This window comes from Streptomyces sp. NPDC002896 (genome assembly GCF_040295225.1).
In the GTDB taxonomy this organism is placed as follows: Bacteria; Actinomycetota; Actinomycetes; order Streptomycetales; family Streptomycetaceae; genus Streptomyces.
The window spans coordinates 339,658-452,584 of the sequence record NZ_JBEOVA010000004.1; the positions used below are offsets into that span (position 1 = coordinate 339,658).

The 112,927-nt window shown below is 70.8% G+C and carries 108 protein-coding genes and 1 pseudogene (1 of these 109 cut by a window edge); 49 read left to right on the forward strand and 60 right to left on the reverse strand.

The window, feature by feature from the left end; all coding sequences use genetic code 11:
* The 5 genes from ABT009_RS08640 to ABT009_RS08660 form a co-directional block, all read left to right on the forward strand.
* On the forward strand, positions 1–943 hold the 3' portion of the coding sequence (locus tag ABT009_RS08640) for a MurT ligase domain-containing protein (protein WP_351291008.1). 296 nt of this gene lie to the left of the window's left edge; the window shows 943 of its 1,239 coding nt (coding positions 297–1,239); the start codon falls outside the window, past its left edge; it ends in the stop codon at positions 941–943.
* 23 nt (positions 944–966) lie between these two features.
* Positions 967–1,695 carry a type 1 glutamine amidotransferase gene (locus tag ABT009_RS08645; RefSeq protein ID WP_351291010.1) on the forward strand — a complete coding sequence of 243 codons (729 nt, stop codon included), beginning with the start codon at positions 967–969 and terminating at the stop codon, positions 1,693–1,695.
* Positions 1,696–1,899: 204 nt separating this feature from the next.
* Positions 1,900–2,925, forward strand: a complete 1,026-nt coding sequence (locus ABT009_RS08650; RefSeq protein ID WP_351291012.1) for a 6-phosphofructokinase — start codon at positions 1,900–1,902, stop codon at positions 2,923–2,925.
* Between the two features lie 167 nt (positions 2,926–3,092).
* Positions 3,093–4,043, forward strand: a complete 951-nt coding sequence (locus ABT009_RS08655; protein ID WP_351291014.1) for a cytochrome c oxidase assembly protein — start codon at positions 3,093–3,095, stop codon at positions 4,041–4,043.
* Between the two features lie 209 nt (positions 4,044–4,252).
* Entirely contained in the window at positions 4,253–4,411 is a 159-nt protein-coding gene (locus ABT009_RS08660; RefSeq protein ID WP_107441415.1) for a hypothetical protein, read from the forward strand.
* Positions 4,412–4,530: 119 nt separating this feature from the next.
* Here the strand turns inward: ABT009_RS08660 and ABT009_RS08665 are convergent, their stop codons facing one another.
* Positions 4,531–4,938, reverse strand: coding sequence for an SSI family serine proteinase inhibitor (locus ABT009_RS08665; protein WP_351291016.1), 408 nt, complete (start codon positions 4,936–4,938; stop codon positions 4,531–4,533).
* 399 nt (positions 4,939–5,337) lie between these two features.
* Here ABT009_RS08665 and ABT009_RS08670 point away from each other — a divergent pair, with 399 nt between their 5' ends.
* Entirely contained in the window at positions 5,338–6,801 is a 1,464-nt protein-coding gene (locus tag ABT009_RS08670; protein ID WP_351291018.1) for an MFS transporter, read from the forward strand.
* On the opposite strand, the gene ABT009_RS08675 is transcribed toward ABT009_RS08670, so the two are convergent.
* Complete coding sequence (locus ABT009_RS08675; RefSeq protein ID WP_351291020.1) at positions 6,798–7,745, reverse strand: LysR family transcriptional regulator; 948 nt, start codon at positions 7,743–7,745, stop codon at positions 6,798–6,800. The two genes, ABT009_RS08670 and ABT009_RS08675, sit on opposite strands and share 4 nt — an antisense overlap.
* Positions 7,746–7,826: 81 nt before the next feature.
* On the opposite strand from ABT009_RS08675, the gene ABT009_RS08680 reads away from it, so the two are divergent.
* A complete protein-coding gene (locus ABT009_RS08680; RefSeq protein WP_351291022.1) occupies positions 7,827–8,762 on the forward strand; it encodes a DMT family transporter in 936 nt (311 codons plus the stop codon).
* Between the two features lie 15 nt (positions 8,763–8,777).
* On the opposite strand, the gene ABT009_RS08685 is transcribed toward ABT009_RS08680, so the two are convergent.
* Together ABT009_RS08685 and ABT009_RS08690 are read right to left on the reverse strand one after the other, a co-directional pair.
* Positions 8,778–9,773: a phosphotransferase family protein gene (locus tag ABT009_RS08685; protein WP_351291024.1), complete on the reverse strand. Its 996-nt coding sequence runs from the start codon at positions 9,771–9,773 to the stop codon at positions 8,778–8,780.
* 202 nt (positions 9,774–9,975) lie between these two features.
* The gene (locus ABT009_RS08690) at positions 9,976–10,731 is read right to left on the reverse strand and encodes an alpha/beta fold hydrolase (protein ID WP_351291026.1); all 756 of its coding nucleotides are present in this window, start codon (positions 10,729–10,731) and stop codon (positions 9,976–9,978) included.
* Positions 10,732–10,853: 122 nt separating this feature from the next.
* On the opposite strand from ABT009_RS08690, the gene ABT009_RS08695 reads away from it, so the two are divergent.
* A complete protein-coding gene (locus ABT009_RS08695; RefSeq protein WP_351291028.1) occupies positions 10,854–11,378 on the forward strand; it encodes a PadR family transcriptional regulator in 525 nt (174 codons plus the stop codon).
* Positions 11,379–11,506: 128 nt separating this feature from the next.
* Complete coding sequence (locus ABT009_RS08700; protein ID WP_351291030.1) at positions 11,507–12,274, forward strand: nucleoside phosphorylase; 768 nt, start codon at positions 11,507–11,509, stop codon at positions 12,272–12,274.
* 93 nt (positions 12,275–12,367) lie between these two features.
* Here the strand turns inward: ABT009_RS08700 and ABT009_RS08705 are convergent, their stop codons facing one another.
* Positions 12,368–14,263 carry a CocE/NonD family hydrolase gene (locus tag ABT009_RS08705; RefSeq protein WP_351291032.1) on the reverse strand — a complete coding sequence of 632 codons (1,896 nt, stop codon included), beginning with the start codon at positions 14,261–14,263 and terminating at the stop codon, positions 12,368–12,370.
* A 524-nt stretch (positions 14,264–14,787) separates the two neighbouring features.
* On the opposite strand from ABT009_RS08705, the gene ABT009_RS08710 reads away from it, so the two are divergent.
* Positions 14,788–15,555, forward strand: coding sequence for a lysophospholipid acyltransferase family protein (locus tag ABT009_RS08710; RefSeq protein ID WP_351291034.1), 768 nt, complete (start codon positions 14,788–14,790; stop codon positions 15,553–15,555).
* 103 nt (positions 15,556–15,658) lie between these two features.
* Here ABT009_RS08710 and ABT009_RS08715 read toward each other — a convergent pair whose 3' ends face one another.
* The 8 genes from ABT009_RS08715 to ABT009_RS08750 form a co-directional block, all read right to left on the reverse strand.
* Positions 15,659–17,182, reverse strand: a complete 1,524-nt coding sequence (locus tag ABT009_RS08715; RefSeq protein ID WP_351291331.1) for an alpha/beta hydrolase — start codon at positions 17,180–17,182, stop codon at positions 15,659–15,661.
* A gap of 209 nt (positions 17,183–17,391) precedes the next feature.
* Positions 17,392–18,150, reverse strand: coding sequence for an urease accessory protein UreD (locus ABT009_RS08720; protein WP_351291036.1), 759 nt, complete (start codon positions 18,148–18,150; stop codon positions 17,392–17,394).
* Complete coding sequence (gene ureG, locus ABT009_RS08725) at positions 18,150–18,830, reverse strand: urease accessory protein UreG (RefSeq protein WP_351291038.1); 681 nt, start codon at positions 18,828–18,830, stop codon at positions 18,150–18,152. The genes ABT009_RS08720 and ureG overlap by 1 nt, the downstream gene beginning before the upstream one ends.
* 153 nt (positions 18,831–18,983) lie before the next feature.
* On the reverse strand, positions 18,984–19,658 hold the full coding sequence (locus ABT009_RS08730) for an urease accessory protein UreF (RefSeq protein WP_351291040.1): 675 nt from the start codon (positions 19,656–19,658) through the stop codon (positions 18,984–18,986).
* A gap of 7 nt (positions 19,659–19,665) precedes the next feature.
* Positions 19,666–21,387 (reverse strand): urease subunit alpha, encoded by a 1,722-nt coding sequence (locus ABT009_RS08735; RefSeq protein WP_351291042.1) that lies wholly within the window; start codon positions 21,385–21,387, stop codon positions 19,666–19,668.
* A complete protein-coding gene (locus ABT009_RS08740; RefSeq protein WP_181657901.1) occupies positions 21,380–21,691 on the reverse strand; it encodes an urease subunit beta in 312 nt (103 codons plus the stop codon). Before ABT009_RS08740 ends, ABT009_RS08735 begins: the two co-directional genes overlap by 8 nt.
* A gap of 10 nt (positions 21,692–21,701) precedes the next feature.
* On the reverse strand, positions 21,702–22,004 hold the full coding sequence (locus ABT009_RS08745) for an urease subunit gamma (protein ID WP_010355509.1): 303 nt from the start codon (positions 22,002–22,004) through the stop codon (positions 21,702–21,704).
* A 390-nt stretch (positions 22,005–22,394) separates the two neighbouring features.
* Entirely contained in the window at positions 22,395–22,673 is a 279-nt protein-coding gene (locus tag ABT009_RS08750) for a type II toxin-antitoxin system Phd/YefM family antitoxin (RefSeq protein WP_351291045.1), read from the reverse strand.
* A 172-nt stretch (positions 22,674–22,845) separates the two neighbouring features.
* On the opposite strand from ABT009_RS08750, the gene ABT009_RS08755 reads away from it, so the two are divergent.
* The 4 genes from ABT009_RS08755 (at position 22,846) to ABT009_RS08770 (ending at position 25,756) form a co-directional block, all read left to right on the forward strand.
* Entirely contained in the window at positions 22,846–23,511 is a 666-nt protein-coding gene (locus ABT009_RS08755; protein WP_351291047.1) for an ATP-dependent Clp protease proteolytic subunit, read from the forward strand.
* Positions 23,512–23,518: 7 nt separating this feature from the next.
* Complete coding sequence (locus tag ABT009_RS08760; RefSeq protein WP_181657897.1) at positions 23,519–23,827, forward strand: hypothetical protein; 309 nt, start codon at positions 23,519–23,521, stop codon at positions 23,825–23,827.
* Between the two features lie 723 nt (positions 23,828–24,550).
* A complete protein-coding gene (locus ABT009_RS08765; protein ID WP_351291049.1) occupies positions 24,551–25,024 on the forward strand; it encodes a C40 family peptidase in 474 nt (157 codons plus the stop codon).
* Between the two features lie 135 nt (positions 25,025–25,159).
* Positions 25,160–25,756, forward strand: a complete 597-nt coding sequence (locus tag ABT009_RS08770) for a DUF6328 family protein (protein WP_351291051.1) — start codon at positions 25,160–25,162, stop codon at positions 25,754–25,756.
* Here the strand turns inward: ABT009_RS08770 and ABT009_RS08775 are convergent.
* On the reverse strand, positions 25,725–26,378 hold the full coding sequence (locus tag ABT009_RS08775) for a LysE family translocator (protein WP_351291054.1): 654 nt from the start codon (positions 26,376–26,378) through the stop codon (positions 25,725–25,727). The two genes, ABT009_RS08770 and ABT009_RS08775, sit on opposite strands and share 32 nt — an antisense overlap.
* A gap of 152 nt (positions 26,379–26,530) precedes the next feature.
* Here ABT009_RS08775 and ABT009_RS08780 point away from each other — a divergent pair, with 152 nt between their 5' ends.
* Entirely contained in the window at positions 26,531–27,442 is a 912-nt protein-coding gene (locus tag ABT009_RS08780; protein ID WP_351291056.1) for a LysR family transcriptional regulator, read from the forward strand.
* Between the two features lie 125 nt (positions 27,443–27,567).
* Here the strand turns inward: ABT009_RS08780 and ABT009_RS08785 are convergent, their stop codons facing one another.
* A complete protein-coding gene (locus ABT009_RS08785; RefSeq protein WP_351291058.1) occupies positions 27,568–27,999 on the reverse strand; it encodes an ATP-binding protein in 432 nt (143 codons plus the stop codon).
* 252 nt (positions 28,000–28,251) lie between these two features.
* Here ABT009_RS08785 and ABT009_RS08790 point away from each other — a divergent pair, with 252 nt between their 5' ends.
* Together ABT009_RS08790 and ABT009_RS08795 are read left to right on the forward strand one after the other, a co-directional pair.
* Positions 28,252–29,112, forward strand: coding sequence for a helix-turn-helix domain-containing protein (locus ABT009_RS08790; RefSeq protein ID WP_351291060.1), 861 nt, complete (start codon positions 28,252–28,254; stop codon positions 29,110–29,112).
* Positions 29,113–29,120: 8 nt separating this feature from the next.
* On the forward strand, positions 29,121–29,357 hold the full coding sequence (locus ABT009_RS08795) for a DUF397 domain-containing protein (RefSeq protein ID WP_351291062.1): 237 nt from the start codon (positions 29,121–29,123) through the stop codon (positions 29,355–29,357).
* Here ABT009_RS08795 and ABT009_RS08800 read toward each other — a convergent pair.
* A complete protein-coding gene (locus ABT009_RS08800; protein WP_351291064.1) occupies positions 29,339–30,493 on the reverse strand; it encodes an 8-amino-7-oxononanoate synthase in 1,155 nt (384 codons plus the stop codon). The genes ABT009_RS08795 and ABT009_RS08800 overlap by 19 nt on opposite strands.
* A gap of 154 nt (positions 30,494–30,647) precedes the next feature.
* On the opposite strand from ABT009_RS08800, the gene bioB reads away from it, so the two are divergent.
* From bioB to ABT009_RS08835, 7 genes and pseudogenes are all read left to right on the forward strand, one after another.
* Positions 30,648–31,814: a biotin synthase BioB gene (bioB, locus tag ABT009_RS08805; RefSeq protein ID WP_351291333.1), complete on the forward strand. Its 1,167-nt coding sequence runs from the start codon at positions 30,648–30,650 to the stop codon at positions 31,812–31,814.
* Positions 31,807–33,087, forward strand: a complete 1,281-nt coding sequence (locus ABT009_RS08810) for an adenosylmethionine--8-amino-7-oxononanoate transaminase (protein WP_351291066.1) — start codon at positions 31,807–31,809, stop codon at positions 33,085–33,087. Before bioB ends, ABT009_RS08810 begins: the two co-directional genes overlap by 8 nt.
* A 289-nt stretch (positions 33,088–33,376) precedes the next feature.
* Complete coding sequence (bioD, locus tag ABT009_RS08815; RefSeq protein WP_351291068.1) at positions 33,377–34,147, forward strand: dethiobiotin synthase; 771 nt, start codon at positions 33,377–33,379, stop codon at positions 34,145–34,147.
* 757 nt (positions 34,148–34,904) lie between these two features.
* Positions 34,905–35,090, forward strand: a pseudogene (locus tag ABT009_RS08820) (chaplin); the annotation flags it as partial.
* A 262-nt stretch (positions 35,091–35,352) separates the two neighbouring features.
* Positions 35,353–35,880 (forward strand): chaplin family protein, encoded by a 528-nt coding sequence (locus ABT009_RS08825; protein WP_351291335.1) that lies wholly within the window; start codon positions 35,353–35,355, stop codon positions 35,878–35,880.
* 415 nt (positions 35,881–36,295) lie between these two features.
* Positions 36,296–36,967: a class I SAM-dependent methyltransferase gene (locus tag ABT009_RS08830; RefSeq protein WP_351291070.1), complete on the forward strand. Its 672-nt coding sequence runs from the start codon at positions 36,296–36,298 to the stop codon at positions 36,965–36,967.
* A 218-nt stretch (positions 36,968–37,185) separates the two neighbouring features.
* Positions 37,186–38,475, forward strand: a complete 1,290-nt coding sequence (locus ABT009_RS08835; RefSeq protein ID WP_351291072.1) for a cytochrome P450 — start codon at positions 37,186–37,188, stop codon at positions 38,473–38,475.
* A 48-nt stretch (positions 38,476–38,523) separates the two neighbouring features.
* Here the strand turns inward: ABT009_RS08835 and ABT009_RS08840 are convergent, their stop codons facing one another.
* The 3 genes from ABT009_RS08840 to ABT009_RS08850 form a co-directional block, all read right to left on the reverse strand.
* Positions 38,524–39,525: an LCP family protein gene (locus tag ABT009_RS08840; RefSeq protein WP_351291074.1), complete on the reverse strand. Its 1,002-nt coding sequence runs from the start codon at positions 39,523–39,525 to the stop codon at positions 38,524–38,526.
* A 218-nt stretch (positions 39,526–39,743) separates the two neighbouring features.
* Positions 39,744–41,000, reverse strand: a complete 1,257-nt coding sequence (locus ABT009_RS08845) for an NAD(P)-binding domain-containing protein (RefSeq protein WP_351291075.1) — start codon at positions 40,998–41,000, stop codon at positions 39,744–39,746.
* A gap of 20 nt (positions 41,001–41,020) precedes the next feature.
* Positions 41,021–42,388, reverse strand: a complete 1,368-nt coding sequence (locus ABT009_RS08850; protein WP_351291076.1) for a carboxylate--amine ligase — start codon at positions 42,386–42,388, stop codon at positions 41,021–41,023.
* A gap of 149 nt (positions 42,389–42,537) precedes the next feature.
* On the opposite strand from ABT009_RS08850, the gene ABT009_RS08855 reads away from it, so the two are divergent.
* Positions 42,538–43,704 (forward strand): glycoside hydrolase family 26 protein, encoded by a 1,167-nt coding sequence (locus tag ABT009_RS08855; RefSeq protein WP_502989836.1) that lies wholly within the window; start codon positions 42,538–42,540, stop codon positions 43,702–43,704.
* A gap of 29 nt (positions 43,705–43,733) precedes the next feature.
* Here the strand turns inward: ABT009_RS08855 and ABT009_RS08860 are convergent, their stop codons facing one another.
* The 11 genes from ABT009_RS08860 to ABT009_RS08910 all read right to left on the reverse strand — a co-directional run bounded on the left by ABT009_RS08860 (position 43,734) and on the right by ABT009_RS08910 (position 55,238).
* Positions 43,734–44,891, reverse strand: a complete 1,158-nt coding sequence (locus ABT009_RS08860) for a GNAT family N-acetyltransferase (RefSeq protein ID WP_351291077.1) — start codon at positions 44,889–44,891, stop codon at positions 43,734–43,736.
* A complete protein-coding gene (locus ABT009_RS08865; RefSeq protein ID WP_351291079.1) occupies positions 44,891–45,565 on the reverse strand; it encodes a YveK family protein in 675 nt (224 codons plus the stop codon). Before ABT009_RS08865 ends, ABT009_RS08860 begins: the two co-directional genes overlap by 1 nt.
* Positions 45,566–45,573: 8 nt before the next feature.
* Positions 45,574–46,719 (reverse strand): glycosyltransferase, encoded by a 1,146-nt coding sequence (locus tag ABT009_RS08870; RefSeq protein ID WP_351291081.1) that lies wholly within the window; start codon positions 46,717–46,719, stop codon positions 45,574–45,576.
* Complete coding sequence (locus tag ABT009_RS08875; RefSeq protein ID WP_351291083.1) at positions 46,716–47,489, reverse strand: polysaccharide deacetylase family protein; 774 nt, start codon at positions 47,487–47,489, stop codon at positions 46,716–46,718. The genes ABT009_RS08870 and ABT009_RS08875 overlap by 4 nt, the downstream gene beginning before the upstream one ends.
* Positions 47,479–49,152 (reverse strand): murein biosynthesis integral membrane protein MurJ, encoded by a 1,674-nt coding sequence (gene murJ / locus ABT009_RS08880; protein WP_351291085.1) that lies wholly within the window; start codon positions 49,150–49,152, stop codon positions 47,479–47,481. The genes ABT009_RS08875 and murJ overlap by 11 nt, the downstream gene beginning before the upstream one ends.
* On the reverse strand, positions 49,149–50,465 hold the full coding sequence (locus ABT009_RS08885) for an O-antigen ligase family protein (RefSeq protein ID WP_351291337.1): 1,317 nt from the start codon (positions 50,463–50,465) through the stop codon (positions 49,149–49,151). Before ABT009_RS08885 ends, murJ begins: the two co-directional genes overlap by 4 nt.
* A 47-nt stretch (positions 50,466–50,512) precedes the next feature.
* A complete protein-coding gene (locus ABT009_RS08890; protein WP_351291087.1) occupies positions 50,513–52,006 on the reverse strand; it encodes an exopolysaccharide biosynthesis polyprenyl glycosylphosphotransferase in 1,494 nt (497 codons plus the stop codon).
* Positions 52,003–53,121, reverse strand: coding sequence for a glycosyltransferase (locus ABT009_RS08895; protein ID WP_502989837.1), 1,119 nt, complete (start codon positions 53,119–53,121; stop codon positions 52,003–52,005). The genes ABT009_RS08890 and ABT009_RS08895 overlap by 4 nt, the downstream gene beginning before the upstream one ends.
* Before the next feature lie 121 nt (positions 53,122–53,242).
* Positions 53,243–54,364 carry a DUF3344 domain-containing protein gene (locus ABT009_RS08900; RefSeq protein ID WP_351291090.1) on the reverse strand — a complete coding sequence of 374 codons (1,122 nt, stop codon included), beginning with the start codon at positions 54,362–54,364 and terminating at the stop codon, positions 53,243–53,245.
* 270 nt (positions 54,365–54,634) lie between these two features.
* Positions 54,635–54,973, reverse strand: coding sequence for a fic family toxin-antitoxin system, toxin component (locus ABT009_RS08905; RefSeq protein WP_351291339.1), 339 nt, complete (start codon positions 54,971–54,973; stop codon positions 54,635–54,637).
* A 37-nt stretch (positions 54,974–55,010) separates the two neighbouring features.
* Positions 55,011–55,238: an antitoxin gene (locus ABT009_RS08910; protein ID WP_351291092.1), complete on the reverse strand. Its 228-nt coding sequence runs from the start codon at positions 55,236–55,238 to the stop codon at positions 55,011–55,013.
* Positions 55,239–55,412: 174 nt separating this feature from the next.
* Here ABT009_RS08910 and ABT009_RS08915 point away from each other — a divergent pair, with 174 nt between their 5' ends.
* The 3 genes from ABT009_RS08915 to ABT009_RS08925 all read left to right on the forward strand — a co-directional run bounded on the left by ABT009_RS08915 (position 55,413) and on the right by ABT009_RS08925 (position 59,810).
* A complete protein-coding gene (locus tag ABT009_RS08915; protein ID WP_351291094.1) occupies positions 55,413–56,264 on the forward strand; it encodes an ABC transporter ATP-binding protein in 852 nt (283 codons plus the stop codon).
* Positions 56,265–56,275: 11 nt separating this feature from the next.
* Positions 56,276–58,840, forward strand: a complete 2,565-nt coding sequence (locus ABT009_RS08920) for an ABC transporter permease (RefSeq protein ID WP_351291096.1) — start codon at positions 56,276–56,278, stop codon at positions 58,838–58,840.
* A 79-nt stretch (positions 58,841–58,919) separates the two neighbouring features.
* Positions 58,920–59,810 carry an LLM class F420-dependent oxidoreductase gene (locus ABT009_RS08925; protein WP_351291098.1) on the forward strand — a complete coding sequence of 297 codons (891 nt, stop codon included), beginning with the start codon at positions 58,920–58,922 and terminating at the stop codon, positions 59,808–59,810.
* A gap of 614 nt (positions 59,811–60,424) precedes the next feature.
* Here the strand turns inward: ABT009_RS08925 and cynS are convergent.
* Together cynS and ABT009_RS08935 are read right to left on the reverse strand one after the other, a co-directional pair.
* Positions 60,425–60,871, reverse strand: coding sequence for a cyanase (gene cynS / locus ABT009_RS08930; RefSeq protein ID WP_351291100.1), 447 nt, complete (start codon positions 60,869–60,871; stop codon positions 60,425–60,427).
* Between the two features lie 33 nt (positions 60,872–60,904).
* Positions 60,905–61,066, reverse strand: coding sequence for a nuclear transport factor 2 family protein (locus ABT009_RS08935; protein ID WP_351291102.1), 162 nt, complete (start codon positions 61,064–61,066; stop codon positions 60,905–60,907).
* A gap of 155 nt (positions 61,067–61,221) precedes the next feature.
* On the opposite strand from ABT009_RS08935, the gene ABT009_RS08940 reads away from it, so the two are divergent.
* The 7 genes from ABT009_RS08940 (at position 61,222) to mug (ending at position 67,516) form a co-directional block, all read left to right on the forward strand.
* On the forward strand, positions 61,222–61,641 hold the full coding sequence (locus ABT009_RS08940) for a GNAT family N-acetyltransferase (protein ID WP_351291104.1): 420 nt from the start codon (positions 61,222–61,224) through the stop codon (positions 61,639–61,641).
* Between the two features lie 75 nt (positions 61,642–61,716).
* Positions 61,717–61,845: a hypothetical protein gene (locus tag ABT009_RS08945; protein WP_502989838.1), complete on the forward strand. Its 129-nt coding sequence runs from the start codon at positions 61,717–61,719 to the stop codon at positions 61,843–61,845.
* Between the two features lie 177 nt (positions 61,846–62,022).
* Positions 62,023–63,354, forward strand: coding sequence for a hemolysin family protein (locus ABT009_RS08950; RefSeq protein ID WP_351291106.1), 1,332 nt, complete (start codon positions 62,023–62,025; stop codon positions 63,352–63,354).
* Positions 63,351–64,382 carry a hemolysin family protein gene (locus tag ABT009_RS08955; protein ID WP_351291108.1) on the forward strand — a complete coding sequence of 344 codons (1,032 nt, stop codon included), beginning with the start codon at positions 63,351–63,353 and terminating at the stop codon, positions 64,380–64,382. Before ABT009_RS08950 ends, ABT009_RS08955 begins: the two co-directional genes overlap by 4 nt.
* 199 nt (positions 64,383–64,581) lie before the next feature.
* Positions 64,582–65,361, forward strand: coding sequence for an SGNH/GDSL hydrolase family protein (locus ABT009_RS08960; protein ID WP_351291110.1), 780 nt, complete (start codon positions 64,582–64,584; stop codon positions 65,359–65,361).
* A gap of 122 nt (positions 65,362–65,483) precedes the next feature.
* Complete coding sequence (gene purB, locus ABT009_RS08965; RefSeq protein WP_351291112.1) at positions 65,484–66,923, forward strand: adenylosuccinate lyase; 1,440 nt, start codon at positions 65,484–65,486, stop codon at positions 66,921–66,923.
* 62 nt (positions 66,924–66,985) lie between these two features.
* Positions 66,986–67,516 (forward strand): G/U mismatch-specific DNA glycosylase, encoded by a 531-nt coding sequence (gene mug, locus ABT009_RS08970; RefSeq protein WP_502989842.1) that lies wholly within the window; start codon positions 66,986–66,988, stop codon positions 67,514–67,516.
* Positions 67,517–67,736: 220 nt separating this feature from the next.
* Here the strand turns inward: mug and ABT009_RS08975 are convergent, their stop codons facing one another.
* The 4 genes from ABT009_RS08975 to ABT009_RS08990 all read right to left on the reverse strand — a co-directional run bounded on the left by ABT009_RS08975 (position 67,737) and on the right by ABT009_RS08990 (position 70,860).
* Entirely contained in the window at positions 67,737–68,576 is an 840-nt protein-coding gene (locus ABT009_RS08975) for an SAM-dependent methyltransferase (protein ID WP_351291114.1), read from the reverse strand.
* 60 nt (positions 68,577–68,636) lie between these two features.
* On the reverse strand, positions 68,637–69,077 hold the full coding sequence (locus ABT009_RS08980; RefSeq protein ID WP_351291116.1) for a hypothetical protein: 441 nt from the start codon (positions 69,075–69,077) through the stop codon (positions 68,637–68,639).
* A 108-nt stretch (positions 69,078–69,185) separates the two neighbouring features.
* A complete protein-coding gene (locus ABT009_RS08985; protein ID WP_351291118.1) occupies positions 69,186–69,923 on the reverse strand; it encodes an ABC transporter permease in 738 nt (245 codons plus the stop codon).
* A 4-nt stretch (positions 69,924–69,927) separates the two neighbouring features.
* Positions 69,928–70,860: an ABC transporter ATP-binding protein gene (locus ABT009_RS08990; protein ID WP_351291120.1), complete on the reverse strand. Its 933-nt coding sequence runs from the start codon at positions 70,858–70,860 to the stop codon at positions 69,928–69,930.
* Between the two features lie 116 nt (positions 70,861–70,976).
* Here ABT009_RS08990 and ABT009_RS08995 point away from each other — a divergent pair, with 116 nt between their 5' ends.
* The 3 genes from ABT009_RS08995 (at position 70,977) to ABT009_RS09005 (ending at position 74,157) form a co-directional block, all read left to right on the forward strand.
* Complete coding sequence (locus ABT009_RS08995) at positions 70,977–72,197, forward strand: sensor histidine kinase (RefSeq protein ID WP_351291343.1); 1,221 nt, start codon at positions 70,977–70,979, stop codon at positions 72,195–72,197.
* Between the two features lie 14 nt (positions 72,198–72,211).
* Complete coding sequence (locus ABT009_RS09000; protein ID WP_351291122.1) at positions 72,212–72,874, forward strand: response regulator transcription factor; 663 nt, start codon at positions 72,212–72,214, stop codon at positions 72,872–72,874.
* A gap of 125 nt (positions 72,875–72,999) precedes the next feature.
* Positions 73,000–74,157, forward strand: coding sequence for an ROK family transcriptional regulator (locus ABT009_RS09005; protein ID WP_351291124.1), 1,158 nt, complete (start codon positions 73,000–73,002; stop codon positions 74,155–74,157).
* Between the two features lie 121 nt (positions 74,158–74,278).
* Here ABT009_RS09005 and ABT009_RS09010 read toward each other — a convergent pair whose 3' ends face one another.
* Both ABT009_RS09010 and sigJ read right to left on the reverse strand, forming a co-directional pair.
* Positions 74,279–75,040: a GntR family transcriptional regulator gene (locus ABT009_RS09010; RefSeq protein WP_351291126.1), complete on the reverse strand. Its 762-nt coding sequence runs from the start codon at positions 75,038–75,040 to the stop codon at positions 74,279–74,281.
* Between the two features lie 197 nt (positions 75,041–75,237).
* Positions 75,238–76,122 carry an RNA polymerase sigma factor SigJ gene (gene sigJ, locus ABT009_RS09015; RefSeq protein ID WP_351291128.1) on the reverse strand — a complete coding sequence of 295 codons (885 nt, stop codon included), beginning with the start codon at positions 76,120–76,122 and terminating at the stop codon, positions 75,238–75,240.
* A 263-nt stretch (positions 76,123–76,385) separates the two neighbouring features.
* Here sigJ and ABT009_RS09020 point away from each other — a divergent pair, with 263 nt between their 5' ends.
* The 3 genes from ABT009_RS09020 to ABT009_RS09030 all read left to right on the forward strand — a co-directional run bounded on the left by ABT009_RS09020 (position 76,386) and on the right by ABT009_RS09030 (position 80,813).
* Positions 76,386–77,216, forward strand: coding sequence for an alpha/beta fold hydrolase (locus ABT009_RS09020; RefSeq protein WP_351291130.1), 831 nt, complete (start codon positions 76,386–76,388; stop codon positions 77,214–77,216).
* 261 nt (positions 77,217–77,477) lie between these two features.
* On the forward strand, positions 77,478–79,058 hold the full coding sequence (locus ABT009_RS09025) for an alkaline phosphatase D family protein (protein WP_351291132.1): 1,581 nt from the start codon (positions 77,478–77,480) through the stop codon (positions 79,056–79,058).
* Between the two features lie 288 nt (positions 79,059–79,346).
* Complete coding sequence (locus ABT009_RS09030) at positions 79,347–80,813, forward strand: GNAT family N-acetyltransferase (protein WP_351291134.1); 1,467 nt, start codon at positions 79,347–79,349, stop codon at positions 80,811–80,813.
* Between the two features lie 91 nt (positions 80,814–80,904).
* Here ABT009_RS09030 and ABT009_RS09035 read toward each other — a convergent pair whose 3' ends face one another.
* Entirely contained in the window at positions 80,905–82,092 is a 1,188-nt protein-coding gene (locus ABT009_RS09035; RefSeq protein WP_351291136.1) for a trans-sulfuration enzyme family protein, read from the reverse strand.
* A gap of 60 nt (positions 82,093–82,152) precedes the next feature.
* Here ABT009_RS09035 and ABT009_RS09040 point away from each other — a divergent pair, with 60 nt between their 5' ends.
* Positions 82,153–82,632 carry an Lrp/AsnC family transcriptional regulator gene (locus ABT009_RS09040; RefSeq protein WP_351291138.1) on the forward strand — a complete coding sequence of 160 codons (480 nt, stop codon included), beginning with the start codon at positions 82,153–82,155 and terminating at the stop codon, positions 82,630–82,632.
* A gap of 81 nt (positions 82,633–82,713) precedes the next feature.
* The gene (locus tag ABT009_RS09045) at positions 82,714–84,414 is read left to right on the forward strand and encodes a DUF885 domain-containing protein (protein ID WP_351291140.1); all 1,701 of its coding nucleotides are present in this window, start codon (positions 82,714–82,716) and stop codon (positions 84,412–84,414) included.
* An 80-nt stretch (positions 84,415–84,494) separates the two neighbouring features.
* On the opposite strand, the gene ABT009_RS09050 is transcribed toward ABT009_RS09045, so the two are convergent.
* On the reverse strand, positions 84,495–85,340 hold the full coding sequence (locus tag ABT009_RS09050) for an SDR family oxidoreductase (RefSeq protein WP_351291142.1): 846 nt from the start codon (positions 85,338–85,340) through the stop codon (positions 84,495–84,497).
* 106 nt (positions 85,341–85,446) lie between these two features.
* Positions 85,447–85,944 carry a rhodanese-like domain-containing protein gene (locus tag ABT009_RS09055; protein WP_351291144.1) on the reverse strand — a complete coding sequence of 166 codons (498 nt, stop codon included), beginning with the start codon at positions 85,942–85,944 and terminating at the stop codon, positions 85,447–85,449.
* 136 nt (positions 85,945–86,080) lie between these two features.
* Between ABT009_RS09055 and ABT009_RS09060 the strand changes: the two genes are divergently transcribed.
* Positions 86,081–86,527 (forward strand): Lrp/AsnC family transcriptional regulator, encoded by a 447-nt coding sequence (locus ABT009_RS09060; protein ID WP_351291146.1) that lies wholly within the window; start codon positions 86,081–86,083, stop codon positions 86,525–86,527.
* A 42-nt stretch (positions 86,528–86,569) separates the two neighbouring features.
* Here ABT009_RS09060 and ABT009_RS09065 read toward each other — a convergent pair whose 3' ends face one another.
* The gene (locus ABT009_RS09065) at positions 86,570–89,578 is read right to left on the reverse strand and encodes an AAA family ATPase (RefSeq protein WP_351291148.1); all 3,009 of its coding nucleotides are present in this window, start codon (positions 89,576–89,578) and stop codon (positions 86,570–86,572) included.
* On the reverse strand, positions 89,575–90,807 hold the full coding sequence (locus tag ABT009_RS09070) for an exonuclease SbcCD subunit D (protein WP_351291150.1): 1,233 nt from the start codon (positions 90,805–90,807) through the stop codon (positions 89,575–89,577). The genes ABT009_RS09065 and ABT009_RS09070 overlap by 4 nt, the downstream gene beginning before the upstream one ends.
* Positions 90,808–91,178: 371 nt before the next feature.
* Between ABT009_RS09070 and ABT009_RS09075 the strand changes: the two genes are divergently transcribed.
* Positions 91,179–93,884 (forward strand): family 78 glycoside hydrolase catalytic domain, encoded by a 2,706-nt coding sequence (locus tag ABT009_RS09075; RefSeq protein ID WP_351291152.1) that lies wholly within the window; start codon positions 91,179–91,181, stop codon positions 93,882–93,884.
* Positions 93,885–93,918: 34 nt separating this feature from the next.
* Here ABT009_RS09075 and ABT009_RS09080 read toward each other — a convergent pair whose 3' ends face one another.
* From ABT009_RS09080 to ABT009_RS09115, 8 genes are all read right to left on the reverse strand, one after another.
* Positions 93,919–94,836: an AraC family transcriptional regulator gene (locus ABT009_RS09080; RefSeq protein WP_351291154.1), complete on the reverse strand. Its 918-nt coding sequence runs from the start codon at positions 94,834–94,836 to the stop codon at positions 93,919–93,921.
* 109 nt (positions 94,837–94,945) lie between these two features.
* A complete protein-coding gene (locus tag ABT009_RS09085) occupies positions 94,946–95,452 on the reverse strand; it encodes a MarR family winged helix-turn-helix transcriptional regulator (protein ID WP_351291156.1) in 507 nt (168 codons plus the stop codon).
* Between the two features lie 93 nt (positions 95,453–95,545).
* Positions 95,546–96,172, reverse strand: a complete 627-nt coding sequence (locus ABT009_RS09090; protein WP_351291158.1) for a YigZ family protein — start codon at positions 96,170–96,172, stop codon at positions 95,546–95,548.
* A gap of 155 nt (positions 96,173–96,327) precedes the next feature.
* Positions 96,328–97,575 (reverse strand): alginate lyase family protein, encoded by a 1,248-nt coding sequence (locus ABT009_RS09095; RefSeq protein WP_351291160.1) that lies wholly within the window; start codon positions 97,573–97,575, stop codon positions 96,328–96,330.
* Positions 97,576–97,701: 126 nt separating this feature from the next.
* On the reverse strand, positions 97,702–98,367 hold the full coding sequence (locus ABT009_RS09100; protein WP_351291162.1) for a ThuA domain-containing protein: 666 nt from the start codon (positions 98,365–98,367) through the stop codon (positions 97,702–97,704).
* Between the two features lie 170 nt (positions 98,368–98,537).
* Complete coding sequence (locus ABT009_RS09105) at positions 98,538–99,581, reverse strand: LacI family DNA-binding transcriptional regulator (protein ID WP_351291164.1); 1,044 nt, start codon at positions 99,579–99,581, stop codon at positions 98,538–98,540.
* Between the two features lie 198 nt (positions 99,582–99,779).
* A complete protein-coding gene (locus ABT009_RS09110; protein WP_351291166.1) occupies positions 99,780–100,049 on the reverse strand; it encodes a hypothetical protein in 270 nt (89 codons plus the stop codon).
* 237 nt (positions 100,050–100,286) lie between these two features.
* Complete coding sequence (locus ABT009_RS09115; RefSeq protein WP_351291345.1) at positions 100,287–101,240, reverse strand: aldo/keto reductase; 954 nt, start codon at positions 101,238–101,240, stop codon at positions 100,287–100,289.
* Positions 101,241–101,503: 263 nt separating this feature from the next.
* Between ABT009_RS09115 and ABT009_RS09120 the strand changes: the two genes are divergently transcribed.
* Positions 101,504–101,911, forward strand: coding sequence for a CoA-binding protein (locus ABT009_RS09120; RefSeq protein WP_351291347.1), 408 nt, complete (start codon positions 101,504–101,506; stop codon positions 101,909–101,911).
* Positions 101,912–101,996: 85 nt separating this feature from the next.
* Here the strand turns inward: ABT009_RS09120 and ABT009_RS09125 are convergent, their stop codons facing one another.
* Both ABT009_RS09125 and ABT009_RS09130 read right to left on the reverse strand, forming a co-directional pair.
* Positions 101,997–102,557, reverse strand: coding sequence for a YbaK/EbsC family protein (locus ABT009_RS09125; protein WP_351291168.1), 561 nt, complete (start codon positions 102,555–102,557; stop codon positions 101,997–101,999).
* Positions 102,558–102,658: 101 nt separating this feature from the next.
* Positions 102,659–103,231, reverse strand: coding sequence for a helix-turn-helix domain-containing protein (locus ABT009_RS09130; RefSeq protein WP_351291170.1), 573 nt, complete (start codon positions 103,229–103,231; stop codon positions 102,659–102,661).
* Between the two features lie 92 nt (positions 103,232–103,323).
* Between ABT009_RS09130 and ABT009_RS09135 the strand changes: the two genes are divergently transcribed.
* Positions 103,324–104,190, forward strand: a complete 867-nt coding sequence (locus ABT009_RS09135; RefSeq protein WP_351291172.1) for an EamA family transporter — start codon at positions 103,324–103,326, stop codon at positions 104,188–104,190.
* A gap of 21 nt (positions 104,191–104,211) precedes the next feature.
* Here ABT009_RS09135 and ABT009_RS09140 read toward each other — a convergent pair whose 3' ends face one another.
* The 4 genes from ABT009_RS09140 to ABT009_RS09155 all read right to left on the reverse strand — a co-directional run bounded on the left by ABT009_RS09140 (position 104,212) and on the right by ABT009_RS09155 (position 107,161).
* Positions 104,212–105,063, reverse strand: a complete 852-nt coding sequence (locus ABT009_RS09140) for an acyltransferase (RefSeq protein ID WP_351291174.1) — start codon at positions 105,061–105,063, stop codon at positions 104,212–104,214.
* 139 nt (positions 105,064–105,202) lie between these two features.
* Entirely contained in the window at positions 105,203–105,778 is a 576-nt protein-coding gene (locus ABT009_RS09145; protein ID WP_351291176.1) for a gamma carbonic anhydrase family protein, read from the reverse strand.
* 111 nt (positions 105,779–105,889) lie between these two features.
* Positions 105,890–106,552 carry a DedA family protein gene (locus ABT009_RS09150; protein WP_351291178.1) on the reverse strand — a complete coding sequence of 221 codons (663 nt, stop codon included), beginning with the start codon at positions 106,550–106,552 and terminating at the stop codon, positions 105,890–105,892.
* 156 nt (positions 106,553–106,708) lie between these two features.
* The gene (locus ABT009_RS09155; RefSeq protein WP_351291180.1) at positions 106,709–107,161 is read right to left on the reverse strand and encodes a DUF4442 domain-containing protein; all 453 of its coding nucleotides are present in this window, start codon (positions 107,159–107,161) and stop codon (positions 106,709–106,711) included.
* A gap of 228 nt (positions 107,162–107,389) precedes the next feature.
* Between ABT009_RS09155 and ABT009_RS09160 the strand changes: the two genes are divergently transcribed.
* Positions 107,390–108,517: a DUF8017 domain-containing protein gene (locus ABT009_RS09160; RefSeq protein WP_351291182.1), complete on the forward strand. Its 1,128-nt coding sequence runs from the start codon at positions 107,390–107,392 to the stop codon at positions 108,515–108,517.
* A gap of 95 nt (positions 108,518–108,612) precedes the next feature.
* Positions 108,613–109,980 carry an MFS transporter gene (locus tag ABT009_RS09165; protein ID WP_351291184.1) on the forward strand — a complete coding sequence of 456 codons (1,368 nt, stop codon included), beginning with the start codon at positions 108,613–108,615 and terminating at the stop codon, positions 109,978–109,980.
* Here the strand turns inward: ABT009_RS09165 and ABT009_RS09170 are convergent.
* From ABT009_RS09170 to ABT009_RS09180, 3 genes are all read right to left on the reverse strand, one after another.
* Positions 109,967–110,812 (reverse strand): spermidine synthase, encoded by an 846-nt coding sequence (locus tag ABT009_RS09170; protein WP_351291186.1) that lies wholly within the window; start codon positions 110,810–110,812, stop codon positions 109,967–109,969. The two genes, ABT009_RS09165 and ABT009_RS09170, sit on opposite strands and share 14 nt — an antisense overlap.
* Before the next feature lie 520 nt (positions 110,813–111,332).
* On the reverse strand, positions 111,333–112,547 hold the full coding sequence (gene tuf, locus ABT009_RS09175) for an elongation factor Tu (protein ID WP_351291188.1): 1,215 nt from the start codon (positions 112,545–112,547) through the stop codon (positions 111,333–111,335).
* Between the two features lie 133 nt (positions 112,548–112,680).
* A complete protein-coding gene (locus ABT009_RS09180) occupies positions 112,681–112,881 on the reverse strand; it encodes a hypothetical protein (protein ID WP_351291190.1) in 201 nt (66 codons plus the stop codon).
* Positions 112,882–112,927 lie beyond the last annotated feature (46 nt).

The following is a 112,927-nucleotide window of genomic DNA, read 5'->3' on the forward strand; positions in this document are numbered from 1 at the left end:
CTCGGCCCTCGCAGAGGGCTCGGAGTCCCGCTTCGGCGTGATCGAGGTCGACGAGAAGTACCTCGCCGGGGTCGCCCGCGACGTGGAGCCCAAGGCCATCGCGCTGCTCAACCTCTCGCGCGACCAGCTCGACCGCGCCGCCGAGACCCGTATGCTCGCCGAGCACTGGCGCGAAAGCCTGGCCGGTACGAAGGCCGTGGTCATCGCCAACGCCGACGACCCGCTGGTCGTGTGGGCCGCGTCCTCGTCGCCCAACGTGGTATGGGTGGCCGCGGGGCAGATGTGGAAGGACGACGCCTGGTCCTGCCCGGCCTGCGGCGGCGTGATGCAGCGCCCCGGCGACGACTGGTTCTGCGGCCAGTGCGGTTTCCGCCGCCCCACGCCGAGCTGGGCCCTGTCGGGCGACCACGTCCTGGACCCGCACGGTTCCGCGTGGCCCATCCACCTCCAGCTGCCGGGCCGCGCCAACAAGGCGAACGCCACCACGTCGGCCGCGGTCGCCGCGGTCTTCGGTGTGCCGCCGCAGGTCGCCCTCGAACGTATGTACCAGGTGCAGGCGGTGGCCGGCCGGTACGACGTCGTGCAGTTCATGGGCCGCGAGCTCAGGCTGCTGCTCGCGAAGAACCCGGCGGGCTGGCTCGAGACGTTCTCGCTGATCGAGCAGCCCCCGACCCCGGTGATCCTGGCCGTCAACGCCCGCGCCGCCGACGGCACCGACACGTCCTGGCTCTGGGACGTCGACTACACCCGTCTCACCGGGCATCCGCTCTTCGTCATCGGCGACCGCAGGCTCGACCTCGCCGTACGCCTCGAGGTCGCGGGCCAGACGTTCCAGGTGTGCCAGTCCGTCGACGAGGCCGTGCAGTTGGCACCGGCCGGCCGCATCGAGACCATCGCGAACTACACCGCGTTCCAGGACCTGCGCCGCCGCGTCGGCAACTGACCCCGGGTAAGGACGAATTGAGCATGAGCGACAACAGCCTGCGTCTGGTGTGGGTCTACCCGGACCTGCTCAGCACCTACGGCGACCAGGGCAACGCACTCGTCGTGGAGCGCCGGGCCCGGCAGCGCGGCCTGGACGTGGCCCGCATCGACGTACGCAGCGACCAGCCGATCCCCACCTCCGGCGACATCTACCTCATCGGCGGCGGCGAGGACCGGCCGCAGCGGCTCGCGGCCGAGCGGCTGCGCCGCGACGGCGGTCTGCACCGCGCGGTCGGCAACGGCGCGATCGTCTTCTCGGTGTGCGCCGGGTACCAGATCCTCGGCCACGAGTTCATCAACGACCTCGGGGAGCGCGAGCCCGGTCTCGGCTTGCTGGACGTGGTGTCGACCCGCGGCGAGGGGGCGCGGTGCGTCGGTGACGTACTGGCGGACATCGACCCGCGGCTCGGCCTGCCGCAGCTGACCGGGTTCGAGAACCACCAGGGCATCACCCATCTCGGCCCGACCGCACGGCCGTTGGCGCAGGTCAGGCTCGGCAACGGCAACGGCACGGGTGACGGCAGCGAGGGCGCGTACAACGACACCGTGTTCGGCACGTACATGCACGGCCCGGTGCTCGCCCGCAACCCGCAGATCGCGGACCTGCTGCTGAAGCTCGCGCTGGACGTGAACGCGCTGCCGCCGACCGACGACCGGTGGTACGAGGCGCTGCGCGCCGAGCGCATCGCGGCCGCGCAGCAGCCCGCCTGACGGGGGCCTTCGATGCGGCGGCACGATCCGCTGGGGACATGGAGCGGACAGCCCGCTTGTCGGGCTGTCCGCTCAACTGTGCAGGGGCGTCCAGCAGTCGGACGCCCGGTTCGGCCGCACCCCCTTCCGCCGGTAGGGTGGCGGGGACACAGCCGGACAACGTGGTCCGGTCCTCGGCCCACGTAGTAAAGGTATTTCGGGCAAATGCGAATTGGTGTCCTCACCTCCGGCGGCGACTGCCCCGGTCTGAACGCCGTCATCAGGTCCGTCGTGCACCGTGCCGTCGTCGACCACGGCGACGAGGTCATCGGATTCCGCGACGGCTGGAAGGGCCTGCTCGAGTGCGACTACCGCAAGCTGGACCTGGACGCGGTCAGCGGCATCCTCGCCCGCGGCGGTACGATCCTCGGCTCGTCCCGCGTGCGCCCCGAGCATCTGCGCGACGGCGTGGAGCGGGCGAAGGGCCATGTCGCGGAGCTGGGTCTTGACGCGATCATCCCGATCGGCGGCGAGGGCACGCTGAAGGCGGCCCGGCTCCTGTCGGACAACGGCCTGCCCATCGTCGGCGTGCCGAAGACCATCGACAACGACATCGCCGTCACGGACGTCACCTTCGGCTTCGACACCGCCGTGGGCGTCGCCACCGAGGCGCTGGACCGGCTCAAGACCACCGCCGAGTCCCACCAGCGGGTCCTGATCGTCGAGGTCATGGGCCGGCACACCGGCTGGATCGCCCTGAACTCGGGCATGGCGGCGGGTGCGCACGCCATCGTCGTGCCGGAGCGGCCCTTCGACATCGAGGAGCTGGCGAAGAAGGTCGGCGAGCGGTTCTCCGCGGGCAAGCGGTTCGCGATCGTCGTCGCCGCCGAGGGTGCCAAGCCGCGCCCGGGCAGCATGGAGTTCGACGAGGGCGGCAAGGACGTCTACGGCCACGAGCGGTTCGCGGGCATCGCCCGGCAGCTCTCCATCGAGCTGGAGGAGCGCCTGGGCAAGGAGGCCCGCCCGGTGATCCTGGGCCACGTCCAGCGCGGCGGCACCCCCACGGCCTACGACCGCGTCCTGGCCACCCGCTTCGGCTGGCACGCGGTGGAGGCGGTGCACCGTGGCGAGTTCGGCATGATGACGGCGCTGCGCGGGACCGAGATCACGATGGTGTCCCTCGCCGAGGCGGTCGAGACGCTCAAGACCGTCCCGCCGCACCGTTACGACGAGGCGGAGTGCGTCCTGTAGCACACCAGGATCGCGTCCCGTACGGCACCCCCGTACATCTTTGAGAGCTGCCCCCGGCCGTGGAGACGGCCGGGGGCAGTTCTACTCTGGTGCGGACAGACAGCGCAAAACCCTCCCCCGGTGCCCGACGGCCAAGGGGAGGCCCCGCACGAATCAGGAGCCGGTGGATGGATCACAGCGGGCACGGCATGACGATGGATCTGCCGCCGTTCACGCTGGCGCGAGCCCTCGAGTGGTCCGCGGACCCCTTCTTCCTTATCGCCTGCCTCGTGGCGCTGGCCCTGTACGGCTGGGGTGTGGCGCGGCTGGTGCGGCGCGGCGACGGCTGGCCGGTGGGCCGGACCGTGGCGTTCACCGTCGGTGTGCTGAGCGTGATGCTCATGATGTGCACCAAGCTCAATGACTACGGCATGGTCATGTTCAGCACCCACATGGTGCAGCACATGGTGCTCAGCATGCTGTCGCCGATCGTGCTGCTGCTCGGTGCGCCGATCACGCTGGCGCTGCGGGCGCTGCCGGTCGCGGGACGCGACCGCAAGGGTCCCCGCGAGCTGCTGCTGGCCCTGCTGCACAGCCGGTACATGCGGATCATCACGCACCCGGCGTTCACGATCCCGTTGTTCATCGCGAGCCTGTACGGGCTGTACTTCACGCCCATCTTCGACTTCCTCATGGGCTCCAAGCCGGGGCACATCCTGATGATGGTCCACTTCCTCATGGTCGGCCTGGTGTTCTTCTGGCCGATCATGGGCGTCGATCCGGGGCCGCACCGTCCGGGCTACGTGATGCGCATGCTGGAGCTGTTCGCGGGCATGCCGTTCCACGCGTTCTTCGGTATCGCACTGATGATGGCGTCCGCGCCGATGATCGGCACGTACGAGAACCCGCCCGCCTCGCTGGGGATCGACGCGCTCGGCGACCAGACCGCGGCGGGCGGCATCGCCTGGGCGTTCAGTGAGATCCCGTCCGTGCTTGTGCTGATCGCGCTGCTGTTCCAGTGGCAGCGCTCCGAGGCACGGCAGGCGCGCCGCAAGGACCGGGCCGCGGACCGGGACGGCGACAAAGAGCTCGAGGAGTACAACGCCTATCTGGCGTCCCTCAACGCGCGCGGCCGCTGACGCGCCCCCGGACTCTTCTCCTCGCGGCACCTTCTCCTTGCGGCACGTTTGGCGTGGTGGGCCCGCCTGCGGCGGAACACCGGCACTATGGAGAAGGAAGAACCGTTGAACCGTTGAACCGGCCGATCCTGGCGGACAGCCCCCGGCCGGGCGAGGATGGCCCAAGGCCACGGCCCGCGCCGCGGGCCCGCCACGAGGAGGGTGTTGCGATGCCCGGTTCCACGAAGGTCATGGGGGTGCTCACCGTAGGAGGTCTGGTCGTCGTGACGGCCTACACGGTGGCGTTGGGAAGCAGCGGCTGGCTGTGGTTCGGCTGGGTCGTGATCGGGCTGATCACCTTGGCGATGGCGGTGTCGCGCAGCACCTGAGGTCGCCCAGCAATGATGTCGCGCAGCACCTGACGGACGCCGGGTGCTGCGCGACGGTGCGGGAGGCGGGCCCCAGGAGCGGGAGCTGGGGCCTGGAGCCGGAACCGGGGGCCGAGGCCTTAGAAGCGGAACACGTACCCGGTGGCGGCCTCCATCGCGCACGCGTTGGGGAAGGTCTTCCTCCAGGCCAAGACGCGGCCCTGGTAGACGCCGGTGGCCGACACGGTGACCGGCGAGTACCGGTGCATGCACATGCGCCTCTCGACGGGCAGCGCACCGAGGTCCCCGTGCGCGGCGTCGAGCGCGGCACAGGCCTGGGTCGCGTACGGGTGATGACCGGCCACCACTCTGGGCGCGCAGCGCAGCAGCAGCCCGCGGATCCAGGTGTCCTGGTCCCCGGAGACGCTCAGGAACAGGCGGCTCTGCGCATTGTGGGGTGTACCGGGGCCGGGCACGGGGGCTGCCGTGGCAGGAGCGGCCGATGCGAGCGCGATCAGGGCCGTGGCGGCGATGGCGAGGGGGCGCATGAGGACCTCCTGGGGTTGCGAGGGCACGGGGCCGTCACAGGTTTTGGCGTTCTGAGGAGGCCAAGAGCACCGCCCGCCACCACCCGTGCCAAGGGAACACGCCGGGCGTGTCGCCCTGGCGAGCGCCTCGGCTACGCCGAATGGCTGTTTATTTGGCGGGTGTCTGCGGCAGCCTTGCGCGAGCCGCCGCGAGTGGTACCAGCTCGGAGTTCCCTACGGATCCGCGTGGCCAATTCGGTCCCACTGGGGTGTCGCTGACTCAACTGCTACCCACGGTCCTTATGGTCTTGATGCTCCGCGCTCGTTGGGCATCTCCCCAGAAATGGCAGGTGTCCCGCTCGGCCGAACATCCGAAGCCGGGGTGGGAACGGACTTGCTCGGTCAACCGGGAGTGCTGCCTTGCGATCTACCGAAGCCTCATCAGCGCCCGGCAGTCTTGGCTGGAACCGTGAGACCGCGACACTGGCGCTGCTGTCGTTCGCGATGCTGATCGTCTCCCTGGACCAGTACATCGTGGTGGTGGCACTGCCCGACATCGCACGCGATTTGGGCTACTCGGCGCAAACGCTCCAGTCGGTGATCAGCGCTTACGCGGTGGCCTCGGCCGGCTTCCTGCTGTTCGGCGGTCGCGCAGCGGACCTGCTCGGGCGGCGCAGGATCCTGGCGACCGGACTTGTTCTCTATGCCGGAGCGTCACTTGCGGGTGGACTCGCCACCGGGCCGGGCGTGTTGCTCGCCGCACGCGCGATTCAAGGACTTGGTGGAGCCTTGGTCTTCCCCACCACGCTGGCGCTCATCAACACCACGTTCTCGGAAGGCCGGGTGCGTAACCGTGCGTTGGGCATCTGGGGCGGTGCGGGCGCGGCCGGCCTCGTGATCGGCGTGTTGCTCGGCGGACTACTGACTCAGGCTTTCGGCTGGGAAGCGGTCTTCTTGGTCAACGTTGCCTTGGCGGGCCCGGCACTGCTGCTTGCGTTCGTACTGATCCCGCCCGACGGTGAACGCGAGAAGGGCCGCAAGTTCGATCTGCCTGGCGCGCTGAGTGTCACTCTGGGCGTCACCTTGATCGTATTCGCTTTGGTTCAAGGACCCGGGCTGGGCTGGCTTTCGCCAGGCATTCTGATCAGCGTGGTGGCCGGTCTGCTGCTGATCGGAGCCTTCGCGGTAATCGAGCGGCGCAGCGTCGACCCGCTCATGCCCCCTGGGCTGCTCTCGAACCGAAATCTCATTACCGGCGTCGTCATCGCATTCATGTTCATGGCGACCTTCGGCTCTGTTCTCTATTTCCTGTCGATCTACTTTCAAGAGATCCTCGGATACGACCCCCTGCAAACCGGCGCCGGGTTCTTGATCCCCACAGCGGTGGTGGTCGCAGGCTCAACGTTGGCCGGCCAGATGGTGACCCGATTCGGACTCAGAAGCACGCTGGTGGCGGCTCTTGGCATTGGGGCGGTCGGCGCCGTAGCACTCGGCCTGGCGATCTCGCCGGACGGCTCGTACGTCGAGCTGATCCCAGGGCTCGTGGCGCTCAGCATCGGTGACGGCGTGGTGTTCACCACCATGTTCATCACTGCCGCGACTGGAGTGTCGGACCGAGAACAGGGCATCGCCTCAGGGGTTGCCTCCACGGGCTCCGGGGTGGGTGCCGCGGTCGGCCTCGCCATCCTTGTCCTGGTAGCCACCGCGGGTCTCGATGACCTCACCGGCGAGCGCCTGCGGATCGCGACCGCGGACGGGATCAGCACCACGCTGTTCGTTGTGGCCGGCGGGATCGTCATCACGCTTCTCGTCGCTGCGACGCGGTGCCCGACGCCGACAGTGCCAGAACCTGCTCCCGTACCCGCCCGGGGGCGTCGCTGTTAACGCAGCCCGTCTGCCTCCTGATCACCGGCACCACCGGCATCCCCGCCCCGGCTGCGAATGGCTTCCGCGGCGCGCAACAGTTCGGTGAGCACAGTCTGTACGGCCCTGCGCGCCACGCGCTCGGGGCGATGGAGCACGTCGACGTGGCGGCGGGCATGAACGTCGCGGAGAGGTCTGAGGACGACAGCCGGGTGCGGGCGGGCCGTCCAGCGCGGCATCAGGGCGACTCCGCCGCCGGCGGCGACCACCTCGGCGACCACCGAGATCTCGTTGATGCGATGGGCGATGTCGAGTCGCCGGCCGGCGGCGGCGGAGATGGCCTCGATGGTGGCCATGAGTGGAAAGCCGTCGTGAACGGTGATCCAGGGCTGGTCGGCGACATCACGAGGTGTCAGGCAGGGCTTCGCAGCCAGAGGGTGATCGGCAGGCAGGGCGACGTCGAGCGGTTCACGCAGCAGGGGCGTGGCCGTCGCGGTCCGTGGCCACGCCGGTGCGTGGTCGAGCCGGTGGGCGATGACGAGGTCGTAGTGGCGGGTCAGGGGTGGAAAGTCGTCCTGCGCGACGTCCTCGTCGTGGAGGGCGAGTCGGGGAGATCCCGGCGCACGGAGGCGCTGCAGCAACAGGGGGTAGAACGCCGCGGCTCCGCTGTGGAAGGCCGCCACCGACACCGCACCGTCGGGCTTTTCGACGAACTCGTCGATGGTGTGGCGCGCTCGGGCCAGAGCCGTCTCCACCCCGATCGCCGCATCGGCCAGGGCCTGCCCGGCGGCAGTGAGGACAAGCCTCCGCCCGTCGCGCTCGGTGAGCGGGACGGGGATCGAACGCTGCAGCAGCCGGAGTTGCTGCGAGATCGCCGAGGGCGTCACCCGCATCGCCTCCGCGACCGCGGTGACGCTTCCCAGCTCGCCCAGTTCTCGCAGGACACGCAGCTGTCTCTCGTCCACCGAGTCAGTGTAGCTTCGCTAAAGGATTACTTGAGCAACTCGTCGTTTACTTCAAAATGCTGGTCGTGAATCGTAGGCGCCATGCCAGCCACCCGTCGTACGGATGTGGTGCTCCTGGCCGTCGCCGTCGTCTGGGGCTCCAGTTATCTGACGGCGAAGACGGCCACGGACGCCACTCCGGTGTTGATCGTCCTTTTCCTGCGCTATCTCATTTCCGCTCTCGCCTGCGTCGCCGTCGTAGCGGCTCTGCGGAAACCCCGTCTCTTCACCCGAGACGAGATCAGCTACGGTTCCCTGCTCGGTCTCACCCAGGCCGCCGTCCTCGCGCTGGAGACGTACGGCGTCGCGCACACCAGCGCCGCGAACGCGGGCCTGATCATCAGCCTCACGCTTGTGCTCACACCGCTCCTGGACCGCGCGGGACGACAGAGCGGATTGTCGACGAGGTTCTTCCTCGCTGCCGGTCTGTGCGTCGGGGGCGTCGGCCTGCTCGTGTCCGGCAATGGTCTGCGTGCTCCTGGAACCGGTGATCTGTTGATGCTCGCGGCAGCGGTGGTCCGGGCGGCCCACGTGGTGCTCGTCGGCCGGGTCACCGCGGGCCGGACGCTGCGCCCACTGCACCTGACAACCGTTCAGGGCGTCGTCGGTGCAGCGCTGTTCTTCCTGCCCGCAGCGGGCAGTCTGCCGGTTCTCGCCCAGGCCGACGCAGCGACCTGGGCCCAGCTCGTCTACCTGGCCCTGTTCTGCAGCGTGTTCGCCTTCCTGGCCCAGACGTGGGCGGTGCAGCGCACCTCCGCGACTCGGGCCAGCCTCCTCCTGGGCACCGAACCGGTCTGGGCCCTCCTGGTCGGCATCGGCTTCGGCGACGAGCATCTCACCGTGCTCTCCATCCTCGGAGCTACGCTGATCGTCGCCGGAACGTACTGGGGACAGGCCGTCGAACGCGCCCACCGCGCCTCTCATCCGGAGGCAGCCGAAGGCCGGCTGCTGCAGGACCTTCCCGCGGCTCCAGGCTGACGCTCGAACGTTCGCCTATCCCAGTGCGCGCAGTGCGGCGACGCGGTCGTCCAGGGCGCTGCGACAGAAGGCGAGGTGATCCGCGCCGTATCCGCGGGGGCCGCACTCCACGACGAGCAACAGGCCCAGGTAGAGGTTGTAGAGGGCCAGGCGGTGGTGGAAGGCGGGAGTGAAGTCGAGGCGGCCGCCCGCCTGGACGTAGCCGGCAACGAGGTCGCTGTCCGGACCGGTGTCCCCGCCGAACGCCAGGGAGACCAGTTCGGCAGCCGGGTCGCCCCAGAACGCCCGCTCGTGGTCGATGATGCCGGTGATGTGGGCGTCGGAGCCGTCCCCGGTAGGGACGCGGACGAAGATGTTGCCCGGCCACAGGTCGAAGTGGATCAGACGCGGCTGGGTGACCTCGTCGAGGGCGTATCCGCCCTCGGCCACCATGGCCCGTATGTCGGCGGGCGGCACGCCGAGCTCGGACTGCCAGCGCTCGGCGTCGTCCAGGAGGGCATCCACCATGGCGGTGAACGCGGTCCGCCAGTCGGGGGCGGACAGCGCGGACTCGGCGGCCGGATAGCCGAACCGGCCGTCTTCGGGGGCCAGAGTGTGCAGCCGCGCGGTGAGCGCGCCCAGCTCGCGGCGCAGAACCGTCCGGGCGGTGGGGGGAAGGTGGTCGGCCACCTTGTCCCACGGGGTGCCCTCCAGCACGGAGACGGCGAGGAATCCGTCTCCAGCGTGCAGCAATGTGGGGCTCGGCACCCCGCCGCCGGCCAGGGACGCGACGCGCCGGTAGACCATGGCCTCGGTCGCCATGATGCCGCGCTCGTATCTCAGCACCGGAGCCCCGGCGGGCGGCGCGAGCTTCACCACAGCCGCGCGGCCGTCCTCGAGCCGGACCCTGTACGCGGTGTTGAACCAGCCGTCGGTCAGTTCCGTCTCCACGTCGCACCCGATGCCCGTCGTCCGGCGCATCAGGGCGTCCAACTCGGCGGCGGACAGGCGGCGCTTGGTCAGGCTCTGCATGGGCAGCACACTTTCAAATGAAGACACAGGGCGTGAAGACACATGGCGTGATGGCACAGGGCGTATGACAAGGGAGCACGGGAGCGCTCCCATTATGTTGGTGGTGTAGATCTCCGTACAGGGCCCGTCGACTCCAAGACACGACGCCCGCACCTCTGGCCGGATCCCCGGCCGGCGCAAGGCGCCGGAATCGGGGCGCGAGTCACAGTCGTCCGGCGACCGCCGCCACGAAGGCGTCGGGGTTGTCGAACATGACGTTGTGCCCGGAGCCCGGCACAATCACCACGCGCACACCCGAAGCCTCCAGGGCGTCACTTCCCGCGAGTTCACCGCTGAGCTCGCCCTGCAGGTAGACGCGCTCGAGCGTCAGCCCTGCGAGGAGAGTGCGCGCGACCGGCTCCGATCCCCGCCGCAGCCCGACGGCGCTGCGATGCAGGCCACGCCGGTCGGCCAGCCTCATGGTCGCCGCCCACAGCGGTCCCACATGCTCCAGCACGCGCGCGTACCCGCCCCCGACGAACTCGTCCTCCTCGTAGGAGGCGATTTCACTGCTCCCCTCGGCGGGCCCGGGAAAGGCGTCGAGAGTCGCTTCGGTGAGGACCAGACGGGACACGAGGTCGGGCCTGCGGTGGGCGAGGAGGATGGCGACCGAACCGCCCATGCTGTGCGCTATCAGCTCGGCGCCCGTCAGGCCCGCCGCGTCCAGCGCCGCCGCCAGCGCGTCGGTGTGGTCCTCGAGCGTGTAGCCGAAATGCTCCGGCCGGTCGCTGATGCCGTGTCCGGGCAGATCCACGAACAAGCTTCTGCGGCCCGCGAGTTCGGGACGGGCGGCGATGTGCGCGTGGTACACGGTCGACGCCGCTCCCAGCCCGTGCACGTACACGCGCGCGGGTTCCGCACCCGGCACCTCGGTCCAGCGGACGACGCTCCCCATGTCGTCGAACTCGGCCTGCTTCATCGCACCCTCCTGATGACGTCGCCGTCGTTTCCGGTACGCCAGAAGATACATCGTTCGCGAGGTATATAGAAGTCGATGTATTAAGCGTGTGATGTACAGCGTGAGTGCGAGAGAATGCGGGCATGCTGGAGCTCGCCATCCTCGGATTCCTGTACGACGCCCCACTGCACGGCTATGAGCTGCGCAAACGCATCACGGCGCTGACGGGACATGTTCGGCCTGTCGCGGAGAGCACGCTGTATCCCGCGATCAAGCGCTTGGAGAAGGCGGGTCTCCTGGCACGCACCACGGAGCCCGGCTCCGTGGCCGCCCCACGGCACGTCCTGACGCTCACCGACGAGGGCAGACGGGAACTGCGCGCACGGCTAGCCGAGCCCTCACAGCGCGACATCAGCGACGAGAACCGCTGGTTCACGGTCCTCGCCTTCCTCCGCCACCTGGACGACACCGCCGCCCAGTCGGCCGTACTACGGCGCAGGCTGGCCTTCCTGGAGGAACCGGCGAGCTTCTTCTACGACGGGGACCGGCCGCTGCGTGCCGAGGAGCTGGACGATCCCTTCCGGCGCGGCATCCTCACCATCGCGCGCGCCACGTCCCAGACCGAACTCACCTGGCTGCGCGACACCCTCGACTCACTGGGCAGTTGACTCGTCGACCGGGGCGGAACGCAGGCCAGGGTCGTACGAGCAGCGGTCGAACTCCTGAAGCGGGTGTCGATGGCCGGCTCGTCGCTAATCCGCTTGACCCCTCTGCCGGCTGACGTCAACCTCAGCCAATGGCCTTCCCCAACCTCCCCGGCAAACATGCCCTCCCAGCGCTCTTCCAGCCGCACGAAGCCCCGCACCACGCCCTCCGGAAGCAAGCCGGATTGCCGGCCGGCGTGGTGATCATGTACAGCGCACGGTTGAAGCGTGAGGTGCTGGAGCGTCATGAATCGCGCCGCATTGAGGGCTTCTTCGGCGAGTGCCACCTTGTGAAAGTGGAGGGCGGGCAGGTCGGTCTTCTCAGTGGATTCGGCATAGGTGGCCCGGCTGCTGCTTCCGTGCTGGAAGAGGCAATCGCCGCGGGCGCGCGGCGGGTGATCAGCATCGGGGGCGCCGGCGGACTTCGTGCGAGCCAAGTTCCTGGTGACTTGGTGGTCTGCGACCGGGCGGTCCGGGATGAAGGCGTCTCGCACCACTACCTGGCCCCCGCACGCTACGTACGACCGGACGAGGAGCTGACAGCTCGACTGATCGAGGCGCTCAAGGAACGCGGACGGCAAGTACAGGTTGGCGGCAGCTGGACGACTGACGCGATCTACCGGGAGACTCGCCAGGAGATGCTCACATACCGGGACGAAGGCGTGCTCACCGTCGAAATGGAGGCTGCGTCCTTGGCGGCAGTGGCTCAGTACCGAGGTGTGGCCTTCGCGACCGGCCTCGTCGTGATGGACTCACTGGCTGAAGAATCGTGGGAACCGAAAGGGCTCGCGGACGCGGCCGCGTTCGGGGCGCTGAACGATCTGTTCGACGCTGCAGCCGCCGTACTTGCCGGTGGCTGAATCCTGGGCCGAAGCGGGTAGGTGGTGGGCCGGCGTCGGCCGGCGTTCCGGGCCATGCCCGGAAGCCTTGGCGGCCGACGCCGGCCCGGGGGATCAGAGGTGGCCGCCGGGGGTCACCGTGAACGTCGCGGGACCGGCCGGCAGATCCACCGTGTACTGGCGCAGGTAGGTGTCCAGGTACGGTGAGCGCTCGCCGGCGGTGGCGGCGTCGTCGGCCGGGTCGTCCAGGGCCAGCTTGATCTGCGCGCCCTTGACCGCGATCGTCTCGCCGGAGGGCGTGTCGCGCCACGAGCCGGTCTGGATGGAGCCTATCTCCACGGCCAGGACGTGCCCGGCTGCCAGGGTCCAGTCGGTCGCCTTGAGGTCGACGGTCAGCCGGCCCGAGTCCAGCAGGGAGACCTGCTCGTCGAACATGGCGGCGGTGCCGTCCGGGGCGACGTCGTACAGCTTGAGCATGACGTTGCCCTCTCCCTTGGCGGTCAGGGAGACCTGCGGGGTGCCGGTGACGCGCACGGCCTGCTCGACCGGCTTGGACCACACGAAGAAGCTCGACGTGACCTCACCGGCTTCCTGTTGCTTCGCCAGCCCCTTGGCCAGGCCCTTCGGGGCGGCATGCTCGGTCGCGGGCGCGTTCTCCATGTCCCACTCGCCGGACGACTGTGCGGGCGCCTGCGGCGTCGGCTCGCCGGACGCGGCCAGGGCCGCGCGGCCGGAGGCACCGCCGTCGTCCACGTAACTGCCGCCGCCGAGCGGGAGGGTGACGGACCGCTCCACGACCGGCCACGTGTCCTGGGCGCGCCAGGCGCCGGTGGAGTCCTCGACGGCGTAGGCCGGGTAATCGACCGTCGGCTCGATGCCCTTGAGGTACTCGTCGTAGAAGGAGAGGGTCTCGTCGTACCAGCCCTCGCGACCCATGGACAACCGCCCGTCGCTGGTGCGGTCGCCGCCGCGCACGTGCTCCCACTGGCCGAGCCACCCGCGCTCCGGGCCCGCGTGGTTGTCGAGGTACTCCTGCATCTCCTCGGGCTTGGTGTTGTTCTCGATGAAGCCCTGGGTGACGAACAGCGGGGTGTCGGTGCCCTCGGCCATCTTCGCCAGGTCGCGGGAGGTCCAGTGCTCGTCCCACTGGTCGGCTATCCGGTACCCGGCCGAATTCTCCGTGAGGCACTCAGGGTGGGTCTGCTCCCACCGGGCGTTGGCCTGGTACTGCGCGTCGTCGTCCGCCAACGGGGCCATCGTGGCGATGGAGTTGTAGGCGTTGGCGGTGCCGGTGACGTTCGGGCGGGGCACGCCGTTGGAGTAGATGTACTGGTACATGTCCCACACGGGCTCCTGGGCGACGACGGCCTTGAGCGCGTCCTGGTCCAGGTCGTTGCCGACGAGGCCCGTGACGGCGTCGTACGACTTGCCGTACATGCCGACCGCACCGGTGGACCACGGCTGGCCCGCGGCCCAGTCGATCGCGGCCTTGACGTCGGCCTGCTCGCCGGGGCCGGCCCAGTCGAGGCAGCCGGTGGAGCCGCCGAAGCCGCGCAGGTCCACCATGACGAAGGCGTAGCCGTGGGCGAACAGGTCGGTGCCCTCGATGAAGTCCTGGAAGCGGGACGAGGGGCCGGTGTGCGTCCAGCCCTCGGGACCGGTCTGCCCGGAGTGCCCGAAGTACGGGCCGATCGACAGGATGACGGGTACCTGCTCGCCCTCGGCCAGGCCCTCGGGCAGCAGGACGTCGGCGTGGAGCTCGGTGCCGGAGTCGTCCGAGGACGGGAAGTAGCGCTGCGTCCAGACCGAGCCCTCCGGGACACGGTCGTTCTCCTCGTGCGTGACGGGGTCGGTAGCGGCGGCGACCGCGCCTGTCCGGGCCTGCGCTGTGGCGGCGGGCTCGGACGCCGCGCCGGGCGCTGCGGCGGCGGGGCCGGCGAGCGCGCCGGTCAACGCGAGGGTGGTGACGAGTACTGAGGCGGCCCAGGCAGCCGCGCGACGTCTTTTCACATGCGCCTCCCAGAGTGATGGGTACGGGGTGGTGCAGGTGGTGCCGGTCGAGCAGCGGCCCTGGCCCGCCGTCGAGGCGCGACGATGGGCGGCCGCACGCACGCGGGGAACTGGATCGCGGGCGTGGGTCGGAGCCGACGGCGAGCGAGCTTATGATCATCGTTGAAACGCGTCAACGCGGCGGTGTGTCAGGCGTGTTACTGGTGTTGTCGGCCCGACCGATGTCCGGGGAAGGCGCGCGCTCGCCGTGCACGGCGAGCGCGCAGAAGCGCCTCACCGTCCCCGGCACCTTTCCCACCTCCGGGTTGGAAACCCCTCTGCCGAGGGAGCCGGAGAGGCTCACCTACCGACATCCACCCATCCCCCTGACGCACCATCACGAAAGTCAGCAAAGAGCGCATCAGTCCGATCAGAGATGGTCACACCGGACTACACTTGCACCCGCACCGACCACCCCTCGGGATGCCGGTCGACCTGGCACAACGCGGCCTTGGAGCCGATCCCGCCGAACGAGGAGCCGCGCCGTGTTCTACTACGTCCTCAAGTACGTCCTCCTGGGGCCCCTGCTGCGGCTGTTGTTCCGGCCCCGGATCGAGGGTCTCGAGCATGTGCCGGCGTCGGGCGCGGCGATCATCGCGGGGAACCATCTGTCGTTCTCGGACCACTTTCTGATGCCCGCGATCCTCAAACGGCGCATCACCTTTCTCGCGAAGGCCGAGTACTTCACGGGCCCTGGCATCAAGGGGCGGCTGACCGCGGCGTTCTTCCGCAGCGCCGGGCAGATCCCGGTCGACCGCTCCGGCAAGGAGGCCGGACAGGCCGCGATCCGCGAGGGGCTCGGAGTGCTCGGCAAGGGCGAGCTGCTCGGCATCTACCCGGAGGGCACCCGCTCGCACGACGGACGGCTCTACAAGGGCAAGGTCGGGGTCGCCGCGATGGCGCTGAAGGCGCGGGTGCCGGTGATTCCGTGCGCGATGATCGGCACGTTCGAGGCCCAGCCGCCCGGCCAGGTGGTGCCGAACCTCCGGCGCGTGACGATCCGCTTCGGCGAGCCGCTGGACTTCTCCCGCTACATCGGCATGGAGGACGAGAAAGCGATCCTTCGTGCCGTGACGGACGAGATCATGTACGCGATCCTCGGCCTGTCGGGTCAGGAGTACGTCGACAAGTACGCCGCCGTGGTCAAGGCCGAAGAGGCCCAGGAGGCCGAGAAGGCGAAGCAGGACGCGAAGGGTCCGGAAGGCCGGAAGGGCCCGGAGGGCAGGAAGTTCCCGCGCATGCCGCTCAGTTGACGGAGCCGACGCGAGGGGTTGATGGAGCCGACGAGCGAGTGCGGGGGACGAGCGGCGACCCGCCCCTCCCCCGCACTTGCCGTTTCTCTCCGGAATTCTCCGGTTACGGCTTGGGCGTGGCGTGCGGAGCGCACGTCACGTCGCTGGTGTCCGTCCCGCCGGTGAGCAGATAGGTGTCGACCCGCTCGTTGATGCACGGGTTGACCAGGTTGGTGACACCATGCGAGCCCGCGTCCTTCTCGGTGATCAGACGCGAGCCCGTGAAGCGCTTGTGCAGCTCGACTGCGCCCTCGTACGGGGTGGCCGCGTCACGCGTGGACTGCACGATCAGGACGGCCGGAAGCCCCTTGCCCGCCTTGACGTTCAGCGGTGTCTGCTGCTTCGCGGGCCAGGTGGCGCACGGCAGGTTCATCCAGGCGTTGGCCCACGTCATGAACGGATAGTCCTTGTGGAGCCGGGTGTTGTCGCGGTCCCAGGTCTTCCAGTTGGTGGGCCACTTGGCGTCGGCGCACTCGACAGCGGTGTAGACGGCGTTGCCGTTCTCCGACGCGGCGTTGCCCGCGGTGTCGGAGAGGTCGGGTGCCGCGGCGTCGACGAGTGCCTGCGTGTCACCGGCGACGTACTCGCTCCACACCTGGGCGGTCGGCACCCATGCGGAGTCGTAGTACGGCGCGCTCTGGAAGAAGGAGATCAGCTCGGCGGGGCCGACGACGCCGCCGATCGGGCTCTTCTTCGCCGTGGCGCGCAGCTCCAGCCACTTCGCCTGGACCTCGTCGCGGGTGGAGCCGAGGTGGAAGGTCGCGTCGTTCTTGGCGACCCAGTCCTCCCAGTCCTTCCAGCGGCCCTCGAAGGCGACGTCCTGGTCGAGGTTGGCCTGGTACCAGATCTTCTCGCGCGACGGGTTGACGACGCTGTCGAGGACCATGCGGCGGACGTGGCCCGGGAAGAGCGTGCCGTAGACGGCGCCCAGGTAGGTGCCGTAGGAGACGCCCAGGTAGTTGAGCTTCTTCTCGCCGAGCGCGGCCCGGATGACGTCCAGGTCGCGGGCGGTGTTCGGCGTCGTCATGTGCGGCAGCATCTCGCCGCTGCGTTCGGCGCAGCCGTCCGCGTACTCGGCGGCGAGCTTGCGTTGGGCGAGCTTGTCGGCCTCGCTGTCCGGCACGGGGTCGAGCTTGGGGGCCTTCACGAACTCCTGCGGGTCGATGCAGGAGATCGGCGCCGAGTGGCCGACACCGCGCGGGTCGAAGCCCACGAAGTCGTATGCCTTCGCGGTCTTCTCCCACAGCGCGCTCTTGGTGACGACGCGGCGCGGGAAGCGCAGGCCGGAGCCGCCGGGGCCGCCCGGGTTGTAGATGAGCGCGCCCTGACGCTCCTCCTTGGTGCCGGTGTTCCCGATGCGGTCGACGGCGAGCTTGATCTGCTTTCCGTACGGCTTCGCGTAGTCGAGGGGGACGCTGACCCAGCCGCACTGGATGGGCTTCTCGAGGCCCCAGTCGGCCGGGCAGTCCACCCAATCGATGCCCGCCTCGGCCGCGCGGGCGGCGGCGATGGCCGCGCCGCGCGCCTCGCGGTCCTGGCCGGTGCGGGTGTTCGCGCTGGCCGAGGGGGCCGCGATGGCTCCGGCCATCAGCGTCGCCGCTATCAGAGTGCCGGCGGAGCCGAGCACAGCGGTTCGCTTCGGACGTGGCGTCCGTCTCAAGTGGGGCCTCCCGTTTACCGATTGGATCAGTCCGGGCGATCCTTTCGGCTGTGAGGTCCCTGAGAACAGATGGAAGCAGCCTTCTTTGCCAATCCGATAAGCGGATAGGGATGCCCCGTTGAGCGGAGAGTGTCCGGTCAGCCGAGGGTGCGGGCCGCTTCGTCGAGTACGCGGCGCAGGTGGCGGGCGTCGGGCGCGACGGCCGTGACGAGGACACCGGGCCCGGCCAGCGGGGCGAGGGCGGCGAACTCGCCGAGCAGCGCCGCCTGAGGCATCTCCCGCTCGAACTCCGGTCGTACGACGACGAGTTGCCCGACCGCGCGATGCCCCGCCAGCACGGCCGGACCGTCCCAGCCGCCGGGCGCTCCGGGCCCGCAAGCCAGCTCCTGGTCGAGCAGCAACCGCCCGGCTCGGCGCACCGTGAGGCGGCTGTTGAGCCGGCCGGGTGCCTCTCCCGCACGGCCGAGCACCTGCTCCTCGCGCAGCACGAGGCGCGCGCCCGCGGCAAGCTCGGCACGCGTGGTGACCTGCAGTTCGCTGTCGCTCGCGGAGATCAACTGCTCGGGCAGCCAGTGCAGTTCGGCGTGATCGGCGACGGTGAGCCGGACGTCGTAACGCGCCGGGCCCTTGGCCTGCCCCGGCAGGGCGATGGTGGCGGCGGCCGAACCGACGTGCAGCCGCGCGCCCTCGTGGGCGGTCGCCTCGACGGTGAAGTGGTCGCCGCCGAGGGGACCACTCATCGCACCGACGAGCATGACGCGCGCCTCGGACCCGACCGCACGGGTCCGGCGCAGCGCGAGCGGGCCCTCTCCTTCGAGCACGGGCAGGGCGGTTCCGCCCCGGCCGTCCACGGTGGCGGCGATCCTGGCGGTGGCCCGGACGCCGGCGGAGGTCATCACGCCGTCGTCCAGGCGGCGAGCTGTGCCCGAACCCAGTCGGCGACGGCGGCGACACCGTCGTCCGACCTCAGGGACTGGAAGACGACGGGCAGTTCGGCCCGCTGCGCCTTGGCGTCCGCCGCCATCCGGCCCAGGTCGGAGCCGACGTACGGCGCGAGGTCCGTCTTGTTGACGACGAGCAGGTCGGCCGTGGTGACCCCCGGCCCGCCCTTGCGCGGGATGTCGTCTCCGCCCGCCACGTCGATGACGAAGATCTGCGCGTCGACGAGCCCCTTGGAGAACGTGGCGGTGAGGTTGTCCCCGCCCGACTCGACGAGGATGAGGTCCAGCGGGCCGACCTCGTCCTCGAGATCCTCGACGGCCTCGAGGTTGGCGGAGATGTCGTCGCGGATCGCGGTGTGCGGACAGGCCCCGGTCTCCACGGCGGTGATCCGCTCGGGCGGCAGCACGGCCTCCCGAAGCAGGAATTCGGCGTCCTCACGTGTGTAGATGTCGTTGGTGACGACGGCGAGCGACAGTTCTTCGCGCAGGGCGTGGCACAGCGCGGCGACGGTCGCGGTCTTCCCGGACCCGACGGGCCCGCCGAGCCCGATACGCAGGGCGCGCCGAGAGCCGTCGGGCCGGTGTGCGTCGGCACTGAGGGCGGAGGGTCCGTCGTGGGAGTGGTCGAGATGCATGGAGCGGCTCCAGAAAGTCAGCCCGTCCGGCGTTTGAGGACGAGCCCGCTAGGGCGATAGGGGGTCTGGGGGCAGAGCCCCCAGCAGGGGTCCAGGGGCTGGACCCCTGGTTACGGGAAGGGGCGGGGTGGGGGAAGAAAAACCAGCAACCCCCTAAGAAGCAAAGAGCCGCACAGCCCAAGCAGCATGCGCCTCCGCACTGATCTCCAACAACGGCGCAGACCCCGCAGGCAACGCATCTACCCCCTCATCGACAGCAACCCGCGCCGCATCAGCCGCCGCGTGAGCGACCCGATCAAGCTCGGGCGCAAGCCGCGCCAACACCCCGGTCGCATCGAACGGATCAAGACTCAGCAACCGCACCGTCGCGCTAGCCGCCCCACTGACGCTCTCGTACGCCGCGCAATACGCGGCATCAACAGGCCCCAGCCCGGCAGCACGAGCAGCCACCCCCAGCACAACAGGCTGATGGGCACCCTTGGGAAACAACCGTGCCACCGCGTCGAGTTCGGGATGCGGCCAGGTGGCCCGCGCGGCCCGCATCATCTGGCGCCCCAGCCGCCGCGCAACGTTACGCAGCGCAGGCGACGGCGTCCGGGCGTCCGCGGCCTCGTCCAGCTCCGCCGGATCGAGACCGAGCGCGGCGGCCGCGGCCAGTGCGGCCGACACGAGCCCGGCGGTGTGCAGCCGCCCGCGGCAGAACTCCTCCAGGCGCGCGGCGTCGGTGATGCGCCCGGCCTTGACGGCCGCCTCGGCCCCGCCGGAGTGGGCGTGCCCACCGGCGGGGAAGCGGCCGTCGGCCAGGACGAGAAGTGCAGCTTGAGACATGGCCGGCTCAGAAGAGGAAGTAGCGCTGGGTCATGGGCAGTTCGGCGGCCGGAGTCGCCTCGACCAGCTCTCCGTCGATATGGACGGCGAAGCTGTCGGGGTCGACCTGGACGCGCGGCATGGCGTCGTTCTCCCGCATGTCCGCCTTGGTCACACCCCGGGTGCTCTCGATGGCCACGAACTTCTTGCCGAGACCGAGCCGCTCGGGCAGCCCGTCCTCGATGGCGCAGGGCGCCACGAAGTTCAGCGAGTTGGAGGCGGGAGCCCGCCCGATCGCGCCGTACATCGGACGGGGCAGAATCGGCTGCGGAGTCGGGATGGACGCGTTCGCGTCGCCCATCTGCGCGTACGCGATCTGGCCGCCCTTGACGACGAGATGCGGCTTGACGCCGAAGAACGCCGGCTCCCACAGCACCAGGTCGGCGAGCTTGCCGGTCTCGACGGAGCCCACCTCGTGGGCGAGCCCCTGCGCGACGGCCGGGTTGATCGTGTATTTGGCGACATAGCGACGAACCCGGCGGTTGTCCGCGCGCCCGTCCCCCGGCAGCGCACCGCGCCGCCGCTTCATCACATGCGCGGTCTGCCAGGTACGCATGATGACCTCGCCCACCCGCCCCATGGCCTGCGCATCCGAGGAGATGATCGAGATCGCGCCCAGGTCGTGCAGTATGTCCTCGGCCCCGATGGTGGAGGGCCGGATCCGGGACTCGGCGAACGCCAGGTCCTCCGGCACGGCCGCGTTGAGGTGGTGGCAGACCATCAGCATGTCGAGGTGTTCCTCGGCGGTGTTGACGGTGTAGGGCCGGGTCGGGTTGGTGGAGCTGGGCAGCACGTACGGCTCGGAGACCACCGTCATGATGTCGGGTGCGTGCCCGCCGCCGGCACCCTCGGTGTGGTACGCGTGGATCGTGCGCCCCGCGATCGCGGCAAGCGTGTCGCCCACGAACCCGGCCTCGTTGAGGGTGTCCGTGTGGATGGCGATCTGCGCACCGGTCTGGTCCGCGACGGTCAGCGCGGCATCGATGACGGCGGGCGTCGACCCCCAGTCCTCGTGGAGCTTCAGCCCCAGCGCACCGCCGCGCAGCTGCGACAGCATCGCCTCGTGCGAGACGGTGTTGCCCTTGCCGAGCAGACCGAAGTTGAGCGGGTACGCCTCCATCGCCTCCAGCATCCGGGCCAGGTGCCAGGGGCCGGGCGTGACGGTGGTCGCCTTGGAGCCCTCGGCGGGGCCGGTGCCGCCGCCGACCAGGGTGGTGATGCCGGAGGCGAGGGCCTCGTCGGCGATCTGCGGGCAGATCAGATGGACGTGCGCGTCGATGGCACCCGCGGTCACGATGCGGCCGTTGCCCGCGATGATCTCGGTCTCCGGGCCGATGACGAGATCGGGGTGCACCCCGTCCATGGTGTCCGGGTTGCCCGCCTTGCCGATGCCGGTGATACGGCCGTCGCGGATGCCGATGTCCGCCTTGACGATGCCCCAGTGGTCGACGATCACGGCGCCGGTGATCACGGTGTCGGGCGTGCCCTCTGCGCGCGTAGCACGGGACTGGCCCATCGACTCGCGGATGACCTTGCCGCCACCGAACACCGCCTCGTCACCGGCGAGCCCGGGACCGCCGGAACGGTCCTCCTCGATCTCGATCAGCAGATCGGTGTCGGCGAGCCGGATGCGGTCGCCGGTGGTGGGGCCGAACAGGTCGGCGTACGCGGCACGGGAGATCTCAGGCATCGAGGGCACCTCCGGTCTCGCCGCGCAGCCCGGGCACCACGCGGGCGCCGGTGAGCGGGACGAGTTCGACGTCGACGGGGATTCCGGGCTCGAAGCGCACGGCGGTGCCGGCGGCGATGTTGAGCCGCTTGCCGCGCGCGGCCGCGCGGTCGAACTCCAGACCGGGGTTGGCCTCGGCGAAGTGGTAGTGGGAGCCGACCTGGACGGGCCGGTCGGCTGCGTTGAGGACGGTGAGCTGCGTGACCTCGCGGCCCTCGTTGACGACGACGGGCTCGTCCGCGAAGAGGATCTCTCCAGGAATCAACACGGCCCCCTCAGACGATCGGGTCGTGGACGGTGACGAGCTTGGTGCCGTCCGGGAAGGTGGCCTCGACCTGGACGTCGTGGATCATCTCGGGGATGCCCTCCATGACGTCGTCGCGGGTGAGCAGCTTCCGTCCGGAGGCCATCAGTTCCGCGACGGTGCGGCCGTCGCGGGCTCCTTCGAGGATGTGCGAGGTGATGAGGGCGACCGCCTCGGGATGGTTCAGCTTGAGCCCGCGGGCCCGGCGCTTCTCGGCCACGTCGGCGGCCACATGGATGAGCAGTCGCTCCTGCTCGTGCGGCGTCAGTTGCACGCGTCCCACCTCACAGTCTCGCGCCGGACCGTGCGGGGTCCGGCTGCCGCAGCCACCACGGCGGGGCTGGATGTCGTACCGCCACCACGGCGAGGCCGTATGCCGTACACGGGCGCGGCGCACGAACCCGCGCACCTCCGACCGCCAAAACCCCTGGTGACATGGTGGTGCAGGCTAGTTCGACGGAGTTTCAGGGACGTTAACCGGCTTCCGGCGCGCGATGGGACCGGCCCGCCGGTTCGCTGCCGTCCGCCTTCTGATCCTCGTCGCGCCGACGAGATGCGGACCGTATACCTCTCCCAGGTCTCGCCCACCCGCCCGCCCGTACCAGCGCCGCATTCCTGTTTCAGGACTCCCGCGCCTCGGCCACCCACCCGTACCAGCGGCGCATCACCGCGGGCCGGACCCCCGGTGCTCCGCGGCGATACCGAAGCGCTGGCGTTCGCCGGGAGCGGACGGCATGGAGCCGATGGCGGAGACGGAGCTGATCACCTGCTCATCCGCTGCCCCCTCGATCTCCTCGAGACGCTGCAGGTCAGCGGCCGAGACCAGGGCGACGAGGGGCTTTCCGTGGCGGGTGACAACCACGCGCTCGCCGCCGTACACGACACGGTTGATCAGGTCGGCAAGCTCAGACCGGGCTTGCGTCACCGGAATCTCATAGGCCATGGTTCCATCATAACGTCATGTACGTCCTGTACATTTTTTACAGAGCTGCACGGGCCGTAGGGGCTGCAGCTGCACAAGCCCGCACACGACTGCGTACGGGACGGCCGACGGAACACCGCATGAACGTCGCGGCGAGGCCTCAGCCGAGGCCTCGCATGAGGAGGCGCCTGCCATGAACCGACCGACCGGGACCGGGCCGACCGGTACGAGCCCGACTGCCCGCCATGTCCTGCCCGAGTTCACCGAGCGCACGACGTCGGGCCACCGGACCCTCGATCCCTACTCGAAGCTGCTGGAGGAGCGGATCGTCTTCCTCGGGACGCCGATCGACGACACGTCGGCGAACGACGTGATGGCGCAGTTCATGCACCTCGAGTACACGGCGCCGGACCGGGACATCTCGCTGTACATCAACTCGCCCGGCGGCTCGTTCAGCGCGATGACGGCGATCTACGACACGATGCAGTTCGTCAGCTGCGACGTGGAGACGATCTGCCTGGGCCAGGCGGCGTCTGCCGCCGCGGTGCTGCTGGCCTGCGGCACACCGGGCAAGCGGTTCGCGCTGCCCGGCGCGCGCGTGCTTATCCACCAGCCGTCGCTCGCCGAGCCGGTACAGGGTCAGGCGGACGATCTGGCGATCCAGGCTCGCGAGATGATGCGCACGCGTGAGCTGCTGGAGGAACTGCTGCAGCGCCACACCGGGCAGAGCCTGGAGCGCATCCGCTCGGACATCGAGCGGGACAAGATCCTCGACGCGCAGGGGGCCTTGGAGTACGGGCTCGTGGACCGGATCATCCCCAGCCGCAAGGCGTCGGGCACCGCGTACGGCGCGAGGTGAGCCGCCGATGCTGCCACCCGAACTGCCGCCGCTGCCCGCACTCACCCGCGCCGAGGGCGAACTGATCGACCGTTACCTGGAAGTGGTCGACCTGCTGGGCCGGATCAACCCGGCGCGCGCCCACGACACCTACGGCGGGCTGCGTGCGGCCCAGGCGCTGGTGGGCGCTGCGGCGGCGCTCCGGGACGCGTTGGCGCTGATGCATCAGCGGGGAGAGACCGAGGTCCACACGCCCACGCTTGCGCGTGCTCTGCGGGTCCTGGACGGGGAGCGTCGCGCGGCACGGGTCACCGTGCCGCCGCCCAGGAGCGATTGATGCCGCCCCAGAAGCGATCAACGTCGCGTCGGGATCGTTTGACGACCGGTCAGGGCTTGTGCGGCACCACACGAGGACCGAACTCACCCCGGCCATGGCCGAACAAGGTCCGGCCGTGACCGAACAAGCCCTCAGTCGATGACAGAAGGATGCCCGCCAGGGAGCACCGGCGGCGGACCCGACGAGCCCTCACCGCCCCATCACCCGCGCCGCGACGCCTCCCCGACCGTCCGGACCGGATTTGAAACGGCCCAGTCGGGCTACCCCCGTTCGGCGTAGAAAGCGATAGACATTTTCGGTCGCCAAACTTGCGCAACATGCGTACACAACGGTCGAAATATTGCCTTTCGGTGCTGGTCCGGCCATCATCGGGCCCTTCGCCGCCCATTCGAAAACTTGCCTGTCCACCCAATCGGATGAGTGGTGAGGAGCTTCACAAATCGCCGGTTCGCCTCGGATTTCGGGCCCTGTGTGCGTGAAGATCCCTTCCGACGACAAGCCCCCGCCACCGCGGCGGGGCGGTCCGGGCGGACGCCGAGTCCTGCCGCCGCCCGGATGTCAGGTCGACATCTGTGGATCGGCAGGAGTGGAGGCCCCAGCACGGCGGGCAGCCCGGAGCACTCCGGGAGGCCCTTGGGGTGAAGCCGCACTCCGCGGCCGGGCATCTTCGCCTGCCCGAACCCGACAGGTCATCCTTCACAGGCGGCTGACGAAGGGCTGCGCATGACTGCGCTCAACCGATTTCCGTCGCTGATGGCCCGGGCCGGCACCGCATCGGCGCTCACACTCGCCGCAGTGGGCGGAACCATCGTGGTTCCGGGCATCGCATCCGAAGCCGAGGCCGCAACGGTCGCAGGCAAGGTGCTCAAGATCGCGGCTTCCAAGAAGGGCTCCCCGTACCGCTGGGGAGCCACCGGGCCGCGCAGGTTCGACTGCTCCGGGCTCACGCTCTACTCGTTCAAGCACGCGGGCAAGAAGCTGCCGCGTACCGCCGCCCAGCAGTACAACAAGACCCGCCATGTGTCCGCGAAGCAGCGGAAGCCCGGAGACCTGGTGTTCTTCCACTCCGGCCGGTACGTGTACCACGTCGGCATCTACGCCGGGCAGGGCAAAATCTGGCACGCGCCCAAGACCGGGGACGTGGTGCGCCTGCAGAAGATCTGGACGAAGAGCGTCTGGTACGGCAGGGTGCGCTGATCGCGCGGCCGGGCGGCGATCGTGCCGGCGGTCGCCGCCCGCCCGGCGGCCGGTCGGCGCTCACCCAGCGGCCGGATGGCTTCGGCCGCCGCCCGCCGGTGCGTGAGAGGCACGAAGGAGGTCACTCGTCACGGTATGGGTGAGGACCGTTCCGGACGGCCGGTGCGCCACGAGACCAGCTTCGAGCGCGCCGACCGCAACTTCAGCGAGCTGCTGCAGGAGCTGAGGGTCACGCAGACGGGCGTGCAGATCCTCTTCGCCTTCCTGCTGACGCTCGCGTTCACACCGCGCTTCCCATCGCTCGACACGCTGCAACGCGTCACCTACGTGACCACACTCTTGCTGGCCGTACTGGCTGCCGCCCTGTTCACGGCTCCGGCCGCGCTGCACCGGTCGCTGTTCCAGCAGCACGCAAAACCGCAGATCGTGCGGTGGTCCTCGGACCTGGCACGGGCCGGCATGGCGGTGCTGGCTCTCGCGCTGACCGGGTCGGTCCTGCTCGTCGTGGACGTGACGCTCGGCCGTGTCGGCGGCTTCCTGGCGGGCGCGGGCACGCTGCTGGTGTGCGTGGGGCTGTGGGGCGTACTGCCGCGGGTGGTCCGCCGCGAGGTGGTCCCCGCGCGCGCGGCGGCGACGGCAGACATGCCGGAAGACGACGAGGACGTCAGGCCGTCCGAGGACGTCAGGCAGGCAGCGGAGGTCAGCTCACCAGCGGAGCGACGAGGAGAGTGAGCCCCAGCGCGGTCAGTACGGTGCCGGTGACCGCCCCGACGGCGCGCGCGGCACGCGGCCGGCGCAGCCACCTCCCGAGCCGGTCCACCAGAAGCGCGACCGTCGGGAACCAGAGCAGTCCCAGGACGACGACGATCAGCGCGAGCAGCAGCGTCCGGGGCATTGCGGGGCTGCCCGCGGGCACGAACTGGGGCAGCAGGCTGAAGAAGGTGATCGGCGCCTTCGGGTTGAGCGCGTTGGTGAGGAATCCCTGGCGCAGACCGCCGCCCGCGGTGGACTTCTCACCGCCACCGTCGTCGGCGGGGCGCGGCTTGTCGCCGCCATCCTCGGCGGGACGCGGCCGCGCAATGGACTGCAGGGTACGGACGCCGAGGTACAGCACATACGCACCGCCCACGAGTTGGATCGCGCGGAAGAGCGCGGGCACGGCCGCCAGCACCGCGGCGACCCCGGCGACTGCGAGTGCGGTGTGGAACAGCAGTCCGCCCGCGATGCCCAGCGCACACGCGACTCCCGCCCGGCGTGACACCAGGGCGTTGCGCACCACGACCGTGAAGTCGGCCCCCGGCATGGCGACCATGCCCGCGGCGACGCCGGTGAAGGCGACCAGTTGTCCGTCCATGACGACCAGCCTGCCGCCTTCGAGCCTTCAGCAGGTATGTGGAATATCCTGAGCAAGCCTTAAGGAGCGCTTTAGCCTCGCAGGCCGTCGCCTCCCAGGGCCCGCTCACTCGGCCGCGTGCTCGCGCGGCCCACCGCCTCGGGAGGTGCAGCGTGTACGACCCCACACGGCTCGCGGCACTTGTGGCCGTCTCGGAGGCCGGTTCCATCACCCGGGCCGCCGAGCGGCTGGGATATACGGTTCCCGCACTGTCCCAGCAGCTCGCCAAGCTGGAGCGGGAGGCGGGGACGGCGCTGCTGGTGCGCCACCACCGCGGCGCGCGGCTCACCGGTGCGGGCGAGATGCTGGTGGCGCGTGCACGGCGGGTACTGGACGAGATGGACCGGGCTCGCCACGAACTGGCACAGCTGGTGGGCCTGTCCGGCGGCCGGCTGAGCCTCGGCACCTTCACCACGGCGGGCATCCATCTGCTGCCGCCGGTCCTCAGCGCGTTCCGCCGGGCCCATCCGGATGTCGAGCTGGCCGTCTCGCAGTACGAGCCGCCGGAGGGCGTCACGGCGGTCGCGGACGGGCGGGCCGACCTGGCGCTGACGCACAGCTACGAGCCGGCCGATCCGGTGCCGCTGCCCTCCACCGTGGCGGCGGAACCGGTGCTCGTCGAGGAGCTGGTGCTGGTGACCGCGCCCGGGCACGCGCTGGCCGGCGGTTCGGGGCGCCTGCCGCTGGCCGAGCTGGCCGGGCAGCCGCTGATCAGCATGGCGCCGGAGCATCCGCCGCGACGCGGTGTCGAGGCCGCGCTGGCGCAGGCGGGCGCCACACCCGCGGTGCGGGTGGAGAATCCGGGCTACGCCCTGGTGTGCGCGCTGGTCAGCGCGGGGCTCGGGGTCGCCGTGGTGCCCGAGATGGTGGCCCGTACGGCGGCGACGCCGGTGGGGATGCGGCTGCTGGAGCCGGGGAGTCTGCGCCGTACGATCTCGGTCGTGTACCGGACGGGAGAGTCGGCGCCCGCTGTGGACACGTTCCGGGCGTTGCTGCGTGGCGCGTTCGGCCGCTCGGCGGCCTAAGGCGGGTCGGCGGTCCGAGGCCGGTCGGCGGTCCGAGGCCCGTCAGCGGCCTGAGGTCCGTCAAAAGCCCGAGGCCCGTCAGCGGCCTGTACGTGCGCTTCGGCCCGCCCCTCATCCCCCGGGCTTCACTGCTGGACGGGAGCCGCCCACGGCAGTTCGATCGACACGGTCTTGCCGCCCTCCGCGGTGCGGCGGACCGAGAGCCGGCCGCCGCATTCGGCCGTGAGCCAGCGGATGATGACCAGCCCCCGGCCGTTGTCCTGCTGGACGGCGGCGGGCAGCCGCCTCGGGAGCCGCGGGTGGCTGTCGGTGACTCCGATGCGCAGCTGCTCGTCGCGCTCCAGCGCTACGTCGACAGTGAAGGTGGGTGACTGTCCGAAGGTGTGCTGCACGGCGTTGGTGGCGAGCTCGGACACGATGAGCCGGACCGACTCGACGACCTCCGCATCACCCGGCAGCCCCCATCCCGCCAGGACTTCGATGACGTACTTGCGCGCCGCGGGGACCGAGGCCGGATCGCTCGGCAGAGTGACGGATGCTTCCTGATGGTCTGCCATGGCGGCGTCGTCCCTTTCCCACCGGGACCGGACTCCGACGCGTCGCGGATGGTTCGGGCGGCCCCGGTCCGGTGCTGCGCGACAGACTGCCACTCCCGGCGGGTCACAGGTGACGATCCACCGGGATATGCATATATCTGTCGCCCGAAGCGGTGAACTCTGCTAGAGGCGACCGTATTTGGGCGCCGCATCCGCACTCCTCTACCGTCGGCGATGCACCGGCTGATACCGCCGGTAAGGGAGGAGACAGGTATGCAGTACGGTACCGCGGTCCGCCGCCGCAAACTGGGCGCCGAACTGCGCGCACTGCGTGCCCGTGCGGGGCTCACGAGCGGCGAGGCGGCCCGGCTCATCGGGTGGCACCAGTCGAAGGTGAGCCGAATAGAGACGGGCCGGAGCAGTGTGAAGGCCTCGGATATGCCGCTGCTGCTCGACGCATACGGGGTCCGGGATCCCGCGCTGCGGGACCTGCTCGTCGCACTGGCGGGCTCCGACGGCGAGGGTGGGCGCACGCACTGGTGGCAGGCCTACCGGGAGCTGCTGCCGCCCGAGTACCGGGACTTCATCCGGCTCGAGTCGCAGGCGGTCCGTATGCGCACCCTGGAGACCACCGTCGTTCCGGGTCTGCTGCAGACACCCGACTACGCACGGGCCGTGACGCGGGCGGCGCTGGATGGGCTGCCGGACGCGCAGATCGACGCGCTCGTGGAGGTGCGGCTGGCCCGGCAGGAGGTGCTGCGCAGGGATCCGCCGCTGCAGGTGAGCGCTGTCCTGGACGAGGCGGTGCTGCGGCGGGCCGTGGGCGGGCCCGGGGTGATGCAGCGGCAGCTGGACCGGTTAGTGGAGGCCTGGCAGCTGCCCCATGTACGGCTTCAGGTGCTGCCGTTCAGCGCGGGTGAGCACATAGGGGTCACTGGCCCGTTCGTTGTCTTCTCTTTTTCGAACATTTCCGATCTGGATGTTGTCGTTCTCGACCACTTGACGAGTAGCCTCTACCTCGAGGCAAAAGAAGACCTGAAGGCGTACACCGACGCCTTCAACTCGCTGCAGAGACTGGCACTTTCGCCCGAGGACTCACTGGAATTCATCGCTGGGACATGTGACGGCGCCTAGGAGGCACCATGTCTGCTCTGCCTCGGTACGTACCTTCCAGCACCTCCCTGCACGGCGGCCCATGGCTGCGCAGCAGCTTCAGCACAGGAATGAACAACTGCGTGGAGACCGCCGAGATCGGCACCGGTCCGCTGGCCGGGCTGCTCGCCGTGCGCGACTCCAAGCGCCAGGCCGGACCCGCCCTGCTCTTCTCGGCAACGGCCTGGAAGAGCTTCCTGGACACCTTTCAGCCCACGGACGTCTGACCTGGCGCGGTGCGGCTGATCACCCGTACCGCTTCGGCGATCTGCTCGTCGGTCAGGTCCGCACGGGCGGTCAGCCTCAGGCGCGAGATGCCGTCGGGCACGGACGGGGGCCGGAAGCAGCCCACGGCGAGACCGGCGGCGCGGCAGTCCGCGGCCCACTGCACGGCCAGTTCGGGTGACGGGGCGCGCACGGAGACGACGGCCGCGTCCGGGCGTACCGCCTGCAGGCCCTCGGCCGTGAGCCGGTCGTGCAGGGTGGTCGCGACCGCGTGGGCGCGCGCGCCGCGCTCCGGTTCGCGGCGCAGCAGACGCAGCGAGGCGAGCGCGGCTCCGGCGGCCGCGGGGGCCAGGCCGGTGTCGAAGATGAAGGTACGGGCGGCGTTGACGAGGTGGTCGATGACCTTGGCGGGGCCGAGGACGGCGCCGCCCTGGCTGCCGAGCGACTTGGAGAGGGTGGCGGTCACGACGACGTCGGCTGCGCCCGCGAGCCCGGCCGCATAAGGCGCGCCCCGGCCGCCGTCGCCCAGCACGCCCAGTCCGTGCGCGTCGTCGACGATCAGACCGGAACCGAACTCCCGGCAGACGTCGGTCAGTTGGGCGAGTGGCGCCGCGTCGCCGTCCACTGAGAACACCGAGTCGGACACGGCGACCGCGGGACCCTGGTGCGCGTCGAGCGCCTTGCGCACGGCCTCGGTGTCGCGGTGCGGCACGACCTGTGTCGTCCCGCGGGCGAGCCGGCAGCCGTCGATCAGTGAGGCGTGGTTTCCCGCGTCCGACACGATCAGCGAGCCGTGGGGGGCGAGCACGGTGACCGCGGCGAGGTTGGCGGCGTACCCGGACGACAGCACCAGAGCCGACTCGAATCCGCAGAAGTCGGCGAGTTCCCGCTCGAGTTCGGCATGGAGCTCGGTGGAGCCGGTGACCAGCCGGGAGCCGGTGGCGCCGCCGCCCCAGCGGCGGGCCGCGGCGGCGGCGGCCTCGGTGATCTCCGGGTGGCGGGCGAGGCCAAGGTAGTCGTTGCTCGCCAGGTCGAGGAGCGACGAGTCGGCCGGCCGCGGCCGCAGGGTGCGTACGAGCCCGGCCCGGCGGCGGACGTCCGCCTGCTCGTCCAGCCAGTCGAACGGCGTTCTCGCCATGGAGGTCCTCCGGCGCCATGTCGTTTTGTAGGCAGTGCACAGACCCTAGCGGTGCGGCCACGAGGTCAGGATGTGGCAATACCCACACCTCGAACGGTCTCTGTTGTACGAAACCTCCTTGGCCCAAGCGACGGCGTACGTCAGGATCAGCGCCATGGACCTGCTGAACACGCTGGTGGACAAGGGGCTTCGGCGCGAGCTGCCGACCCGCGACGAGGCGCTGGCCGTGCTGGCCACCTCCGACGACGAACTCCTCGACGTAGTGGCCGCGGCCGGCAGGGTGCGCCGGCACTGGTTCGGGCGGCGGGTGAAACTCAACTATCTGGTGAACCTCAAGTCGGGCCTGTGCCCGGAGGACTGCTCGTACTGCTCACAGCGGCTCGGCTCCAAGGCGGACATCCTCAAGTACACCTGGCTGAAGCCCGACGAGGCGTCGCAGGCGGCGGCCGCTGGTGTCGCGGGTGGCGCGAAGCGGGTCTGCCTGGTGGCGAGCGGCCGGGGGCCGACGGACCGGGACGTCGACCGCGTGTCGAAGACCATCGAGACGATCAAGGAGCAGAACGAGGGCGTCGAGGTGTGCGCCTGCCTCGGGCTGCTCTCCGAAGGTCAGGCGGAGCGGCTGCGCGTGGCGGGCGCCGACGCCTACAACCACAACCTGAACACGTCCGAGGGGACGTACGGCGAGATCACCACGACGCACACGTACGCCGACCGGGTGGACACCGTGCAGCAGGCGCAGGCCGCCGGGCTGTCGGCCTGTTCCGGGCTGATCGCGGGCATGGGCGAGTCGGACGAGGACCTGGTGGACGTGGTCTTCTCGCTGCGCGAACTCGACGCCGACTCGGTGCCGGTCAACTTCCTGATCCCCTTCGAGGGCACGCCGCTCGCGAAGGAGTGGAACCTCACGCCGCAGCGCTGCCTGCGCATCCTCGCCATGGTGCGGTTCGTCTGCCCCGACGTGGAGGTGCGCATCGCGGGCGGCCGCGAGGTCCATCTGCGCACGATGCAGCCGCTCGCACTGCACCTGGCCAACTCGATCTTCCTAGGGGACTACCTGACCAGCGAGGGCCAGGCGGGCAAGGCGGACCTGGACATGATCGCGGACGCCGGATTCGAGGTGGAGGGCACGGACACGGTGACGCTGCCGGAGCACCGGGCCGCCGCGGGCTGCGGATCCCACGAGGGCGGCGGGTGCGCGCCGTGCGGCGGGCAGGCTCCCGCGGAGGAGTCCGTTCCCGAGGCGTCGGTCCCCGAGGCGCGTACGGATCTGGTGGCGGTACGCCGCCGGGGCGCCGGAACGGATCTCGCACCCAATGCCTGAGCTGCCCGTACGCGACCTGCTGGAACTCGACCGGCAGCACGTCTGGCACCCGTACGGGCCTATGCCGGGCCGCACGGAACCGCTCGTCGTCGAGTCGGCGAGCGGGGTGCGGCTGACGATGGCGGACGGTTCGGGCGAGCTGGTCGACGGCATGTCGTCCTGGTGGTCCGCGATCCACGGCTACAACCACCCCGTGCTGAACGAGGCCGTACGCGATCAGCTCGGCCGGATGAGCCATGTGATGTTCGGCGGGCTGGCCCATGAGCCCGCCGTACGGCTGGCCAAGCGACTTGTCGACATGTCTCCGGACGGCCTGGAGCATGTCTTCCTCGCCGACTCCGGCTCCGTCTCGGTCGAGGTCGCCGTCAAGATGTGCCTGCAGTACTGGCGTTCGCTGGGCCGGCCCGCCAAGCAGCGGCTGCTGACGTGGCGCGGCGGCTACCACGGCGACACCTGGCAGCCGATGTCGGTGTGCGACCCCGAGGGCGGCATGCACGAGCTGTGGTCGGGCGTGCTGCCGCGCCAGGTCTTCGCGGACGCGCCTCCGGTCGCGTACGAGGAGGCGTACGCCGATCACCTCGGGGAGCTGATCGAGCGGCACGCCGACGAGCTCGCCGCGGTGATCGTGGAGCCGGTGGTGCAGGGCGCGGGCGGGATGCGGTTCCACTCCCCCGCGTATCTGCGCGTGCTGCGCGAGGCGTGCGACGCGCACGGTGTGCTGCTGGTGTTCGACGAGATCGCGACCGGCTTCGGGCGCACGGGCACGCTGTTCGCGGCGGACCAGGCCGGGGTCACCCCGGACGTGATGTGCGTGGGCAAGGCGCTGACCGGCGGATACATGACGATGGCGGCGACGCTGTGCACCTCCCGCGTGGCGGACGGGATCTCACGCGGTGAGGTGCCGGTGCTCGCCCATGGGCCGACGTTCATGGGCAACCCGCTCGCGGCCGCGGTGGCCTGCGCCTCGATCGACCTGCTGCTCGGGCAGGACTGGGCGACCGAGGTCAAGCGCATCGAGGCGGGCCTGCGCGAGGGCCTGTCGGCGGCCGCGGGACTGCCGGGCGTACGGGACGTACGCGTCCTCGGAGCGATCGGCGTCGTGCAGCTGGACCACGAGGTGGACATGGCGGCGGCAACCCGTGCCGCGGTGGCGGAGGGCGTGTGGCTGCGGCCGTTCCGGGACCTCGTCTACACGATGCCGCCGTACATCACGGGCGACGAGGACCTCGCACGGATCGGCCGGGCGGTGTCCGCGGCCGCTGCGGCGGGGTGAGCGGGGCGGTGGGAGCCGTGCGGCTGCGGAGGTTGAGCAGTCGGCACGAGCCGGCGGCCGCGGTGGTTGAGCGGCGGGCACGAATGGCTTGGCGGTGGAAGTCCGAGCAGCCGGCACCAGCGGGAGGCAGCTGCGGGCAGCCCGGCAGCGCAGTCCTGCCCCGCCTGCCGCAGCACACACGTTGGGGCGGGGCTGCTGCGGCAGGTTGAGCGGACGGCAGAGCGAGCCGCACGACCGGAGGGCTGTGACGGGCTGAGCGGGCGGCAAGGCACATCCGAGCGGGAGAAAGGTGCGTAGGAGCGACATGGCGGTTCTGGTGGTGACGGGGACGGGCACCGAGGTCGGCAAGACGGTGACCACGGCTGCGGTGGCGGCCGCCGCGAGGGCGGCCGGACGATCCGTCGCGGTGCTCAAGCCCGCGCAGACCGGGGTGGCGCCCGGTGAGCCGGGCGACGTGGACGAGGTGGTACGCCTGGCGGGCGACGTCACCCGGGTCGAACTTGCCCGCTTTCCCGAGCCGTTGGCGCCGGACACCGCGGCCAGGCGGTCGGGTCTGCCGTCGGTGCCGGCTCCCGAGATCGCGGAGGCGGCCGGGAAGCTGGCCGCCGACCACGACCTGGTGCTGGTCGAAGGGGCGGGCGGACTGCTCGTACGTCTCGACGACGCGGGCTCGACACTGGCAGATGTGGCGCGGTTGTTGGGCGCGCCGGTGCTGCTGGTCGCGTCCGCGGGGCTCGGCACGCTCAACACCACGACGCTGACGGCTGAGGCCCTGCGGGCGCGCGAACTGGTACTGGCCGGCGTGGTCGTCGGCTCCTGGCCGCACGAACCGGACCTGGCGGCGCGCTGCAATCTCGCCGATCTTCCCTCCGTGGCCGAAGCGCCGCTGCTGGGCGCGGTACCCGCCGGCGCCGCGGCCCGTCCGCCCGCCGACTTCCGCACGCAGGCCTCGACATGGCTGGCGCCACGCCTGGGCGGCACCTGGGACGCGACCGCCTTCGCGGCACGCGAAGCGGCGGTCACGGTGCGCCCCACAGGGCCGGCCACACCGCTGCGGTAACGGACCGGGGACGACCCGCTGGCCCCCTGGGCGGCCAACTCCCCGGAGCAGGCCGGGATCCGGGCCCGGATCGAGTGCGACCCGGTTGCTGTCGGGGAGCATTCAGCACGCCCAGGCGTCCGTGCCCGGGCAAGCGCGATCGAAGGGCTACGGAACGACCCCGCGCAGGCCCAGGAGTTGGTCGCGACAAGGACGCTGAGCCGCATGGCGAGCCCTACTGGGCGGCCGTGCCGGTCGCCCCTGCCGGGCCTGCCCCGGCGCACCCATCAAACTGCCGGGCAGCGCGTTCGCCGGGTAACGGAGGCCATGGTTCGGTGCGCCCCCACCGCAGGCAGCAAGCCACCTTGGGGCGCTGAACTGCCTTGCTGCGCCATGGATTCCGGATTCCCGAGCCGAGGGGAAGCCGAGAGGACAGGGCCGGAATTTCTCTTTTGCGTAAACCCGGAGCGGGCGCCCGCGCGTCGCGTCAACACCGCGCGACGACGACGTGCCAGTCTGGCGTACGCAATTTCCGTTCGCGGAAATTGCACGGAATCGACCGTTCGTGCCTAGACGGCATACGGGTGAATCCGGCTTCGAATCGACTAGGCGAAACGTTTCCTCACCCGCACTTCCTCGTTTGGCAGGTTGCAGGTCATGGTGCGAATCACTCGAGTCGTTCAAGGTCCGGCTCGCCCTATTGTCATATTGGCATGACCGCAGAAAGGGAATATCCGTGCAGTTCAAGAAGACCGGGACACTGGTCGCCGGAGCGCTCATGGCCGTGGGCGTCGCGTCTCCGGCACTCGCCGACGCCAATGCGAACGGCTCCGCATCCCAGTCCCCGGGCATCCTCTCCGGAAACGTCGTCCAGGTACCCATCAATGTGCCGATCAACGTGTGCGGCAACACCATCAACGTCATTGGTCTGCTGAACCCGGCGGCCGGCAACACGTGTGTGAACGGGTCAGGGTCGTACGGCGACGACGGGCCGCCCCCCTTCAACGACGACGAGCCGCCCTACTGGGACGGGGGCAAGGACCACGACGGCCCCCAGGGCCACGACGGCCACGACGGCCCTGACGGCCCCCCGTGCGACGAGGAGGACAACAGCTGAGTTGCGTCAGGGTGACCGGCGAAGGAACGCTCGCGGCTGCGGCCGCACCGGGCTTCCTCTCACTGCCTGACGCGCGCGTCCCTGCGGACGCGGATGCGTCCGGATCGGCATCGGGTTCGCCTGGCGTTCTGTCGGCAACGACACCCGGGTTCCGGTGAACCTGCCGGTCGACGTCTGCGGCAACACCATGGACGTGGTGGCCGCCGCCAACCCCGCTGTGAGCAGCAAGTGCGGAAGTGATGACGCTGACGCGACCAACTGCTGCAGTAACGATCCTGCAGAGGCGGGCCACTGCCGCAACAGCGAAGACGCTGATGGGGCAGAGCCACTGCGGCCGATCGGTTCGGGGCCCGGCAACGGGTCACCGGCGGCGCTGTCCACCGAAGCGGATTCCGGCGCGGGACAAGGATCCCGCACCAGTCCGGCTGGCCCCCTCAAGGGGCGGGGACAAGGACGGGAGCTCGGCGTATCCCCGCGGAGCGGCTCTTCGATCCCGGCCCCGCGGGTGCACAGCTTGGGCGCGCCGGCCGCGACCGGCGCGGCGGGCGATTCGATAGGCCTCGCCGCTGCCGGAGGCGGGCTGCCGGCCGACGGCGCGATGCTGGATCGGCGCGGCGGAGCCATGGCTCGCTACTGAAACGGTCGCTGCAGGCGGTGCACTGGCGTTCCGCCGCCGGCAGCACCGGGAGGACGTTCCCGTTCCGGAGCCCAGATCCGGAACGGGAACGGGTCCTTCACGGGCGCATGATTCGCCCGGGGCACCATGCCAACTGAACGTCCAATAGCGAGTTGGTGAAACAAAGGCCAGGCACCCATAGCGGACCGGGGTGCTCTTTCCCATTCGGGGCTCAAGTCCCCGGATGGCAAAAGGCGTTCACCGGACTGCTGTCCGTCGGCGCCCGCCTCTGAGTACTCCAGCACCTCGGTCCTCCTGGATCCCGAAGGTGCCAGGCGCCTTCGACACACTCACGACTCAGCGCAGCCCGGCACAGCGCTCTGTACGCCGTCGCGGGGCACAATCGGTAGTGAACCGTCCGCGCCGGGAGGTCCCCATGCCGCTGAGCTCCGCCAAGGCGTCGAAGGACGTCGTACACCATCCCCTCTTCGCCCGCTTCTACGCGAAGCTCAGCGTGGCGGCCGAGGCGTCGGTCGGGCCACGCCGCGATGAGCTGCTCGCCGGTCTGAGCGGGCGGGTCATCGAGATCGGCGCAGGCAACGGCCTCAACTTCGCGCGCTATCCGCGCACGGTGTCCGAGGTCGTGGCCATCGAACCGGAGCGTGTGCTGCGGCAGTTGGCGATGACCGCGGCCCGGCGCGCCGAGCTACCGGTCGACGTGGTGCCGGGCGCGGCGGAGGCGCTGCCTGTCAAGAGCGAGGCGTACGACGCGGCCGTCGTCTCACTGGTGCTGTGCAGCGTACGGGACGTGCCGCGGGCGCTGGCCGAGATCCGCAGAGTGCTGCGCCCCGGCGGCGAGCTGCGGTTCTTCGAGCACGGGCGGGGTGGCGGCCGGGCGATGGCGGTAACGCAGCGCGCGCTCGACCGCACTGTGTGGCCGATGCTGTTCGGCGGCTGCCACGTCGGGCGCGACACGATCGGGGCGCTGCGGGACGCGGGGTTCGAACTCGGGCCGTACCGGCGCGTGCTGGTGCCTGACAAGGGCCCGCGGCTGCCCAGTTCGTACTGTGTGCTGGGCACCGCCATCCGCCCGGCCTCGACGGGATAGGCGACGGCGCTCCACGAGAAGGGCGCGCTCCCAGACGGCGCGTCACTCGGACAAGGTTCGCCTGGCCGCAGCGACACCACCCGTTCGACCGACCGGGCGAATGTCCTCCCGCCATCTGCGGGAACTTCACCTCCAGATGGAGTACGAACTGTGAGCGGTCGCACACCATGCGTCACCATGGCCGCCTGAACACCGGAAGTACGGGGAGGTAGCTGATCATGAGGGTCCCGGCGCAGACGGCCGTGCGACGCACGCCAGAGCCGCATGATGTGAATCTCGCCCACCCGTCTTTCTGGCAACTACCGCAGGCCGCACGCCTGGACGCCTTCGCGTCGCTCAGGCGCCTCGAGCGGCCGGCGTACTTCGTGGAGCGTCCCGCCTCGTGGCGCCGACCGGAGCAGGGCTTCTACGCGCTGGTGAAACACGCCGACGTGGTGCAGGCCAGCCGACTGCCCCAGGTGTTCGCCAGTGCTCCGGGCGTCACCACCCCGGAGCCGGCCAGGTGGGTCAGATCCCTGTTCGGCGAATCCATGGTCAACCTGGACGGCCCGCACCACGCGCAGCTGCGGCGCGTGGTCTCCCGCGCCTTCACCCCGCGGCTGCTCGCTGCCGCGGAGGAGGACATCTGCCGGGTCGCGGGCCGCATCGTGGACGACATGATCGCGCAGCGGCCCGGCGAGTTCGTGGCGTCGGTGGCTTCGCGTATGCCGTTCGAGGTCATCTGCAATCTCATGGGCATCCCGGAGCACTACCGGCCCGAGATCGCAGGGCGGATCAATCACGCGTCCGAGAACGTGGGCGTCAAGCGCGCCCTCGGCGACAGGCTGCGGATGCCGGGACGGGGCCTGCGGGCGCTGGCCCGGATGCACGTGATGATGGCGACGCTGGGCCGCGAACGCCGCCGTCAGCCCACGGGGGACCTCATCTCCGCCCTGGTGTGCGCAGACGTCGACGGCCAGAAGTTGAATGCACGTCAGCTCGGCTCGTTCTTCTCGCTGTTGATGGTGGCCGGAGTGGAGACCACACGTAACGCCATCGCCCATGCGCTGACGCTGCTGACCTCGAACCCTGAACAACGAGCCCTGCTGACGTCAGACTTCGACCGGTACGCGGATGGGGCGGTCGACGAGGTCGTACGCCACTCGACGCCGATCATTCAGTTCCGCAGGACGGTGAAGGCCGAGTGCTCGCTGGGCGGGCGCACCTTCCGCCCCGGGGACAGAGTGGTCCTCTACTACGCATCCGCCAACCGCGACGAGGCGGTCTTCACCGACCCTGACGCCTTCGACATCACCCGCACCCCCAACCCGCATCTGGGATACGGCGGCGGTGGCCCGCACTTCTGCCTGGGCGCACATCTGGCGCGCCTGGAGATCAAGGGCCTGTACCGCGAGCTGCTGAGCCGACCGCGGGCGCTGCGCGCCGTGGGCATCCCCGATCTGGTCGGCTCGAACTTCGACAACCGGGTGCGCGCCCTGCCCTTCACCTTCGACCCGCCGGTCTCCTGACAGCGCGAAGGGCCCGGAGCGAAAGCTCCGGGCCCCAGGCGAGCAGCGTCATCTGCAGGCGAGTCGGGTGCCCTTGACGGGGACGAACTCGCCCATGCTCGGGGTGGTGTGAATTCCGGCGGGCAGCGCAGCCTTGGCCGTGGCCAGTGACTTGTTCGCACGTACGGCCTTGAACACGATCCTGGACTTCGCCTCGTCCCAGGTGATGGTGGAGCCGACGCCCTTGATATCGGCGTATCCCTTGATGGGCACGATGGCGAATTCCAGCGAGCCGAGGTCGATGTTCCGCAGGTCCCTGGCCAGCGACAGCATGTCCTTCGCTGTGAAGGCCCTCTCCGTACGGGCTGAGGGCAGCAGCACCGAGCCCAGCTTCGCCAGGCGGACCGGATTCTGCAACGTTCCATCGCTCGAGATCTCCTTGATGAAGGAGACGAGGAACTTCTGCTGCCGCTGAATACGGCCGAAGTCGGCAAGATTGTCGACCTTGCGGGAGCGTGCGTATTGCAGCGCCTCGCCGCCGTTGAGGTGGTGCGTGCCCACAGGGAGGTTGAGAGCGGTCGCCGGGTCCTTGAGCCTGCGGTCGGTGCAGATATCGAGTCCACCCAGTTCATCGACGGTCTTCATGAAGCGGGAGAAGTCGACGGCCAGGAACCGGTCGACCTTTACGCCCGTCATGTTCTCGACCGTACGCATGGAAAGGCCCGCGCCGCCCTCCGCGTATGCCGAGTTGAGTTTCGCAAGGTGGCTCTTGTGCTTCTTCCCCGTGCGGTCGGTGTGGGCAGGAATCCGCGCGAGGGAGTCGCGGGGGAGGCTGATGACACTGACCCTCTTCCGGTCTTGCGCGATATGGACCAGCATCATCGTGTCCGTACACCCGCAGCCGATATTGCCGAGGTGGTACCGCTTCTTCTCCGCCTGCGTGACGGTGTCCCGGTTGTCCGTGCCCACAAGCAGCACATTCATCGCGCGGGCCTTGGGGGCAGGCTGCTTTGGCGACGACATCACGTCGTCTGTCTGGAATGCGCCCAGCGCGAGCACCGAAGTGAGCACGGTGACGGCAACGGTCCAGCCTGGGATTCCCCACCTCCGCCTGACAGGCAGGCTCGATTGCGGGGTGCTGGAGAATTCATTCATAAGACCTGAACCTCACAGAGACTGCTTGCGACGGGAGAAACGTTATTTCATGCCGTCTGTTGGAACCGGCACCGACTCGGCAATCTTTTCTTTGCAGTTCGGGGCCCCTCTGGGCATCAGATCCGTCAAGTCGCCTATAGCCGACTGGAATTACTGTTGAGAGTGCAGTGCCGGCTCCAGCGGAGTGCCTGGGACGACGTCAGGCGGCGCTGGACTCCGCGTACCAGCCGTCCAGCCGTGAAGGTGGCCCCGTACACGAAACGCATGGAAGGGCCGAACGACGGCGCGGCGAGAAGTCCCGCGAAGAACAGGCCGGGATACGAGGACTCGAATCCCGCATTCAGCTCCGGGGATTTGGTGCGGCCGACGGTGCCGAGCGAGCGCCGCAGGCGGTCGTCGAGCATCTCCAGCCTGCCGAGGTCGGGGGTGAAGCCGGTGGCCGCGATGACATGGTCCGTCTCGACGGTGCGGACGCCCGCACGACCGGGAGCAGTGAGCGTCAGCCGGATACGATCCCCCGCCTCGGTGGCCCCGAGCAGTTCCTGCCCCAGCTCTACGGGCACTTGCTGCTCGAATCGGTCGCGCAGCCACCAGGCGCCCGCGGGCCCGAGCGCCGTGGCGGCGATATGGGCACGGGCGGCACCCGGAAGATGCCGTACGAATCCGGGGATCTCGGACCAGACCCAGCTGGTCCAGCCCGTCCCCAGCCCGCTGTGCGGCTCGCGGAGCGAGCGCAGCAGCCCCCGGCGAAGCGGCTGCGGCGGCGTGTTCCAGTTGAGCCGGCCCGCACGGGCGACGAGCCGCGCCTGGGCGCCGTGCTCGGCGAGCAGGGCCGCGGTCTCCAGCGCCGCCTGGCCGGCTCCGACGACGGTGACCTCCTTGTTGCTGAAGCGGCTCAGGTCCCGGTGGCTGCTGCTGTGGGAGTAGCGGTCGGCGGGAAGGCCCTTCAGCTGCGCGGGGATGTTGAGGAACGGCATGACCCCCACCGCCAGGGCCACGGTACGCGCAGAGAACGGCTCGCCCTCAGCCGTCTCGATACGGAATCCGGAGCGGGTGGGGCGCACCCGCGTGACGGTGTGCTCCTCGACCGGTGGCGCCGCCCGCTCGGCGAACCACATGCCGTACTCGGTGAAGGTGCTGATGGCCAGCGGCTTGCCATGGCTGGGCCGCAACTCGCGGGAGGCGCAGTAGGCATCGAGGGTGTGGCTGCCCGAGGGGTCGGACAGATTGGACGACCAGGGTTCCGACTTGAGGAACATGCCCCGCGGCATGTGATCGCGCCACGACGCCATCGGCCTGCCGAGCACCCGGGTCCTCAGTCCGGCCGCGGCCGCGTGCGAAGCGATGGACAGCCCGTAAGGGCCGGCCCCAATGACTGCCAGGTCGTACATGATTCGTTCCTCGTGCTTTCTCATCGTGGCATGGACGCGCTGTCGGGGTGAGAGGCGGAGCCGTCGTCGCCCGTGGCGCGCGGGACGGGCACGGCCCTGCCGCGCCGGGGCGGAGTCCGTACGCCCGGTCCTCGCAGACGGTTCCTGCCTTTGCGCAGTCCCCTGCCGAACCACACCGCCGCCATGGACAGGAAGGGGGCGATGTCATCGGCCGCGAACCAGGCGCTCTCGGTGCCGCCGCGCCTGTTCACGGGGCCGGCGCCACCAGGCCGGCATCCGGCGGACCGGCTGCTGTCCGACCCTGCCGTCCTGAACGGCCAAGCGCGGCCTGCGGAGGCCACCAGCGAGAGCAGGGTGTAGTTCTCGGCGGCGAAGACCCGTCCCGGCCTGCTGCGGGGCCTGGGCACGGGACGACCCGTCAGGTCCAGGTACTGCGCCCGTACGACATCGAGGCCGTCTTGGTCGGTGAAGAGACGGAACTGGGCGCCGAGACGCGGATTGAAGTCCAGCAGGTGGAAGGTGCCGGTGGATTCGTCCCAACGGAAGTCGAGATCGAGGATTCCGCGGTACCCGACATGGGCGGCGAGCCGCAGGGCGGCCTGCTCCACCTCCGGGTTGGGCTGCCATCTGCCCAGCGCCGTCAGTCCGGTACGGAGCGGCCAGGAGAGCACCTTCTGGCCCGTTCCGCCCATCAGACAGCGGTGCTGGTCTGCGAAGTAGCCATGGAAGAACCAGTCGCTGTCCGGCCTGTACGGCAGATAGCGCTGGAGCAGCAGGCGGCTGCCCGCCGCATCACCCTGTTCGTGCAGCCGCACCGCGTCGGCCGCCGTGTGCACGAGGGTCGTGCTGCGCAGTCCTGAACCGGCGGTGAGCAGCCAGGGGCGGCTCCACTTCGCCACCATGGGCAGCCCCAGCTCGCAGGGCGCCGCTGCGGCCTCGGCAGCGCTGGCGGGGATGACCATGGCCGGATGCGGGATCCCCAGGCGCTCGCACAGCCCGGCGAGTTCCTCCTTGTCGGCAAGGCGCGCCGGCAGGTCCGGCGGCTGCTCCGGCAGGAGATAGCGCCCGGTGAGACGAGGAGCGAGTGCCGCGATATGGATGGCGGTGATGTCGTCCATCGCGATCAGCACTGCTGGTTTCCCGATCTCGTCGGAGATCCGAAGCAGCGTCCGGTGAAAGAGGTCCGGCGTGATGGCGCCTTCCGGCCTGGGGTGCGACCGGTGCAGATATCGGGACCTGGTGACCGGGCTGTCGGCCGATTCGACAACGGCATGGACTTCCACTCCTGCGCGGCCCAGTGACCTGACCGCTCCGAGGGTGCCGTGGTGCAGGGGATTCGGGTCGAGTCGAACGAGCAGGGCGGGTACCCCGGCGCCGAACGGTGGCATTCAAGTCACGTCTTTCACCTGGATGGAATGGGACGGGGTATAAAAGTCACGAATGGGCTCCGCAGAGCGCCCAAGCCGCCTATTAATAGGATTGTTTGGGAAAAGGCCTATGAATCCGCTGATTCGCTTGCCATCAGGAGGAGGGGCCGATGTTTCACCAACGCCGTCGGCTGATGGTCACCTGCATCGGGACCGTAGCCGCCGGTCTTCTCATCATCAGATTGGGATTCGGAGATCCGGCGCCCCACAGCCCGCCGCCCGCAAAATCCGCACCCGTTCAGAAGCCGGCCCCGCCCCGGGCTTCGGAGCCTGCCGTGGGCGCGTACCTGGACTACGGCCCGGCCGGCGTGGAGCGCATGGGCGAGCTGTCCCGCTGGCTGGGGGGAGCGAATCTGCGGGTCGGCCATACCTACCTGCCGGGTGACGTCTGGTCCAACATCGAGGGTCGGCCGGGCTATCTGCGGGCCTGGGCGAGCTGGCGGCGGGCCGAGGCCGACCGGATGTTCGTGCTCAATGTGCCCATGCTCGAGCGCAATGAGGACAACCTCTCCGACGACGAGGTCCGTTCGCTCCTCAGGCAGGGCGCGCGGGGAGACTTCGACGACCACTACCGCAAGCTCGCCGTGCGGCTGGTGCGTCTTGGAGTTCCCGACACGATCGTCGTCCTGGGCTGGGAGATGAACGGGACCACCTATACGCATCGCTGCGGCCCGGACCCGGAGTCCTGGAAGGCGTACTGGAATCGCATCGTCAACGCCATGCGCTCCGTCCCGGGGCAGAAATTCAGATTCGACTTCGCACCCAGCCGCGGAACGGACGCGGTTCCCTGGACCCGGTGTTATCCGGGTGACGACACGGTCGACATCATCGGGATGGACTCGTACGACCAGCCCCCGGCCAGAACCTTCGACGAGCAGGTGAACGGACCCTACGGGCTGCAGGCGCAAGTCGACTTCGCGGCAGCGCACAAGAAGCCGATCTCCTATCCCGAATGGGGTCTTTTCCGCAACGGCGACAATGCCGTGTACATGCGCCGGATGCTCGAATGGTTCGACGCGCACAAGCCGCTCTACCAGTCGATCACGGACTACTGCCCGCACGGTGTGTGGCAGTGTGACGAGAACCCCGACGCCTCGAGGGTCTACCGCGCCAAGATGTCGGAGCCGGCCAAGCCCAAGCGGGTGCCGGCCAAGGAGCTCACAGCGTCGGGCGTCAATACGACCGGGGGGTGCATCCCGATCGGTCCGGATGACTGGGCCGCGTTGGCGGCGAAGCCCCGCAAAATGTGTGGGCGCGTCGGTCGGCGGGATGACTGAGGAGGCGGCGCCCGGCGCTTGGTTGCGGGTCACCGCCCGCCACCTGCCCGCCAGTTGTTGAGCTTGACGCGCCACTCCCGCACCGCAGGGACGAGCGAGCGCAGTACCTCGGTCGCCCGGTCGCGGCCGGCCAGCTGCGCCGCGTACAGGCTCAGCATCGGCGCCAGCGCGGACGGGGCCAGAAGCAGCCGCTGGTTGGTGACGGTGGCCGGACGCCAGTGGCTCTTGTACGGTTCCGTGCCGCGGAGCAGGCTGATGACCGTCCGGCCCGTCTCCACTGCGTGCTGTGCGTCGCGTCGCAGCAGCATGGTCGCGACGTCGACCTTCCTGGTACGGAGTTCCGGGTCGGCGCCGTACAGATAGCCGCCGGTGAGCTGCGCGGACTGGAGCGTCACATTGGCCGCCACCACCGCGCCGTCCAGCCGGTACTCCGTCAGCGCCGCGTCCCCGTCCCTGACCATGCGCCGGGTGGCCCGCGTCAGATGCTCGGCGAAGCGGGGCTTGAGGTGCTCGGGGGTGATACCCCGCCCGCGCCACTGCAGCTCGTGAAGGCGCAGCAATTCGCGGATGGTGCGGGGGACTTCGTGCTCGGCAACGGCGTGTTCCTCGATGCGCAACGCATCGACCTTGCGCAACTTGGCCCGTACGCGCTGGGCCCGCGAGGATGCGAGCCGCTTCATCAGCTCGTCGATGGGCTCGGCGGGCAGCTCCAGACAGACCGAGTCGCTGAGCCTGCGCCGCGCCCCCGGCCAGACGTCGAACAACCGCTCCGCCGCAGCTCCGGGACGTACCTCACGCAGATCGATCACCGCATGGCGCCCGGCGCGGCGCAGTCCGGCGGCCAGCGCGTCCAGGGCGCCGGGCGCGTGTGAGTCGTCGACGAGGATGTCGGAGAAATCGGAGATACCGCCGCCCAGCGTCACCAGCAGGGGCAGCGGACGGTGTACGAGCATGAGGGGAGCGGCCCCGACCAGTGTCCCGCCGCGCCGTACGAGGACGACGCGCAGCCGGCCCGGTGTGCCGTACGAGAGCCACCAGGAGTGCAACCAGGAGTGGCTCTGGAACGGGGTGGCTGCTGCGCCGCGGCGGTGCAGCCTGCCCCACTCCTCCTCCAGCTCGGCGAACTCCCGGTCGTCGCGGCACAGCGTCACGGCATAGCCCGGTCCTGCTCCGGTCGCCGTGGCCATCAGATGTGTTCCTTCGCCTTGGCGGCGGGCTCGCCCGACCGGGCAGGAGCGGGGACCGGGGTGCTCGCGGTCCACTGCTCGCGCCGGGGCCGCACGAGAAGTACGAGAGCGCCGATGACGCCGCCCGCACAGCCGCCGACGGCGATGTCGACCGGTAGCGACGGGGAGACGGGCTTGGCGGGCGCGATAGCCGGCGAGAAGTCCACCAGCCGGACGCCAGTGTCCTTCGCTGCCCCGTTGCCGCTGCGCATGAGGGCATCGGCGACCGCGTTGGCGATGTTGGCGGACTCGTCCGGATCGGTGGAGGTCCCGGTGATTTCGATCACCGGTGAATCCGGCGAGGTCTCGGCCTGGACCTGGCTGGCCGGCAACTTGTCCGGTACGCCGTCCGCGGTCTGGGCATAGGCGAGGGTCGACGTGCTGGTGGAGATACGGCCATAGGCCTGGGCGAAGCCGAGGGCGGTGGCGGGGTCGGCACCCTTGGCGGGCACCACGACGAGATAGGTGGTGGCGGCGTACTCCGGCGCTACTCGCGCGCTGTAGGAGGCCCCTCCCACCACACCGATGAGGATGAGCAGGGCCAGCGGCCACCAGGCGGGCAGGAGGGTGAACTTCCTCCGGCGTGGGCTGGTCCGCCGGGGAAGGGTGGTCTTTTCCTGGGACAACTCGGCCATGGGGGCGCTCACTTCTTCGTTGCGTCAGTGGACGGGGCGGAGGCGACGGCGCGCGTGTACACGTCCAGGAGGCTTCTGGCGCTGCGCACGATGTCGTAGTGGCGAACGACGGGGGGCGGCTGAAGGCGGCGCGCTTCCACGGACATCTGGAGCCGCAGCGCCGCCTCCAGCGCGTCGGCACGCCCGGCGACCCGGATGGCCCCGGGCGCCAGGGCCCCGGGCAGATCTTCGATGGCAGGGCAGGCGACGTGCAGGGCCGGCAGCCCGGCCGCGAGCGCCTCGACGACGGCGAGCCCGAACGACTCCTCCTCAGAGGCGGAGACGAAGACGTCAAGGGCGCTGAGCACGGCGGGGATTCCGGGGACGCCCCGATCGGGGCCGTCCCCGAGCGCATCGCATTCGCCGAGGAACCGGATACGGTCGGCAGCGCCGAGCCGCCGGGCGAGGGTACTCAGCGCGGTCCGCTCCGGTCCGTCCCCCGCCAGCACCAGACGGGAATCGGGGATGGCGGCGACGGCCCGTACCAGCAGCTCGAAGCGCTTGCCGGGCACGAGCCTGCCGACGCCTCCCACGACGAAGGCGCCCGCCGGGATGGAGAGCTGTGCGCGGGTGGTGATCCTGGTTCCCTGGTCGAAGCGGAGGCTCTCCGCGTCGATTCCGTTCGGCACGAGGTGGATGCGCTGGGCGGGCACCCCCCAATTGCGCAGCCGGTGAGCGACGGTCGCCGAGACGGCCACCGTCGCCGAGCCGAGCTTCTCCGTCCTCAGATACAGGGCGCGGTTCCCCCGGGTGAGGGGCCGCCCTTCGATCTGCCGCTCGCCCAGGGAGTGTTCGGTGGCGATCGTGGCGCGGACGCCGGCCATACGGGCTGCGATCCGCCCGTACACACAGGCGCGGTAGAGGTGGGTGTGGACCAGGTCGTACTTTCCCCGTCTGATGAGCCGGGCCAGCCTGGGCAGCGCGGCGAGGTCGCGGTTGCCGTTCATCGCCAGGTGCGTGACGGACACACCGTCGGCACGCAGCCCTTCGGCGACGGGTCCCGGGTTGGTGAGGGTGACCACGTCGCAGTGGATGGGCAGATGGCGCAGCAGCAGGCGCAGTTGCTGTTCGGCGCCGCCGACGCCGAGACCGGTGATGATGTGCAGGGCCTTCATCGGAGGTCACCACGCGTCAGCTGCCGGAAGCGGTGCTGCAGCCGCTTGGTGTGCAGCCGCAGGCCGCGGTCCGCGTGGCTGATGTGGGTGCGCGGCAGGGCGTGGTCGCTGCCGAGCGGGCCCGGGGTGATGGCGCAGCCATAGGCGTAACCGGCGTTGCGTACGGCCTCCACGGCCCGCTGGTCGATGGTGCCGTACGGGTAGCAGAAGCCCTGCGGGGCGACGCCGGTGATCTGGCGGAGCCGTTCGCGGCTCCCGCGCGTCTCCTTGCGCAGTTCGTCCGTGGTGGCCGCGGTGAGGTCCTTGTGGTACCGGCCGTGCGAGCCGATCTCCATGCCCGCGGCGGCCACGGCCCGGATTCCCGCCTCGGTCAGCAGCGGCCTGCGCGGGCCCAGCGGGTCCCAGGCGTTGTCGCCGCCGAGCCTGCCGGGCAGGACGAACACGGTCGCGGTGCAGCCATGTCGTTGCAGCAGCGGCAGCGCATGGTCGATGAAGTCGGTGTAGCCGTCGTCGAAGGTCAGCCCCACCAGACCCCGGGCACGGCCGGCCGCGTGGGCGCGCATCAGGGTGCCGACGCCGACGCCGGTCAGTCCTCTGCGCCGCAGCCAGCGCAGTTGATACTCGAGGCGCTCGGGGGCGACGGTGATGCCGTACGGGTCGTCGGTCGGGTCGGCCACCGAGTGGTACAGCAGGATCCAGGGCTGTGTGCGCGGGGCGCGGGGGCCCGGCGCGAGCGGGGCGGCGTCGCACGACGCCGTGTCAACGGGCATGGCGGAACCTTTGTTTGGTGAGGTCGAGCAGTTCGGCGACGTTCGGGCCGCGCAGGACGAGCACACTGACGGCGAAGACGCCGGGCACCAGCAGGCACCCGAGGCCCAGGCTCAGCAGCGGGCCCGGCACGAGCGGCGCGAGCAGCCAGCCCGCGGCGGCGGCCGCGACGGCCGCGACGGTCAGCCGGCCGAGGGCCGCGGTGACGCCGCGTACATGGATGGGGACCACGCGCGAGCCGAGACCGCTCAGGAGGAGCAGCGCCGTCACGGTGATGCCGAGGGCGTTGGCTGCGGCGATGCCGTACACACCCCACGGGTGGACCGCGAAGGCGCCGGCGACGGTGGTGATCAGCAGTCCGGCGGCCATCGCGGCGGCCGGGTACCAGATGGGACGCGACGCCGAGAAGAAGGGCCTGACCAGCGCGCCGACGAGGCAGTGGCCCAGCAGTCCGAGTGCGTAGACACGCATGACGGAGGCGGTGGCGGCGGTGTCCTGGGCACTGAACGCACCACGCTGGAAGAGGACTTCGATCACCTGGGGGGCATAGCCGACCACGAGGGCGGTGCCCAGGAGCACCACGACGGCGGCCAGTACCAGATCGCGCTCGACCCGGTGGCGGGCACCGGCCTCGTCCCCGTCGGCCACCGCCCGGGCGACCACGGGGAAGGTCACCGTACAGATCATCAAGGACAGCACCATGGGCATCTGCGCGACCTTCTGCGCGTAGTTCAGATGCGAGATGGCTCCGGCCGGGAGCGAGGACGCGAGGAAGCGTTCGATCAGGACCTGGGACTGGCGGCAGACGGCGAAGAGGATGACGGGCGCGAGGACGCCGGAGCCGAGGAGCGCGGGACGTGCGGTACGGACCGGGGCACGGCCGCCATGGCGGCGGGACCTTCTCCGACGCCGCTTCACGGCCACATGCCGTACGAAGGCGGGCAGTTGAACCAGTACCATCAGCGCGCTGCCTGCGGCGACTCCGGCCGCCGCGGCCCGTACACCCCACAGGGAGTGCAGCAGCACCATGGTCACGATGATGCCGACGTTGTACGCGACGTAGATCGCGGCCGGCGGCAGAAAACTTCGGTGGGCCCGCAGCGCCGCACTGATGTAGCCGCTGATTCCGAAGGTGAGCACGGTGATGGCCGTCAACCGGGTGCAATTCACGGCGAGTTGGGGACGGGTGAGCCCAGGCGCCAGGATCTCCACGACCACCTGCGCACCCAGGATCAGCGCCCCGGCGGCACACGACAGCAGCATGAACAGCCGTGGCAGCGTGGCGGACACCAGGCTGCGTACGGGGTCCGGGGAGTCCCCCGCCGCACGCCTGGCGAGCGCGTGGCTGAAGGCCGGGACCAGCACCAGCGCCATCGCGTCCTCGATGAGCAGCGTCGACGCCATCTCCGGCACGGTCCAGGCGATCAGGAACGCGTCGCTGTCGGTGCCCGCGCCGAAGAGGCGCGCAATGGTCTGGTCGCGGACCAGACCCAGCAGCGATCCCGCCACCGTCAGAGCGGCGGTGACCGCCGCGGCCCTGGCCAGCGCCCGTCCCAGTCGTGGCGGCCCCGGCGGGCGCTTCGACGGGTAGAGCACGACGGCCGGCGGCGGCACAGTCAGACGGATGTCGGCGCCCGGGCCCATGCCCGTTGTCGCTTCGTTCATACGCTGCTCGACGTGCTCGACGTCTCGGGCTCAACCAGCGCCCACCACGCAATGAGGCCGAGCACGATGCCGGTGAGGGCGGTCGAAGGACCGCCGATGTCCGCGTACAGGAAGTCGACGGTCTGCCAGATCATCAGCCCCATGGCCATCAGTCCGCAGTCCACGGCGGCCTTACGGGATCTACGCGCTCCGGCCAGCCGGCGCACCCCTCCCACCAGCAGTGCGGCCCAGCTGCCGATCAGCGCGGTGGCGCCGACGAGGCCCTGCTCGCTGAGGACCAGCAGATACATGTTGTGCGGCGAGAGCAGGGGCTGGCGCTGGAAGGCCCGGCCCGCTCCCGCGGTGTCGCTGGCCGCGGAGAGCCCGAGCGAGGAGTGGCCGTCGCGGTGGGCGGGAAACCCTTTGAGGCCCACTCCGGTCGCGGGCTCCTCGCGCCACATGCTCACTGCGGCGGCCCACATGGCGTACCGGTCGGTGACCGACTGGTCGGGAGCGTCGGTGACCTGCGTGATGCTGCTGAGCCGCGTCGAGATGGCCTGGGAGCCGACACCGAAGCCGCCGACGAGTACGACCGTGACGGCGACCACCGCCGCCAGCGCGCGCGCCGCCTGCCGCAGGCCGGCGAGCAGCATGACCGCGACGCCCCCGAGCAGTGTCGCGATCCACGCTCCCCGGCTGAAGGAGAGCGCGAGAGGGACGGTGAGGGCCACGGCGGTGGCCACCGCTGCGGGGCGCAGCCAGCGCGGCGCGTCATGCGCGGGGCGGAGCGCGAGACCGGTGGCGATCACCAGTCCATAGGCGACCACCGTCGCCATACCCATGACGTCGGTGGGCCCGAAGGTGCCCACCGCCCGGATGTCCGAGCCCATGTAGGAGGCGCCGGTGCCGGTCACGTACTGGTGGACGCCCAAGACCCCCTGGATCAGGGCGAGTACGACGAAGGATCCGGCCACCACCCGGAAGTCCCTGGCGTCCCTGAGCAGAAGTGCGACGGCGGTCGGTACCAACACGAAGACCTGGAGGTAGCGGACGAAGCCGGGGAGGGCGGCGACCGGATCGGCGGCGGTGATGGTGGCGACGGCGAAGCCGGCCGCCGGGATGCCCAGGACGAAGGCGGCGGCGGGCGTCAGCGGGCGGGCCCGGTGACGCAGGAGACGTAACGCGCAGAACAGCACCAGGAACGCCGACGCCACATCGGCGACGGAGACATGGGTGGAGGTGCTCGATCCGTCCCCGTACTCGACGGGTACGGCCAACAGGAGCACGGGGGCGATCGCAGGTGCGAGCGGCCACCAGCGGGAGAGGGAGGACATCCGCTGCGCGGGCAGCGGCGTTGCGGTCGGCAGGGTGGTGGTCAAGGTCAGCTTCCCCCCGGCCGGAAGAGCGAGCCTGCGGTGCGGAGCAGGATGCAGACGTCCTGCCAGAGCGACCACGTGTCGATGTAGTGGTTGTCGAAGCGCGCACGGTCCTCGATGGAGGTGTCGCCGCGCAATCCGTTGACCTGGGCGAGACCGGTGATGCCGACGGGCATACGGTGTCTGGCCCGGTAGCCCGGATAGGTGTGGGAGAACTTCGAGACGAAGTACGGGCGTTCAGGCCGGGGCCCGACCAGGCTCATGTCCCCGCGCAGTACGTTCCACAACTGCGGCAGTTCATCGAGGGAGTTCCGCCGCAGCAGACTGCCGACGTGGCTCATCCGGTGGTCCATGGCGACACTCCACCGGGTGGCGGACTCGTACTCGTCCGCAGGGCGCAGGGTCCGGAACTTCAGCAGCGTGAAGGTACGACCGCCCTGCCCGGTCCGCTCCTGCCGGAAGATGACGCCTGGCCCGTCGGAGATGCGGACGGCCAGGGCGCAGAGCGCCATCACGGGCGCGGCCGCGAGCAGGGCGAGGACGGCCAGACAGATGTCGAGGCCGCGCTTGCTCCAGCGGGCTACGGGGTGGTGGAGGCGGGGATGCAGGGGCCGTACGGCGAAACCCCACAGATGGTCCGGCAGCGCGGCCGACGGTGCGGCCGGCTGTGCGGGGACTGCCGCGTCGACAACCCACATCTGTACGCCGTGCTCGGTGAAGAGCTGGACGAGCGCGGGGTCTTCGGGTTCTGCGTGGGCAGACCGCACGAAGAGGGCGTGGCGCACCGTGGTCTGGACGACGGCCCTGCCGATGTCCTCATAGGCGGCCAGGAGAGGCAGCACCGAGGCCTCGCTGTCGGCGGTGGCGGCCGGGCCGGATCTCACCAGGCCCACCGGGCGCATCCCGTATCCGGTGAGTGCGCGCAGCACAGAGCTGATCTGTTGGGCGGAGGCTCCATCGTCGACGATCAGCGTGGATCGGGTGTGCCGGGCGTCCGACCAGCGCTGGAACTGGTGGACGACGCTCCGGCCCGCGCAGCCGATGAGCGTCTGCGCGGTCACCGCGGCGGCCAGCGCCTCCCAGCCCAGCACGTGCTGAGGTCCGACAGCCGCAAGGCCCGCTGCCGCCATGCACCACAGGATCAGCGCATGGCCGAGCAGTGCGGGCAGTTCGAGAAGTGCCGACGTCGACAGCCGCCGCCGGTAAAGACCTCGGCGGGTGTGCAGCGCCACATGCAGCATCAGCAGCGGTACGAGCACGGCCGCCGGCCGCTGCGGCCCTGGCACCACAGCGGCGGTGAGGACCAGGGCGAGGACGTCGACGGCGAAGAGGGGGACGGCGGTACGGCGATGCCGCAACCGTCTGGGTCTCAGCGGCTCGGGCAGCAGGTTGTCAAAGGAGCTGCGCGGCGGGTGGACCGAGGGGGCCAGGCGCCGTACCGGAGTTGCCTGACCACCGACCTGGCCCACATGGGGAGCACGTGTGCTGTCCATCGTCATCTGCTGATGCGCTCCGTCGTCGTGAGTTGGGGCAGGCCGAGGAGCTGCCGGTACAGCTCCGAGACCGCGGTGACCGTGTACTGCACATCGAAGTTCGCCCGTGCATGGGAGCGGGCCTGGCGGCCCAGGGAGTCCCGCAGCCGATGGTTCTTCAGCAGCCGGCCGACGGCGTCCGCCAGCGCCCGCGGATCGTCCGGCGGTACGAGGCAGTGGCGGTCATGGCCCGGTGGCAGGCTCTCCCTGGCCCCGCTGACATCGGTGAGGACGACAGGGCGGCCACAGGCCATGGCTTCGAGCGGGGCCAGGGCCATGCCTTCCCAGCGGGAGGGCAGGACGACGACGTCGGCGGCCCGCATCCAGTCACGAGCGCCGTCGACCGCTCCGGCGAAGAGGACTCCGGATGAGGCGAGTGTCCGCAATCGCTCGCGGTCCGGGCCGTCACCGACCAGCACCAGCCGGGCGTCGGGAACCGCGCGGGCGATCTCGGGCCACGCCCGCAGGAGTACGTCCTGGCCCTTCTGCCGGCACAGGCGGCCGACGCAGACGACCACGGGGCCCTGCGCGGGGGTGCGAGACAGCTGAAGAATCGTTTCTTCTAAGGAGGGCGCCGTGGTGTCGTCGGCACCGAACCAACGAAGGTCGACACCGTTGCGGATCACCGTCCAGCGGGCGGCGATTCCGGCTGCTTCGCCGGCCCTGCGTTCGGCCTCGCTGACGCACAGGATGCACTCCGCCCACCGGGCGGCGTACCGCTCCCAGGCCAGCGCGACGCGCGCTGTCGCGCCGCCCACCGCCTCGAAGGACCAGGCGTGGGGCTGGAACACCGTCGGGATGCACCCACGCACAGCGAGCCGCGCGGCGAGACCGGCCTTGGAGCTGTGCGCATGGACCACATCGGGCCTTCTCACGCGGATCAGACGGGATACGGACGCCGTCTCCCCGGGCAGTCCGGGGCCCGGGGCGCGGCCGGCCTGCCATGCGTGGACCTCAGCGCCCGCGTCGGCGAGCGCCGATGAAAAACCGGTGCCCGGCGGACAGGCCACAACGACCCTGATTCCTTCCAGGACTTGGGCCCCTACGAGGTCGGTGACCACGCGAGCGACTCCCCCTTCCACCGGCTGAACCAGGTGAAAAACCGTCAGCCGGTGGTTCGCGGTTCTACTTTTTGGCAACAAGTGCGGCTCTCTTTGTACCTGGCCCGGCGATCGGGCACCGAGGAGCGCGGGAAGAAACGTTTCAGCGTCGCGAATCCGCTTGTACGAAGAGTGCGCCGAGGAAATACTCGCCACTTTCGGCGGAGAAGCGGAAGTTCAAGCTGTCCCCGCCATGGGAGAGAGCAGGCTTCAGGTCGAATACGTCGGAGTCATATCCCAGAGTATTCACATAATCGGGCTGCCGTTTGATCACAGGGCGACCGAAATCCGTGATGGTCGAATTCATCACATTGTTCGCCGGATTAGCGGAATTGCTGAGGCTGACCGGCCGGAATCGACCTGTGGTGACGCTCAGCGCGTCGCCCTTCACGGAGCGGTCCCCGTCGTACGAGACGACGCCGGCCCGACCGGTTGCCCCGGCGGGGATGTCGAGACCGGCCAGCTTCACGGACTGAGTCCTACCGGCCGCGCCGAGCGTTTCGAATCCGTCCCAGACGGCGAGGTTCCGCAGCGGTTGCTGCTCGTTCTCATAGGCGACCACGAGTGTCCAGCCGCCCCAGGCGCCGACCGCCGAGTGTCCCTTGGCGACATTGATCTGGGCCACGGTGTACCGGCCTGCCTCGCTCTGGCGTACCAGCGGAGTGACATCGGCCGAGGCCTGGAACGCATCGCTGCCACCGGCTGTGCGGTGGGCGACAGGGGTGTCCGCCAGCACCTCCTTGTACTCCCCACCCGGCTCGGCGAAGAGCACCCGCCCGTTGTCCTTGGGCGGCTTCTGCTCACCGACCCGCAGATTGCCTCCCCAGTACAGCCGGGCGTAGCTGACCCGGGAGTGGGCCGGCAGGGCCAGCTCGGCGCGGCTCGAGTTGTAGGTGTTGGGGTCGTCGTCGACGTCGGTGTAGAGCATGTCGAAGTCGCCGTTGACGCCCTCCTGTGCGCCTCGCTGAACCTCCGCGCACGAGGCGGCCGCAGGATCATGCGCGACCTGACAGGTGATGGCGGAGTTGGCGGCCCGGACAATCCCGCCGCGCTGTACCGAGTGATAGCGCTGCGTGAAGGGGATCCTGGCTGATGTCTGCTCTGATTCCCTCCCCGATTCCCGCGGAACAGAGAAGGCAGGCGCCGAGAGAAGCGTGGGCGAAAGCGTCACGTATGACAATACAACCAGGGCATACCGCACAGCGAGACCCGTCGACTTTCCCATGACCGCTTCCCTTTTCGCTCAAAATGACCAAGCAGTAGTGCACTTTGTCAGAGAGCAAGTTGGAAAGCACGCAAATCTCACTCGTGCCGCCATTTGGAGGGCGCCCGGAAGCGCCGAAGGCCTAGGCGTTACTGGGCACGACGCACCGCTCCGGGCCCGGAGACATCCCCCGGATGATCGTGTCCTTGATTCGGCCGGCGATCTGTACGCAGCCGTCCTCGCGCATCACCGTGGCCCCCACTGCAGGGCGGCACCGATGCCCGAGTGTGCCTACAGGCTCCACTGGCGCAGTTCGGCCGCGATGTCGTGCAGGGTGGCGTCGCCGTTCTTCACCAGCTGGGCCAGGTCGCGGACCTGCTCCGGCGGCGTGACGACCTTGAGGCCGCTGGCGACGAGATAGGCGTACGCGACGGCCGACGCGAACAACGCGTTGGAGCGTTCGAGCGCCGGGATGTGCAGCAGGAGCTGGAGGAGCGCTGCGGCCCGGGCGTGCGGGTTGTCGTAGACGGGGATGCCGAAGATCTCCGCCTCGTGCCGGCTGACGGCGGCGACGAGGGCGCCCCAGTCGGTGACCTGGGGGTCTCCGGGAGTCTTCTGTTCGGCGATCATGAGGAGCCAGGCAAGATCGATCTTCACGTTCAACGGCTCAGCGACGACCTTCACGCTCCGAGCCGAACTCCTCCGCGAAGACGGATTCGTACTGCTTCATGAAGTCGGACGCCGCCTCCACGAACGTGTGCCCGACCTCGCCGGTGTCCTGTTTGACCAGTTCTTCGATGTAGCGGTTGACGCTCATCCCGCGCGCGAGTGCGCGTTCGCGCGCGGCCCGTGCGGTGTCCTCGTCCACGCGTACGTTCAACTGGGTCTTGGCCATACTCCGAAGCTAGCGCGCACCTGCTAGCACCGGCAAGAGCACACAGGGCCATCGTGAAGGTGCCCCTTACATACACCTCGGGGTCACCGACTTCGGACGGATACCAAGTGTGCGGCGCCTCACACTACGCTCTGTCGGCGTAGGGGAAACGGACGGCCACGACAGGAGGCGGCCTTGTCCACACCGGCTGCAGACACGGCTCCAGACCGCGCGGACGCCGACGGGGTCGCCGCCCGTGCCCGCGCCCTGACCAAGGCGTACGGATCCGGCGAGACGACGGTGCGCGCACTCGACTCGGTCGACGTCGACATCGCGCGCGGACGCTTCACGGCGGTCATGGGCCCGTCCGGCTCCGGAAAGTCGACGCTGATGCACTGCCTGGCGGGGCTCGACACGGTCTCCGCGGGCCAGGTGTGGCTCGGCGACACCGAGATCACCGGCCTCAAGGACCGCGAGCTGACGCGGCTGCGCAGGGACCGGATCGGCTTCATCTTCCAGTCGTTCAACCTCATCCCGACCCTCGACGCCGCCGAGAACATCACGCTGCCGATGGACATCGCGGGCCGCACCCCCGACCCCGCCTGGCTCGACCAGGTCATCGACACGCTGGGGCTGCGCGACCGACTGGGGCACCGGCCCGCGCAGCTGTCCGGCGGACAGCAGCAGCGCGTGGCCTGCGCGCGGGCGCTCGCCTCCCGTCCCGAGCTGATCTTCGCGGACGAACCCACGGGCAACCTCGACTCACGGGCGGGCCTGGAGGTGCTGGGTTTTCTGCGCGAGGCGGTCGACCAGCTCGGTCAGACGGTGGTGATGGTGACCCACGATCCCGGCGCGGCCGCCCACTCCGATCTGGTGCTGTTCCTCGCGGACGGCCGGATCGTCGACGAGATGCCGGAGCCCACGGCGGAGGCCGTACTGGAACGCATGCGCCTCTTCTCCGGGGGAGGCGCGCAGCCGCCCGGCTTCGACACCACCCGGACGGCGGGCGGCTCCAGCGATGTACTCGATCCCCTGCGCAAGGACTGAGGCGGGCATCCGTGCTGAAGGCGACGCTCAGGAGTTTCCTCGCGCACAAGGGGCGGCTGCTGCTCTCCGCGCTGGCCATCGTGCTGTCGGTGGCTTTCGTCTCGGGCAGCCTGATCTTCTCGGACACGGTGAGCCGGACGTTCGACCGGCTCTTCGCCTCCACCGCCGCGGATGTGAAGGTCGGTCCGAAGGAGGACCTCAACGAGGCCGTGCCTTCGGGGAACATCCCGACCGTCCCGGCGGATCTCGTGGACAAGGTGGCGAAGATCGACGGAGTCGCCGCCGCCCATGTCGACGCCGAGGTCGAGAACATCACGGTCGTCGACGACAGGAACGAACCCGTGGGCCCGACCACGGGCGCCCCCACCATAGCCACCAACTGGTACGTGACCGAGCGCAGCCCGGTCGAACTGACCTCGGGTCATGCACCGCGAGGCCCGGGCGAGGCGCTGCTCGACGCGGACACCGCCGAGAAGAAGCATGTGCAGATCGGCGACACCCTCACCGTGCTGGCCGCGCCGGGCTCGTTCAAGGTCGAGGTCGTCGGCATCGCCACGTTCACCACCACCAATCCGGGCGCCGCGCTGGTCTTCCTCGACACGCCGACCGCGCAGAGCAAGCTGCTGGGCAGCGAGGACGTGGCCACGGGCATCTCCGTGGACGCGGCCCCCGGCGTGAGCGACAAGGAGCTCAAGGCGCGCATCGCCGGTGTGCTGGGCTCGACGTACGAGCTGAAGACCGCGGGCGAGGAGGCCGAGTCCTCCGCGGCCCAGCTGGGCGGCTTCCTCGACGTCATCAAGTACGTGATGCTCGGCTTCGCGGGCATCGCCGTGCTCGTGGGCGTCTTCCTGATCGTCAACACCTTCTCGATGCTGATCGCCCAGCGCACCCGTGAACTGGGGCTGCTGCGTGCGCTGGGCGCCGACCGGCGGCAGGTGCGCCGGTCCGTGCTCACCGAGGCGCTGCTGCTGGGGCTGGTCAGTTCGACGGTCGGCCTGGGCGTCGGCATCGGGCTGGCCTTCGGGCTGATCGCGCTGATGGGCCAGATCGGCATGAACCTGAAGTCCACCGAGATGGTGATCGGCTGGGCCACACCCGTCGCCGCATACGTCGTCGGGGTCGGCGTCACGTTCGTCGCGGCGTACCTTCCGGCCCGCAGGGCCGCGCGGGTCTCGCCGATGGCGGCCCTAGCCGACGCCGAGATCGCCGATGCGGGGCGGCCGCTCAGGCTGCGTGCGGTGCTGGGTTCGGTGTTCGCCGTGGCCGGCGGCGCCGCCCTCGTAGGCTGCGCGTCGGCCGACAAGACGGGGCAGGCCGCACCGCTGCTCGGGCTCGGCGTCGTGCTCACGCTCATCGCCACCGTGATCGCCGGTCCGCTGCTCGTGCGTCCGCTGATCCGCGTGCTCGGCGGCGCGTTTCCCGCGCTCTTCGGGCCGGTGGGCCGGATGAGCCAGCGCAACGCGCTGCGCAACCCGCGTCGCACCGGCGCGACGGCGGCGGCACTGATGGTGGGGCTCGCCCTGGTGGGCGGCATGTCCGTGGCGAGCGCGTCGATGACCAAGTCCTTCGACCAGCAGATCGACAAGACGCTGGGCGCCGATTTCATCGTGCAGAACAGCAACTTCACGCCGTTCCCGAGGGAGATCACCGACAAGGTGCGCGCCACCGACGGGGCGGGTCTGGTCGTGCGCCAGCGCTTCGCACCCCTCGCGGTGCGGCTCCCGGACGGCAAGCGGGTCGAGTCCACAGCCTCGGGCTACGACGCGCAGCTCGACGACGTCGCCCACATCACGTACGCCGAAGGGGACACGGCCACCGCCCTCGCGTCCGGCAGCATCGCCATGGACGGGGACTTCGCCAAGGAGCACGGCGTGCGGGTCGGCGCCACGCTGCCGGTGGAGTTCCCGGCCGGACGCACAGCCGACCTGAAGGTAGGGGCGCTCACCGACCAGGGCGGCTCGGACAGCTTCGGCATGCAGGGCGGGATCTTCATGGGCCTCGGCACGCTCGAGAAGTACGTCCCCGGCGGCCAGGATTCCGCGCTCTACGTGAACGCCGCTCCGGGCACGGAACCCGACACCCTGCGCGCGCGGCTCGACAAGGCCCTCGACCCGTATCCGCAGGTCCAGGTCCGTGACCAGGCCGACTACAAGGACCTGGTCCACGACCAGATCGCGGTGATGCTCTACCTCGTGTACGCGCTGCTCGGGCTGGCGATCATCATCGCGGTGCTCGGGGTCGTCAACACCCTGGCGCTGTCGGTCGTCGAGCGCACCCGCGAGATCGGACTGCTGCGCGCCATCGGGCTCGGCCGCCGCCAGCTGCGCCGGATGATCCGGCTGGAGTCGGTGGTGATCGCGGTGTTCGGCGCGGTGCTGGGCCTCGGCCTCGGGCTGGTGTGGGGTGTCGCCATTCAGCAGGTGCTGGCGCTCGAGGGCATGACGGCGTTCGCGATCCCGTGGGGGACGATCGTCGCCGTCGTGGTGGGTTCGGCGGTCGTCGGCATCGTGGCGGCACTGCTGCCCGCGCTGCGCGCCTCGCGCATGAATGTGCTGGCGGCCATCGCGCACGAGTGATGTACTCGCGACCAGTACGCCCGATCAGCCCCTCAAGTCACCTATGAGTCCTCAAGTCACCTAGAAGTGAGGAGAGTTCATGGCGCGGCCGTTCCGTTTCGGCGTCAACCTGTTCAGTTCCGTCCCCGGTGACGAATGGCGCAAGAAGTGCCGCCGGGCCGAGGAGCTCGGATACGACGTGATCCTGGTCCCCGACCATCTGGGCTTGCCGGCGCCGTTCCCCGCGCTGGTCGCCGCGGCCGACGCCACCGAGCGGCCGCGCGTCGGCACGTTCGTGCTGAACGCGGGCTTCTGGAACCCCGCGCTGCTGGCCCGTGAGGTGGCCACCACGGACGCCCTGACCGGCGGCCGGCTCGAACTGGGGCTCGGCACCGGATACGTCCAGGCCGAGCACGACACCGCGGGCCTGCCGTACGGATCACCGGGTGAACGCGTCGCGCATCTGCGGCACACCATCGAGGAGCTGGACCGGCTTCTGGTCTCGCCCGAACACCAGCCGCAACCGGTGCAGAAGCCCCGGGTACCGATCCTGATCGGCGCCAACGGCGACCGGATGCTGAAGCTCACGGCCGAACACGCGGACATCGCGGCGTTCACGGGCGCGCGTTCGGTGCCGGACAGCACCACCGGCACGCTCGCCCCGATCACCGCCGAGGAGCTCGACGAGCGCGTGGCGACGTACCGGCGCCTCGCAGCCGGGCGCGCCGAGCCCGCCGAGCTGAATCTGCTCCTTCAAGTCGTCGCCGTCACCGAGGACCGGCGGGCCGCCGTGCAGGAGGCCCTGCCGCACCTACCCAATCTCACCGAGGAGCAGGTGCTCGCTCTGCCGATCATGGCGGTCGGCACCCTGGACCAGATCACCGCCCAGCTGCGAGCACAGCGCGAGCGGTACGGCTTTACGTACCTGACCGTTCTTGAGCCGTACATGGAGGCGTTCGGGGCGGTGATCGAGCGGTTGCGCGGGGAGTGATCTGCGCAAGGGCGGGGCGATGACCGGTCGTACGGCTGCGGTCAGGCCGTCGAACGGGCAGGGATGTGGCCGACCGCCCGCATGCCGGAAATGCTTCTGCGGGAGCCGCCCCGCATGACGCGGGCGGTGCCGGTGGCCGGACCGGCCGGATCGTTCTTCGGTCTCGACGCCTCAGGCCCCGCACCCGGGCCCCAGCCGGGTCGCCGCCTCCGTCGTCGCGCCGGTCTTCGTTCTTCCGCCGGGTCGCGCGGCGGGAAAACGCCTGCCGCGCGTCAGCGCGAGCCTCCACCGCGTGGGTGGCGAGGGTCATGGCCGGCCGGCGTCCTGGCTTCGCCGCCCCGCCTGCCGGTGCTCCGGCAGGCGGGTGGCGCGGTGGGGTCAGCCGCGCTCGCCGCTGTGGAAGGGCTCCTCCCGGCTCAGCGTGGCCGGCGGTGTAGATGGTGTTGCCGTGGAAGGGGCCCGTCGCCGCCGGCCGCCGCCATGGGCTGGACTACCGGCATGATGTGTCCGAGGTCGCCCACGTCCGTGTGCGCCGCCGCGCATGGCCTGGTCGATCCCGGCCGACGCGTCGGCGGTGGGCCGTGGGGGCGCGGCAACCGTGATGTCTGGCTACGTCACCACTGGTAGGGGAGGAACTTTCCGTCGAGGACCACCACGACGCGGTCTCCTGCGGGGTCGGGGACGCGCTGGACGTCGAGGCGGAAATTGATGGCGCTCATGATGCCGTCGCCGCACTGCTCGTGGATGAGCTCCTTGATCGTCGGCCCATAGACCTGCAGCACCTCGTAGAACCGGTAGATCGTCGGATCCACCGGGACAGCGGCGTCCAGCGCACCACGGGTGGGCTGGAGCTGGAAGGCCTCGGCGGCGTCCTTGCCGAGGTCGAGAAGGGACGCCGCAGCCTCGGCCTCCGCCGGACTCATCGGGTGCTGGCCGAGGAGGGCGGCCGTGGTCCAGGCGACGGGCCGGCCGGCCGCCTCGGCGAGTTGAGCCCAGGTCACCCCGAGCCGCGCCTTGGCCGAACGGACCGCCGCCGCGGCTTCCTGCTTGGTAGTGATCATCTGCTGCTCCTCATGTCGATAGCCCCGAGCGCTTCAGAGGCGCCGGGAGGCATGGGCGCCCACGACGCGCCAGCCCTCGGGCAAGCACTGGCGGATGGAGTTCCTGGTGACGATCTCGGTGCGGCCCAGCGTACGGTCCAGGCCTTGCGGGGAGCGGGAGCGCCGGAACGCCTCGATCTCGGCGTGGCCGAACACGTGCAGGTGCAGTGATGGCGGCTGGACTGGAACGTCTCCCTGCCCAGGGGTTCACTCGCGGCTTGCGCGAACCCGGGACCAAGCTCACCCCTCTCTCGATGCCTCGGCACGGAAACCGTTCGCCAGACAGGCCGGCGCTCTGCTTGGCTCGCCCCATGAGCGATCTTCACATCCGCTGCGCCACCCTCGCGGACATCGACACCGTGCTGCAGTTCTGGCGCGAAGCCGCGGAAGGAACGAGCATCAGTGACGACTACGACGGCGTGGCCCGACTCATCACAACGGACCCCGAAGCCCTGCTCCTCGCAGAGCGCGACGGCCTCCTCACGGGAACCGTCATAGCCGGCTTCGACGGATGGCGATGCTCCGCCTACCGACTGGCCGTACGCCCCGACTGCCGCCGCCAAGGCATCGCCACCGCCCTGATGCAAGCGGCAGAACAACGATTCAGCACCCTGGGAGGGCGACGGGTCGACGCCATGGTCCTCGAAGTCAACGAACGGGCACACCACACCTGGGCCGCGGCTGGCTACCATCGCGAGGACCACTGGCGGCGCTGGGTCAAGCCACTGTAAGCACCGGCAGCACTCCCGGAGGTTTGTGAGCCGCCAAGATCCGATGGCCGGCGCCGCCACTTGTACCGGCTGGCAGTGCACCGGAGCACCGCCGCCAAGGGCTCGGCGCTGCCGGCCCCCGCGGAGGAGCGGTTCGTAGGGCTCGGCGGCCGCCGTGGCGACGCGATGGTGCTGCAGCGGAACGAGACAGCGCGCCACGCCTGACAGGCGACGGAGGAGGCGCGCCAGGGGAACACGCGCACCACTTTGCCGATCCTTTACCATGGGTGGGACATTCGGCTCCTAGGAAAGGTGTGAGCGTCCGCCCATGGGCGAGCCTCCCAGTACCACCCATCGCGCAATGCCCCCGGCCCTGGCTGACCATGGGACGGAGGTGACCCGATGACCGAAGTGCTCCTGCTCGCCTTGGCCGTGCTGCTCTCGCTGGCCTGCGGCGCGTTCGTCGCAGCGGAGTTCTCGCTTACCACCGTGGAGCGCGGCGAACTCGAGCGCGCCGTGGAGCGAGGTGAGCGCGGCGCCGCCGGTGCCCTGAAGGCAGTGCGGAACCTCACCTTCCAGCTGTCCGGCGCACAGCTCGGCATCACCGTCACCAACCTGGTCGTCGGCATGCTCGCCGAGCCGTCCATCGCCAAGATGATCACGGGCCCGCTGCAGGCCCTCGGCATCTCCCGGGGCACCGCCTCGTCCATTGCCCTGGTCATCGGCACGGCCCTGTCGACCGTCTTCCTGATGGTCGTCGGCGAGCTGGTGCCCAAGAACTGGGCGATCTCCTCGCCGCTTACGGTTGCCAAGGCTGTGGGCAATCCGCAGCGCTGGTTCAGTGCCGCGTTCCGGCCGTTCATCGGGCATCTCAACAACACCGCGAACCACGCGGTGCGCCGCCTCGGCATCGAGCCCGCTGAGGAGCTCGCCTCCGCCCGCGGGCCCCAGGAGCTGGTCGCCCTGGCCCGCCACTCCGCCAAGGAGGGCGCGCTGGAGGCCGACACGGCCGAGCTCTTCGTACGGACCCTCAACCTCGCCGATCTCACCGCGGAGAACGTGATGACGCCGCGCGTGCAGGTCATCGCGCTCGAGGCGCAGGCGACCTGCGAGGACGTCGCCAACGCGACCCGCGCGACCGGCCTGTCCCGCTTCCCCGTCTACCGCGGCAGCCTCGACTCGGTCATCGGCATCGTCCACATCAAGGACGTGCTGTCTGTACACGCCGAGCGCCGCGCGCGCACGCCCGTCACCGAGGTGATGCGCGAGCCCCTGTTCGTCCCCGAGTCGCTGACCGTGGACCGGCTGCTGGACCGGCTCTCGGGCAAGCGCACGATGGCCGTGGTCATCGACGAGTACGGCGGCACCGCAGGCGTCGCAACCCTGGAGGACATCGTCGAGGAGGTCGTCGGCGAGGTACGCGACGAGCACGACCCGCACGAGACGCCGGACCTGGCCCCCGCCGGGACGGACGAGGACGGCCGCCAGCTGTACTCGGCCGACGGCGCCACCCGTACCGACCAGCTCGAACGCGTCGGGCTGCGGGCTCCCGAGGGCCCGTACGAGACGCTCGCCGGGCTCGTCGCCGCCGAGATCGGCCGGATCCCGAAGGTCGGCGACCGGGTCGAGGTCGACGGATGGCGGCTCGACGTGGTCGACGCCAGTGGCCGCCGGGCCGCCCGCGTGCTGCTGCACGCGCCGACGAACACCGATGACGCGGAGGAGGGACGATGACCGCCGTCCAGCTGCTGATCGCCCTGGCGACGCTGGTCGTCAACGCCTTCTTCGTGGGCGCCGAGTTCGCGCTGATCTCGGTCCGGCGCAGCCAGATCGAGGAGTACGCCGAGCGGGGTGCGCGCCGTGAGCAGCACAGCCTGCGCGCGCGCAGCGTGCTGTGGGGACTGGAGCATGTGTCGGCGCTGATGGCGGCCGCGCAGCTCGGCATCACGCTGTGCACGCTGGTTCTGGGTGTGGTCGCGGAGCCCGCGATCGCGCATCTGCTTGAGCCGGTGTTCGACGCGGTCGGCGTTCCGCACGGTCTGGTCCACCCGATCTCGTTCGTGATCGCGCTGGTCGTCGCTACGTATCTGCACATGCTGCTCGGCGAGATGATCCCGAAGAACGTCGCGCTGGCCGAGCCGGTGCGGACCGCGCTGCTGCTCGGCCCGCCGCTGGTGACCGTGGCCCGGGCGCTGCGCCCGGTGATCTTCACGGTCAACGCCTTCGCGAACGCCCTGCTCAAGCTGCTCCGCGTAGAGCCGAAGGGCGAGGTGGCGGCGACGTTCTCGGACGACGAGCTCGCCCGGCTGGTCAAGGACTCCGGCGAGGCGGGGCTCATCGACGAGCGTGCCCGCGAGCGGCTGCACGACGCCCTTGAGCTGGGCCGTCGTCCCGTACGCGACGTGGTGCTGCCGCTGGAGCGGCTCGTCTACGTGCACGTGGGCGTCACCCCCGAGCAGCTCGAGCGGCTCGCGGCGGAGTCCGGGTTCTCCCGGTTCCCCGTCGTCGACGACGGCCGCCGGATCGTGGGCTATCTACACGTCAAGGACGCCCTCGATGTGACGCCCCGCGATCTGCCCTTCCAGATCAGCGACATGCGGCCCATCGCCCGGGTACGCGAGACCACACCGCTGGACGATGTACTGACCGCCATGCGCGGCAGCCGCACCCACCTCGCAGCGGTCATCGGCTCCGACGGCCGCCTCGCGGGCCTGGTGACGATGGAGGACGTACTGCGGGAACTGTTCGGCCAGCCGGTCTGACAGTCGATCCCCTCGGTGCCGGCCCCGGCTCGCCACGTGCCGGTGGCCGGGTCGGGGCCGCCTGCGGCTGCCGCCGGGCCTGCTCGAGCCTCGCGTACGGCCTGTGCACAGGTTCCCTGAGGGCGCACCGTCGGCGGCACCCGTAAGCGGGACGGCCCCGAGAACTGCGGCGCGCGGAGCGCGATAGCATCGCTCCGCCATGGAGATCAATGCAAACTACACAAGTCTCGTCGCGATAGGCGACAGCTTCACCGAGGGCATGTCGGACCTCCTCCCCGACGGCTCGTACCGCGGCTGGGCCGATCTCCTGGCGGAACGGATGGCGGCCCACACGCCCGGCTTCCGATACGCCAACCTCGCGGTCCGCGGCAAGCTCATCGGCCAGATCGTCGAGGAGCAGGTGGACGCGGCAGCCGAGATGCAGGCGGACGTCGTCACCCTGGTCGGCGGCCTCAACGACACGCTCCGGCCCAAGTGCGACATGGGCAGGGTCCGCGGACTCCTGGAGGAGGCGGTGGAGCGCCTCGCCCCGAACTGCAAGCAGCTGGTGCTGATGCGCAGCCCGGGCCGGACCGGCCCGGTACTGGAGCGGTTCCGCCCGCGCATGGAAGAGCTGTTCGACTGCGTCGACACGCTCGCGGCACGCCACGGCGCGCTCGTGGTCGACCTCTTCGGGGTGCCCGCCCTGTCCGACCAGCGGATGTGGGACGTGGACCGGCTGCATCTGACGCCCGAAGGACACCGCCGGGTGGCCGAAGCGGTGTGGGAGACCCTCGGGTACGAACCCGAGGACGACTGGCGGGCGCCACTGCCTGCTCCCGTGCCGCCGAACTGGGCGACCCGGCGGATCGCCGACGCCCGGTTCGCCCGCCAGTACCTCCTGCCGTGGATCGGCCGCCGCCTCACGGGCCGCTCCTCCGGCGACGGCCGCCCGCCGAAGCGGCCGGAACTCCTGCCGTACGAGGGTCCGATCGCTTAGGCCGTCGTGCTAGGTCGGGGTACGGGTCGGCGCCTGCAAGGACGGCCCCGTACCCCTTCGTAGCTTCCGACGAATCGGGGCCGGGCGCTGGCCTGCACGAATCGCCAGTAGAATTCGTCCACGTGACTGCGTCTCCCAAGCCCCGCATCCCGAACGTCCTCGCCGGCCGCTATGCCTCGGCCGAGCTCGCCACTCTGTGGTCCCCCGAGCAGAAGGTGAAGCTGGAGCGTCAGCTCTGGCTCGCCGTGCTGCGCGCCCAGAAGGACCTCGGGATCGAGGTGCCGGACGGCGTCATCGCCGACTACGAGCTGGTCCTCGACCAGGTCGACCTGAGCTCGATCGCCGAGCGCGAGAAGATCACCCGGCACGACGTGAAGGCCCGGATCGAGGAGTTCAACGCCCTCGCCGGCCACGAGCACGTCCACAAGGGCATGACCTCCCGCGACCTGACGGAGAACGTCGAGCAGCTGCAGATCCGGCTCTCGCTGGAGCTCATCCGCGACCGCACGGTCGCCGTGCTGGCGCGGCTCGGCAAGCTCGCCGGCGAGTACGGCGAGCTGGTCATGGCGGGCCGCTCGCACAACGTCGCCGCGCAGGCGACCACCCTCGGCAAGCGTTTCGCGACGGCCGCCGACGAGCTGCTGGTGGCGTACGGCCGGGTCGAGGAGCTGCTGACCCGCTACCCGCTGCGCGGCATCAAGGGCCCGGTCGGCACCGCCCAGGACATGCTCGACCTGCTCGGCGGCGACGCCGGGAGGCTCGCCGAGCTGGAGCAGCGCATCGCGCAGCACCTCGGCTTCTCGCAGGCCTTCACCTCGGTCGGCCAGGTCTACCCGCGCTCCCTCGACTACGAGGTCGTGACGGCGCTGGTGCAGCTGGCCGCGGCGCCGTCGTCGCTCGCCAAGACGATCCGGCTGATGGCCGGCCACGAGCTGGTGACCGAGGGCTTCAAGCCGGGCCAGGTCGGCTCGTCGGCGATGCCGCACAAGATGAACACCCGTTCGTGCGAGCGCGTCAACGGCCTCATGGTGATCCTGCGCGGCTACGCCTCGATGACCGGTGAGCTGGCGGGCGACCAGTGGAACGAGGGCGACGTGTCCTGCTCGGTGGTGCGCCGGGTCGCGCTGCCGGACGCGTTCTTCGCGCTCGACGGTCTCCTTGAGACGTTCCTGACGGTTCTCGACGAGTTCGGTGCGTTCCCGGCGGTCGTCGCGCGGGAGCTGGACCGCTACCTGCCCTTCCTCGCGACGACGAAGGTGCTGATGGGCGCGGTGCGGGCGGGCGTGGGCCGGGAGCTCGCGCACGAGGCCATCAAGGAGAACGCGGTGGCGTCGGCGCTCGCGATGCGCGAGCAGGGCGCCGAGCGCAACGAACTCCTCGACAAGCTCGCCGCGGACGAGCGCATCCCGCTGGACCGGGAGCAGCTCGACGCGCTGATGGCCGACAAGCTGTCCTTCACCGGCGCCGCGAGCGACCAGGTGGCGGCCGTGGTCGCACGGATCGAGGAGATCGTCAAGGAGCGTCCGGAGGCGGCCGGCTACACGCCGGGGGCGATCCTCTGACGCGGAGGAGCAATGGGCAGACGCGGCTGACTGCCGCCGATCTCGAGGCCGCCCGCGACCGCATCGTGCCCGATGTGGTCGCGGACGGTCTCCGCGTTCTCTTCTGCGGCATCAACCCGGGCCTGATGACGGCCGCTACCGGCCATCACTTCGCCCGCCCGGGCAACCGCTTCTGGCCCGTGCTGCATCTGTCGGGGTTCACGCCCCGGCTACTGATCCCCGCGGCGCAGGAGGAGTTGCTCACGTACGGCCTCGGCATCACGAATGTCGTGGCCCGCGCCACCGCCCGCGCCGACGAGCTGACCGCGGACGAGTACCGCGAGGGCGGCCGCATCCTGGCCGGCAAGGTGGAGCGGCTGCGGCCGCGGTGGCTCGCCGTGGTGGGCGTGACCGCCTATCGCGCGGCGTTCGGTGAGCGTCGGGCCGGGATCGGGCCACAGGAGCGGACGATCGGCGGCAGCCGGGTGTGGGTGCTGCCCAACCCGAGCGGGCTCAACGCGCACTGGACGGCGGCGACGATGGCGGAGGAGTTCGGCCGCCTGCGCGCAGCCGCCTCCGAGGCCGACGACACTCAGGGCCTCCCCGGGCCTTGAGGCCCCGCCAACCCTCAGCGCTCCCGCCGGCCCTCAACGCTCCCGCCGAACCCAGGGTGCCCCGCTGGACTCAGGCCCCGCCGATGCTCAGGCCTTGGGCCGACTATCAGGGCTCCCGCTGAGGGCCAGGGACTCACGCCGACGGCCAGGGCCCCTCTGAGGTCCAAGACCCACCCCGACGACCACGGCTGCAGCTCAAGATCAGGTTTTCCGCCCAGGATCAGGGCTTCCGCGCGACCACCCCGAACTGGGCCACCACCGGCGCCTCCTCAGCCGCCGCGTCCGGGCGCCAGCGCGCGCACGAGACGATGCCCGGCTCGAGGATCTCCAGGCCCTCGAGGAAGCTCTCGACCTCCGCCCTGCTCCGGGCGGTGATCGGGGGCGTGGCGTTCTCGTTCCAGAACTTCATCGCCTCGGCGTTGCCCTCGCCGCCCAGCTCCAGGGTGGGGTGGGTGACCGCGAGATAGCTTCCGGAGGGCACGGCGTTCATGAGGCGCCGGACGATTGCGCGGGCCTCGTCGGTGTCCAGGATGAAGTTCAGGATGCCCAGCATCATGACCGCGATGGGACGGTCGAAGTCGAGGGTCGCGGCTGCGGCCCGCAGGATGGCGTCGGGTTGGTGCGCGTCCGCGTCGACGTAGCTGGTGGCTCCTTCGGGCGAACTGGTGAGCAATACGCGGGCGTGCGTGAGCACGATGGGGTCGTTGTCGACGTAGACGATGCGGGCGTCGGGGGCGATGCGCTGGGCCACCTCGTGCGTGTTCTCGACGGTGGGCAGTCCGGTGCCGATGTCGAGGAACTGGCGGATCTCCGCCTCCCCGGCCAGGAGGCCGACCACCCTGCCGAGGAACGCCCGGTCGGCGCGCGCCACCTCACCGATGCTGGGGTACATCGATGTCACCTGCTCGCCGACCTGCTCGTCCACGGGATAGTGGTCCTTGCCGCCCAGCCAGTAGTTCCACACACGGGCGTTGTGTGCGATGTGGCTGTCGATCCGCTCGTCCGGCGCCTGCCCGGTGCTGTCGCTCACGTTCGCTGCTCCTCCGTACGGGCCGTGCATGGCTGCTGGGGTGCTTCAAGGGGCCATGGTGGCACGGGAGTTGCTCCGGACCCGCGCAGGTCACGGCGGGTCGACCTCGGTGACGGCGGCAAGGAGCTGAAAGGGCGACTCCTCACCCCATGGAGAGCCGCCGAGCGCGACCCAGCGTTCGTCGGTCTGCCACAGCTGCGCATCCTGCACGCGTGCGCTGAGCATGCGCCACGGCTCGGGTATGTCCTCGCCGTCGCCCATGGAGCGGTGCAGCAGGCTGTACAGGCTGACCGGCACAGGCAGTCCCCAGCGCTTCGTCAGCCGCTCGGACAGTGCCACGCACTCGGCCTCGTACTGCTCCCTCGCCTCGAGCGCCTCGGAGCAGTCGCCGCCCCGGAATCCGTCGAACACCGCTAGCTCAGCTATGTGGTAACCGGGACCGCAGAATCCACCGTCCCACCTGCCGTGCTCGGCCGGGAACTCCCGGGAGCACAGCAGGAGGACGGTGTCCAGGTGCTGTGCGGTGCTCATGTCGTCCAGTAAACCGGCATGCACTGACAACCAGCCTCCGGGCCTACCAGTCGGTGTCCTTTCGCCCGGTCTGGGCCTACGAGTCGGTGTCTGCCGCCCGGTCCGACGTCAGGCATCCCTGCGGCGAACGGCCCACCAGCCGGCCACCACCGCGGCCGCCGCCCAAACCGCCGTGACGGCGAGGCCGCTCCAGGGACCGAGGCTGCCCACCGGGTCCTGGTGGAGCACCTGTTGGCCGGCCCGGTCCGGCAGATACTCGGCGGCGCCCTTCGCCACGTCACCGACCACGAACGAGACGATCAGGATGAAGGGAATGAGAATGCTCAGTACGGCGACCGCGCTGCGCAGCAGGGCGGTCAGACCGGCGGCGAAGAGTGCCATGAGCGCGAGATAGATCCCGCCCCCGATGCAGGCGCGCACAGCCCCCGGGTGGCTCAGCCCGATGGTGTACTCCCCCATGAACGCCTGGCCCACAAGGAACGACGCGTTGCTGGTGACGAGGCCCACGACGAGCGCGGCGACGGCCACGATCGCCATCTTGGCGGCGTAGAACAGGCCTCGGTTCGGCACGGCGGACAGCGAGATGCGCAGCGCGCCGTTCAGGTACTCGGAAGAGACGGCGGTCGCCCCGAAGCTGATCGCCGCGATCTGGGCGAAGTTCAGCGCGTAGAAGGCGCCGAAGAGCGGCTCGGCGTCCGGGTTGTCCGCCTCTGCCTGGCCCACGGTGGGGTAGACGAGCAAGGTGATGGCTAGGGTGACCGCGAAGACCGCGATGAGCGATCCGAAACTGGCGCGCACCGACCGGATCTTGATCCATTCGGAGTGGAGAACGGCCGTGGTCGACATGGCTTCAGACCTCCTGCGGGGTGGTCGGGGACACGGCCGTGAACTCCGTGTCGTCAGCGGTGAGGGCGAGGTAGGCCTGCTCCAACGAGGCCTGTTCGTCGGCGAGTTCCACTACGGGGATGCCTTCTGCGGCGGCGAGCGCGCCGATCTCCGCGGCCTTGGCGTCCTCGACGGTCCACCGGCCGTCGTCGCTCTGCGCGACCTCGTACCCCTTGCGTACGAGCGCGGCGCGCAGCCGTGCCGGATCAGTCGTACGCACCCGCACGCGCGCGTGGCTGTGTGCGTCGAGGAAGTCCTGCATCGGGGTGTCCGCGAGCAGCTTGCCCCGGCCGAGGACGACGAGGTGGTCGGCGAAGCTTGCGGTCTCGTTCATCAGGTGACTCGAGACGAGCACCGTACGGCCTTCACGGGCGAGGCGGCGCAGCAACTCGCGGACCCAGATGATGCCTTCGGGGTCGAGGCCGTTGGAGGGCTCGTCCAGCAGGACGACCTGCGGATCGCCGAGGAGGGCGGCCGCGATGCCGAGGCGCTGGCGCATGCCGAGCGAGAAGGTCTTGATGCGGCGGCCGGCCACGGAGGCGAGTCCGGCCTCCTCCAGGACCTCGTCGACGCGGCGTGCCGGGAGGCGGTTGCTGACGGCGAGGGCGCGCAGATGGTTCCGGGCGGTGCGGGAGCCGTGCGCCGCCTGGGCGTCGAGCAGCGCGCCCACCTGGCGCAGCGGTTCTTCGATGGTGGCGTAGGGCCGTCCGCCGATGGTGGCCGTGCCGGATGTCGGCCGGTCGAGGCCGAGAGCGAGGCGCATGGTGGTGGACTTGCCGGCGCCGTTGGGGCCGAGGAATCCGGTGACCCGGCCCGGTTCGACGGTGAAGGTGAGGCGGTCCACGGCCCGGGTAGTTCCGTACTCCTTGGTCAGGTTGCTGATGTCGATGCTCGTCATGGCATCAGGGTTGCGGCCGGGGCGGTGACCGGGCCTCCCCCGTGGGTGGCTTCCATCTCCCCCTCGCGGGGGAGCCGTCGCGCGAAGCCCCCTGGAACGATGACGGCATGCCCCGGCTGCCCCGCTTCTTGCGACCGCTGACCCGTGCGGTCACCTACACCCGCTGGCTGCACATGCTGGTCGGCGCGTTCATCGCGTTCGTCTGCGGCCTGGTCTATCCGGGGTTCGTCGATCTGTCGTTGGCGGAGTGGGCGCTGGTTCCCCTCGTTCCCATCCCACTGCTCGTGGCGGCCGCCATGGTGCCCGCTATGCGGCTGGCCGAGGGGCTGCAAGCACGGCTGATGCTCTTTCCCGGGCCGCACGCGCGCGTGAAGGACGGCAGCGAGGATCCCGGTATCTCGGCGGCGCCGTCCACCTCGTGGAGCGACCGGGGCAGGACCGCGGTGTGGATGGTGCTCCGGCTGGAGGTCGGCTGTGTCATCGCCTTTGTGACCGGCCAGCTCATGGCGCTCTCACTGGCGCTCGTCGGAGCCGCGGCGGGGTCCCCCACCGGCGCGGATCCCCTCATTCCAGTCACCGGACATCACTCGGCGTACGCGCTACTCGTCCCCGTTCCGCCTCTGGTCCTGGTGTTGGTGGTGGCCGCGGTCGGGCCCATGATGGCCGCGGCCGCCCGCCGCCTGCTCGGGCCGTCTCCCAAGGAGCGGCTGGCCGCGCTGGAAGAGCGCACCGAGCAACTGCTTGAACGCAACCGGATCGCCCGGGAGTTGCACGACTCCATCGGGCATGCGCTGACCGTCGCCGTCGTACAGGCGGGAGCCGCACGCGCCGCCGCCGACCCGGAGTTCACCGAGAAGGCGCTGGACGCGATCGAGGAGACGGGACGGGCGGCCCTGGAGGACCTGGAGCGCGTACTGCTGGTGCTGCGCGAGGCGGAGCAGCCCGTGAGCAGCCGGCCCGCACTCGGCGAGGCGGACCGCCTGTTCGACTCGGCGCGTGCATCGGGTGCGAAGGTCGACGCCGAGGTGACCGGCCCCCTCGACCAGGTGCCGGGGCCCGTGTCCCGGGAGGGCTACCGGATGCTTCAGGAGGCCCTCACCAATGTGCTGCGGCACGCGGGGGCGGTGCCGGTACGCGTCCGCATCACCGTGGACCGCACGGGCCTGAGGATGGACGTACGCAATCCACTGCCCACCACGGCCGTGACCGTTACAGGCGGTGGCAGCGGAAGCGGGCTGCGCGGGATGCGTGAACGGGCCGGACTGCTCGGCGGCCACGTCCGTGCGGGCCAGGAGGACGGCGAGTGGCAGGTGCACGTCGAACTGCCGCTTGGCTGATCTAGGCTGACCACGTGCCGCTCACCGTGCTGCTGGTCGACGACGAACCACTCGTACGCGCGGGCCTGCGCGCCGTCCTCGAGGCGCAACCGGACATCGAGGTGGTCGGTGAGGCCGCCGACGGAGCCGCCGTCATCCCCCTGGTGCGCCGGCTGCGGCCGGACGTCGTCGCCATGGACGTACGCATGCCGCTGATGGACGGGATCGAGGCCACGCGCGCGGTGCTGCGCTCCGTGCCGGAGCCGCCGAAGATCCTCGTGGTGACTACGTTCGAGAACGACGAGTACGTGTACGGGGCGCTGCGTGCGGGCGCCGACGGGTTTCTGCTGAAGCGCGCGCGGCCCGCCGAGATCGTGCACGCCGTGCGGCTTGTCGCGGAGGGCGACTCGCTGCTGTTCCCGGCGGCGGTCCGGCGGCTGGCGGCCGAGTACGGCAAGGACAGCGGCAACGCGACGGCGCGCGCGGCGATGGAGCGGGCCGCGCTGACCGACCGCGAGGCGGACGTGCTCCGACTGATGGCACGCGGCCTGGCCAACGCAGAGATCGCCGAGCGCCTCCTGATCGGCACGGAGACGGTCAAGTCCCACGTCAGCGCCGTACTGGCGAAACTGGGGGCACGGGACCGCACGCAGGCCGTCATCGCGGCGTACGAGTCGGGGTTCGTCTCACCGGGGTGAGCCACCGGGCGACAGCCGGGGTGAGCGCCCGGCACGGTTCAACCGGTGCAACCCTCCCGTCTCGCCGCTGTTCCATACGGCAGGTACCATCCGCCCCACACGCGCACGAGCTGGGAGGACGGACGTTGGGGCTGCTGACCGGCGGGGATCCCTCTCTGCTGCGGCGGATCAATTCCGCCGTGGTGCTGCATGCGCTGCGCGCCGCGGATCCTGCGACGCTCACCGAGATCACCAGGGTGACCGGGCTGTCCCGGCCGACCGTCGAGGGCGTCGTCGAGGGCCTGGTCGAGGCCGGGCTCGTGGTCGAGACGGCCGCCGAGGAGGGTGCGACCAGGAAGCAGGGGCGGCCCGCCCGGCGGTTCCGGTTCCGGGCGGAGGCCGGTCATCTGCTCGGCCTTGAGATCGGGCCGCACCGGGTGTCCGCCGTCCTCGCCGATCTGGAGGGCCGGATGCTCGCCACGGCGTCGAAGGACGTCGACGAGTCCGCGCCCGCCGACGAGCGGCTGGAGCGGTTGCGTACGGCGGTCGCCGACCTGCTGCGCAGGGCCGGCGTCGCACGTGGTTCCCTGCGGGCCGTCGGCGTGGGCACGCCCGGCATCGTGGAGGCCGACGGCACGATACGTCTGGGCACGGCCCTGCCCGAGTGGACGGGGCTGCAACTGGGCGAGCGGCTCCGGCGGTCCTTCAAATGCCCGGTGCTCGTGGAGAACGACGCCAACGCGGCCGCCGTCGCCGAGCACTGGAAGGGCGCGGCGACCGAGTCCGACGACGTCGTGTTCGTGATGGCGGGCCTGAGTCCCGGCGCCGGCTCACTCATCGGCGGGCGGCTGCACCGCGGGTACGGCGGGGCGGCCGGAGAGATCGGGGCACTGCACCTGCTGGGCCGCGAGGCCACCCCGGAGACGCTTCTGTCGACGACGGACGAGCCGCTGCATCCACTGGACGAGCAGGCGGTCGCGGAGGTCTTCGCGCAGGCCCGCAGTGGAGACGAGCGGGCCCTGGAGGCCGTCGACCGCTTCATCCAGCGACTCGTGCACGACGTCGCGGCGCTGGTGCTGGCGCTCGACCCCGAGCTCGTCGTGGTCGGCGGCTGGGCGGCCGGTCTGGACGGCGTACTGGAACCGCTGCGCCGCGAGCTGGCCCGCTACTGTCTGCGGCCCCCGCGGGTCGCTCTGTCGATCCTCGGCGAGGCGGCCGTCGCGACGGGCGCGCTGCGGCTTGCGCTCGACCATGTCGAGGAGCAGCTGTTCGCGGTGGAGGGGACGGTCACGGCGCGGAGGTGAGGCCGCAGCCGCCGACCGTGAGAGGTCGTTGTCCTGCCGGAAGCAAAAGGCCTTCCTCCTTGCGGGACTGCAAGGAGGAAGGCGGTGAGGCTCACGTGCCTCGCCCTGGCCGCGGTCACGGTCAGGAGGCGCGGCGCTCCGCATCGTGGTGGATCTCGACGCCGCCGGAGTCGCCGAAGGTGAGACGGCAGGTGTCGGCGCGGTACGTGGCCACGGAGACCGCGGCCGTACGGCCCTCGGCGAGGAAACGGGTCGTGACGACCAGCACCGGCGCGCCGGGCAGCCGGTCGAGCACCTTGGCGTCGTCCGCGCGGGCCGAGCCGAGCTCGACGGCACTGTCCTGTCCTTCGAGCCCGAGCCGCTGCAGCTCTCGCAGAACGGCACGCGCGCGTGCCGGCCCGGACGGCGCCTCGATCGCGGAGAGGTCGGGCACCGAGGAAGCGGGGATGTAGAGCAGCTCGGCGGCGACCGGCTGGCCGTGCGTCATGCGCATGCGGCGCACCGTGTGCACCGTCTCGTCATCCCCGGTCTCCAGGATGCGGGCCACGGCCGCGGGCGGAACCGACTGGGTGCAGTCCGCCGCCTTCCAGGCTTCGCCGACGGCGCCCGGCCACACGTGCTCGGCGGCCCCCACGGCCACACCCATACGCGGCGGCGCGACGGTGGTACCGACCCCACGGCGGCGCTGCAGGCGCCCCTCGAGCTCGAGCTGCTCGAGTGCCTGCCGGAGCGTGGCCCGGGCGACCCCGAAGCGGGCGGCCAGATCGCGCTCGTTGGGGAGGATCTCGCCGACCGAGAACTCGGCGTCGAGTGCCTCACTGAGCACGGTCTTGAGGTGCCAGTACTTCGGCTCCGGCACCGTTTCCAGCTGAGTGGTCCCCACCCTGTCCTCCGCAATCGCCGTGTCCCCGGCGGCGTTTCAGCGCCTTGTTTATTAAAGGTTCCTGCACTATGCCTGCGACCATAAGCCGCGCCCCACCCTTGGTCAAGACCAATCCTCGATCAGCTACGGCAGGGCAGGCCGGGTCCATGGGAGTGTTCACGGACTGTTCGTGATCGGCACGCGCGCGTGCGTACCGGTCAGTGCGAGGCGAGGGAGACGAGCTTGTCCGGGTTGCGTACCAGGTAGATGCGCTGGATCCGCCCGTCGGCGATCTCCAGCTGGAAGACCGTGTCGGGCTTGCCGCCGGAGAGGGCGAGCGCCGCCGGGCCGCCGTTGAGCTCCAGAACACGGATCTCCAGCGCCGGGATCCCCTCGCGGCCCACCGCGGCGAGGAAGCGGCCCACCTTGTCGGCCGATTCGATGACGCGCAGCGGCGCCTTGGACTTGCCTCCGCTGTCGCTCACGAGCTGGACGTCGGGTGCCAGCAGGGACATAAGCCCCTCGATGTCACCACCCGCCGCCGCGGTCAGGAACCGCTCGGTCAGGTCGCGCCGCTCGGTGGGGTCCACCTGGTAGCGCGGCCTGCGCTCGTCGACGTGCTTGCGTGCCCGCCCCGCCAGCTGGCGCACCGCAGACTCGCTGCGGTCGAGCGTGGCGGCGATGTCGGCGAACGGGAATCCGAAGGCCTCCCGCAGCACGAACACCGCGCGCTCCAGGGGCGACAGCGACTCCAGGACGACCAGGACGGCGAACGAGACGGAGTCGGCGAGGACGGCGCGTTCCTCCGTGTCCGCGACGGTGGGGCCGAAGTCCGTGACCAGCGGCTCGGGCAGCCAGGGCCCCACGTAGGTCTCGCGCCGGGACTGGACGTGGCGGAGCCGGTCGAGGGCCAGGCGCGTGGTGATCCGCACCAGATAGCCGCGCGGCTCCCGCACGTCCGCCCGGTCGCCGGACGACCAGCGCAGCCATGCCTCCTGGACGACGTCCTCCGCGTCGGCCACGCGGCCGAGCATGCGGTAGGCGACTCCCATCAGCACGGGCCGGTGTTCTTCGAAGACATCGGTCGCGGTGTCGGTGGCCACACCCCCATCCCAGCGGAGCGGTCTGATCCTGTCCAGGGGAATTCGGGCTCCCCGACCGGGACGGGACGGACAACGGGGCGCGCGGGGAGCGCGACCGCGTTCTCTTCTGCGGCCTCCCGTCACGAAACCGCGTACCGGGGTCTACCCGCCAGTAGCCTTTGCTGACAAGCTGTCTACACGCCGGTCCTCCGAGCGGTCCCGACGGGCCAACTGAGCCTGCGCTCACGGGACTCCGGTGCGCCACCAGACGAGGAGTCAGCAGCATGGCCCAAACGGTCTCCTTTCCGGTCGAATCCCCCCATGGCCCCCGAACGGTGTCCCTCGCCTACACACGCGTGGGCGCGGGCGAACCGCTCCTCCTGCTGCACGGCATCGGCCACCACCGTCAGGCGTGGGACCCGGTGATCGACATCCTGGCGACCGAGCGCGACGTCATAGCGGTCGACCTGCCCGGCTTCGGCGAGTCCCCCGCGCTGCCCGACGGGCTGACCTACGACCTGTCCACCGTGGTGCCCGCACTCGGCTCGCTCTGTACGGCACTGGAGATCGAACGCCCGCATGTCGCGGGCAATTCGCTGGGCGGGCTGCTCGCCCTCGAACTGGGCCGCGAGAACCTCGTACGGTCCGTCACGGCGCTGGCGCCCGCGGGGTTCTGGACGGAGGCCGAGCGCCGGTACGCCTTCAGCACGCTGCTCGCGATGCGGCAGGGGGCACGGCTGCTGCCTGTCCCGATGATCGAACGGCTCTCCCGCACAGCGGCCGGGAGGGCCGCGCTGACCAGCACCATCTACGCACGCCCGGGCCGCCGTCCGGCCGAGGCCGTGGTCGCCGAGACGCTGGCGCTGCGCAATGCGACCGGGTTCGCCCAGACGCTCACCGCGGGGCGACAGGTGCTCTTCAAGGACGACGTTCCGGGACTCCCGGTCACCGTCGCCTGGGGTACGCGCGACCGTCTGCTGCTGCACCGCCAGGGCGTCCGCGCCAAGCGCGTCATCCCCGGTGCGCACCTGGTACGGCTGCCCGGATGCGGACATGTCCCGATGAACGACGACCCGGCGCTCGTCGCTCGGATCGTCCTGGACACCAGCAACTGAGCCCTTCGGACTCGGCCTCAAAGTCCCTCAGCCGACTCCCCAGCCAACGCTTGGGGAGTCCTTCAGGAGGTGCCCCCGGCGGGCTGGATTTCCAGCCCGCCGGGGGCCTTCGCGCAGCCACGGCCACCGACGACCGCAGCGCCGCGCGTCCTGTTCCCCTATGCCTGCGGCGAGTTGTTCACTTGGGGTTTGTGTGTGCGCTGCGGCGCCCGAGTAGTTGTGGCATCGCACCTTGGTCCGAACCGTCACTGGAGGCCATCCATGACTCACAACCCGACCCCCGGCCGGCGCTCCGTGCTGCGCGGCTCCCTCGCCGCGTCCGCCGCGCTGGCCCTGCCCTCCGCGGGCGTCCTGGCGTCCGCGGTGCCCGCTCAGGCGCTGTCGGGACGGCCGCGTACCGCCTGGGGAGTGCAGGCGGGAGACGTGACCGCCTCCACGGGCCTGGTGTGGGCGCGTTCCGACCGGCCGGCGCGGATGATCGTGGAGACCGCCGCCACCGAGTCCTTCCGCAATCCGCGCAGATGGCAGGGCCCGCTCCTCGGCCCGGACACGGACTTCACAGGTACGGTTCCGCTGCGCGGCCTGCCGCCCGGCGAGCAGATCCACTACCGCGTGACGCTGGCCGACCCCGAGGACTACCGCCGCACCGGCGAGCCGGTGCCGGGCACCTTCCGCACCGCGCCCGCCAAGCGGCGCGCGGGCGTACGGTTCCTGTGGTCGGGCGACATCGTGGGGCAGGGCTGGGGCATCAACCCGGACATCGGCGGCCTCTACGCGTACGAGGACATGCGCCGCCTCGACCCGGACTTCTTCCTGAGCAGCGGTGACAACATCTACGCGGACGGGCCGCTGTCGTCGACGGTGACGCTGCCCGACGGCCGTGTCTGGCGGAACGTCACCACCGAGGAGAAGTCCAAGGTCGCTGAGACGCTCGCCGAGTACCGGGGCAACTTCCGCTACACGCTGCTCGACGAGAACGTACGCCGGTTCAACGCGCAGGTGCCGACGATCACGCAGTGGGACGACCACGAGGTCCGCAACAACTGGTACCCGGGCCAGATCCTCACCGACAGCCGGTACACGATCAAGGACGTCGACACGCTGGCCGCGCACGCCCGTCAGGCCTTCAGCGAGTACTTCCCGATCTCCACGCTGCCCTCTACGGGCGAGGACGGCCGCGTCTACCGGGTCGTGAACCACGGCCCGCTGCTGGACGTCTTCGTGCTGGACATGCGCACCTACCGCAACGCCAACTCGCCCGACCGCCAGCCCGACGACACCACAGGCATCATGGGCGCGGAGCAGCTGAGCTGGCTGAAGAAGGAGCTGTCGCGTTCACGTGCGGTGTGGAAGGTGATCGCCGCCGACATGCCGCTCGGCCTTGTCGTGCCCGACGGCGCGACGGACTTCGAGGCCGTCGCGCAGGGCGACCCGGGCGCGCCGCTCGGCCGTGAGCTGCAGATCGCCGAACTGCTGCGTTTCATCAAGCACAACCGGATCACCGGCACGCTGTGGCTGACCGCGGACGTACACCACACGTCGGCGCAGCACTACGACCCGTCGCGCGCGGCCTTCACGGACTTCGAGCCGTTCTGGGAGTTCGTCTCGGGTCCGCTGGCGGCGGGCGGCTTCCCCGCGAACGCGCTGGACGGCACCTTCGGCCCCGACCGAGTCTTCGTACAGGCGCCGACGACGGGCAACGTGTCTCCGATGGAGTCCCCGCAATACTTCGGCGAGGTCGACATCGACGGTGACAGCGGCGAACTGACCGTCCGGCTGCGCGCCACGGGCGGTTCGGTGCTGTTCACGAAGGTGCTGCAGCCGGGGCGCGTGGGGCAGTAGCCGGTCCGCACCGACGAGCCTCGCGACCGTCCGGTCCGACGTGTGCGGCGGGTCGCCCGCTCAGGGCGCCCGCCGCCACTGCTCCGTACGGCTGACAGAACCCGCACCCCCCTGAGCGCGCCGTGCGCTGCCCAGGCTGCCCCACACTGTCCTGACCTGCGGCTTTACGGCATGCGCCATTGAATGTGAAACCACTGCAAAAAGGACAGTTCTCGCTTTACCCCTCAGTCACAATCCGTTCGTGATCACGCAACACCTCTCCTTCACAGTGGATGCATGAAGCGAGAGATGTCTGACGTAACCCGTGCAAAGCACGGCCGTCCCGTTCACCACTGGCGGCGGGACGTGGTCGAACTGGCGGCACTGTTCACGGCCGTTGCGGTGGCCGACGGCGTGGCGAACCTGGTGGGGCACGGGCCCGACGGCCCCGCCCTGCTGGTGGTCTCGGCCGTCGCACTGATCGCCACGGCGGCGTTCCACACATGGTGGTCACGACGCCACGGCCACGCTCCTCCGACAGGCGATACCGGCACCCGGCCGCTCGCCACCGCCGAGCAGACCGGGCCCTCAGCAACCGGGGCGACCGCCGCCACCGGGCTGTCCGCTCCCGCGGCACCGTCCGCCGACACGACGACGCTGTGGCGGATGCGGACCACCGTCCGGGACGAGCCCGGATCGCTGGCCGCGCTGTGCACCGCGCTCGCACACCACCAGGTCGACATCCTGAGCCTGCAGACGCATCCGCTGGCACAGGGCACCGTCGACGAGTTCCTGCTGCGTGCTCCCGCCGAGCTGCCCGCCGGCGAGATCACCCGCGCCATCTCCCGAGCGGGCGGCACCGACATCTGGATCGAACGGGCCGACGCCCACGATCTGGTGGACGCCCCGACCCGCGTCCTGAGCCTGGCCACGCGTACCGCCCTGGACGACGCCGAACTGCCGCTGGCGCTACGCCAGTTGCTCGGCAGGTGCACGATCCGCTCACTGCCCGCCGCCTCGGCCGACAACGGCACGAGCGAGACCGCTCCTGTCGAGGGGGCTCTCGAGGACACCGTGATGCGGCTGCGGGCGCCCGAAGGCGGGGTGATCACGGTGGAGCGGCCATATCTGCCGTTCACGCCCACCGAGTTCGCGCGCGCCCGCGCGCTCGTCGAGCTGGACACCCGGCTGGGCCCGCGCGTGCCGCGCAGCAAGGACGTGCTGACGCTGCCGCAGGGCAGCGCCATAACGGTACGCAGGGCCGGCACCGCCGACCTCGAGGCCGCCAAGGCCATGCACGAGCGGTGCTCCAAGCGCACCCTGAACATGCGGTACCACGGCCCCGTCGGCGACGCCGACCGCTACCTCAACCACCTGCTCAGCCCGCGCTTCGGCCGCACCCTGGCCGTGGGGACCGACGCCGGCCGCATCGTCGCCCTCGGCCATCTCCTGTGGGACGGCGACGAGACGGAGGTCGCGCTGCTCGTCGAGGACGAGTGGCAGGGCCGCGGCATCGGCAGCGAACTCCTCGGCCGCCTGGTCACGATGGCCGTAGAGGCGGGCGCAGAGAGCGTGTACGCGGTCACGCAGGCCTCCAATACGGGGATGGTCGCCGCCATGCGCGGCCTCGGACTGCCCCTCGACTACCAGATCGAGGAGGGCACGCTGGTGATCACGGCCCGCCTCGACGCGACACCGGTGCGTTCGCGGCTGCCGTACGACCACGCGAACGGGATCGGCCAGGACCCGGAGTTCGCACGGGACCGGCGGTACTGACGCGACCGGCGCTCACGAGGTGCCGGCGCTACGACCCACAACTGGAACGGATGGGCGGGGCGGCCAGAACCGGGCCGCCCCGCCCGGCCGTTCACTCACCCCGGTCCCCGCCGAGCGCACGCTCCAGATCGCGCCACAGGTCGTCGACGTCCTCGAGGCCGACCGACAGGCGCAGCAGCCGGTCGCTGACGCCGCACGACCGGCGGTCGTCTGCGGCCACGAGCCGATGGCTGATGGACGTCGGGTGCTGGATGAGCGTGTCGACGCTGCCGAGGCTGACGGCCGGAGTGATCAGCCGTACCCCGGCGATCACCTCGTGCGGGTCGCCACGTACCTCGAAGGCGACCATGGCACCGCCGAGCCGCGGGTAGTGGACACGGGCGACGCGCGGATCGGCGGCCAGCCTGCGCGCCAGTTCCGCCGCCGTCGCCGATGCCGCACGCACGCGTACCGGCAGGGTCGCCAGTCCCCGCAGCAGCAGATAGCCGGCCAGCGGATGCAGTACGCCGCCGGTGGCGAACCGCACCTGCCGCAGGCGGCGCGCGAACTCCTCGTCGCAGGCCACCACTCCGCCCAGTACGTCGCCGTGCCCGCCCAGGTACTTGGTGGCGCTGTGCAGCACCAGCCGCGCGCCCGACTCGGCAGGCCGCTGCAGCACGGGCGTGGCGAAGGTGTTGTCAGCGAGCAGCGGCACGGAGCCGCAGTCGTGCGCGACGGCGCGCAGGTCGACTTCGGCGAGCGTCGGGTTGGCGGGCGACTCGACGAGTACGAGGCCGGTGTCGGGCCGCAGGGCGTCCGCGATTCCGGCCGGGTCGGTCCAGGTGACCTCCGAGCCGAGCAGCCCGGCGGTCAGCAGATGGTCGCTGCAGCCGTACAGCGGGCGCACGGCGACCACATGGCGCAGGCCGACGGAGCTGCGCACCAGCAGGACCGCGGTGAGCGCGGCCATGCCGCTGGCGAAGGCGACCGCACTCTCGGTGCCTTCCAACCGCGCGATCGCCCTCTCGAAGCGGGCGACGGTCGGATTGCCGAGGCGCCCGTAGACAGGCGTCCCGGACGGCTCGGTGCCGTCGGCTGCGAACGCGTCGATCCGGGCGGCCTCGCCACGGCTGTCGTACGACGGGTAGGTGGTGGACAGATCGATGGGGGGTGCGTGCAGGCCGAGCGCGGCGAGGTCGTCGCGGCCGGCATGGACGGCTTCGGTGGCCAGCGCCCGGACGGCCGCGGAGCCGGACGTGGGGACTCTGCGTGCGGTGTCGTCTGCGATGTCGGTGTCCATGGGCGACAGCGTGAACAACGGCCGGGGTCTTGGCGCAGTACACCGTGCTACGTTCGGCCGATGCCCGAATCTGTCGTACTCGATCCGGTGGATCTGCACATTCTGCGGCTCCTGCAGAACGACGCACGCACCACGTACCGCGACCTCGCCGCGCAGGTCGGCGTCGCGCCCTCGACCTGCCTGGACCGGGTGGCGCGGCTGCGCCGCTCGGGGGTGATCCTGGGCCACCGCCTGCGCCTGGACCCGGCGAAGCTGGGGCGCGGCCTTGAGGCGCTGCTCTCGGTGCAGGTGCGCCCGCACCGGCGGGAGCTCGTCGGGCCGTTCGTCGAGCGGATCCGGGCGCTGCCGGAGGCACGCACCGTCTTCCATCTCACGGGCCCGGACGACTACCTCGTCCATGTCGCCGTGGCCGACGCGGCGGACCTGCAACGGCTGGTGCTCGACGAGTTCACGGCACGCCGCGAGGTCGCGCGCGTCGAAACCCGGTTGATCTTCCAGCAGTGGGAGTGCGGCCCGCTCCTGCCTCCCGAACCTGCGTGAACGCCGGCCACGTCACCCTCGAACCGCCGTGACGCCCGAATCCCCATGACGCGCCCCGGTGCCCCGTACGAGGATGGCCGTATGTCAGAGACCACGAGCCAGAGCCAGAGCCCGCTGCCCCGTGAGGTCGCCGACGCCTACGTCGACGAGCTCATCGCCCTCGACCCCGTGACCGGCACGTATCTCGGTGTGAAGGAGAGTTCCAGCAAGCTGCCCGACTACTCCCCCGCGGGCCAGGAGGCGCTCGCGGAGCTCTCCCGGCGCACCCTCGCCCGGCTCGACGAGGCCGAGCGCCGACCCGGCGCGGACAACGGTATCGAGCGCCGCTGCGGAAAGCTGCTGCGCGAGCGGCTCGCCGCCGAGCTGGCCGTGCACGACGCCGACGAGGGGCTGCGTGCCGTCAGCAATCTGTCCTCGCCCGCGCACTCGGTGCGCACGGTGTTCACCGTGACGCCCGCGCAGACGGAGGAGGACTGGGCCGCCATCGCCGAGCGGCTGCGTGCCGTACCGGCCGCCCTGGAGGGCTACCGCGAGTCGCTCACGCTCGGTCTGGAACGGAAGTTGTACGCGGGTCCGCGCCCCACCGCGACCTTCGTCGAGCAGCTGTCCGAGTGGGCGGACACCGGCTCCGGTCGCGGCTGGTTCGAGGACTTCGCCTCCGCAGGGCCGGACGCAGTGCGGGCCGAGCTGGACGAGGCCGCGGGCCAGGCCACCGCCGCCGTCGCCGCCCTGCGCGACTGGATGCGCGACGTGTACGCGCCGACGATCGAAGGCGCGCCGAACACGGTCGGCCGGGAGCGGTACGCCCGCTGGTCCCGCTACTACAACGGCACGGACCTCGATCTCGACGAGGCGTACGCGTACGGCTGGTCCGAGTACCACCGGCTCCTGGGCGAGATGAAGGCCGAGGCCGAGAAGATCCAGCCCGGTGCGGCCACGCCCTGGGTGGCACTGGCCCATCTCGACGAGCACGGCACGCACATCGAGGGCGTCGACGAGGTGCAGCGCTGGCTCCAGGGCCTCATGGACGAGGCGATCGAGACGCTGGACGGCACGCACTTCGACCTCGCCGAGCGGGTACGGAGGGTCGAGTCCCGTATCGCTCCGCCGGGGAGCGCCGCGGCTCCGTACTACACGCCTCCGTCGGAGGACTTCTCGCGCCCCGGGTGCACCTGGCTGCCGACCATGGGGCAGACGCGCTTCCCGGTCTACGACCTGGTGTCGACCTGGTACCACGAGGGTGTTCCCGGCCACCACCTCCAGCTGGCGCAGTGGACGCATGTCCGGGAAGACCTGTCCCGCTATCAGGCGAGCGTCGGCGGAGTGAGCGCCAACGTCGAGGGCTGGGCGCTGTACGCGGAGCGGCTCATGGACGAACTCGGCTTCCTCACCGACGCGGAGCGGCGGCTCGGCTACCTCGACGCGCAGATGATGCGCGCGGCGCGCGTCATCGTCGACATCGGCATGCACCTGGAGCTGGAGATTCCGGCGGACTCGCCATTCCACCCCGGTGAGCGCTGGACCCCGGAGCTGGCCCAGGAGTTCTTCGCGGCGCACAGCAGCCGGCCGGCGGACTTCGTCGAGAGCGAGCTGACCCGGTACCTGTCCATCCCGGGCCAGGCCATCGGCTACAAACTCGGTGAGCGCGCCTGGCTGCTCGGCCGCGAGAACGCCAGGAAGCGGCACGGCGACGCCTTCGACGCGAAGGCCTGGCACATGGCGGCCCTGTCACAGGGTTCGCTGGGCCTCGACGACCTGGTCGACGAGCTGTCGAACCTCTGAGCCGGCCCCGACCATCCGGTGGCCCGCGCACGTCCGTACAGGCGGACGCGCCCGGGCCGCCGGTGCGTGGACGCGCTACCTCAACGGCGGAAGCCGCCCTCCGAGTTGATGACCTCGCCCGTGATCCACTCGGCCTCGTCCGTCGCCAGCCAGGAGATGAGCCGGGCCGGGTCGTCGGGCATGCCCCACCGGCCCGCCGGGAACATGGCGGCGATCCTGTCGTACGCCTCGCCTGACAGGTAATCGGTGTCCACCGGGCCCGGGTTGACGGTGTTCACGGTGATCGCGTACGCGGCGAGCGTCGTCGCGAGGGAACGTGTGACGGAGGCCAGGGCGCCCTTCTGCAGCCCGTACGCGATCTCACCCGCCATACCGCCGGCGATGTCCTGTCCCGACGTCATCATCACCACCCGCCCGCCCGGTGTACGGGGCGGGAGTTCGGCGCGCAGCCGGGCGAAGGCCTGGACGAGCAGGATCACGGACCGCGTGTCGACCGCCCAGTGTGCGTCCAGCATCCGGGCGTCGATCGTGTCGAGAGGTCCGTCGTCACCGCTGAGCGCGTGGTTGGCGACGAGGATGTCGAGGCGGCCGCCGAGCGCCTCGGCGGCCGTACGGACGAGCTCGGCCGGGGCCGCGGGATCGGACAGGTCGCCGGGCCTGTCGAGAACCCGGGCGTCGGGGTCGGCCCGGGCCTCCCGTACCCCGGCGACGACGTCCTCCGGCCGGTCGGCGCCCCAGGGCCGGTCGGCGTCGTGCGGCACGTGGTGGTGCAGATAGACGCTCGCCCCGTACGCGGCGAGGCGGCGGGCCACTGCGTACCCGATGCCTCCGCGGCGGCTGGCACCGGTGACGAGCGCGGTGCGGCCGCGCAGCGGAAGCGGGTCGCGGCGCAACTGTGCCGCGGTGGGTTGCGGAAGTCGGGGCATGCAGATCATGGTGCGCTCCGGTACCGCCGTCGGCACGCGATTTTCGGGTCGCCGCGCCACCATCGAGCGGTGGCCGCCGCCGAGCGACCGGGTAGGGGCGTGCCCCTCAGCACCCGCAGTCGTCCCCCTCCACCGGCGCCGTCAGCGGGTCGGCCGAGCGCTGGTCGGGGCCCTGCCAGGTCTCGTATGCGAAGCCCTCGCGGACCCAGTACTCGAAGCCGCCGAGCATCTCCTTGACCTGGTAGCCGAGTTCGGCGAGGGCCAGTGCGGCGCGCGTCGCGCCGTTGCAGCCGGGACCCCAGCAGTACGTGACGACGGGCACGGACCTGTCGAGCAGCTGCTCGGCCTGCTGCGGTATGAGTGCGGTCGGCAGGTGGACCGCGCCGGGCACATGGCCCTGGTCCCAGGCCTCGGTGGACCGGGAGTCGACGACGACGAAGCCGGGGTCGCCGGCGATCGCGGCCGCCACGTCGGACACGTCGGCGTGGAAGGCGAGACTCGCGCCGAAGTACGCGGCGGCAGCGGCGGGCGATGCCGGGGGCACCCGCAGAACCGGGTTGGTGGCTGCCGTGCTGATGCCGGAAGTAGGGCGGGTGGCGGTCATGGTGTCGGTCCTCCGCAGGGTCTGGGGTTCTGCTGCCTGGGCGTGAGCAAATCTACGGTTCATGATCGTCACGCTGAAGGCACGATTCCCGGCATCCGGCTTGATCGGCCGAGGATTCCCCTGGTATCTCTCGGCCATGACCGGTTATTCCACGGACGCCACCGACTGGCGCATCCTCGAGGCCCTGCAGCACGACGGCCGCGCCAGCTACGCGGAGCTCGCGCGCGCCGTCTCCATGTCCCCGAGCGCCGTCACCGAGCGGGTGCGCCGGCTCGAGGAGGCGGGCGTCATCCAGGGGTACGCGGCCGTGGTCGACCCGGAGCGGGTCGGCCTGCCCATCCTCGCGTTCGTCCGGCTGCGCTATCCGAACGGCAACTACAAGCCGTTCCACGACCTGGTCGCCGCGACACCCGAGATCCTCGAGGCCCACCACGTCACCGGCGACGACTGCTTCGTGATCAAGGTCGCCGCACGCTCGATGAGCCATCTCGAGGAGATCTCGGGCAAGATCGGGGCGCTGGGGTCGGTCACCACGAGCGTCGTGTACTCCTCGCCGCTGCCGCGCCGCCCCGTCACACGCTGATCCCGGGGCGTCTGCGCTGTAGGCCGGCCCTGATCGTCCCGGCTACCCGCTGATCGCGCGCTGCCGCAGCACCGACCCGGACCTGCCCTTGACGACCTCCAACTGCGCGTGGACACGGCGGCGCAGATCCGCGACATGGCTGACGATGCCGACGCTGCGGTCGCGCTCCCGGAGGGAGTCGAGGACGTCCAGGACCTCGTCGAGCGTCTGGTCGTCGAGGCTGCCGAAGCCCTCGTCGATGAACAGCGTGTCGAGGCGGACCCCGCCCGCCTCGTCGGTCACGACGTCGGCGAGGCCCAGCGCGAGCGCGAGCGACGCGAAGAAGGTCTCGCCGCCGGAGAGCGTGGCGGTGTCGCGCTCGCGGCCCGTCCAGGCGTCGACGACATGCAGGCCGAGGCCCGAACGGCCGCGTCCCGTGCGGTCGTCGGAGTGCACCAGCGTGTACCGGCCGGACGACATGCGCTGCAGCCGCGCGGTCGCGGCGGCCGCGACCTGTTCGAGGCGGGCGGCGAGCACGTACGACTCGAGGCGCATCTTGCGCTCGTTGTCCGCGGAGGTGCCCGCCGCGAGCCCGGCGAGGCGGGCCACGCGATCGTACTCGTCGCGCAGCGGCGCCAGTCGGCGGACCGATGCCGCGCACCTCGTGGACAGCCGGTCCAGTTCGGTGCACCGCCGTGCGGCCGCGTCCCGCGCGGACGCCGCGTCGCGCACCCGCCGGTCGGCCAGGTCGGCGGTCTGCTCGACGGCCCGGACGTCCGCGGGCGGCAGGTCGGCAGCAGCGGACGTGTCGGGTTCCGCGAGGACGGATCGTACGGCCATGTCCTCGTGCTGCCAGGCGTCGATGCGGTGCTGGAGCTCGCGGTGCTGTGCGTCGTCGAGCAGGGCGGTCGCGGCGGCCTCCGGCGTGTCGAACCCGGCGCGGAAGGCGGCGTCGGCGAGTCGCGCGTCGGCGTCCTTGCGCCGCTTGGCGGTCTCCTCGGCGGTCCTGGCGGCGTCGGCGGCCTCGGTCAGCATGGCCGCCTGCCGTTCCAGCTGGGCGGCCCTTGCCGCGACGCTGACCGCGGCGCCGCGCGCTTGGGCCAACTCCTCCTCCAGCGAAGCCCTTTCGCGGTCGAGGAGGTCGCGCCGGGAGGCGCGCGACGCGGCCCGCTGCCCGGCCTCCTGCCGGGCGGCGAGCCTGCGCTCGTGCTCGCGCCCGGCCCGGTCCAGTGCCTCACGGGCCGGGTGCAGCCCGGACGCCAGGCCGCGCGCCTCCGCATGCTGACGCTGCAACTCCTCGTAATCTTCGGCGAGTTGAGACGTGGTGGCGTCACCCGCCGCCTCCGTGGCGGCGGCGAGCTGTGCGCGTACGACACCCAGCCGCTGCTCGGCATCGGCGCGTGTGTCGTCGGCGCGGCGGTGGGCGGCCAGCGCGGCGTCCTCGGCCTGCTGGTCGACGTGGCCTGCGGCCTTCGGGGCGGGCGCGGGGTGTTCGGTGGCGCCGCAGACGGCGCAGGGCTCGCCGTCGGTGAGGTTCGCGGCGAGCTCGGCGGCGATGTTCTGCAGGCGCTGTTCCTTGAGCGTCAGCCAGTGCTCGCGGGCGGCTGTGGCACGCTCACGGGCGGTCATGGACCGCTCATGCGCCTCGGTGGCCTCGGCGGAGAGCTGGTCGCGGCGTCGGGCGGCGGCCAGCCTGTCCCGAGCCGGCTCGAGCCGACCGGCGAAGTGCTCGGCGCGCGTCGCCGCCTCCTGGGCGGCGTCGATGCGTCCCTGGAGGGCGGCGCGTGTCTCGTCCCACCCGTCGAGCCAGCTCGCCGCGTCCTGGAGGATGTCCTCGTCGGCACGCTCCTGGCGGTCCAGTTCGGCGCGCTCGGTGGCCACTTCGGCCAGGCGCTGGTCGGCTCGGCGGGCCGAGTCGAGGCCGCCGAGCTCCTCGGCGGCCTTGCGGGCGGCGGCCGCGAGCCCGGACGCACCGGCGTCCGCGAACCTCTCGGGCAGTGCGGCACGCGCGCGTGCCTCTTCCGCAGCGGCCCGGCGGTGCTCGCGCTCGGCGGCCTCGCGCAGGTCCAGCGCGGGTGCCACCGCCTCGGCCTTGCGGCCGCGCTCCATACGGGCCCGGTACATGCGGTACTCGTCCGCACGCGCCTCCAGCCGCTCGGCCCGTTCGCGCGCCTCGGCGAACCGGCGCTGCAGCCGGGCCACTTCCCGGGCGTCGGCGAGCTGCCGCTGTACCGCGGCCCCTGCCGACTCGGCGGCCGACAGGGCGGCGTGCGCGATGGTGAGCCGCTCGCGGGCGCCGGCGCGCGCGACGGCGGCCCAGGCCAGCACGGCCTCGGCAAGACCCGGGTCGCCGGGCGCCAGGTCGGGCAGGGTCAGCTCCACGCGGTCCCCCGCGGCCTGCTGCATACGGTGCGCGTCGGCGAGCAACTGCGTGTCCCCGTCGCGCACTTCGGCCTCGGTGCCGCGCCGCCGCTCGGCCAGGCGCTGCTCGACGGCGGCGAACCTGCCGGTGTCGAAGAGCCGCCCGAGCAGCTTGCCTCGCGCTTCCGCGTCGGCCCGCAGGAAGCGCGCGAAGTCGCCCTGGGGCAACAGCACGACCTGGCAGAACTGCTCCTTGCTCATGCCGATCAGCTGGCTGATCTCCTCACCGATCTCCTGGTGGGAGCGGCTGAGGTCCTTCCAGGAGCCGGCCGTGGCGTCGTACTCGCGCAGCCAGCTCTGCGCCTTCTCCGTCGTGGTGCCCGTGCCGCGCTTCTTCGGGCGCTCCCACGGCGGCTGCCTGGTGATTTCCAGCCGGCGCCCAGCAACGGTGAGTTCGAGGCACACCTCGGTGCGGGTGGCGGGTGCCGCGTGGTCGCTGCGCAGGTTCGTGCCCTGGCCTGCGGCGGCCTGCCGGGCACCCGGTACCGAGCCGTAGAGCCCGTAGCACACGGCGTCCAGAACGGACGTCTTCCCGGCACCGGTCGGGCCGTGCAGCAGGAACAGCCCGGCGGCCGACAGGTCGTCGAAGTCCACCTCCTGAGTGGTGCCGAAGGGCCCGAAGGCCGTCATACGCAGCCGATGCAGCCTCACCGGGCCACCTCGCGCCGGCCCGTGCTCTCGCGCGATTCCCCGCCCGAGCCCCCGCGCCGGCCCTCGCGCACGCCGTCCTGCAGGACCGCGTCGTCGGCGCGCACGGCGTCGAACGCGTCCCGCAGCACCTCGCGTTCCCGCTCGTCGGGTCCCGCACCGCGCACATGGGCCACGAAGTCCTCCGCGATCTGCTGGTCGCTGCGCCCCTTGAGGCGCTGCCCGTACGACACGTCCGGGTCCTCGGGGGCCCGGTCGGGCTCGAAGACGAGGCTGAGGGTGTGGGGAAAGCGCTCGGTGAGCCGCGCCATGGGCTCGGCGGGGCGCACCGGGTCGGTGAGGGTTGCCTCGACCCACGCCTCTGCGTGGCGGGCGAGTCCCGGATCCTCGAGCAGTTCGTCCAGCCGCCCCCTGATGCGGGCGAGCGCCCGCGGCACCGGGCAGTCGACGCGCTCCGTGCCCAGCTCGCCGGCCGGCCCGAGGTCGACGAGCCACATGCTCTTGCGGTGGTCGGCCTCCGAGAAGGAGTACGGAAGAGGAGACCCCGAGTAGCGCACCCGCTCGGTGATGGTCTGGCTGCCGTGCAGATGCCCGAGCGCCACGTAGTCGACGCCGTCGAAGACCCCGGACGGCACGGAGGCGACGCCCCCGACGGTGATGTCGCGCTCGCTGTCGCTGGCTTCGCCGCCGGTGACGAAGGCGTGCGCGAGGACGACGGACCGGGTGCCGCCTGCGCGCGTAGCGAGGTCGGCGCGCACCCTGTCCATGGCGGCCGCCAGCACCGCCTCATGGCCGGGCTTCTCGACCCCGAACTCGTCCTTGACCAGTGCCGGTTCGAGGTACGGCAGTCCGTAGAACGCCACGTCCCCGTGCTCGTCCGGGAGGACCACGGGAGTTCCGGCGGCGGCCGGCTCGGTGCGCAGATGGATGCCCGCGCGGCCGATGAGTCCGGCACCGACACCGAGGCGGCGCGCGGAGTCGTGGTTGCCCGAGATCATCACGGTGGGCACGCCGAGCTCCGCGAGCCGGTGCAGTGCGTCGTCGAACAGCTCGACGGCCGCGAGCGGCGGCACCGCCCTGTCGTACACGTCTCCCGAGACGACGACGGCGTCCACGTCGCGCTCACGCACGGTGGCGACGAGGTGCCGTATGAACTCGGCCTGGGCATCGAGCATGCTCACGCGGTGGAACGCACGGCCGAGATGCCAGTCGGAGGTGTGCAGGATTCTCACAGCACCACTCCGACCTGCATGTTTTCCGTTCCTCCGCCCCCGAGACCAGCACGATTCCGGCACGGGCACCACTGTCAGCAGCGGCCACGCCGGTGTCGGCCGGCACCGCGTCCCTCACCGACCTTAGTTTGCCACCCGGCCCGAGCGACCACGGGCGGATGGCTCACCCCGATGGCAGTTTCGTCCTCGTCGCGGTGCGGAACGGCCTAGGAACCCTGCCGTGGACAGCGGAATCATCGAGGAGACAGAGGTGACCTGCGGGCCGTTCCGCGGGCTCTTCCCCACTGGCTGACGTGATGGATGCCACGCGCGCGTGCCGTGAGCGCACGTTCAGATCACTTTCCCGAGGGACGCAGGAGACCTGTTTCGTGATGGCCATGTCCGCTGCCGCGAGTGAATCCACTGATCCGACGGTCAATGTGGTGGGCCTGCGCACCGCCGACGACTCGGGCCTCGTCGCGACGGCCGCTGCCCGGCCGCTGCTGAGCTGGCGGCTCGGTTCGGAGCGCTCGTCCGCCCGGCAACGGTGCTACGAGGTGCAGACCGCGTCCGACGACGGCTTCCGCAACGGGGTGGCCGGCAGCGGGGTGGTGCACTCGGAGCGCCGGCAGGACGTGGTGATGGCCGGTCCCGCGCTGCGCAGCAGGGAGGTGCGCTGGTGGCGGGTGCGGGTGTGCACCGATCGCGGGTGGACGGCGTGGAGCGACCCGGCACGGGTGGAGGCCGCGTTGCTGGAGCGGTCGGACTGGCCGGCCCGTCCCATCGCGCTCGGAAGCGAAGTGGGCCACAGCGGGCCAGGCCCCGCCCCGGTCTTCCGCCGCGAGTTCCACCTGCCCACGCACGTACGGACCGCGCGCCTGTACGTCACCGCGCTCGGCGTGCACGACACCCGCGTCAACGGCCTGGCGGTGAGCGAAGACCTGCTGGAGCCGGGGTGGACCAGCTACGGACACCGCCTGCTGTACGCCACGTACGACGTCACTCCGCTGCTGAAGGCGGGCGCGAACGTCATCAGCGCCACGGTGGGCGACGGCTGGTACCGGGGCACCCTCACGTGGCTCTCTCCGCCCAAACGCAACGTCTACGGCGACGCCTCGGCCCTCCTCGCCCAGCTCGAAGTCACCCTCGCCGACGGGCAGCGCCTCGTGGTCGCCACCGACGGCACCTGGCGGGCGGCGACCGGGGATGTGCTGTCGGCCGGGCTGTACGAGGGCAGCGTCATCGACCTGCGCCGCCGCCCCGAGGGGTGGCAGCGGCCGGGATTCGACGACAGCGCATGGTCTCCGGTCGAGCTCCTGGACCTCCCTCCCGCGCTGGAGCAGCGGACCATGCCCGCCGTACGGGCCGTGGAGACCCGGCGCCCGGCCCTTTCCCCGGCCCCGCGGGGCGGGCTGCGCGTCGATGCAGGGCAGAACGTCACCGGGTACCTGCGGATCACGGCCGAGGGCGCCGAGGGCCGGGCCGTGACCGTACAGCACGCCGAAGTGCTCGACGCCGCAGGTCAGTTGCACACCGCTCCACTGCGGGGCGCCACCTCCACCGACCGGTACGTGTTGTCCGGCACCGGGCCCGTACAGCTCACCCCGCAGTTCACCTTCCACGGCTTCCGGTACGCCGACATCACCGCGGAGCCCGGCGTGACGATCAGCGACGTGGAGGTGGTCGTGGTCGCATCGGACCTGGCCCGTACCGGCCACTTCGCCTGCTCCGACCCGGACGTCAACCGCCTGTACGAGAACACCGTCTGGTCCCAGCGCGGCAACTTCCTGTCCCTGCCCACCGACTGCCCGCAGCGTGACGAGCGTCTGGGCTGGACCGGCGACATCCAGGTGTTCGCGCCCACGGCCTGTCACACCTTCGACAGCCGCTCGTTCCTCCGGAACTGGCTGCGCGACCTGGTCGCGGACCAGCGCGCCGACGGCTGCGTGCCCCACGTCGTCCCCAATGTCCTGCACCTCCTGGGCGACGAGGACTGGGAGTACGGCAGCGCCGGCTGGGGAGATGCCGCGGTGACCGTCCCCTGGGCGCTGTACGAGGCGTACGGAGACCTGGACGTACTGGAAGGCCAGTACGACTCGATGCGCGGCTGGGTCGACTGGTGCGCCGGCCGTCTGGACGCCGACGGCATCTGGTCGGGCGACTTCCACTTCGGCGACTGGCTGGACCCGGGCGCCCCTCCGGACCGGCCGCACGAGGCGACCACGCCGACCGAGTTCGTGGCCACATCCTGTCTTGCCCACAGCGCCCGGCTCCTGGCGCGGGCCGCGCGGATCCTCGGACGCACGGACGAAGCGGACCGCTACGCCGAGTTGGGCGACCGCGCGGCGCAGGCGGCATGGGGCAGGTACGGGACGGTGGCTGCCACCACACAGACCGGCTGTGCGATCGCCCTCCAACTCGGCATCGCGCCCGCCGCCGACCGAGGGCGGATCGGCGAACACCTCGCCGGTCTCGTACGCAAGGCAGAAGGCCGGATCGCCACCGGATTCCTGGGCACCCCTCTGGTGCTGCCCGCGCTCACCGCCACGGGACACCACGATGAGGCGTACCAACTGCTGCTCAACGACCGCTGCCCAGGCTGGCTGCACCAGGTGCGGCACGGCGCGACAACCGTGTGGGAACGGTGGGACGCCATCGGCGAGGACGACGCCATCCACGCCGGCGGCATGGACGGCGGCGGGTCGATGATGTCCTTCAACCACTACGCGTACGGCGCGGTCGCCGCCTGGCTCTACCGCACGGTGACCGGCCTCGCCCCCGATCCGGACGCCCCCGGCTACCGCCGGATCGTCTTTGCACCCGTACCGGGCGGACAACTGACCTGGGCACGCGCCGAGTTGAGCACTCCTTACGGCACTGCGGCGATCCGGTGGGAGGCCGACGGGTCGTCGTTCACCGCGGACGTCGAGATACCCGTCGGCGCGTCGGGTGTCTTCGTCCTTCCGCCGGGGACGTGGTCCGCCGTCCGTGCCGATGCCGCACCAGTGGCGGCCACCGGCCTGCGCCTTTCCGGTGCGCACGGCCGCAGCGCGCTGACGCTCGGCGCCGGCCCTCACCGCCTGACGCTGACCTCCTGACGGCTCACCGCGTGACGACTCATCGCGTGGCGGCTCACCGCTGAGGACTCACCGCCTGGTGGCTCCCGCCGTCCGCGAACCTCTTCCGGTAGGCGGTCGCGCTCAGCCCGGCATGGGCGCGAAACCGGCGGGCGAACAGGTTCGGGTCCGGCCAGCCGACCTCCCGGCCGATGCGCCCGACCGGGAGTTCGGTGTGCAGCAGCATGGCCGCGGCCAGCTCCACGCGATGCTGCGACAGATAGGCCATGGGGGGCTGCCCGGTGACCGACTTGAACAGGCGCGTCAGATAGCCCGGTGACAGGTGAAGCTCATCGGCCAGCTCCGGCACCGTCCACGGATGCGCGGGCCGCTCCTCCAGCAACCGCATGGCCCGTACGACGGCGGGGTGCGTCCGCCCTCGCGCCTCCGGACGGTCCGGACACTCCGCGGCCGCTGCGCGCGCCAGTACGCCGAGGAGCAGGGACAGCAGGCCCATGAGGTCGGCCCGGTGCAGCCCGACCGACGCGTGCCGCAGTCCGTCCAGGGCGTCTAGATGGCTCCGGCTCTCGGCGAGCGCCACCGCGTCGAGGCGGAAGCCGAGCAGCCCCCTGCGGTGCGCCGAGCGCGGCCCCGTCCACAGCAGATGGCCCAGCAACGGGTCGTCGCGCATCCACGCCAGCTCGCGCCGCAGCAGCTCGGTGCTGAAGCAGCAGTTGTAGATCTCCAGACCGCGGCAGTCCTCGTAGCCGTGCCAGACCCCCGGCCGCAGCAGCAGCACGTCTCCGGCCCCGAGCCGCCGACGACCCCCCAGCGCGTGGTGCACGCCGTCGCCGCCGATGACGACCACGACCTCCACGAAGCTGTGCGTGTGCGGCGCAAGGGTGCCCTCGTGCACGTACTGCCCGGCATACACCGGCAGACCCTCCGTGAGGAAGAGCATGCCCTGCGCCTCATCCACCGGTGCCTGCCCCATGCGACCTGTATACACAGCCACCCGGCCGAGTGGGCAAGCGGTCGGCGGGGATGACGGCCTGCGGGCAGGCGCGGCCCACGCCCTCCAAGGGGGTGCGTCGGATGGTGCGCTACCGGCGGCGCCAGGGCAGCACCGCCGGGTCAAGCTCGGCGGTCTCGACGCGGTGCAGGGCGTCGCTGATCGTTTCGCCGATCTCGGCGAGTTGCCGCACCTGTTCGGGGGTGAGGGCGTCGAAGACGGCCCGGCGTACGGCCTCCACGTGGCCGGGAGCGGCCTGGTCGAGCAGGGCGTGGCCCTCGTCGGTGAGGATGGCGAGCTGGCCGCGGCCGTCGGCAGGGTCCTCACGCCGGTCGACGAGGCCGGCCTCGCGCAGCCGGTTCACCGCGTGGGTGAGCCGGCTGCGGGTGATCTTCAGGCGCCGGGCCAGGTCGGACATGCCCAGGGCGTGGTCGGGCGCCGAGGAGAGGTGGGCCAACAGGCTGTAGTCGGCGTGGGTCATGCCGGCGTCGCGCCGCAGCTGCCGGTTCAGGTAGTCGGTGAGCAGGGTGGAGAAGTCGACATAGGCCAGCCAGGCCCGTTGCTCCTCGGCGTTGAGCCAGCGTGACGTCGTGGGCATGGCCACACCCTACCGCCCATCCGTTTGAAGCTTCAATCGGATTGGTAGCGCGCACCCCTCGCGTCGCGTGACGCGGCTGGGTGCCGCGGTCCGTCAGGCGTCCCCGTACGCCTCTCCGCCCAGCTCGAACCCCGCCGTGCCCGCCGTCGCATCGGCGAGCCAGGCGCGGAAGGCCTCGACATCGGCGTCCGGCAGCCCGATCTCGATAGTGACCGCCTCGCCGTAGCGGACGTCGCGGACCTCGCGTCCCGTCGCCCGCAGATCGTTCTGGACCTTGCCGGCGCGCTGGTGGTCGACGGTGACTGTGGCGAGCCGGAAACGCCTGCGGGTGACGGTGCCGAGTGTGTCGAGCGCCTCGCCGACCGCTCCCCCGTAGGCGCGGATGAGTCCGCCCGCGCCGAGCTTGACCCCGCCGTAGTAGCGGGTTACCACGGCGACGACGTAGCGCATGTCGCGGCGCATCAGCATCTGGAGCATGGGCACGCCCGCGGTGCCGCCGGGCTCGCCGTCGTCGCTCGCCTTCTGCACGGCCGCGTCGGCGCCGATGACGTACGCGTAGCAGTTGTGGGTGGCGTTCGCGTGGTCCTTGCGGACGCGGGCGACGAAGTCCTGGGCCTCCTGCTCGGTGGCAGCGGGCGCGAGCGCGCACAGGAAGCGCGAGCGGTTGATCTCGATCTCGTGCACGCCCTCGCGGCCCACCGTGCGGTACTCGTCCTGCATCGGGCCAGCGTATGCGGTGCGCGACCGCCGCAGGGCCGGCGGTACGGAGCGTGACGGCACGCGCGCGTGACGGAGGGGGCCGCCACGCGCGCGTGCCGCGACCGGCGCCTGCCCTGCAGGTCAGGTCAGGTCAGGTCAGGACAGGGACCGGGGACTCACTTCGCGTACGCCAGCGTGCCGAAACCGGTCTGGTCGTAGCCGCCGCTGGTCGAGCCATAGTCCCCGCCGCCGCCCTCGGGGTAGACCTGCGCCGCCATGCGGGAGATGTACGGGACGGACCGGTTGCGGCGCCTGGCGTAGTGGTAGTGGAGGATCTCCCACACCGGCCGGAGCTGCCCGCGGCTCGCGGACGAGATCACGGTGTGCTCGCTGTACGCGCAGTTCTGGCCGGTACCCCAGGTGTACTTGGTGAACGGGACGTCCTCACCGAGGTTGTACTTCGCGACGTACTGGGCCGCTTTCTCGAAGCGGCGATTGTCGTAGTCGTACAGGTCCTCGCCCTGGTTCCAGGCCATCTCGCAGAAGGCGCCCATCTGCCCGATGCCCATGACGGTGTGGCCCTGGTCGCGGCCCGACTCCTGCCACTGGGCGAGCCCCTGGCTGTCGTAGACGAAGGGGATGGCGTTCTTGATGGCGCCGTTGCCCGCACCGTTCTTGAAGTAGTTGACGGCCTGGTCGTACTTGGCGGCGTCGTCGCACAGGATCCCGATCGCCAGGATCGAGTTCATGTTGCACAAGTCCCAGTTCGCCCAGTAGTTGGTGATGCAGGCGTCGTTGTGCCCCGTGAGGAACTGGTTGTTCAGCGGGTAGAACACGTTGAGCATCATCCGCTTGAAGCGTTCCAGGTCGAACCCGGAGTAGCCGCGCATCAGCTCGGCCGCGTTGGCGAACTGGTAGCCGTAGATGCCTGCGGCGAGGAACCGGTCGGCGTTCCCGGTGACCGAGGTCAGCGTGGCCGACCAGGCGTTGAGGATGTTCCGGGCGCAGTCGCCGTGTGCGGTGGAACCGGTGACCCACCACCGCAACGCGTTCTGGTAGGCCGCGTGGATGTCGTTGTAGAGGATCCCGTAGTTCTGGCCGGTGCCGCCGCGGATGATGGTGGCCTGCGGGTTGGGCGTCCAGGTCGACTGGGAGTGGGAGTTGGCGGTCAGCCGGTTCCAGCCGGAGAGCCAGGGATCGGTCCCTGCGGCCACCCGTACCTTCGCCCGGTTGAGGTCGCCCCAGATGTGCAGCATGCCGGGGTGCGTGAAGGTGGCCGGGGCAGCGCCCGCGGTGCCGCCGGTGAGGGCCGTGGTGGCGGCGCCCGCAGCTCCGGCGAGTGCGAGCCCGCCGGCGGCCTTCAGCATCCCGCGACGACTGATACCGCTGGCTAAGTGCTTTCTGTGCGTGTTCGTGCGGCTCACGTGTCTCTCCTGTCTGGTGGGGGTCGGACTTTCGGAGACGTGCGTGCCGTTGGGGGGCCACCCCGGTGTGGCGCAAGATCACACCGGGGTGGCCCGGTCCTTGCCGCGCGCTGCGGCCGCGGGCGATCAGGTCATGTGCGCCACGTGGCGGAGGCCGCCGAGCAGATGGGCGCGGAAGTCCGGATCGTCGTAGGCCTCGGCGGTGTGGCCGAGCGCGGTGTAGAACACCCGGGCGCCGCCGTACTCGTGACACCAGACGAGCGGATGGTCGTCCCCCATCCCCCCGTCCTCGTACGAGGACTCGTCGGCACAGGCCAGTACGCGCACGGCACCGCGCGGACTGGCCCGGAAGTCGTACCACTCGTCGGTGAACGCCCACATGGCGTCCAGGTGGCGAGTGGCCGGGTGCTCCTTGTCCTCGATGGTGAGGACGCCTGGCTGCAGCTCGGGGTGGCGGGCGAAGCGTGCGCCAAGCAGCTCGCCGTAGAACGGCCAGTCGTACTCGGTGCAGGCTGCCGCGTGCACACCCATGAAGCCGCCGCCGGAGGCGCAGTATCCCTTCAGCTGCTCCCTCCCCCGCGGTGTGAGGACTTCACCGCTGGTGGAGAGGAACACCACAGCCGCGTACCGGTCGAGCCCGCCATCGAACGCCTCCGGCTCCTCCGTCGCCTGGACGTCGAAACCGTTTTCCGCACCGAGCTCCTGGAAGGCACGGATACCGTCCGGGATGGAGTCGTGCCGATAGGCGGTGGTACGGGTGTAGACGAGGACTTGGGGCCGACCGTGCGGCATGGTGATGCTCCAGAGAGGCAAGCGTGTGGGGGAAACCGGTGTCCATGATGGCGGCACCCGAGACAACCGGCACCACCCGGTACCGAACCGAAAATTTCGACCGCGCCACCGGAAGCGGCGATAGTCCGGAGCCGCCCGGCGGCAACGGGGGCCACAGCGCCCGGTCCGCGTCACTTCCCGCGGCGCCGGGTCGACCCCCTGACGACGATGTGGGTGCCCAGCACCTGGTGCTGGCTGTCGGGCAGCTCGTCGCGGTGGAGCGCGAGGCGCACGGCGGTACGGCCCAGCTCCTCGTGCGGCACGTTCACCGTGGTGAGCTGCGGATACATGTCGAGCGCCACGGGGATGTCGTCGTATCCGGCCACCGAGACGTCCTCGGGCACGCGCACCCCGCCCTCGCGCAACGCCTGCAGCACGCCCGCGGCCACCATGTCCGTGGCCGCGAAGATCGCGCTGAAGTCGGCCTTGGAGGCGAGGAGTTCCCGGGTGGCCTGATAGCCGTAGCTGCGTGAGAAGACGCCGTCCTTGATCAGCCTGGGGTCGGGGCTGAGGCCCAGCATCTCGTGGGCGCTGGCGAAGCCCTGCAGGCGCTCCCTGCTGGTGGACAGCTGGGGTATCCGGCCCAGATAGGCGATCCGCCGGTGGCCCTGGCTCAGCAGATGCGTGGTCATGGCGAAGGCGCCGCCCTCGTTGTCGTACTCGACGACCGTCGCGGGCACCCCGTCCCCCAGCGGCGGACGGCCCACCAGCCCCAGTCGCGAGCCCGCCCGGTCCAGGGCGTGCGCGAAGTGCGTCATCCGGTCCTGGTAGGCCTTGTCCTCCCAGGCGCCGCCCACGACGATCACGCAGTCGGCCCGCTGCTCCCGCATCAACTCCACGACGGCGAGGACGCGTTGGGGGTCGCCGTGCGTGGTGCAGAGCATGCACAGCCGGCCCTCGGCCGATGCCTGTTCCTCCACTCCGCGCGCGATATGGGCGTAGAAGGGGCCGGTCACGTCGTCGACGACGAAGGCGACCGTCTTGTTCGTGGAGCCGCCCAGGGCACGGGCATGGGCGTTGACCACGTAGTCCAGTTCGCGCATGGCCTTGAGGACCTTGGCGCGGGTCGCCGTGGCCACCGGATACGTGCCGCCCAGCACGCGGGACACCGTCGACGGCGACACACCGGCGCGCTTGGCGACATCCCTCACCGTCGAGGCCTCACCGCCGGACATACCCCCCGGTCTCCCGGCTGTCCCTGCCACTTTGCCTCTCCTCGCCCCAGAGGTCCATCCCCGTCGGCGCTCACGATAGTGCAGCTCGGGCGTGGTGCAGCCGCAGAAGTACCGCCGAGTACGGTTCCGGCAGCGACACCCGCAGCCGGGAGCCCGCGTGGTCGAGCTCCACCCTCGACGACGGCCCGTGGACCAGCGTCACGGCGCGGCACGCAGGTCCGTCTCCGGGTCGGCCAGGCGTACGGTGAGCTGGTCGTCCGCCGTCTCATGGCTCTCGTAGCGGAGCCGACGCGACACCAGACCGTCGACATGGCGCTTGCCGGACGTGCCGGTGCGGCCGTGCCCGGCGAGCTCGACCTCGACGAGCGGCAGCGCCGCGCGGCCGGCCGAGGCGGCCGGGGCGATCCGAGCGTCTGCGGGGCCCAGCCCGATGAGCAATGGCCTCCGGCTCGGGATCGGTGACGGCATCAGCTGTCGTCGTACAGCAACCGTCTATAGCAACCGGTCTCTACGCTAGGCGTGCGCGAAGCGGAGGGTCAATGGACTTGAAGTCGAAAGCAGCCCGGTCCAAGTACGCCTGCGGAGCCGACTACGCCGGATCGACCGTTAAAGCACACAGCGACCGGTTTCCATGGTGGGACACGAAAGGGGCGGGCAGCACGCATGCTGCCCGCCCCTTCGGCAGAGAACAGAAACCGGCCTCGACTACCCCAGCAGCTCGTCCAGCTGGGCGAGTTCACCCTCGTCGAAGGGCGGTACGTCCAGCACGCCCAGGTTCTGGTCCAGCTGCGCGACACTGCTCGCCCCGATGAGCACGGAGGTGACGCGCGGGTCACGCAGCACCCAGGCGAGGGCGAGCTGCGCGAGCGTGTTCCCGCGGTCACCCGCGAACTTGTTGAGCGCGTGGAGCAGAGCCACCTTCTCCTCGGTGAGGGCGTCTCTCTTGAGGAAGTGACCGATGGCCATCCGCGAGTCGGCGGGCACACCGTCGAGATAGCGGTCGGTCAACTGGCCCTGCGCGAGCGGCGAGAAGGCGATGACACCGGCGCCAGCCTCGGCGGACGCGGCGATCAGACCGCTGCGCTCGATCCCGCGGTCCAGCATGCTGTACGGGTGCTGGTTGATCAGCAGCGGCGTCCCGAGCTCCTTGAGCACCGCCGCGGCCCGCACCATCTGCTCCGGGCTGTAGTTGGACAGTCCCGCGTACAGCGCCTTCCCCTGGCGCACCGCGGTGTCGAGGGCGCCCACGGTCTCCTCGATGGGGGTGTCGGGGTCCGGGCGGTGCGAGTAGAAGACGTCGACGTAGTCGAGGCCCATGCGCTCCAGCGACTGGTCCAGGCTCGCGAGCAGGTACTTCCGCGAACCCCACTCGCCGTACGGCCCGGGCCACATGTCGTAACCCGCCTTGGTGGCGATGAACAGCTCGTCCCGGTACGGGCGGAAGTCCTGCGCGAAGATCGTGCCGAAGTTGGCCTCCGCGCTGCCGTAGGGCGGGCCGTAGTTGTTGGCGAGGTCGAAGTGGGTGACGCCGCGGTCGAAGGCCCGCCGCAGCACGGCGCGCTGTGTCTCCAGCGGAGCGGTGTCACCGAAGTTGTGCCACAGACCGAGCGAGACCTTGGGCAGCAGCACCCCGCTGCGGCCGCAGCGCTGGTACTGCATGCCGGAGTAGCGGTCGTCCGCGGCAAGGTAAGGGGCGGGTTTCACGGGACTCTCCTGTCGTGCTCCGAGCGGCCCTCGGGGCTGGTGTGCGGGTGGGTCGGGTGGCCGGCCCGGGCGTGCGGGGTACATCTTGCGCCGAAAGGGCGGGTGAAGGAAACCGGTTTCGCCGACCGATCGGCACCGGCTCGCGAGCAGAGGGAATCGCCAGAGGATCCGCGATGTTCTGCGCAGAGACCAAACTCGCGGCGCAGAGGAGACAGGACGTGTACGGCGATCCGGCAGTCGTTCGGAAGATGCTGACCGAACTGGGGGACACCTGGGCCGTGGTGGGCCTGTCCAACAACCAGCGCCGCGCGGCCTACGGCGTGGCCGGCGTCCTGCAGCGCTACGGCAAGCGCATCGTCCCCGTCCACCCGAAGGCCGAGACGGTGCATGGCGAGAAGGGGTACGCCTCTCTCGCCGACATCCCCTTCGACGTGGACGTCGTGGACGTCTTCGTGAACTCCCACCTCGCCGGGGCGGTCGCCGACGAAGCCGTGGCGATCGGTGCGAAGGCGATCTGGTTCCAGCTCGACGTGATCGACGAGGCCGCGTACGAGCGGACCCGCGCCGCGGGCCTCGACATGGTCATGGACCGCTGCCCGGCCATCGAGATTCCGCGGCTGGGCTGAGGCCGGGTCTCGGGCGGGGTCGCGGCGCGGGCGGGTCCGCCCGTTCGGCCCGGGTCCGCCCGTTCGGCCGTTCGACCGCCCGGCCTCAGCCGACGATGCCGAGGCCCTCGAGCACCACCGCACCCGGAAGCTCCGCGAACACCTTGCCCGGCACGATGAGCTTGCCGCGGCGGCTGCCGCTGCCGATGAGGACATGCGGCAGGTCCACGACGGCCGCGTCGACCAGGAGCGGCCAGTCGGCGGGCAGGCCGATCGGGGTGATGCCGCCGTACTCCATGCCCGTCGCGCCGGTCGCGGTCTCCATGGGCGCGAACGAGGCCTTGCGTGCGCCCAGTTGGCGGCGTACCACGCCGTTGACGTCGACCCGGGTGCGGGAGAGCACGAGACAGGCGGCGAGGCTGGTCTCGCCTGCGCGCTTGCCGGCCACCACCACGCAGTTCGCGGACGTCTCCAGCAGGTCGGGGCCGTAGTGCTCGACGAAGACGGCGGTGTCGGCGACGGCCGGGTCGCTGTCGACGTAGAGCAGTTGTTCTGCGGGCACGGTGCCGCGCCAGTGGCGTACGGCGTCTGCGACGGGCTGGGTCAGCAGGTCCAGGCTGTCGGGAGCGGTCCGGACGTCGTCGAAGTTTCCGATGGGTGCACGCATAACCGCACGCTAACAGCCGCACCGCGAGCGGCGACCGGCACACCGAACCCGCGGCAGGACCCGGCCGAGCCCACGGCAGCGGCCCGGCACATCAGACCGCCTCAGCGCACCGCCGGCACCGAGACGGTCATCGTCATCTCCAGCGGCTCGTCGCCGTCGTTGCGGTACGCGTGCGTGGCGTTGGCCTCGAAGGACGCGCTCGTGCCCGTCGGTACGGCGTACTCCGCGCGGTCCACGACGAGGGTGAGCTCGCCCGCCGTGACATGGATCAGCTCGACGGTTCCGGCAGGGTGCGGGTCGGAGCTGCTGCCTTCCCCCGGCATGAGCCGCCACTGCCACATCTCCAGCGGACCCGGGGCCTCCATACCGGCCAGCAGCCGGTTGAAGCTGCCCGCCTCGGTGTGCCACAGGCGCACCGCCTGCTCGGGCGGGACGATCCGGACCTTGGGCCCCTGTTCGTAGTCGAGCAGGGTCGTGATGCTGACCCCGAGGGCGTCCCCGATCTTGACGACGGTGCCGAGGCTGGGGTTGGTGCGGGCCTGCTCGATCTGGATGAGCATGCCGCGGCTGACTCCGGCGCGGGCGGCGAGGGCCTCCAGAGTGAAGCCGCGCTCGTTGCGACAACGCTTGACGTTGCGCGCCAGGGACTGAGTCAGCAGGTCGAGATCCGACACGTTCCGTCCAATATTCTGGATGACAGAGTTCAATCTAATGAACTACGGTGGGGTGCAACCGAGGTTCACTGCACTGTACTGCGAGGTCGACCATGACAGCACTCTTCGCCCTGGCCACCAGCCTCCTGTGGGGCCTGGCCGACTTCGGCGGCGGGCTGCTGACGCGACGCCTTCCGGCCCTCACCGTGGTCGTCGCCTCGCAGGCGATCGCCACGGTCGTCCTCGGCGTGATCGTGATCGCGACCGGCGCCTGGAGCGAGGCAGGGCCGCAACTGTGGTTCGCCGCCGCCGCGGGCCTGGTCGGTCCGGTCGCCATGCTCTCCTTCTACAAGGCGCTCGCTCTCGGCCCGATGGGTGTCGTATCGCCGCTCGGCACCCTGGGTGTCTCCGTCCCGGTGGGCATCGGGCTGATCCTCGGTGAGCGGCCCGGACTGCTGCAGTACGCGGGTATCGCGGTGGCCGTTGCCGGGGTCGTGCTCGCGGGCGGGCCGCAGTGGCGCGGGGCGCCGGTGCAGCGGCAGGCGATCGCCCTGACCCTGGTCGCGGCCTTCGGCTTCGGCACGGTGATGGTGCTGATCGCCGAGGCGTCGACGACGATCGCCGGTCTCTTCCTGGCGCTGTTCGTGCAGCGCCTGACCAATGTGATCGCGGGCGGCACGGCCCTGTACGCCTCCGTGCGGCGCGGCGGCTCGGCGCTGCCGGAGGGGGCCGGATGGCGCACCCTTTGGCCGGCGGTCCCGGCGCTGGGCTTCGTCGGTCTGGCGGATGTGGCGGCCAACGGCACGTACTCGCTCGCAGCCCAGAACGGTCCCATCACGGTGGCCGCGGTCCTGGCCTCGCTCTATCCGGTGGTCACCGCTCTCGCCGCGCGCGGTGTGCTCAGTGAGCGGCTGCGCGGCGTACAGGCGGCGGGGGCGGGCCTGGCTCTGGTCGGTACGGTCCTACTGGCGAGCGGCTGACTCGACTGACGCCGCCGGCCCTCAAGCCGACGTGCCGCCACCCGACTCCACAACCGGCGCAGCTTCGCCCGGCCGCACCTCCGGAACACCCCCGCCGAGCCCCGACACCGTCTCAGACGAGTCCTCCTCAGGATCGGGACCCGCCTGCAGCTCCGCCAACGCCCGCAGCTGCTCCGGAGTGACCCCCTCCGGAATCGGCACCGGGGCGGGAGTGCGCAGCGGCGGCTGCCAGCCCTGGTCCGGGTCCCAGCGGCGTACGACACGGGCCGGTGCGCCGGCCACGACCGCATGGTCGGGGACGGATCCGCGTACGACCGCGCCCGCCGCGACCACCACGTTGCGGCCGATCCTCGCGCCCGGCAGGATCACCGCCCCGGTCCCGATCCAGCAGCCCGGACCGATCTCGACCGGCTCCATCCGCGGCCACTGCTTGCCGATGGGCTCGTGCGGGTCGTCGTACGAGTGGTTCGTGGACGTGACGTACACGTAGGGCCCGAAGTAGCAGTCGGAACCGATGGTCACCGTCGTGTCGGCGATGACGTGGCTGCCGCGGCCGAGCACCACACCGTTGCCGATGCGCAGGATGGGGTCGGGCCCGAGGTCGAGGTCGGGCATCAACCCGGCCGTCAGGGTGACCTGTTCGCCGATGATGCAGTGGTCACCGAGATGGATCCAGGGCTCGCCGAAGACGGTCCCCTGGGGGAAGGCAAGCCTCGTGCCGTGTCCGAGCGTGCCGAAGCGGAGGCTGCCCGGCCGCTCGGCGGTGACGGCACCCGTCCGCTGCACCCACGCCCATCCCACATGGACGGCGCGCTGCGTGACGCGGCGCCGCCACGCGGTCAGGGACGAGAACATGTTCTTGCTTTTCGGCACCCGCTCACGGTACTCAGCGGGAGTACGAGCCAGAGGGCGAACAGCTGTGATCTTCACCCCACGCCGCCGGACTTCACACCGCGTCGGTCTCCGCCGGACTCCGCGTTGCGCCCGATCAGCCCTCGTCTGAGCGTTCGGCTCAGCCCTCGTCGTCCGAGAACGCCTCTCGGTGCCGCTTCGCCAGCTCCACGTACACGGCGGCGTTCAGCTTGATGCCCTCGAGCTCTTCGTCGGTGAGGCTGCGCTTGACCTTGGCGGGCACGCCCGCGACCAGCGAGCCGGGCGGCACCTGCATGCCCTGCGGAACGAGCGCCTGGGCGGCGACCAGCGAGCCCGTGCCGATTCGCGCGCCGTTCAGCACCGTGGCGCCCATGCCGATGAGGACGTCGTCCTCCACCGTGCAGCCGTGCAGGACCGCGTTGTGCCCGACGGACACCCGCTCCCCGATCGTGACCGGGAAGCCCGGGTCCACGTGCACGGTGGAATTGTCCTGGATGTTGCTGTCTGCCCCGAGGACGATCGGGCCGCCGTCTCCGCGGAGCACGGTCTGGTACCAGACGCTCGAGCCCGCGGCCATGACGACGTCGCCGAGCACGACGGACGTCGGAGCGACGAAGGCGTCCTCGGAGACCTTCGGCTCCTGTCCGCCGACTCCGCGGATCAGCGCCTGCCCCGCCTGGTGCCCTTGCCCCGACCGCCCTGCCTGACCTGTCACTTCCGACTCCTTACCGCTGGTACGCCGCGCCGAGAGCACCGTAGGGGACACGGGCGCGTACGGGCGCCCGCTGGGGCGAAGATCACAACGGGCTGGGTCGGGCGCCGGCGATCAGTCGCCGGCCGGGACCGGCTGAGGCTCGGTGGAGTCCGCCGCCTGCGCCGTCCCGGCCGCGGCCTTCTTCGTCTTCCGTTTGAGGATCAGCATCGAGAGGAGGCCGATGGCCAGGGCCACGACGAGGCCGAGCCACGAGAACCGCTTCAGCCACGACTCGGCGACGATCCCCACGTAGTAGATGACCGCGGTGGTGCCGCCGGCCCAGAGAATGCCACCCAGCACGTTGGCGATCAGGAACTTCCAGTACGGCATGCGCAGGACGCCGGCGAGCGGGCCGGCGAAGATGCGCAGCAGGGCGACGAAGCGGCCGAAGAACACCGCCCACATGCCCCACTTCTCGAAGGACCGCTCCGCGGTCGCGACGTGGCCTTCGCTGAAGTGCTTCGGGAACCTGCGGCCGAGCCAGGCGAGCAAGGGCCGTCCGCCCTTGCGCCCGATCGCGTAGCCGATCGAATCACCGATGATCGCGCCCGCGGTGGCGCAAGCGCCGAGGACGACCGGGTTGATGTCCCCGTGCTGGGAGGCGAGCAGCGCGGACGAGACGAGGATGATCTCGCCCGGCAGCGGGATGCCCAGGCTCTCCAGGCCGATGACCACACCCACCAGGGCGTAGATGCTGACCGCCGGCACCGTCTCGAGCCATTCCTGGACGTGCAACGCCGGTCCCTCCCGTTCTGTGCGTCGACCCGGCCTGCGCTCCCACTTCCGAGCGCGCGTGCGGGCAGCCTACCTGCTGGCCCCCGTCACCCGACCCCCACGGAGCCCTGGAGGCACCCTGACCACCGTCGCCGCCGCGCCGCGGGCGCCGTGACGTCAGCCGTTGGGGCGGAGCGTCCACACAACGGACATCTCGCCCGTGACGGCGCCGTCCTCGCGCTGGATCGCGATGGACACCGGGAACTCGGGCCGCTTCCCGGCGTCGAGCTCGGCGATCACGTCGGCGGCCGGTCGGCCGAGGGTCGCGGTCGCGGTGACGCGCCCCATGGCGAGCTTCTTGTACGCGATGTCGGCGCTGACGGCGAGCGGCACGGCCCGGGTCAGCTGGTCCCCGAAGGCGGCGAGGACGATCGTCCCGCTGGCGGTCTCGCCCAGTGTGAACATCGCGCCGGCGTGCGGTCCGCCGACGTGGTTGTGGTAGTCGCTCTGGTCCGGCAGGGCCACCACGGCCTTCTCCGGCGAGGTCTCGAGGAACTCGAGGTTCATTGTGCGGGCCATCGGCACCGTGGCGGCGAGCATCTCGCCGATCGACATCTGGTCAGCGCTCATGAGGCCGAATGTTACCCACGGGTAGCGCTCCTTGGCCAGGGATGAATCACCATCCGCCACCGTCACGGCGGCGACGGCTGAACGCACCCTGACTGCCGCTCCCTTGACGGCACGTCACATTCCAGACGGCACGGGCACAGGGCAGTTCGCGCATCGGCCGGGATCCGGTACGTCACTGGCGAAGAGTGGTGACCAAATCGTTCCCGGGCGCGGCTAGGGTTACGGTCCATGTGGCCAGGACAGCAGCCGCCCGGGGGCGAGCAGAATCCGCAGGACCAGAACCCGCAGGGTCAGCACGCGGGGGGTCAGGACCAGCAGGGACAGCAGCACAACCCGTACCAGCAGCCGGGGTACCAGCAGCCGAACCCCTATGCGCAGCAGCCCGGTTACGCGTCGCCCGGGTACCCGCAGCCCGGGACCCCGCAGCCCGGATACGCGCAACAGCCGTACGCAGCCCAGCAGCCCTACGGGCAGCAGCCGGGGCAGCAGTGGGGGACTCCGGCGGTGCCGCCCGGCCCGCCCCAGCCGCCGCGTGACGACGCCAGGGCGACGAAGATCACCGCGATCGTCGCGGCCACCGCCGTCGTCGTGGCCGCAGGCGTCACCGGCTTTCTGGTCCTGGGCGGCGACAAGGACGACTCCGCGGGACCCGGCCCGGCGAAGTCGTCGGCGGCGACCAAGTCCGCGGAGCCCACCGCCACGGACGCGACCGGCGGAGCAAACCCGCGCGACAGCGACGACATCAAGCCGACGATCCCCGGCTGGAAGGTCGTGGTGAACCCCAAGTGGGGCACCGCCTTCGACGTACCGGCGGAATGGACGGTCAAGTCGTCGGGCCTCTTCATCGGCTTCGAGGACGAGAAGAAGGGGGACGGTTCAGCGCTCATCGGCATGTCGGCGCCCGCGTTCCTCAAGGAGAAGTGGTGCATCACCGACTCGGACAAGGACGGGCGCACGGAGGACAGAGAGCTCGCCGCGGCGGGCACCAAGGGGCAGAACGGCGCCAAGAACACCGAGGACGTCGCCCGTAACGACTCGGCGTGGTGGGTGTTCGGCGGCTACACCGATCAGAAGGATGCCGACAAGAAGAAGCTCAAGATAGGCAAGCCGGAGTCGTACACGACCACGGCCGGCATCAAGGGCAGCGTCGCGACGACCTATTCGACCGGGGTCGAGAAGACCAATAAGTGCGCCTCGGACGGCAAGGCCACCACGTTCGCCTTCAAGAACTCCAAGGGCGACTTCGTCTCGTGGACGTTCTACGGCGCCAAGGGCGTGAGCGAGGAGGTCCCGGACGCGACGGTGAAGAAGATCCTCAGCACGGTACGGCTGAGCGGCGAGCCCGAGGAGGGGTGATCCGGGGGGGCGACCGGGGAGAATCTCCGGCCGCACACCCGTATCGTCGAAAAATCGGTTTGGCAAGTCGGCCCGGCGGCGGCGATAGTCCCTCGGTGAAGACTGCCGCCGCCTCTGCCTCTCCGAGACGTCTCCGCCGCCCCGACTGGGCGGGCCGCAACTACACGCTGCTGACCGCCGCCGCGGTGGTGACGAACCTGGGCAGCCAGGGCGCGCTGATCGCGGCGGCGTTCGCGGTCCTCGACGCGGGGGGCGACGGCGGCGACGTGGGTCTGGTGGCCGCGGCCCGCACGCTCCCCCTCGTGGTCTTCCTGCTGATCGGCGGTGCGGTCGCGGACCGGCTGCCGCGGCACCGCGTGATGGTCGCCGCCAACGCCCTCAACTTCGTGTCGCAGGGTGCGTTCGCCGTGCTCGTCCTCGCCGGCGACCCGCAGCTGTGGCAGATGATGCTGCTGACCGCGCTCGGCGGCACGGGCCAGGCCTTCTTCAATCCGGCGGCCGAGGGCATGCTGATGTCGTCCGTCAGCGGGGAGCAGGCCGGCCGGGCGTTCGCGCTGTTCCGCATGGCGATGCAGGGTGCAGGGCTGGGCGGCGCGGCCCTCGGCGGGGCGATGGTCGCGGCGGTCGGTCCTGGCTGGGTGCTCTTGGTGGACGCGGTGGCGTTCGCGGTGGCCGGGGCGCTGCGGGCGTTCCTGGACGTGAGTCACATTCCGCCGCGCGAGCCCGGCGGGGGCATGCTGGCGGATCTGCGGGACGGCTGGCGGGAGTTCGTGGGACGGCCCTGGCTGTGGTCGATCGTCGCTCAGTTCTCGGTCGTGGTGGCGGTCGTCGGCGCCGCGGAGTCGGTCTTCGGTCCGCTGGTCGCCCGGGACGAGCTGGGCGGGGCGGGGCCGTGGGGTCTGGCGCTCGGCGCGTTCGGGGCGGGCACGGTCGGAGGTGCGCTGCTGATGATGCGGTGGAAGCCGCGGCGACTGCTGTTCGCCGGGACCCTGTGCGTGTTCCCGCTCGCCGCACCGTCCGCCGCGCTCGCGGTGCCGCTGCCCGTGGCCGGGCTGGCCGCGGTGATGTTCGTCAGCGGCGTGGCCATCGAGGTGTTCGGCGTGTCCTGGATGACGGCCCTGCACCAGGAGATCCCCGAGGACAAGCTGTCCCGCGTCTCGGCCTACGACTGGTTCGGCTCGATCGCCATGGTTCCGCTGGCCACCGCCCTGGCGGGCCCGGCGGAGAGCGCCTTCGGGCGTACGGCGTCCCTGTGGGGCTGCGCGGCCATGGTGGTCCTGGTCACGGCGGCGGTGCTGTTCGTACCGGACGTACGGAACCTGCGGCGGCGTACGACGGAGGTCGTGCAGGCTGAGGGCGCCGGTACCGGGACTGCCGGCCCCGGTACCGGGTCTGTTGGTCGGGCCGAGGCCGGGGACGGGGCTTCGGATGACGTGCCGGGAGCGCGGGTCAGCCCACGCTGAAGGCGCCGGCCGGTGGTTCGGGCGACGCCACCGCGTCCTCGTCGCGTACCGGTGCCGCGTCCCCGATGAAGGCGCGCAGGGCGGGCCCGTGTTCGACTCGTGCGGGGAAGGCGTCGGCGGCGGTACGCCGGGACAGTGACACGATGTCGATCGGCTCGTGCGACGCGACGAGCACGGCGTTGCCGAAGCGACGGCCTCGTAGGACGGCCGGCTCGGCGATCATCGCGAGCTCCGGGAAGACCGCGGAGAAGGTTGCGAGTTGGGAGCGGAGGAAGGCGAAGGGCGCGCCGTCGGCGAGGTTCGCCGCGTAGAGGCCTCCGGGCCGCAGCACCCGCTCGGCGGCGCGCGCGTACGCGAGCGAGGTGAGGTGCGCGGGGACGCGTGACCCGCCGAACACGTCCGCGACCAGGATGTCCACGGAGGCGGGTGGGGCGCTTTCCAGCCATGCGCGGGCGTCCGCGCCGTGCACCGTGATGTCCGCGCCGTCGGGGAGGGGCAGGTGTTCGGTGACGAGCGCGAGCAGGGCGCGGTCGGCCTCCACGACCTGCTGACGTGAGCCGGGCCGGGTGGCGGCGAGATAGCGGGGCAGGGTGAGCGCGCCGCCGCCGAGGTGCAGTACGTCGAGGGGGCGGCCCGGTGCCCCGGCGGTGTCGAGGACGTGCCCGAGCCGCTGCGCGTACTCGAACTCCAGGTGCGCCGGCTCGTCGAGGTCCACGTACGACTGGGGCGCCCCGTCGACCGTGAGCAGCCACGCCCGGTCCCGGTCCACGTCGGGAAGGAGTTTGGTGACGCCGTGATCGACGGGGCGGGTGACGGGTATCGGCTCTTCCACGGCTCTATTGTGCGTCCCGCCCGCGTGTGTCCCGCCCACTGGACGTCCCGCCCGCCGGCGCGAGGGGCGCTGCCTCGGCCTGGTGGAGCCGGACGCGCGCGTGCCCTGCGAGCGGTGGGACGCCCACGGCGGGTCCTTGCGAGCGCGGGTACGCACGCGTGGTGCCCCTGCCGTGGCGTCGCGCCCGCTGCGGCGTATGCGGGAGCGGGCAGCGGCATTCGCCGGCCGGACTGTGGGCTCCGCCGGCCGTACCGTGCACCGACCGGTTCGTCGGCTCCCGCCGGCCGCCGTCAGACGGCCGCTGGGGCGGGCGGGACCGCGCCGGCCCGCACGCGCGCGTGCCCCTGCCTCGCGCGGCGTGGTCACCGGATGGCCGTGGTGTGCCCGTCCTGCGCCGTACGGGAGACGGGCACACCAGAGACCGGCAGAACGGACCGTCGACACCGGCCGACCGGACACGCGAGCCGGTCGGCCGGACCTCGACTCCTGCCGACCGGACCTCAACTCCTGCCGACCGCCGTCAGACGACCGCCGGAGCGGGCGGGGCGGGCGGGACAGCGCCCGCATCGCCGACCGTCGTGACCGTCCCGGCCCCCACCGTGCGTCCGCCCTCGCGGATGGCGAAGCCGAGGCCCGGCTCGAGGGGGATGTCGCGGCCCAGTTCGACCGTCATGGTGACGGTGTCGCCGGGCCGGGCGACCGCTGTCGCGCCGAGGTCGATGTCGCCGACCACGTCCGCGGTACGAATGTAGAACTGCGGCCGGTACCCGGTCGCGACGGGCGTCGTCCGGCCGCCCTCGCGCGCCGACAGGACGTACACCTGCGCGGTGAAGCGACGGCTGGGCGTGACGCTGCCCGGTGCGGCGACGACGTGGCCGCGGCGCACCGCGTCGCGCGGCACGCCGCGCAGTAGCAGCGCCACGTTGTCCCCGGCCTGCGCCTCCGTCATGGGCTTGCCGAAGGTCTCGAGGCCGGTCACCACGGTCTCGGTGTCCGCGCCGATGACCTGCACGCGGTCGCCGACCCGCACCGTGCCCCGCTCGATGGCGCCGGTGACGACCGTGCCGCGGCCCGTGATGGTGAGGACGTTCTCCACGGGCAGCAGGAACGGCGCGTCCACGTACCGCTCGGGCATCGGGACATACGTGTCCACGGCGTCAAGGAGCGCCTCGATCGCCGCCGTCCATTGCGGGTCGCCCTCCAGGGCACGCAGGCCGGACACCCGCACGACTGGCACGGACTCGCCGCCGTACCCGTGCGCGGACAGCAGCTCGCGGACCTCCAGCTCGACGAGGTCCGTCAGCTCCGGGTCGCCCGCGTCGGCCTTGTTGAGGGCGACGACGATGTGGTCGACGCCGACCTGGCGGGCGAGCAGTACGTGCTCCGCGGTCTGCGGCATGATCCCGTCGAGCGCGGAGACGACGAGGATCGCCCCGTCGAGCTGGGCCGCGCCGGTGACCATGTTCTTGACGTAGTCGGCATGGCCGGGCATGTCGACGTGCGCGTAGTGACGGGTGTCGGTCTCGTACTCGACGTGCGCGATGTTGATGGTGATGCCGCGCTGGGCCTCCTCGGGCGCGCGGTCGATGCGGTCGAAGGGCACGAAGGTGCCGGTGCCGCGCTCGGCCAGCACCTTGGTGATGGCGGCGGTCAGGGTGGTCTTGCCGTGGTCGACATGGCCCATGGTGCCGATGTTGAGGTGCGGTTTGGTGCGCACGTATGCCGTCTTGGACATGGCTGGCTGTGGTTCCTCTCCGGAACGCGTAAGCGATGGTCCCGACGCGCGTGATGGGCGCGGAGTCGGGACGTGGACCCCAGGGCCTTGCCGACCCTCCCCCTGCGGGGTCCGCCGGACTGTCCGGGAAGGGTCAGCTTCGGGCGCCGTCGAGGGGCGCCGCGGCAGCTGCGACTGCGACAAGGGCGGCCGCGGCTGCGGCAGTTGCGGTGTCGGTTGCGACACCGGCCGCCGCGGATGCGGCTGCGGTGGCGGCGACGAGGGCAGCCTTCGGCGCGTCCGCGACTGCGGACGGCGCTGCGAGGAAGGCGTGCCGGAACATGTCGTCGATCATGGCTCAGGCGCCGTCGGCACGTCGACCGAATTTTCGCGGGGCGGGG

Excerpts from the sequence above, each read along its gene's own strand:
- ABT009_RS08760 (WP_181657897.1), top strand. The coding sequence starts at position 23,519 with ATGCTGCCACCCGAACTGCCGCCGCTGCCCGCACTCACCCGCGCCGAG.
- ABT009_RS08850 (WP_351291076.1), bottom strand. The coding sequence starts at position 42,388 with ATGCCACCGTTCGGCGCCGGGGTACCCGCCCTGCTCGTTCGACTCGAC.
- ABT009_RS08735 (WP_351291042.1), bottom strand. The coding sequence starts at position 21,387 with ATGCCTGAGATCTCCCGTGCCGCGTACGCCGACCTGTTCGGCCCCACC.
- ABT009_RS09075 (WP_351291152.1), top strand. The coding sequence starts at position 91,179 with ATGGCCATGTCCGCTGCCGCGAGTGAATCCACTGATCCGACGGTCAAT.
- ABT009_RS08885 (WP_351291337.1), bottom strand. The coding sequence starts at position 50,465 with ATGTCCTCCCTCTCCCGCTGGTGGCCGCTCGCACCTGCGATCGCCCCC.
- ABT009_RS08900 (WP_351291090.1), bottom strand. The coding sequence starts at position 54,364 with ATGGGAAAGTCGACGGGTCTCGCTGTGCGGTATGCCCTGGTTGTATTG.
- ABT009_RS09115 (WP_351291345.1), bottom strand. The coding sequence starts at position 101,240 with ATGCAGTACCAGCGCTGCGGCCGCAGCGGGGTGCTGCTGCCCAAGGTC.
- ABT009_RS09045 (WP_351291140.1), top strand. The coding sequence starts at position 82,714 with ATGTCAGAGACCACGAGCCAGAGCCAGAGCCCGCTGCCCCGTGAGGTC.
- ABT009_RS08660 (WP_107441415.1), top strand. The coding sequence starts at position 4,253 with ATGCCCGGTTCCACGAAGGTCATGGGGGTGCTCACCGTAGGAGGTCTG.
- ABT009_RS08990 (WP_351291120.1), bottom strand. The coding sequence starts at position 70,860 with ATGACGAGCATCGACATCAGCAACCTGACCAAGGAGTACGGAACTACC.
- ABT009_RS08665 (WP_351291016.1), bottom strand. The coding sequence starts at position 4,938 with ATGCGCCCCCTCGCCATCGCCGCCACGGCCCTGATCGCGCTCGCATCG.
- ABT009_RS09100 (WP_351291162.1), bottom strand. The coding sequence starts at position 98,367 with ATGCCGCACGGTCGGCCCCAAGTCCTCGTCTACACCCGTACCACCGCC.
- ABT009_RS09155 (WP_351291180.1), bottom strand. The coding sequence starts at position 107,161 with ATGAGCGCTGACCAGATGTCGATCGGCGAGATGCTCGCCGCCACGGTG.
- ABT009_RS08655 (WP_351291014.1), top strand. The coding sequence starts at position 3,093 with ATGGATCACAGCGGGCACGGCATGACGATGGATCTGCCGCCGTTCACG.
- ABT009_RS09090 (WP_351291158.1), bottom strand. The coding sequence starts at position 96,172 with ATGCAGGACGAGTACCGCACGGTGGGCCGCGAGGGCGTGCACGAGATC.
- ABT009_RS08755 (WP_351291047.1), top strand. The coding sequence starts at position 22,846 with ATGAACCGACCGACCGGGACCGGGCCGACCGGTACGAGCCCGACTGCC.
- ABT009_RS08700 (WP_351291030.1), top strand. The coding sequence starts at position 11,507 with ATGGCCTTCCCCAACCTCCCCGGCAAACATGCCCTCCCAGCGCTCTTC.
- ABT009_RS09160 (WP_351291182.1), top strand. The coding sequence starts at position 107,390 with ATGTGGCCAGGACAGCAGCCGCCCGGGGGCGAGCAGAATCCGCAGGAC.
- ABT009_RS08925 (WP_351291098.1), top strand. The coding sequence starts at position 58,920 with ATGGCGCGGCCGTTCCGTTTCGGCGTCAACCTGTTCAGTTCCGTCCCC.
- cynS (WP_351291100.1), bottom strand. The coding sequence starts at position 60,871 with ATGATCACTACCAAGCAGGAAGCCGCGGCGGCGGTCCGTTCGGCCAAG.
- ABT009_RS08695 (WP_351291028.1), top strand. The coding sequence starts at position 10,854 with ATGCTGGAGCTCGCCATCCTCGGATTCCTGTACGACGCCCCACTGCAC.
- ABT009_RS08730 (WP_351291040.1), bottom strand. The coding sequence starts at position 19,658 with ATGTCTCAAGCTGCACTTCTCGTCCTGGCCGACGGCCGCTTCCCCGCC.
- ABT009_RS08940 (WP_351291104.1), top strand. The coding sequence starts at position 61,222 with ATGAGCGATCTTCACATCCGCTGCGCCACCCTCGCGGACATCGACACC.
- ABT009_RS08750 (WP_351291045.1), bottom strand. The coding sequence starts at position 22,673 with ATGGCCTATGAGATTCCGGTGACGCAAGCCCGGTCTGAGCTTGCCGAC.
- ABT009_RS08985 (WP_351291118.1), bottom strand. The coding sequence starts at position 69,923 with ATGTCGACCACGGCCGTTCTCCACTCCGAATGGATCAAGATCCGGTCG.
- bioB (WP_351291333.1), top strand. The coding sequence starts at position 30,648 with ATGGACCTGCTGAACACGCTGGTGGACAAGGGGCTTCGGCGCGAGCTG.
- ABT009_RS08875 (WP_351291083.1), bottom strand. The coding sequence starts at position 47,489 with ATGCCCGTTGACACGGCGTCGTGCGACGCCGCCCCGCTCGCGCCGGGC.
- ureG (WP_351291038.1), bottom strand. The coding sequence starts at position 18,830 with ATGCATCTCGACCACTCCCACGACGGACCCTCCGCCCTCAGTGCCGAC.
- ABT009_RS08860 (WP_351291077.1), bottom strand. The coding sequence starts at position 44,891 with ATGGCCACGGCGACCGGAGCAGGACCGGGCTATGCCGTGACGCTGTGC.
- tuf (WP_351291188.1), bottom strand. The coding sequence starts at position 112,547 with ATGTCCAAGACGGCATACGTGCGCACCAAACCGCACCTCAACATCGGC.
- ABT009_RS08795 (WP_351291062.1), top strand. The coding sequence starts at position 29,121 with ATGTCTGCTCTGCCTCGGTACGTACCTTCCAGCACCTCCCTGCACGGC.
- ABT009_RS08800 (WP_351291064.1), bottom strand. The coding sequence starts at position 30,493 with ATGGCGAGAACGCCGTTCGACTGGCTGGACGAGCAGGCGGACGTCCGC.
- ABT009_RS08650 (WP_351291012.1), top strand. The coding sequence starts at position 1,900 with ATGCGAATTGGTGTCCTCACCTCCGGCGGCGACTGCCCCGGTCTGAAC.
- ABT009_RS08950 (WP_351291106.1), top strand. The coding sequence starts at position 62,023 with ATGACCGAAGTGCTCCTGCTCGCCTTGGCCGTGCTGCTCTCGCTGGCC.
- ABT009_RS08835 (WP_351291072.1), top strand. The coding sequence starts at position 37,186 with ATGAGGGTCCCGGCGCAGACGGCCGTGCGACGCACGCCAGAGCCGCAT.
- ABT009_RS08680 (WP_351291022.1), top strand. The coding sequence starts at position 7,827 with ATGCCAGCCACCCGTCGTACGGATGTGGTGCTCCTGGCCGTCGCCGTC.
- ABT009_RS08830 (WP_351291070.1), top strand. The coding sequence starts at position 36,296 with ATGCCGCTGAGCTCCGCCAAGGCGTCGAAGGACGTCGTACACCATCCC.
- ABT009_RS08810 (WP_351291066.1), top strand. The coding sequence starts at position 31,807 with ATGCCTGAGCTGCCCGTACGCGACCTGCTGGAACTCGACCGGCAGCAC.
- ABT009_RS09080 (WP_351291154.1), bottom strand. The coding sequence starts at position 94,836 with ATGGGGCAGGCACCGGTGGATGAGGCGCAGGGCATGCTCTTCCTCACG.
- ABT009_RS08865 (WP_351291079.1), bottom strand. The coding sequence starts at position 45,565 with ATGGCCGAGTTGTCCCAGGAAAAGACCACCCTTCCCCGGCGGACCAGC.
- ABT009_RS09040 (WP_351291138.1), top strand. The coding sequence starts at position 82,153 with ATGCCCGAATCTGTCGTACTCGATCCGGTGGATCTGCACATTCTGCGG.
- ABT009_RS09020 (WP_351291130.1), top strand. The coding sequence starts at position 76,386 with ATGGCCCAAACGGTCTCCTTTCCGGTCGAATCCCCCCATGGCCCCCGA.
- murJ (WP_351291085.1), bottom strand. The coding sequence starts at position 49,152 with ATGAACGAAGCGACAACGGGCATGGGCCCGGGCGCCGACATCCGTCTG.
- ABT009_RS09035 (WP_351291136.1), bottom strand. The coding sequence starts at position 82,092 with ATGGACACCGACATCGCAGACGACACCGCACGCAGAGTCCCCACGTCC.
- ABT009_RS09105 (WP_351291164.1), bottom strand. The coding sequence starts at position 99,581 with ATGTCCGGCGGTGAGGCCTCGACGGTGAGGGATGTCGCCAAGCGCGCC.
- ABT009_RS08775 (WP_351291054.1), bottom strand. The coding sequence starts at position 26,378 with ATGGACGGACAACTGGTCGCCTTCACCGGCGTCGCCGCGGGCATGGTC.
- ABT009_RS09125 (WP_351291168.1), bottom strand. The coding sequence starts at position 102,557 with ATGCGTGCACCCATCGGAAACTTCGACGACGTCCGGACCGCTCCCGAC.
- ABT009_RS09085 (WP_351291156.1), bottom strand. The coding sequence starts at position 95,452 with ATGCCCACGACGTCACGCTGGCTCAACGCCGAGGAGCAACGGGCCTGG.
- ABT009_RS08955 (WP_351291108.1), top strand. The coding sequence starts at position 63,351 with ATGACCGCCGTCCAGCTGCTGATCGCCCTGGCGACGCTGGTCGTCAAC.
- ABT009_RS08785 (WP_351291058.1), bottom strand. The coding sequence starts at position 27,999 with ATGGCAGACCATCAGGAAGCATCCGTCACTCTGCCGAGCGATCCGGCC.
- ABT009_RS09135 (WP_351291172.1), top strand. The coding sequence starts at position 103,324 with ATGACAGCACTCTTCGCCCTGGCCACCAGCCTCCTGTGGGGCCTGGCC.
- ABT009_RS09060 (WP_351291146.1), top strand. The coding sequence starts at position 86,081 with ATGACCGGTTATTCCACGGACGCCACCGACTGGCGCATCCTCGAGGCC.
- ABT009_RS08770 (WP_351291051.1), top strand. The coding sequence starts at position 25,160 with ATGGGTGAGGACCGTTCCGGACGGCCGGTGCGCCACGAGACCAGCTTC.
- ABT009_RS09025 (WP_351291132.1), top strand. The coding sequence starts at position 77,478 with ATGACTCACAACCCGACCCCCGGCCGGCGCTCCGTGCTGCGCGGCTCC.
- ABT009_RS08790 (WP_351291060.1), top strand. The coding sequence starts at position 28,252 with ATGCAGTACGGTACCGCGGTCCGCCGCCGCAAACTGGGCGCCGAACTG.
- ABT009_RS08855 (WP_502989836.1), top strand. The coding sequence starts at position 42,538 with ATGTTTCACCAACGCCGTCGGCTGATGGTCACCTGCATCGGGACCGTA.
- ABT009_RS08715 (WP_351291331.1), bottom strand. The coding sequence starts at position 17,182 with ATGGCCGGAGCCATCGCGGCCCCCTCGGCCAGCGCGAACACCCGCACC.
- ABT009_RS08720 (WP_351291036.1), bottom strand. The coding sequence starts at position 18,150 with ATGACCTCCGCCGGCGTCCGGGCCACCGCCAGGATCGCCGCCACCGTG.
- ABT009_RS09180 (WP_351291190.1), bottom strand. The coding sequence starts at position 112,881 with ATGATCGACGACATGTTCCGGCACGCCTTCCTCGCAGCGCCGTCCGCA.
- ABT009_RS08845 (WP_351291075.1), bottom strand. The coding sequence starts at position 41,000 with ATGTACGACCTGGCAGTCATTGGGGCCGGCCCTTACGGGCTGTCCATC.
- ABT009_RS08690 (WP_351291026.1), bottom strand. The coding sequence starts at position 10,731 with ATGAAGCAGGCCGAGTTCGACGACATGGGGAGCGTCGTCCGCTGGACC.
- ABT009_RS08765 (WP_351291049.1), top strand. The coding sequence starts at position 24,551 with ATGACTGCGCTCAACCGATTTCCGTCGCTGATGGCCCGGGCCGGCACC.
- ABT009_RS09110 (WP_351291166.1), bottom strand. The coding sequence starts at position 100,049 with ATGCCGTCACCGATCCCGAGCCGGAGGCCATTGCTCATCGGGCTGGGC.
- ABT009_RS08870 (WP_351291081.1), bottom strand. The coding sequence starts at position 46,719 with ATGAAGGCCCTGCACATCATCACCGGTCTCGGCGTCGGCGGCGCCGAA.
- ABT009_RS09030 (WP_351291134.1), top strand. The coding sequence starts at position 79,347 with ATGTCTGACGTAACCCGTGCAAAGCACGGCCGTCCCGTTCACCACTGG.
- ABT009_RS09055 (WP_351291144.1), bottom strand. The coding sequence starts at position 85,944 with ATGACCGCCACCCGCCCTACTTCCGGCATCAGCACGGCAGCCACCAAC.
- ABT009_RS08905 (WP_351291339.1), bottom strand. The coding sequence starts at position 54,973 with ATGATCGCCGAACAGAAGACTCCCGGAGACCCCCAGGTCACCGACTGG.
- ABT009_RS08960 (WP_351291110.1), top strand. The coding sequence starts at position 64,582 with ATGGAGATCAATGCAAACTACACAAGTCTCGTCGCGATAGGCGACAGC.
- ABT009_RS08645 (WP_351291010.1), top strand. The coding sequence starts at position 967 with ATGAGCGACAACAGCCTGCGTCTGGTGTGGGTCTACCCGGACCTGCTC.
- ABT009_RS08685 (WP_351291024.1), bottom strand. The coding sequence starts at position 9,773 with ATGCAGAGCCTGACCAAGCGCCGCCTGTCCGCCGCCGAGTTGGACGCC.
- ABT009_RS08910 (WP_351291092.1), bottom strand. The coding sequence starts at position 55,238 with ATGGCCAAGACCCAGTTGAACGTACGCGTGGACGAGGACACCGCACGG.
- ABT009_RS08890 (WP_351291087.1), bottom strand. The coding sequence starts at position 52,006 with ATGACGATGGACAGCACACGTGCTCCCCATGTGGGCCAGGTCGGTGGT.
- ABT009_RS08980 (WP_351291116.1), bottom strand. The coding sequence starts at position 69,077 with ATGAGCACCGCACAGCACCTGGACACCGTCCTCCTGCTGTGCTCCCGG.
- ABT009_RS09050 (WP_351291142.1), bottom strand. The coding sequence starts at position 85,340 with ATGCCCCGACTTCCGCAACCCACCGCGGCACAGTTGCGCCGCGACCCG.
- ABT009_RS08975 (WP_351291114.1), bottom strand. The coding sequence starts at position 68,576 with ATGCACGGCCCGTACGGAGGAGCAGCGAACGTGAGCGACAGCACCGGG.